This window comes from Bacillus sp. SH5-2 (assembly GCF_008368905.1).
GTDB lineage: Bacteria > Bacillota > Bacilli > Bacillales > Bacillaceae_G > Bacillus_A > Bacillus_A luti.
Genome location: NZ_QOSD01000015.1, coordinates 1 through 89,396 on the forward strand (window position 1 = coordinate 1; position 89,396 = coordinate 89,396).

The following is an 89,396-nucleotide window of genomic DNA, read 5'->3' on the forward strand; positions in this document are numbered from 1 at the left end:
CATATTACCTCTTTATATCATATTTTAACAATTTTTAATTATTAAAATATCTCTTTTTCAATAGAATAACAAAATTGAGAATTCAAATGTCTATTTATTTTATCCGTTTAATCTTACTCTAGATCATTATTTAGATAGATAAGCTCCTTATTGTCAATAAAAATTCAAAGTGAAAAGAAATATTTTAACTGTCACCAATTGATAGTTTTAAACGCGATTTATTTTTTCTGAATTTTTAAAAAATAATAAAAATTATCACATAGCAGAATTTTATTATTTATATACGACAAAATCCCGTGTTACTATCAGTCCAATCATTAAAAAGGAGGAATTTATTTGAACTTACAAATGAAAAATTAAAGAAAAACATCCAAAAGAACGGAATGAACAGTGTATGAAGCAGATCGATTATGTATTTCAGAAATCTAATTTTAATGAATAGTAATTTTCTAAACAAAGAATTCGTAGATTAGACCTGAAATATTTGATAGCCCTAAAAATGTTAGCGTTTACACCTGAAGGATTATACACAAAAGCCAAAACATGTCCTCCTACTAATAAAAGTATCTTTCACAGCAGAAATCTTGTTCGTTCTTCACAAGAATTTATCTAAATTTAAAATGAAGGCTGAACTAACCGAAAATTCTCTTTGGTTTGTGATTGAAGAAAAAGTGTCAAATCTATAAGTATTTTTACCAAATCAATTTACTAAACACTTTAGAGCCTAAAGGTATTTTATTATTTTAGGAGGGATTTATAAGTATGAATTCAATGAACCAATCAATTGAAAATACAACAATCAAAAAAACAATGATACGCATTTTACCATTTACGTTTATATGCTATGTAGTTGCTTATTTGGATCGTGTGAATTTAGGCTTTGCAGCGTTGGAAATGAATGCAAGCCTGGGGTTATCCGCAGAAGTTTTTGGGTTATTATCAGGTATTTTCTTTCTTGGATATTTCCTGTTTGAAATACCCAGCAACTTGATCATGCACAGAGTTGGTGCAAAAATTTGGATTGCTAGAATTATGATTTCATGGGGAATCATTGTAGCTTTAACAGCATTTGTACAATCAGCCACTCATTTGTACATTGCTCGTTTTTTACTTGGAATTGCTGAGGCAGGCTTCTTCCCAGGAGTTATTTTATATTTCACATATTGGTTTCGGAATAAAGAAAGAGGGCGTGCTTCCGCTTCTCTCGTTATGGCTTTGCCGATTGGTACGATTATAGGAGCCCCATTATCAACCTGGATTATGGACAACATTGCATGGCATGGGATATCTGGTTGGAGATGGATGTTTATCCTCGAGGGGATCCCAGCTGTTATTTTAGGAGTTATCACACTGTTTTACTTAAATAATGCTCCCAAAGATGCTAAATGGTTAAATGAGACAGAAAAGAATTGGCTAGAAAATGAATTAGATAGCGAAAGAAGTCAAAGCATTGCAGTAAATAAAGCGTCAAAATTAGAAATGTTTAAAGACACGAAAGTATGGAAATTGGCTTTTATTTATTTTGCTAATTATACAGCAATGTACGGTCTTAGTTTTTGGCTGCCAAGTATCATTAAATCATTCACTTCTAATTCAGATAATATGGAAATTGGCTGGTTAACAATTATACCTGCACTAATCGGAATCCCTTCCATGTTACTCTTTGGATGGAGTTCTGATAAAAGAAATGAACATACAAAGCATTTGATTGCAAGCTTCCTCATTGCAGCTTCAGGCTTTATTATGTGTGGATTTGCTGGTAACGCATTGACAATGATCGTATTAATTGCTTTCGCAGCAATTGGACTGTATGGATTTGTAGGCGCCTTTTTCTCATTTATGACTCTGTTTTTTACGGAATCAACCGCACCAGCCGGCATTGCAACGGTTAATGCGGTTGCAAGTTTAGGTGGTTTTTTTGGTCCTATGATTTTCGGAAAGTTAGCCGTTTCAAACGGGATGTTCGTGATTGGTGCATTAGCGATTTTTGCGTGTATGGTCATCCTATCCCTTGGACGAAAAGAATTAGATATAGTAAATGGAAAAGTTACTGTGGATAAAAGTACCATCAATCGGTAAATCAAATGATAGAAAACATTTTGGTGTATCTGTGCAAGCTATATCCCCTACCATAATGTTTCTTACAAATAAATAGAGAGAATGATGAGATAAGATGAATCAAACGGATACACTTTTAGAAATACGGAGGATATTGCAGCGACATACAAAGCCACGATTTTTAAAGAATTGAAACTTGAACGTGAATACTCAAGCAAAAATTTCTGGTACAAATCAAGAGTTCTTGATCGAAGTCAATTGTATAAAGAACTCAATTCCATAGTTTATCATGGTTGTTTGATCGACGACTCAAGCTACTCGTCACAAAATCAGAAAACTATGCTTGTAAATCTATTTTCAAACTACTCGATATTTTTGTGTAAAGAAGAATGAGCTGAGCTTGCTTTATAAAGTGAAACCTTAATCAATGGGGGTATTCATCCCCCATTGATTATTAGCCTTCACCAATCGGACTTTTAAGGGTAACAGGGCTTCCACCTAAATTCTTTGCCCCAGCCTAATTTTGAGGTGGGAGTTTTACTGCCCGCAAATAGCGGGATAAATTAATTTTTAGGAGGGTATACGTGTGGAGATATCAGGAAATCACCCCTCGCCGAAGAAAGAAACAGCAGAAATTATGAATAAGCTGGTAAATGATTCAGCACTTGGAACCAAAAGTATTCCTTTACTATATTTACGGTTTGCTTTGGCTGGAATTATGGCTAACGTAATTCTTGGAGTGGTAGCGATTGTTGATGGATATTTCGTCAGTGGCTTTCGGGGGCTTGAAATCGAAGGAATCGGAATTGGTTTTACAGTAACAGTTATTATTCGTATGCTTGGTGTTCTTTTTGGGATTGGAGCCGGGGCTGTCATTTCACTTCGACTTGGAAAAGGAAAAATCGATGAAGCGAGAAGTACTATGGGGCAAACTTTATGGTTTACTCTATTCGTCTCCATTTTGCTATCTATACTTGGATTGATCTTTAATAATCAAATCATGACTTTATTCGGAGCGAGTCATGATGCACTTCCATATGCAGTGAAATACAGCCAACCATTGTGGATTGCATTGCCAATAATGATATTAGCGGTTGTACTTAGTATTTTAACCAATATCGATGAAAAACCTGTATTATCAATGAACAGTTGGTTAGTTGCGGCGGTAGTTGCCGGAATTACAGAGTGGATTATGGTAACGAAATATGACATGGGTATGATGGGTTCCGCCTGGGCAAACACCATTGCACAATCTACCCCTGTTTTACTAATCTTTTACTTTTGGTTCGGTAAAACCAAGCTTAAACCCAAAATAAAAGATATAATGATTAATCTTAAGATAATTGGTGAAGTCGCTTGGACAGGCTTTGCATCTTTTTCGAGTCAGCTCATGATGTTTTTTTCTATTATTTTCTTTAATAATTTACTGCAAAGCTATGGTGGTGGTATGCACGTTGCAGCTTTCACCGTTCAAAACGGTTACATTACAAATCTGCTCGCCTTAGTAGCGCTTGGTGGGATGACAGGACTTCAACCAATTATTAGTTACAATTACGGCGCAGGCAACCTTGATCGTGTGAAACAAGCAATTAAGATTGGGCTCACTTTTACAGTTTCCTTGTTTTTGATCGTGACTGCTTTACTAATCATTTTTGCAGATCCAATTATGTCATTTTTCTCTAATGGTAATCCGGAATTACAGAAACTCATAACCTGGACGACAATCGTATTTAATTGCATGTTTACATTAAATGCTGTTAGTTTGCTTATCTCTGGTTATTTCGAAGCACAAGAGAAAAACTGGTCCGCAACATTTATTAATGTGAGCAAAATGTTGTTTTTTTCATTCCCGTTCATGTTTATTTTCCCGAAATACTGGGGAGTTGATGGTGTTTGGTATTCCGCTCCAGCTGCTGAAATTCCAGGTGTCCTTATAGCAATTTATTTCCTTCGAAAAGGATTAAAACGCTTAAAAGAAACAAAAGTAAAGAAAGCATATTGATATTAATTAATCTTTCAAAATTATTTACAAGAAATAGAGATAATGAGAATGTTCTGTGAAAAAAATTACAGCCAAAGAAGCCTAGAGATTAAGTGTGGGCAATTTGGACCCCTGGATAGGCGAACACCTAGCAAAAGAACTTGGCATGTAGAAAAGCAGGAAGTTTTCTCTGCAACAGACAGTGAGTCGTTTATTATTGTTAATGATGAAAAGTACCATATTACAAAGAACTGGGTCGTTTTTTTGGATAAAGACCTCGTTTGTGAATAGGGGTGTCCTGATTTTTAGAAAAAGAATTATAAATAGAGCCATGAGATTAATTTGAATTGATGTGAAAGATCATCATAGCTGTATACTTTGCCTAATCGTAGTTTATGGTTCATAGCGCCGTTATCCAATTACTACTTATTTTATATGGATAAATTTCAAATTTTTCAGTTTACTAGGAGGTCATTTATTAATGAATATAGATCAAAAAGCCGACATTGTTATCTCAAGTAATGCTGTTTTTACGGGACTTGCCGATAGGCCCATTCCCGCGCATATCGTTATTATTAATAATAAGATTGCAGCCATTGGTTCCGAAATAGAAATGAATCCGTTTATTGGACCAGACACGAAAGTATTTCATTATGCCGATCAACTTATTATGGCTGGCTTTCATGATTTTCACTTGCATATGTTAATGGGAAGTATTGCAGAAGAGAGTGTCTTTTTAGCTGATGCAACTTCAGAAGAAGATGTGCTCGAAATGGTAGATGATTTTAGCGATTCAAGGCCAGATGATCCATGGATTATTGGTTTTTCTTGGGATCAGGGCAATTGGAACAACCAAAAGCTTCCAAATCGTGTAGCACTCGATCGCATCCTCCCAGAGCGCCCTGTTATTCTATTTCATATGGAAGGACATTATATCTGGGTAAACAGCAAAGCACTTGAGATTGCGGGTATTAATCGAAATACGGAGAGTCCACCCTACGGGATCATTGCAAAAGATGAAAACGGAGAACCAACAGGTATTTTGTATGAGACAGCGATTGCACTAGTATCGAATCATGCATTCAATTTTTCAAAGGAACGCCGTATGAACATGATGAAAAAATTTCTCGAACAGGCAGCTTCACTAGGTGTGACTTCAGTTAACGATTTATATGGATCACCTGCTATGGAAAAATTACAGGATTTTGAATTGTTTAGTGATCTCGATAAAAGCGGAGAATTAACTGCTCGGATTCATCTTTCACCTCCCTTAAATGATGATATAGAACGTGCGAAACAATTGCGTGATACTTATGCATCAGGCAAGCTTCGAGTCTCGGGGGTGAAACAGTTTGCTGATGGAGTAATAACCGGCTATACCGCGTATTTAGTTGAACCATTTTCAGATAAACCAGAAACCTTCGGGGAAACAGCTGTTTCTCCAAATACAATAAAAAAATGGATAGTAGAGGCTGATCGAGAAGGCTTTCAAATCCGTATTCATGCGATTGGTGATGGTGCAATTCGTCTAGCTTTGGATGCTTTTGAGGAAGCCCAGAAAAAGAATGGTAAGCGAGATGCTAGGCATTGTGTGGAACATGTGGAGGTTATTCATCCGGATGAAATCGCTCGTTTCCAAAAACTCGGAGTAATCGCATCAATGCAACCAGAACACTTAGGTCTTGGTAAAGAACAACGGGAAGTTTATGTTTCACGCGTTGGAAAAGAACGTGAGCCCTTTATTTTTGCAATGAAAACTATAAAGGATTCAGGTGCAATGCTGGCTTTTGGTACTGATTATCCAATTGTGCAATTAAATCCGATGCTAGGCATTTATCGTGCGCTAACAAGAATTGGATATGATGGATCACCGTCAGAAGGATGGAATCCGCAGGAACGTCTGTCACTATCTGAAGTCTTGAGGAATTATACGTTATCACCTGCCTATGGATCATTCAGAGAAAAGGAATTGGGCACACTTGAAATAGGAAAACTGGCAGATCTTGTTGTATTAAACAGAAACCTCTTCGAAATCCCAGTTGAAGAAATCCGAGACGTTCAAGTTGTTTTAACAATGGTTGATGGAGCAATCGTTTTTCAAGATGATTTAGCATGCGAGAATGTCCCCTTTTCATTAGATACTTATTAAGTTTTGACAAAACTAAATAAGTATCTATCTATATAGTGAAGAATGACAACAAAACTATTTAATTTTAAAAGCTCAAATCAGTATAACCCCATTCTAAATGTAGGACGGGGTTATACATATAGATATTCAATTTAATTGTCTTTTTTAAATATTCAATAGAAAAGAAATATTTTCTATTAGGGATTACAATACAATTATGGAAAAACTGTACGTTAAGCAACTGAGTCAAATATTTCTGAGTTGTGTTTAAACGTAAAATATTATCGAAATGCTATTTCCTTTATCGTATAAGCTAGGATTAAATTGAAACTTTAACTTTATCAGTGTTATTGATTGTTATATATTTAGACCAAAATACCGTTATGCAAAATCCAATAATAAGTATTAATCCTGCAAAGATATATGGTAGATTAACATTTACATTAAGTAAAACGCCTCCCGTTGCTGGACCTATTATATTTCCGAGACTTGTATAAGTAGAATTCATCCCTCCAGCAAACCCTTGATTTTCTCCAGCTATTTTAGATAGTAATGTAGTAATTGCTGGTCGAAGTAAGTCACATGCTAAAAAAGTGACAAACGTTACAATCATGATCCCCCAATAATGACTAGTAAATGTAGACACGAATATAAATATAGCGGCTATGAATAAGCTACCTTGAATAATTCTTTTTTCACCAAATCTTTTTACTAGTTTATCAAAGAACAAGATTTGTGCTATTACTCCTAATATGGCGCTTATTGAAATAATCGTTGAAATATCCTTAGGTGTAAAACCGAACTTTTTATCAACAACAAAGCTAAACATATGTTCATAAGCTGATAAACCACATCCTAAAACAAAAACAAGTACTAATGGGATAAAATATACAGGGTGAAAAGATTGTTTCATTTCATTAAAAAAACTAATTTGTGTTTTGTTATCTCGCATTTTAATTCGTTGTTCTTTAGATACAGGTTCTTTTAAAATAAATACTGAAAAACACGCAGCGATACCAGAAATTACTGCTGCAAAAAAGAACGGTGCACGTATGCCAAAATCAGATATAAAACCACCAATACCAGGACCAATGATAAATCCAGTACTGATTGCTGCTGATAGGTATCCTAATGCTTTTGCCCTGTTTTCTAAGGAAGTTGTATCAGCAATAAAAGCAGTAACTGCCGGCATCATACATGCAGCACTAATCCCCCCTAATGCTCTAGAAAGAAATAAAACCCATATTTGATTTCCAAATCCAAATAAAAATTCAGAAAAGGAAAAAATGATTAACCCTATTATGATCATTTTTTTCCGACCAAATATATCTACCCATATACCAGAAATAGGAGATATTAATAGTTGAAAAAATGCAAAAGTAGCAATTAAATATCCCATAATATCAGTTCCTAATTGTAATGTTTTCATATATGTTGGCATTATGGGGACAACAAGACCAATCCCTAAAAACACAATAAATAAATTAAATAATACTAAAGCTAAAGATATTTTTTTTCTATTGTATATATCCATATAATTTTCCTCATTCCTTGATTAATCAAATATTAAAAGGCCTTTTTATATAATCATTAATCAGTATAAACCTTAAAGTAACTTCAAAGTCTATAGGGTATAGCTAAAAAAATAAAATATTTCCCATACTAGATATCAAAATGCAGCATGAAATATCATTTATAGAACTTTTTTAACTTAAAAATCCCTTATCGTACGAAATTCGCTTTTTATTGGCGCTATCCCATCGCTATCCAGCTAAGCTCATACAACGCCAATTATAGTAGAAGTTGCTTCTTCTTTCTAAAGGCTAAGTATAGAAAATTTAAAAATCCATATACGAAATAAACCCTAATGGGTTTATTTTTTTGAATTAAGCCGCTTGATTATCAGACATGATACACTTGTAAACCACACCTAATATATCAAAGACTGTTTTCTTCTCATATCAATGAGAGTTTCTCCGGTTTTGCTGTAGGAGGTTGGGTTCACTTCATGAAACGGACAAAAACGTATGTTAATCAGATTGGATAACTAACGTTCCAATCATGGATTAGAAAAAGACTTTTGGCACTTCTATTGTAGCTTTCCTGATGTCAGTTTGAGGCGTCATTTAATATGCTAAGTATTCAGTTCATTGTGTCGCTAACAAATAGGACAGAGAAATAAATGATTCCGTCAGATGCACTGTGATTTAGTGGAAATTTATAATTCACTTGATGAGGGATAGCTAAAATAATTCGATAAATCTACGTGCCGCTTTAGAAAGATACCGTTGTTTAAGCCAAACTAATGCTATCTCTGATTCAAGAGAGGAATCTAGTATATCCAATACCCTAACTTCAATATTACGAAATGCAGATACTGAAGATTTAGGAAGTATACTTGCTCCAATTCCAGCTTCAACTAAAGAAAGCAGTATATTAATATCTGGGCATTCGCACAAAATGTGTGGCTGGAACTCGAATCGTTCACATTCTTCTATAATTCTTTCATACACTCCCTCTCCCTTCGTTCTGTGGACTAACAATAAAGGGATATCTTCAATCTCTTTCATTTGAATAGCTTCTTTTGAATGGAAATTCTCCCAATCTTTCGGTACAACCAAAACAAATGGTTCTGTTCCCAAAGAAATCATAGAAAGACCTTCCATTTCTAAAGGATGACGAACAATAGCCAGTTCGATATCGCGGTTGTCCAACTGTTTACTCAATTCAACTGGATCTCCTCCCCGCAGGTTAAATGAAATCATTGGATAGTTTTCATGGAAATATTGAATTCTTTTAGGTAGATAAGAAACACATGAGACAACTATACCAATGGATAAAGAACCTCTGGTTCCTTCACCAGCTTCTTTTACTTCTAATATCGATTCCTCAAATAAATTTAAAATATTCCGGGCTTTTTCATATAGAATTTTGCCTGCCTCAGTGAGTTCCATGGTCTTACCATTTCTTTTTCGTTCTAACAGTACAGCACCAACTTCTTCTTCCATAAGTCGAAGTTGCTGACTTAATGGGGGTTGTGCCATGTGAAGTTTTTTGGCAGCCCGAGAAATTTGCCTTTCTTCAGCAATTATAAGAAAATAGCGTAATTGTCTTATGTCCATCGTTTACCTCCAATATATATGATTTTGATATATATAAGTAATATTATAGATATTTTCCATATAAATATACAAATGATAATATAGGTAAGTGAATAAAATAGAATGAAAATAACCCCAGCATGGCTCTTAATGTTTATCTGATGAGCAAGAACACACGTAGGGGAACTTAATATTAATTATTTGGGAGGTGGAAATATTGGATAAACACAAATTATGGACAAAGGATTTTATCAGTATTGCCATTACTAATTTTCTTTTGTTTATAACATTTTATTATTTGTTGGTCACACTGCCTATATATGCTTTACAAGCGTTGCACGGTTCCAAATCTGAAGCAGGACTTATTACTACCGTTTTTTTGATTGCATCCATCCTAACACGCCCGCTTGCAGGTAAATGGATTGAAAAGTCAGGAAAGTATACCGTTTTTATAAGTTCCCTCCTTGTTCTTTTCGCAGCTTCAATTTTCTATTTTATTCCACATCCTATTTTCGGTTTACTAATTCTTCGCTTTTTTCATGGAATTGGATTTGGAATGGCAACAACGGCAACTGGAGCAATTATTGCCGATCTCATCCCGGAATCTCGCAAAGGAGAAGGGATGGGCTACTATGGACTAACGCTAAATCTTGGCATGGCTATTGGTCCCCTCTTAGGTTTGACTGTTATGCATCAAGCAGGGACAAATGTAATGTTTATTATAAATGTATTATGTTCTCTCTTTGCACTCATTGCAGGATTATTTGTTAAATTACCTAAGAAAACTATTATGCCAGAACAGACAATTGAACGAAAAACAGGTATGAAAATTGGAGGCTATTTAGAGAATTCCGCCATTCCTATATCGTTGGTGTCAGCTTTCTTTGCACTGGTTTATTCAGCAATTGTTTCCTTCGTATCCATATATGCAAAAGAGCATAGTTTAGTGGAAGCCGCTGGTTATTTCTTTGTTGTGTACGCAGTAGTCCTTTTAATTTCACGACCTTTTACTGGAAAATGGTTTGATTTATTCGGAGCAAATATTATAATTTATCCCGCTATTTTATGCTTTGCAGTCGGTACGTTCTTATTGAGTGTATCGAATACTTCCTTGTTATTTCTTTCATCAGCAGCCCTTATTGGATTAGGTTGGGGAACCATGTTTCCTAGTCTTCAAACCATTGCTATTCAAGTAGCACCACCTGAAAAGAGGGCATTGGCTACGGCCACATTTCTTTCAATATTCGATTTCGGATTCGGCATTGGATCATTTATCTTTGGTATTGCAGCAGCTAAAATTGATTATGACTCATTATATTTTTGTTGTTCATTCCTTATAATAATCGGAATTTGGGTTTACTATTTATTGTATGGTAGAATATCTTCACGTCCTATTGCGAAAAAGGTAACGAAAAATATTTCTTAGGGGATTTTTAATTTATAGAATATAAGTAGGAATGAAAAGGCCCTTCAACTTCTAAAGGGCCTTTTTGGGGGAATTGGAAATATATCGATTTTACGTTAATAAAAGTTATTTGATGCAAATCTGAACTAACTACCAAAACACTATCCTTTCCTATTGAATATAAATAATTATATTTAGTTTCAAAAAGGAGGTTAACTGTTATGAACTCATATTTTTCAAAACAAAAGAAATGCTGTCGTAGACTTTTTCCTGCTTTCCCACCTGCTGTCCCTCCTGTTGTTGTAATAGCTAAATTTCTTTATGTATCTAGTCCTTTTGATAGCACAGTAGAAATTTACAACATCTCGAATCCTATAGCTCCTGTACGTGTCGGAGAGTTTAATGGAGCAAACTTAGACTTCCCTTCCGGATTGGCTGTCAAAGGTAACATTCTTTATGTAACAAATCCAGCTCTAGGTAATAATAAGTAGGTAATAATAAGATAGAAATTTATAATATTTCCAACCCTATAGCTCCTGTACATGTTAAGAGATTCACTGGAGGAAATTTACGCTTTCCTGATCAATTGACCATTACAGATAATATTCTTTATGTATCAAATGCTCTCGGTAACAATATAGCAATCTATAACATTTCTAATCCTACGGCCCCTGTACGTATAGGAGAGTTTAACGGAGCAAATTTAAACGGTCCTTCTGGATTAGATATTATAGGTAACATTCTTTATGTCGCAAACACTGGTGATAATACAGTAGAAATTTATAATATTTCTACTCCTACAGATCCTGTACGCGTGGGAGAATTTGGTGCTACAGATTTAAATGTTCCTAATGGACTAGCTGTTTTTACGTTATTCGGCTAGTAAGGTATGTTACAACGATACAACTACCAATAACCTTAATTATGTGAATACAAAAGCCCTCCAGATTACTTAACTAGAGGGCTTTTGTATTCTCCTAAATATTAGATCCCGATTGCGTTATACTAAGTTAACTATTGATATATATAGTATTCATTTTTTATTTCTTATCGATTTGCATTCATAATCTTTAATTTCCATATCATCCACCACATATGGGCAAGGATCTTCTCGAATAAAACGTACTGCATTCAATCCTATCATTTGGGCAGGGTTTGACGTATTGCCGTCTGGTAAGATTGGAGAAATGGAAAGATCAGCGACTTTCAGATTTTTGGTTCCAAAAACATTCAGGGATCCATCAAGAACTCCTTCTTTAATATTTTTACCCATCTTACATTGCCCTCCGAAGTGAGTAAAAAGGGAATACGAAGCTCTGACAAAGCCAGCCAATTTATTCCGCTTTTCATTTTCATCCGGAATTTGGAATATACTTTCATCAGGAAAGACTACCTGATAGATGCCTCCCGGATCAAGTTCACGTGCTCTAACAATCATGTTATACGTCTCAATATATTGATCCACCATGAAGTTTAGATCATCTGGACTTGCCAGCGGGTTTAAATCAATAGTTGGATATGCCTCTGGGTCGCTATGGGAAACCATGACAGTACCTCGGCTTCTTGGATTTATATCTACAATTCCTATACTCATAATATTACTAGGATTTGTCTCATTAAAATCCCAACCATTTATCGCAATTTCCTGACTGGGTACAAAAAACGGAAGTGGGAGGCCTAATAATTGAAGGCGCCGGCCACCAATAGGGTTATTGACTTTTTTAAATGCTCCTAATGCTACTGGCTGATTAGGATCAGCAGCCAATACCTGAAGAAGTCTTCCTGTTTCCACTCTAATCCCCATACCGACAGAATAATGTGTTTGGAAGTTATATCCGACTTGAGGACTTTCTACTAAAGTTGATATGCCAGCTTTAGCTAAATCTTCAGGCCTACCAATACCTGAGCGTTGAAGTATGACAGAGGAGAATTGGCCTGCTGAGACAATGATTCCTTTTCGAGCATAACTTCGTTGTGACACCCCGTTCTTAACATATTGAACGCCAACAGCAATGTTAACTCCGTTTTTTTCTTTAAATAGAATTTTATCAACTGTTGTCTTTCCAAAGATGACCAATTTTCTCTGATTAACTCCAAATTCATCAGCTTGGAATTCATTTCCTTGCGTAACAATTTGATTGTTTAAATATCCGGTTGCTGTCGAGGAACGAACCAATTTTCCGTTTTCCATCTTTTGAATATATTGACCTTTTAAGGATGTAACATCTCTTATCCCTGTATTGTAATCCTCTTCAATTGGGATATTAAAGACTTCTGAAGTGGCTTGCGCTAAAGTTTGGATTAATCCTTCATTAGGAATATTTTGTTGTCTAATAAAAATAGGGCCGCTACTTCCACGTTCTTGAGGGCTTTGTGTCATTCCTGTATACGTTTCATTTTTAATAAATAATGAGCGAATACTATCATAATTCCATGCGTTATTATCAACTAACTTTGCCCATGTATCATAAAGATCACGACTGCCACGTACAGCTAACATCTGATTATGTTCAGAACTTCCCCCAATGGCACGACCACTTTGTGTTATCAACTGACGACCTAACGTTTGCTCAATTATAGTAGTGACATGAAATGAATGTCTATTATCAGAAGCATTTAAAATAGAAACTATAAGATTAGGACTACTTAATTCCTCTGTCATGTTCGTTCCTGCTTCAAGAACAAGCACGGAAGTACATTTATCATCCGTTAATTCTTTAGCAATTACCCCTCCGGCAGTGCCAGCACCAATCACAATGTAATCAAAAATATATTTTTTTGACATCCTATTATTCCTTTCAATAAAAAATTTTTAAAAATAAATTCCTATACAATATACTATGAACATATTGTACGGACTGCCTGTACTTTTAAGAGAGGTTAATAGTTTTGAAAAAGCCCTAGTTCTTCTAATAGAGCGTATATTACATAAATATCATATTGCATAAGCTTAGGTTGATAGCGATGTGTTAACATATAAATGCTATCTATCAATAAATCACAACAAGCACCTTTAAATATCTGAATTTTCTATTTTTGAAGGTTATCCCCTAAACAATCTCGAATAATTGTAATAAATATACATAAGGAGGTTGATCTATTTTGTTTCGTTCTTTTACAAATGGTTGTGTCGCCTTAGTGCAACGTTTCTTGCCAGAACCGTTTATTTTATCATGTTTATTAACGGTTTTTGTTATCTTCTTCGGCATGTTTGCAACGCATCAAACACCTGTGGAAATGATTAATCACTGGGGTAATGGAATTTGGGGGCTTCTCGCCTTTTCTATGCAAATGGCACTTGTACTCGTGACTGGATCTGCTTTAGCAAACGCCCCTCTTATTAAAAAAGGATTAACGAAAGCAGCAAAACTACCGAAAACGACTGGACAAGGTATCATCGCCATTTCAATTGTAAGTTTATTAGGCGCATACATAAACTGGGGATTTGGTATTGTTGTATCTGTTTTATATGCAAAAGAGGTAGCAAGGCAGTTAGAAGGATTAGATTATAGACTGGCCATTGCCTCTTCCTACTCTGGATTTCTCATTTGGCATGCGGGGCTTTCTGCTTCTATTCCTCTGACATTAGCAACAGGCGGGGAAACATTAATTAAAACGACAGCTGGAAGTATTAAAGAAGCGATTCCAATCACAGAAACGCTATTCTCACCATACGCTCTCGTTCCAGTTATTATCTTTTTAGTTACGATGCCTCTCATTAATAAGGCTATGCATCCAGATGAAAAACATACAATTACAGTAGATCCTAGCGTATTCCATGAAGAAGCTGCCGCTCAAGAAGTAGAAAAAAATACGTTCGCTGAAAAGATGGAAAATAGCATTATTATTACACTTTGCGTTGGATTGTTAGGTCTCATTTATATTTTCAATTACTTTTATACGAAAGGTTTTAACCTTACGCTCGATATCGTTATTTTCATGTTATTAATTGCTGGACTTATTTTTCACCGTACTCCGATTCAATATATTCGCGCTTTTTCAGACTCTACGAAAAGTGCTTCTGGTATTTTACTTCAATTTCCGTTTTACGCAGGAATTATGGGGATGATGATTGGAGCAAATAGTGAAGGACTTTCACTTGGAGGAGCTATTTCAAATTTCTTTATTAGCATTTCAAACGAAACAACTTTCCCGCTCTTTACTTTTTTAAGTGCTGGCATCGTTAATATTTTCGTTCCGTCTGGTGGTGGTCAATGGGCTGTGCAAGCACCAATTATGATTCCAGCTGGTGCTGAACTTGGTGTACCTGCTGCAAAAACTGCAATGGCCATTGCGTGGGGCGATGCTTGGACGAATTTAATTCAACCTTTCTGGGCATTACCAGCATTAGCGATAGCTGGTTTAGGTGCTCGTGATATTATGGGATTTTGCGTTGTGAACTTACTATATGCAGGTTTCATCATAAGTCTATGTTTCTTATTTATTTAAACGAAAAGCTAGTTTTATACTAGCTTTTTTACATAATAAATCACTTATTTCCCACGCAATTTATAATGATCTGCCACTCTATCTCCGTAAGATGTAATGACTCAAATGCAAAAAAATCTTCGCAAATTTTTCCGATTAGGTGTGGATGTTCCCTCAAGAAATTCCACTGTAACGCTTTAGGAATAAAATATGTTTCATATTCCTTACTTCCCCTTACTACTTCATCCACTTCTCTTTCACAAATCCCTCTTATCAAATAATCATTTCTTAACTCTATTTGAATTTGCTGAAATGTTTCGCTACATTTTTTCAATTGAAGTAAACATGTAATATACGTTCGCAAAAGTTCGTTATCATACCCACAACAGTTTATAATATGATCGGTTTCATTCATAATATATGGGCCTTTTTTTCATAGTTAAAGCTTCCCCTTCTTTAACATCTTCTCCACAATCTGCACGTTTTTCGAACTTTGCAACAATCGATTTAATACTGTGAGTAACTCTTCTTTTTCTAAATCTTTCAGTTTTTCTTTAACTGTACTCTCACCTACATGTTGAATATCATAAACGACCGCCGCCATATGTTTACAATAATTTTCATATGGACACTCACAGCTACTTTCCGAAAAGTCTTCGAGATTGATAACTACTTCATAATTCCCTGCATTACCAGTCACAAAAGCAAATACTTTATTATTATGTATTTCAACATCTTCTACATGTCCTTCTTCATAATATTCATATCCTCTATCAATAATATATTTCGGAATATGCGTATATAGTTCTTTTATTAAATATGCGTACATAACAACACCTCTTCCTTTAATTCCCTTTTGACTTCCGGAGCCTTTGCATGTTATTCTAATAACTGTCAAATAGCAAGTCTATATGACAAAATGACTGACACCTATTCGGCGAAGGTGTCTCTTTTCATTTGCAGCCGATATGAAGTGCCTCTTTCAGGCACATTCAATTTTTGACACTACACACTCAACACCATTCCCTGTATCAGGCTGCTTAAGCAGTCTTTTACTATACATACTTCAAAAAAAGAGAGCTTAGCTCCCTTTTCTCGCCTTATAAAATACCCCTTTTTCAGTATAGAGATATTCATCAGCTAATGTAATTTTCCCATCCAGTTTCAGTTCATCTAATAGTCTTGATAAATAAAATTGATGTAACATCTTTTTCGTGAATTTTCCCTCATGATGCGAAACGATATGTTCTTGAATATCTAACAATGATATCGGCTTATCTTGCTCTATCATATATTCATAAACTGTACTACGTAGTTTTACGTATTTTTCGAGTGTCACAGTAATGCGCAACCCCTTTCTTCTTAATATAAATTTTCGTAATCGGTTTTTTTGCAACAAAAAAACCTCTCCGATAAGAAGAAGTTACGTATATATCTTCGTCTTATCTCCCAGAACAAATATGTTCTGCTGGAATTAGCACCTGCATCGCGGTTGCTGGGTTTCATCGGGCCAGTCCCTCCACCTCTCTGGATAAGAAAATATTCACTTAATTCTTACTATACGTAATTTCATTTCAATTGTCAAACAAATATAATAAATTATATTTTCTTCTTTACTGTTCATACTATACATATATGAGTATTCAAGGAGGATTATGAAATGCATCAAAATGCTCGCGGATATGTACAAGATTCTTTTCAATCATTACAAGAAGCAAAACATTGTTTAGAAGAAGCACTACAGACTGTTGAAAAAGATTTTAATCGCGCTCGTATTGAACAATCCCTTTATGCGATTGAACAAGCTATTCAACGCTGCGATTACACTGTTCACATTTTAGAACAAGATTGAAAAAACTTCCCATCAACTTGGTGGGAAGCTTTTTCAAATGGCATACTCCATTATTATTGCCGTAATAATTAAAAAATATACAGAAAAATACTCCTTACAATATGTAAGAAGCATGAAAGAGGCAAACGAATATGTAAGTCGCGACCCTACCTTATATGAGTATGCTTTTCTATGCCATGTTATGCTTATCTAATATGCCATATTTCCTTTTAAATCTTGTAAGAATCGTAATCCAAGAAGTACTAAATAGTAGTAAGAACACAACATTCGAAATCGCATGGCTCAAATCGAAGTAAAAACTTGCGATATAGTATGAAATAACTGTTTCCCACGTTGCTTCCTGTATAAAACCGAGCAGCCCCCAGAAATTCATGATCCAGCCAAATAAAAAGCCAACGAGGAATCCGTATAGTAGTCTTCCCCATAACTTTTTCATTAAAAATGTATTACGTAATAATCCAGCTATGAAACCAATCATACCCCATGAAAACATTTGCCACGGCGTCCACGGACCTTGTCCTAAAAAAATGTTAGATACGATAGCCGCTGTTGCACCGATCATAAAACCCGTTTCACTTCCGAACACGATTGCAGAAACGATAATAACGAAAGAAGTCGGTTGTACACTCGGTAAAATAGAAAATGGTACGCGGCTAACTGCTGCAATTGCCGCTAACACGGCAACAAGAACAATTTCACGTGAAACAAACGCCTTTCTTTCAAAGCGGATATAGAATGGTAACATAATAACAGCTAATAAAAACAAGCTACTTAACATGTAATACCCGTCCATGATAAGTGTAGTAAAGAACAATGTGGCTATTATAACTGCAAAAATACATATTATGAATGCAACATATCGTTTGGACACGCTTCGTACACATCCTCCCACGTTAATGCATATGGCAATTCTTTTCGAATGAATCGATTGATAGATGTTGTATAAAAGAAGTTACCACTAAAAAATTCTTTCGGTGCATCATTCATAATAACTGCTCCGTCAAATAACATCATACATTGATCCACGTATTTCGCTGCAAATTCAATATCATGCGTTGCCATTACAATTGTTGTACCTTCTTTTTGCAACTTCCTAAATAGCTCTCCTACTCTTTCTTTCTTCCATGGATCTAATCCTTTTGTCGGTTCATCCAGTAATAATAAAGTCGGCTTTGATAATAACGTTGTACATAATGCAAGTAGTTGTTGCTCTCCCCCGCTACAATCATGTGGATGACGTTCTTTAAGTCCATATAGCCAAAACTTTTTAAGCTGATGTTCTGCTATTTCTCTTCCTTGTTCTCCGTATAATTCACGTGCACGTTCATACACTTCATCCCACACTGTATCAAATGTAAAATGATAATACGGATGCTGTGATACATACCCGATACTTTTAAATCGTTCTTTCGAATCAATTTTATGTATCACTTTACCGTTCCACTTCACTTTTCCTCTTCTCGCTTTTTGTAACCCTGCTAAAATCGTTAACAGCGTAGACTTACCTGTACCATTTTTTCCAACGAGAGCTACCCACTTCCCCTTTTCAATCGATACGGTTAAATCTCGTAAAATGAGCGGACTATTTTTTCCATATTGGAACGAAATATGCTCTGCACTTAAAATGACTTCTTGCTTTTCACTTTTTACTATTGGCTCATTTACATATGATATCGCTGAAAAATCATTCATTTTCATTTGTGCTTCTCGCACTGTAAACGGAATATCTCTCGCATTCCACTCTAAAAACAATCTTGGAATTTGCGGAATAAATGGACGGAATTTTTCTACTTCCCACATGTTCGCTACAACCGTTTTCGGACTACCATCATACACGATTCGGCCGTTATTCATGCAAATGACGCGCGTTGCCAGTGGTATTACTTCATCTAAACGATGTTCACTTAAAACGATCGTAATTCCAAGTTCTTCGTTAATACGCTTTAACAATCCTAAAAACTCTTTCGCGGCAATTGGATCTAATTGTGCTGTCGGTTCATCTAATAATAATAATTTCGGCTGCATAACTAATACCGCAGCTAAATTGACAAGCTGCTTCTGCCCACCAGATAACGTATGAACAGATTGATGCAATAAATCTTGAAATCCTAAGAAGCTAATAAGCTCAGCTATTCTCTTTTGAATAATATGAGATGGTAATCCGATATTTTCTAAAGAAAACGCTAATTCTTGAATTACTGTATCCATTACGAGCTGATTTTCTGGATTTTGAAATACCATGCCAATTTCTTGGGCAGATAACAAATCCGGTACATTTTCTAATAAAGTACCATCATAATATGTATCCCCAGTACGCTTACCAATTGGAAGTAATTCTTTTTTAAAATGTTTTAATAAAGTCGTCTTCCCGGATCCTGATCCTCCAGCAAGTGCAATAAACTCTCCTTTTTGAACAGAAAGAGAAATATGCTGTAACGCTTTTTCATTTTCATCAGCATATACAAATGATAAATTGTTTATTTCTGCATGCGCCACCATATCCATTCCCTTCCTTCCATTATGATTGGTAGACTAATAAACATCGTAAACACGACAAACATCATCCCATCGTATTGCTGAAATAGAATCGATTCGACTTTCGGATAAATACTCAATTTCCCTCCGCCATAATTACTACATATAATAGCAACTATGAATAGAATACTTAAATAACTGAGCGTGTACCAATCTCGTCTTTCCATTCTATATCGAATATACGTCGTACGCTTCGTTACACCAAATCCACGAGCTTGCATAGAATCTGCCGTTTGCAGTGCATCCTCTAACGAACAAATTAATAATACTTGCAGCAATTGCATACCATTTTTCACGCGTTCAATAATGGAACCTGCATCAACTTGTACACCTTTCGTTTTTTGTACGAGTGTAATTTTCTGCAACCTCCTAATAAACAACGGTACAAACCTTACTGTAATCATCGTTAACAATGCCACTTTCGGTGAAATTCTAGAAAACAAATATAAAAATTTATGACTTGAAATAATATCATTATACGATGCGAACGTGAACATAATCGCAACTAACAATAACCCCATTACTAGTCCGAACATAATTGCCTCAAGCTTAATACGGCTATCACCTAACCAAAATAACGTAGTTCGGCCTCTATGCGTTAATAACGAATTAAATAAAATTACCATAAAAAAGAAAACGATTGTGCTAGGTAACATTTTTCTTATCTTTTCGCTATTCCCTTGCATTATATTTAACATAACGATTAATAGTATTGCTCCAATTAAAAAAAGAGGATGAAGACACATCATACATAGTATCATCACCCCGATATAATAGAAAAAATTCACAAAAGGATGTAAAGAAGAAAAACTTATTTTCATAGTCCTTTACCGAATGCCTTTCTTATTTTAATACAAACACCCACTCGATTGTATCTCCTGGTTTTACTGTAGCTACACCTGCACTATAGTTTGGAAAAGCACCGTTCACACGATATTTCCATCCACTAGTAGCCGTAACATCTTTTTCATATAAATCATTAATACCTTTTACATAAATATCACCTTTAGAACCCATTGCATCAACATCTAATCCTGTACGCTGCAATACTTTATACACAGTATCGCCTTCTTGTATATCCATTTTTTTCGCACCTAATAAGTATCCTTCATTACCTTTTACTGAAATAGTAACTTGTTTTACTTGTGGTTTTGGTGGTGGAACTGGGTCTGGTTTTCGTTGTTCAGAATTTGGTACTGGCGGAGTGGGTATCGTTTTCTCCTCTTTATTCGGATCAACTTTTTGCTCCTGCTTCGGTGTTTCTTTCGGCTGATTGACAACCTTTGCTTCTTCTTTTACTGCTTGCGCTTTCGGTTGCTGCTCTTGTTGTTTCTCTTCTTGTGCTTTTTGTTGTTCTGGTTGTTTCGTAGCAGCCGGTTGTTCCTGAGGTTTTTCTTCTTTCTTTACTTCTGGTTGTGTCTGCTGCTTTTCCTCTTTCGGCTTCTCTTCTACTTTTTGTTCTTGTTTCTCTTTTTGCTCTTCTTGCTTATTTTGCTCTTGTTCAGCTTGTTTTTCCTCCGGTTTTTCTTCCGGTTTCGCTTCATCTTTTTTCTCTTCTTGTTTCGCTACCTCTTCTTGCTTTGGTTCTACCTTCTTCTCTGGCTGTACAGCTGCCTCTTCACATCCGGCAAGTAGCCCGAGCGAAAGCATTAAAGAAATGAACCACTTCATCTTACTCATCTTATCTCTCACCTTTCATACGAAAATTAGGAGCAAATAATTGCTCCTAATTTTTGTTAAGCTGCTTTACGTCTCCATAATACATATGCAGAAGCAATACACAATACACCCATACCTACTTCTGCAGCCGCACTATGAGAAGATGCTCCTGTTTTTGGTAGCATACTACCGTTTCCAGACTTTTTATTTTTAACCGGTTCGTTATCAACAACAACTTTTAAATTGTCATCTTTTGTTTCTTGTTGCACTTGTTTTTCTTCTTGTGGTTGTTCAGTAACTTCTTTTTCTACTACAACTTTTTCTGAATCCACATTAGGCTTTGTATCGATTTCAGTAACAGATACATTTGACCAATCATAAATTGACTTTCCAAGCTCTTTAAACTGAATTAAAGCTAATAATGCTTGCTCTGTAGCCATTCCACTACCATTTTGATCACTTGGTAACCATTTAAATTCACCATTTGGAAGTTGATATGACAGTAGATTTTGCACTGCCTTATGAAGACGATTTTGATCTACATCTTTCACAAGTGATAATCCAATAATTGCTTGCGCAGTACTATTTGAATTTTCTTGTCCATCTGCAGAAAACCCGCCATTTTCTAGCTGCTCTTTATATAAATACGCAACAGCTTTTTGCACAGCTGGTTTCACGTCTAGTCGCTCTTGATAAGGAGCTAATGCTGATAAAACCATAGCCGTTACATCAACGCTACTAGCACTTTCTTTACTGCTTGCACTATCATAAGTCCAGCCACCATCTGTGTGTTGCGTGTTTAAAAGTGACTCTACTAACGCAACTCGATTCCATTTTGACTCAACTGGGATTTCATACTTTTTCGCATCAAATGCAAGTAAAGCAAATGCATAACCTGTAACAGAATTCACTTTATCTGATTCATACAATTTTTGAACTAAGTTATGTTCGCCTACCTTTTTCGGATCAGCATTCATTGCATTCATCATAATAATCGTTCTAGCTAAATCCGTTGCTGAAAAACGATTCACACGCTTTTCTACTTTTTCTGTTACTGCCTTAACGTAATTTAATTGCGCCTCAATCGGTACATTCTTTCCAGAACGAGAAAGCCCTAAAGCTACCCAATCACTTTCAATTCCATCTTGTAACATCTTTTCAGACGTTTTAGAAATTGCTTCGTTTACTTGTGCTGCTGGAACTTGAATGTTCTCTTGCTTTGGTTGTTCTGGTTTTTCTTGTTTTGGATCATCTGTCTTTGGTTCTTCTGGTTTTTCTTGTTTTGGATCATCCGTCTTTGGTTCTTCTGGTTTTTCTTGCTTTGGATCATCCGTTTTTGGTTCTTCTGGCTTTTCTTGCTTTGGATCATCCGTTTTTGGATCATCCGTTTTTGGTTCTTCTGGCTTTTCTTGTTTTGGATCATCTGTCTTTGGTTCTTCAACAGTTTTACAAGTTCCAAATTTATCTAATGTTTGCTGTAATGTTTCTTGACTCATATTGTTCCAGTCTGAAACAAAGCGGAATACAACAACATCTCCAGACTCTAATTTATAACTATCTGCTCCAACTTGTGCAGCTTTATCATTTACATCATACAACCAACCGCTTGTGTCCCCAGCCATTAAGCCGTCAATGCCTTTTACATACGTTCCAAACGACATCGTTTCAGATACTACTTTGTCCCCCATGACTTTTTGCAGCAAACTTAAAGCTGTTTCCCCATCTTTAATTTGCTCTTCTTTCGGACATAACATAATGCCCTTTTGTGATTCACCGATAATTGCAAGTTTTGCTGTATTTCCTTCAGCAAACGTAATATGTACTGTATTCGCAAAAGAAACAAATACAAGTGTAACTGCCATTAACGACGTAAGCAGCCATTTTTTTAACATTGCCATCCCAAAATTTCCTCCCTTACTACCATTTACACAAAAAAAGGCCCTTCAAGGGCGTGCGATTGACACTCTTTTTTTGTAAGTGTCGAACAAAAATGCACAACACCTCCTACCCGCATCATTTGCGGCTATATTTGTATAGGAAAAATAATTTCGTTCATGAACGTATCATTGTGATAACATTCACTTTTCTAGGCAAAACTAACTTCCATTTAAGTTATCGTAAAACGATAAACCTATACATTCTATAAATTTTAAATTTCTGTATTATTTTACTATTGACAAAGGATTTTGTCCATGTTTTATCGGATTTATTTTCTAAGAATAATAACTTTCTAATCTCTTAACTATGCAAACTCTTTTCACTAATAATAACCCCATCTTCATCCGCATAAACATATTCATTTGGCTTCCATTCTACTTGTCCAAATTGCACTGAAATATTTCGTTCTCCTTTTCCCTCTTTCACACTTCTATTTGGCATGGTCCCTAACGCTAAAATACCAATATTAATATTTTTTAGTTCACTAGAATCACGAACATATCCATTCACAATAATCCCTGCCAACTTTCTTTCCTCCGCAATAGCTGCTAAATTATCACCGAGTAACGCACAATTCGTAGACGCTCCCCCGTCAACAACTAATACCGTTCCTTCCGGTAATGTTTGCAATCCTTCTTTCACTAGTACATTATCATCCTTCACTTTTACCGTTGCAATTTTCCCGTAGAATTGTTCTTTCTTCCCAAAAGACCGAAAAGACTGGCGACATATTTGTAATTCATTTTCAAACTCATCACATAGATCCGTAGTTTTCCACATCATTTTCCCTCTTTTCTTTTTCCTTCTATATAACATATTCTTGGATTATTTTCGTTTCCCTGTCTATTATTGCAATAATTTGTATGCGCGGGAAAAGGACAGAAAAACTATTGCCTTAAGAAGCCACCTTTATTATAATCTATTTCACAGATAAATTTCAGAATATTAAAAATTAACCAAGTGAAAAAGGAGGGATTTTATGCAATTACAAACTGAAGTAAAAAAACAACCTAGTAAACGAAAGTTTAAAATGCCTGATGCGTACGTACTACTATTTTTTATTGCTTTACTTTGTGCAATAGCTACTTATTCCGTACCTGCTGGAGAATTTAAAAGAGTTACAAACGGGACTGTTACAACGACAATACCAGGAAGTTATCATTCTGTTCCGCAATCACCTGTAGGGTTTGTTTCTTTTTTTACCGCTATTGAAAAAGGAATGACACTTGCTGCTCCGATCATCTTTTTAATTTTATTTACAGGCGGTGCCATTGCCATTCTTGAAGAAACAGGTGCCCTTGACGGTTTAATCTATCATGTTATTAATAAATTTCGTAATCAGCAATTACTTTTCATATGCATTGTCGCCGCACTTTTTTCTATTCTCGGAACGACTGGTATTATCGTTAACTCAGTTATCGGCTTTATCCCCATCGGCATCATCGTTGCACGCACATTGAAATGGGATGCTATCGTTGGCGTAGCAATTATTTATTTAGGCACTTATGCTGGTTTTAATGCTACTATTTTATCCCCCTCACCTTTAGGCATTTCACAAAAAATCGCCGAACTTCCGATGTTTTCGGGGATTGGTTTACGTACAGCAATTTATATCTCTTTTTTAATTGCCACCATCCTTTATATTAATTGGTATATAAAACGCTTGAAAAAATCGAATAAAGGAAGCATTCTCGGCGACAACTGGTTTCCAAGTAATGCTCTTTCAAGCGAGAAAGAAACAGAGAAAACAGAAGTTCCTTGGACAATACGTCATAAATTAATTTTACTCGTTTCAGCTTTATCATTAATTGCATTTTTAATAGGGGCTTTTCGTCTACATTGGACGGACGCAGAAATGACTGCCACTTTTATTTTCATAGCAATTACAGCCGGAATAATAGGTGGCATGAAAGCAAACGATATCGCTTCTACTTTTCTAGCAGGCTGTCAAAATCTCATATACGGTGCTTTGATCGTCGGGATGGCTCGTTGTATTTCAGTCATTTTAGAGCAAGGCAAATTACTTGATACAATCGTTAACCAGCTCGCACAGTCTCTCGAAGGACAAAGCCCTGTATTTGGTGTTATCGGTATGTATGTAAGTAGTGCCGCATTACATTTCCTTATTTCATCCGGTACAGGTGAATCTGTTATTTTCATTCCGATATTAGCTCCATTAGCTGATTTCATGCACATTACACGCCAAGTTACAGTACAAGCTGTTATGCTCGGCGAAGGTGTAGTGAACTGCCTCAATCCAACTTCCGGTGTTTTAATGGGCGTTCTCGCAGCGAGCGGTATTTCTTACGGAAAATGGATTCGATTCATGGCTCCACTTGCATTCATTTGGTTTGTCATTGGACTTATTTTTCTTATTATTGGCGTGAATATTGAGTGGGGGCCGTACTAAAATACCCATATATACTTAACTTGATAAAATATCTATCCTATTCTCCTCTTCAATCTTATAAAAATTATTTATTCTAGTATAGATATAAGAAGGGATTGATCATAATGATCAATCCCTTCTATCAAAATATAATACCTTTAAAAATCTTAGTTCCAAATTTTATTTACCCATTCAGGATGATCAATAAAAGGATTGCGGTTATGTTGATATTTTGTAAAAATCACTTCATTACGCTTTCGCTCTAAATCATCGACCGGGTCTTGTTCATTCCATTTTAATAAAACAGATAGTTTCCCCATGTATGGATCTTTATTGTTATTCACTTTTTCATTTAGTTCTAAATCTATTTCGCCGTTCTCTCCCTCGTAACGAACAGCCATATAAAACAGCATTCTAGCGATATCTCCTTTTACACTATCACGAGGTTCCCAAGAATCACTATCATATTTACACTCTGTCGCTTCAGAATGATTCACACCACCGTTATCAAAATCCAGATTTCCACGTGAACTATTTACAGATACATCCGTCGCCCTTAAATGATGTAGATCCGTTCCAGGTCCTGCAATCGTTCCAAAGTCACCGTGAGATTTTGCCCAAACATGCTCTCGGTTCCAGTTATTTACTCCTGATCCATTCGTAAGTTTCCCTTGCGAACGACCAGTATATAAGAGTATCACATTATTTTTATTATTTGGATCTTCATCAGTATCTCTTAGCGCTTCCCAAACCGCACTGTATGATAACTTTGTATGATTATCAATAATATTATGCAGTTCCTTCTTTAATTCTAATCCCGTTTTTCCTATTGCGTTATTATAATATGTATCGTCATAATTTTTCACAATAATCTCTTGTGCTGATGCAGAAGCCACTTCACCATGTATAGTATCTGTGAATGATAGAGATGCAGAACCTAAAATAAAAAATGAAGATAGTGTAACCATAGCAATCTTTGTATTCCGAAACTTCATATACCCATACCCCTTTTCTGTTTATTTAATACAAGACTCTATTGAGTCTGTATTACTTCTAAACTTTTGTTTATTCACATTCCAAACAATTTCACTTTTAACAAGGAATACCCTTCTCTTATAAAGATTATTAAAATATTCTTTACAACTAAAAAGTAGTTTAATATTAACTTATAAATTTAAATTTATTTATGCAATAATGCATATTTGATAAATACTTAAAAAAACATTTTGAATAAAAAGCATTCAAAGAAAACCATGCCACGAAACAGATAAAGTAAAACTTTAATTAGTGGGGTTTTGTTCATCCGCCACCTAACTTCTTCGCTTTCACTGAATTTTGAGGTGGGTGTCTTACTGCCCTGCAAATAGCGGGATAAAGTCTAAGACAGAAATAATAAAAATCAAGATGATAGCTCGACTTTTCCTTTTTCCATAACTGTCTTTATTTTTGTGTAAAACCTTTCTTTCTCTGAATAATACGTACAAAAATAGATTGGATACCATGTAGGCACCAATCTATTTTAATTAAAGAAACTGTGTCAATTCTGAGTTCACAACACGTTGTGCAGTAATAATAACATTTTCAGCTGTTAGTCCATAAACACTATATAGTCCACCAGGTTGATTAGGAACAATTTGAACTTCATATTCAAATGCTTGTCCAAGAGCAGGATGAACTAAACTTAGAGTTGCAAAAGTAGAAGCATTAGAATTCACATTGAAGTTTACCTGTTCAATTAATACTAATGAACCGTCAAGTCTAAAAACTCTAGCTACTCCAGTAAGTGGGCCCGCAGTACGGTTAAGGATCTTCACCCTAACTTTATTTGCATTAGCAGGTTGATTTCCTACGTTTTCAATTGGTCCTGTAGTAAGAGCCATATAACATCACCTCCATTATATTCAATGATACACATTGATGTTATAGTTTAATTACCCAATTTATTTTAAATAGAAAAGCTTGTTTCTTATATTTTTTATAAGAAACAAGCTTTTCTTTTTCAACTACCATTCCTAAGACCAGTTTATCCGTCTCGAAAAGATTTACAGTTACTTGACGTTTATGCTGGGACAGAACTACTACTATTTACTTTGCATTGAATCTATATATTTTTTAACTACTTCATATACATATTCTTGATTTGCCGTTGCTGTGTTTGGATTGTATTTTCCGCCGTTCGTTTTATTGTTAGATAACACTCGAATTCCTAAAAATGGTACGTCATACGCTTTTGCGATTTGCGCTGCTGCAGCTCCTTCCATTTCTTCAACAGATGTACCGTATTTTGTATGGAACCATTTAATTCTATCAACTTCATTATTCCAAACGTCTGCTGAACCAATCGTACCTTCAACTACTTTACCTTTTGTATATGTGTCTTTTACCGCATTCGCTGCTGCAAGTAAATCCTTATCTCCCTCGTAGTATCGGACTTTCTCAGCATTTGGATCTTCTCCTGCACTTCCTTCAGAAGCCATTAAGTCCATAGAAATCCATTTTGTCGGCTCAATCCCTTGATTCTCATCCATATTTGATGTTTTTAATGAACCGATGTTTGCTACTTGTTTTCCTAAAACAATATCAAATACGTTTAAATTTGGATCGTGTCCACCTGATGTTCCTTGGTTAATAATCGCTATCGGCTTATATTTTTCAATAGCCACTGCTGTAGCGGCTGCTGTATTTTCCATTCCTTTACCTGTTTTCGCTACGATTACAGGATAATTGTCGACAGTTCCTTTATAAAATACGAAAGTTCCAGACTTTTCTTCTTTCACATTTTTTAACCTTTTTGCAAACTTTTCAGCTTCTATCGGCATTGGCCCTTGAATTAAGATTGGTTTTTGATTACTTTTTGCCTCAACTTGTTTCGGACTCGCATTACATCCCGCAAGTATCGAGAATGACAATGCAACAGTATTTACTAGGGCCGCACATTTTTTCAACGTATTCTTCTTCATAAATAATCTCCTCTTTCTCTTGTTGTTTTCTATACTCGATGCTTTTGGTCCAAATAAAAAAGTTCTAGAAATTGTAGAAGAACCTCTACTTTCTAGAACTACGGTAGTCAAAGTTAATTAAGCACATGCAAAATTATAGATCGGTAGCACACATTACATAGAGCGACCGAATACTTTAACCCGTAGTCCAGTTCTTTCATTGGGAACTAGGTAGAAACGCTCGGACCATATTACCGAGTATATACGAGTGATGTTATGTAAAATTATTATATTGGTAATATAACAAACTTTTTGTATATTCACAATTGAAATATGAATGTTTTCTGTAAATATTTTAATAACGTTCGTTTTTTCACCACAAAACAACAAAAACTCTCGTTCGCAAATATAAAATTACACAAAAACCGAAAAACTATATACCAAACTAACCTACAACGGCCAATATTTTACAGACAATTCCTCTTCTTTCTAACTCCATTTCAACTTTCTATATAACTATTAAAAAACTGAAACACAAAAACAGGCAATGGAGAAAATGCTGTCCATTGCCTGGGAATAAATGAAATATGTGATGTATGACTTACTTCTTAACTATTTAATTTTTATCTTGCGTATAGACGATGTAGCTAGGCTCATTATAAAGCCACTCATCTGTACCAATTCTTAGCCAACCATTCTTTTCTTCGTATACTGTAGCTTTTTCACCTTTGCTTGCTTTTCTAACAACAGAGTAGCTAGATCCTGCTCCGCTGCGAACATTTACCCCAATACCATTTATTTCAACCGTACCAATTCCTTTTTGAACATTCCCAGTTTCAATAACTTGAAGCATGTTTAAAATGAATGCTGCAGTTTCACCACGAGTTGTTGTTCCTTTAGGGACATACATGTTATCTCCCATACCTGTTACAATACCTAAGCCGTATAATCTTTGTACAGCTTCTTTATAGATAATTTGATTTTTATCTGCAAATGGTAAGTTTACCAATGGTCCATTAATTCCTTTATACTGTAAAGCTTTATTTACAATGACCGCTGCTTCTTCTCTTGTAATAGGTGTGTTTGGATCAAAATTACCGTCTCCTCTACCAGAAATAATGCCTGCACTTGCAGTACGTTTAATACCATCTCGTAAAGTTGAATTTACATCATTTAAATCTTTAAACGTCGCATCTCCAGCTGGAAGACTTAAAGAATTCGAGATTAATTGCGCAAACTCAGCTCTTGTTACAGATCTATTAGGCGCAAAAATGCCGTTTCCTTCTCCTACCATAATACCTCTTCTGTTCAAATCACGAATAGCTGATTCATACCAACCTCCCGTTATGTCGTCTGTCGGTTGATAAAATTTATTATAATATCCTTCAACGCCATTTACGAATGGAACCCATTGTCCACTATTAATCATAATATCGGGACAGTTTTTACCACTCCATTTTTGATGTTTTACGATGTTGTTTAATGGTACACCCGTTTCTTTCATTAAATAAGCTGCAAGTTTCTTAGCGTTATCGACTGCCTTATTGTAGTCACCATCACTATTAACTGCAATTTCAATTGCAATAGATTCTCTATTACCTGGTCCATCACCATCTCCTGCGTGCCATCCGTTCTCGTTTAATGGCAAGTGTTGATAAATTTCTTTATCATCTACTGTAAAGTGCCATGATGCAGCTCGGTCTGTTTCCCCTACTGCTTGGTTATATAAGTATTGAGCGTGGCTTTTAGCTCCCGCTCCTACGCTTTTATTATCAGTCTCATGGATTGTAATATACTTTGGAATCATATGATTTTGAGGGCGAATATTATCGTTACCTGCTGGAACAATCCATTCCGTGAATGGAACCCCGTTTATCGTACTAGAAACTGTAGGTGCTGAGAAAGCAAGACTACGCTTTGTTCTATTTGAATTGTGAGGAACCGTTAATGTACCCGTTTCTTCATAAATACCTTCTGAACTTTGAAGACTGTCCACTTTCTTATTATTGACAGTACCTTCACCACGTCCATCTACCCCTTCAAAACTTTCTTCAATACTTTTTAAAACTTGTTCTTCTGATACTTGAAGTTGATCTGTCCCGCTTTGTTCCTGAACACTTATAGATTGATTGTTATTTACAGATGGTTGTTCTTCTGCAAACGATACCATCGATGAGGATAATACCGTTAGTCCTGCTGTTAATGCTACTACTTTTTTATTCAATCTAATACTCATATTTAATTTAGTATATCTCGCTATTTTAATAGATATACCTTCCTCCTCACACTTCTTCTAATGTACATCCTAATAGTTACATAACACCTTCATTTTTCATTACATATAATCAATCGAAATCTATACATTCTCCCAGATAAATCAATATGTAAGAACATTTCAAACAATTATTAAAGAGAATGATAGAAACTAAAATAGTTTTATCCATCTCAACCACTGAAATGGATAAAACAATACTTAACATTTTACTTCATATGTCGTTCTTTTTCTATGAAATTCACATTTTTTTTAATCTTTGCTATAAATAAAAAAGAGAGATTTCTTATGATAGGTTCTTTATAGAATCATTGTGATGAGGGTATATGGGCTTCTGTAATAGAGTTAGTTGAACAATGCTGTTTCCTTCATGGGATTGAAACGACAATTACAAAAAAGCCCGATTGGTATAAGATTCATAGGTACCCACACCAATCGGACTTTTACAGGTAGTTACTCTCTCTTCTAACTTCCTCACTTTCGTAGATTTTTAAGGTAGGTGTCTTACTGCCAGTATTTTTGAAAAAACAAGCTAGGCAAAAAAATACAATAAGCCGTCCATTTGGACGGCTTATTTACATAATTCTCGTTATTATACCTTTCCGGGGATTCGGGAAAAATGCCCAAAATCGCCAAAACCTTTACCTTCGCAAGCGTTAATACCAAAACGAAACCAACTGTACCATTTTAAATAGCACAGTTGGTTTCGTTTCTATTATTTGATAGCTTAATTATTTTCGTTTTATTGTTTTTCCTTTTTTAACTTTTTAATTTTTTCCTTTAAGTCATTTGTTTTTATGAATTTTTCTTTAAAATCTTTATTTTGCGGACTCACAGTATCTGTATTTTCATCCACTGGAAATCTCCCTTGGAAATCACCACTCGTTACATATTGACAACTAATTGGGCCCTTATATTTTTCCAAAAAAAGAATTACTTTTTTATTTTCTTTTATAACAGGAGCATTCTCAAAAACTACTTCAAATTGTTGACCATCTTTCATTGATTGCCCCGTATCAAATGTCTTTTTATTTTTTGGATCGGACTTATATTCAAAAACTCCACCAGTTTGAAGAACCGTTATTTTATCGCCTACTTTAATATTATCATTACTTTCTAATACATCTGTGACAACAACTGTTGAAATAGTAAAATATACTTCGTTATATATAGTATATTTATTTTTAACTATATTCCCTTCAATTGCAGAGGAGCTGTCATTTACCAAAGTGGCTGTGTCGTCATAGTATTTCACCATTTTTCCACCCATATTAATTACAGGAAAATCATTTGGCTGGGAGTTATTTGCTACCTCAGCAGTTTTTATCTGATTTTTATTTACCGTTGCATCGTTTTCACTATTAAACTGAGAACATCCAGAAGCCAATAATACAACTGTTGTTATTATAGAAAATGGAATATATTTTTTCATTTTAAGGCCCTCCTATTAATTATTATGGGTACATCCTTGTAATTTCATCTAAATCAGCTTTACTTGGCGCAAGTACTTGCGGCCATTTAATACGCATTACACTTGTACTAATATCGTTATGAGCAAGACCCATAGCATGCCCTATTTCATGAGAAACAACACGTTCAGTGTTGGTATTGTAGTTTTGCATATCTGCATAGTAGTAATCGTTCATATTAATCTTAGACCAACTCCAATTACCTGTTGGTGTTCCGGACCATGAGTTTAGTTTGGTACTACTACGGTACCATTCTGTTGAACCATACCATCCTGTATTCCCAAAATTACTAAACATTATATCAATATCACTATCTGGTCTGTTAGTAGTTTGGCTAAACCAAATAGGTGTCCAAGTAAGTCCACCATTACTATTATTCCATTTTGTCATTGCGTTTACAGATGAGTTCCTTTGATAAGTATTTGCATTTCCAATGTAATATAATTTATTACCTACACCGCCAATCATTCTATAACTATTATAAGCATCTGTTGCATAAACCTTATTTTGAATGTTAAAACTCAAGAAACCTAAGATTAAAATTAGCAAACTTAAAACAAGAAATCTTTCCCTGCTTCCCCTCATTGATAACCTCTCCTTTTTAAAGTTTGATTATTTTCTAATCAGCGAATACCATCTTTGGAGAAAATACGTACCCTCTCTTGTTTTTTGGACCAAAAATTGTAACCCCCTAGTTACCGTTTTATTTATCCTCCTTTTGAACATTGTTTGATTTAAGTACCTGTACAGATTTTATAATATTCTAAATATTCACACAATAATATTGATTCGTCATTTTCCGTGTGTTTTCTACAAATTTTACAGAAGTACGTAGTTTTGAAGAACATTTAAATAAACAACAATTTCCTACTCGGTGTATTTTTGTAGTAAGCAGATTTTTTCGGCTCGTTTGCTTTTCTGGCCAAGCCGAAGGACAAAAAGACAAGATCAAAACAAAAAGGCACTCCCTCCGAATCCAATAGAAGGAAAGCCTTTCTTTTACCGATGGTTATTTCTTGAACCCTCATAAAAAAACTCTCCCATCATTTATTTATTATTAAGAGTACCTTTAATCTTAATATTGATAATTATGATTGTTTATTTAAGGTCTTCGCACCGAGGTTTTGTCCTTCTCCCAAAGCCAAACAAACAATTCAAATTACATGTCTATATCACATTGATTAAACCGAATACTCAATCTTCATTTTGTAAATAAAAAAGGATAATCCGCCCTCATAATGGACTAATTATCCTATAAATCTTTATCTAAATTAAATAAAACTAGAACTTCTTTCCCTATGTATATTTACTTCGTTATCTCACCAAACTGCGCTCTCGTCACTTTCGCCAAGTCATCCACTTTAAGCTCAATTTGCACGCCAATTTTCCCTCCACTTACAATAATCGTTTCAAGTGATTGGGCGCTTTCATCGATACATGTAGAAAATAACTTCTTCATGCCGACTGGCGAACAACCGCCGCGAATGTATCCTGACACTTTCGTAATATCTTTTACAGCAATCATTTCAATTTTCTTTTCACCAACTGCTTTCGCTGCAGCTTTTAAATTCAATTCCTCATCTACTGGAATGATAAAAACGTGATAATTTTTACTATTCCCTTGAGCAATTAACGTTTTATATACTTCTCTCACTTCTCGTCCAATTTTCTCAGCTACTGATACGCCATCAATTTTCCCATCGTTTGGATCATATGACATCATCGAATATTCAATTTTTTCTTTATCTAATATTCGCATCGCATTTGTTTTATCTTTTTTCATGAGCTACTCCTTAAAAAGTTATTTCATATTATTAGGTTTCATTATACACCCTTTTCCATTTCTCCTACATAACTTCACGTATATTTCAAAACTAAAAATATTGATAATTCAAAAATCATCTGATATACTTTGAAAAAAACTTATGTTAAGGAGAGATTTGTAATGCGAAATTTTAATACTTCTTTCCAACTTCATCATCATACGTAACGCCGTGTATCCGAAGAAAAATTTTTCTTCGTGGGTACAGGGCTTTTCCTGTTGACCCACGAAGCGTTCATAAAGCTATGTGGGTATTTTTATACCTGCATAGCTTTTTTTAATTTAAAAAAGGAGTGATTACAATGGAAATGAAAAATGTAAAAGGAACGAAAGACTATTTACCAGAAGAGCAAGTACTACGAAATAAAATTAAAAGAGCTTGTGAAGATACGTTTGAACGGTACGGATGTAAACCGTTAGAGACACCAACGTTAAATATGTATGAGCTTATGTCTTACAAGTACGGTGGTGGCGATGAAATTTTAAAAGAAATATATACACTTAAGGATCAAGGAAAACGCGAACTTGCCTTACGATACGACTTAACAATTCCATTCGCAAAAGTTGTGGCAATGAATCCGAATATTCGCCTTCCTTTTAAACGTTATGAAATCGGAAAAGTATTTCGAGATGGCCCGATTAAACAAGGACGATTTCGTGAATTTATACAATGTGACGTTGATATAGTCGGTGTTGAGTCTGTCATGGCAGAAGCTGAACTTATGAGTATGGCGTTTGAGCTGTTCCGAACGTTAAACTTAGAAGTAACGGTTCAATATAATAACCGGAAGTTGTTAAACGGTATTCTCCAGGCCATTAACATCCCTACTGAACTAACGAGTGACGTCATTTTATCATTAGACAAAATCGAAAAGATTGGGATAGATGGTGTACGAAAAGATGTATTAGAGCGCGGAATTACTGAAGAAATGGCTGATACGATATGTAATACCGTTTTATCTTGTCTAAAGCTTACAATTGCTGACTTTAAAGAAGCTTTCAATAACCAACTCGTTGCCGATGGAGTAAACGAATTACAAAAACTACAGCAATATTTAATCGCCCTTGGAATAAATGAAAATGCTATATTCAATCCATTTTTAGCACGAGGACTCACAATGTATACAGGTACCGTGTATGAAATCTTCCTAAAAGATGGCTCGATTACATCTAGCATCGGTAGCGGCGGTCGATACGATAACATTATCGGAGCATTCCGTGGTGATAATATGAACTATCCAACAGTCGGTATTTCATTCGGTTTAGACGTTATTTATACAGCACTATCACAGAAAGAAACAATATCATCTACAGCCGATTTATTTATCATCCCGCTCGGAACAGAATTACAATGCTTACAAATCGCCCAGCAATTACGTTCTACTACTTCCTTAAAAGTCGAACTAGAATTAGCAGGACGCAAACTAAAACGTGCCCTTAATTACGTCAATAAAGAGAATATCCCTTATGTGCTTATTATTGGGGAAGAAGAACTTAGCACAGACACTGTTGTGCTGCGGAATATGAAGGAAGGTAGTGAGGTGAAGGTTCCTCTTTCTTCTTTGAAAGATAATACATTGAATAAGTATTTTACTATGCCTACTACACTATGACTGTGAAGTGTTCTCAAAATGCAAATGATGTAATAAAAAACTCCATTAATAAATAATGGAGTTTTTTCGCGCAATTTAATTTTGGTTAAATATAAATGTCTGTTTATATTTTCTTTCCGCCTCACAATCTTTTTGTCCATCTTTTAGCATTCTAGAAGGCTTTTCTTGCCAAGTTATAATAACTTCAAGTTCATCAGACTGAACGGATATAGGAAAATTCGCATGATTAAAAGCAACTTCTTTACTTAACACATGATCTTTTTTAGAAGTGAAAAGTTCATACTTCGTCTGAGAATCTGGTTCATTTCGAAATACTTCAACAGTTACATGATAAGCATCCTTCCCTATATCTTTAACCTCGAAACCATACGTATCAAAAACATCCTTTTTAGATGTAACTAAACCAGTTTTTTATCAGGTTGCTTAATTTCGATTTTCCATCGATCTGACGTTTGAGAAATCGGTAACTGCTTTGGAGAAAAAGCATGAACAGTGAAAGAACTTCCAATTACGAAACAAAATATGCAAAAGAAAGAAAAAAGCACTTTTTGCATTAGTATAACCTCCATTGTTTAAAGTTTTAAATTACTGTTCCCTAAAAATAATGGATGTATTATGCGTTAAACTAAAAGTGCCGTCCTACCATTATAGAATCTTGTATACAAGTTTTTTATATAGCTGAGATTAACTCAATAATTAGTTTACATAAAATAATTATAATCCACTCAAAACTACACGTATTTAATATATCTGTTATGAAATTTGATAATAACCACCTGAAAACGCAAATAAAAAGATGAATCAACAGTGCAATAATGTTATTTCTTAACATCACTTCTCATCCATTCTCTTTATATTACATGTTTCCAGCCCTACTACCAATTCAAGAAAAATCCCTGTCCGTCTCTACTATACCAAATTCAACTATTTACTATTATTTTGTGTATTTCTACTCTCCAAAACTTTCTCCATATTATGAGTCGCCCATTCCATCATTAATAGAATCATTGGACGAAGTGATTCACCAAGCTCCGTTAACGAATATTCTACTTTTGGAGGCACTTCACGGTATACTTCACGATGTATGATGCCATCTGCTTCGAGTTCTCTCAGCTGCAGTGTTAACATTCTTTGTGTGATATTAGGTTTTAATCTTTTTAATTCATTAAACCTCTTTGTCCCATCTAATAAATGATACAAAATAACCCCTTTCCATTTCCCTCCAATCACCTCAACCATAGCTTCAACTGGACAAGAATATTTATTTAAAAATGGGTAATTTATATTATTTTCGTTTGAACAATCCATAATAAATCCCTTCCCTTACCAATAGTATCTTTTTTGATACTATACCACATAAATGTGCGTACTTGTTTCTATATTACTTTAAAAATATAATTTACTTACAAAAATAAAATAATGAAAAGAGGAACTTTTATGACAAATACAAAACAAATGACAAAAGAAAAAATTATGGAGGCTTTTCATTTCAGACATGCATGTAAAGAGTTCGATCCTATGCACAAAATTTCAGAAGAGGATTTTAAATTCATTTTAGAAACAGGCAGATTATCTCCTTCTTCTTTTGGATATGAACCTTGGAAATTTGTTGTCGTACAAAATAAAGAATTAAGAGAAAAACTACAACCGTATTCATGGGGCGCTGGTGGGCAACTTGCAACAGCAAGTCACTTTGTCATTGTTCTTTCAAGAAACATTAAAGATATGCATTATGATGCAGAGTATATTAAATATATGATGAACGATATTATTGGATTACCTGAAGACACTCAAAAAATTAGATATGAATTCTTCAAAAAATTCCAGGAATCAGATTTTAACTTATTACAATCCGACCGTGCTGTATTTGATTGGGCATCTAAGCAAACTTATATTGCTTTAGGTAATATGATGACGAGTGCAGCTCAAATTGGCATTGACTCTTGTCCAATAGAAGGATTTGATAAAGAGAAAGTAGATTCTTTACTTCGTCAAGAAGGCATAATACAAGGCGATAATCTTGAAGTATCTGTTATGGTTGCCTTTGGTTACCGTAAAGAAGAACCGAAGCGTGATAAAACAAGACAGAGTATGGATACAATTGTTGAATGGATTTAGTAATAGAGCACGCAAAAAATAATGCTCCTTATTGCTGTATACTCATACTAAAGAAGTAGAATTTGATTTTTCTTATGTATGAAATTACTTTTTCATGGAAAGATATATTAGTATGTATGCAGTTTGAGCGCTCTATTTTTAGAGCCGAACAGGAGGAGAATGAATATGTCTGATATTGAAGTTGGCGAAGTGTTTACACTTAGTGACGAGAATAATGAGGATCAGGAAGTAGAAGTACTTGGAGCTATGGATGTGGAAGGTGCAGAATATATTGCAGTTGCCTTCGTAGAAGACATTCAAACAGAAACTGAGGAAGACATTGATATCTTCTTTTTAAAAGTAGAAGAAGATAATGAGTTTTCCTACATTGAAAATGACGAAGAATTTGACAAAGTATCTGCTGCTTTTGATAAGATTTTGGATGAGCAAGAGCAAGATTAATATGAGTTAAAAACACGAGGGGGGATGCATATCCGCCCTCTTTTTTATTCATCACTCATCCAAAGACTTATGCAACAATTTCAGTACATCTTTCATCGCAAAAGGCCCGTCTTTTTTTACATGCTCAGCGAATTCAGAAACGAGGCGTAATGTTCTCACACTTTCGATTGGATGTTCACCTGACGCACTTTCAGCTGAAAGCATAACAGCATTCGTCCCGTCGAGTACAGCTTGAAACACATCAGTCACCTCAGCCCTTGTAGGTATAGAATGCTCTACCATAGATTGAAGCATTTGTGTCGCTGTAATGACATATGTATTCGTTCGATTGCATTCCTGAATCATCATTTTCTGCAAGAGCGGAATAAATTGATACGGCAACTCTACTCCCAAATCCCCCCTTGCAATCATAATTCCATCTACTTCTTTACATATATCTTGAAAATTCTCGATCGCTTCCATCGTTTCTATTTTTGCAATTACATTAGGGGAAGTTTCTTTATACTGTTGTATATAATCTCGTATTTCCTTTATATGACTAGGTTTTCGTACGAAAGAACACGCAATAAAATCAACATCCTCTTCTAAAAGAAACTGAATGTCTTTTTTATCTTTCTCTGTAATAGCTGGTAAGCTAACGATTGCCCCTGGTAAATTCACTCCTTTATGAGATGAGATATTACCACCTGTTTTGACCTTTGTTTCTATTTTATCCGTACTTACCTTCTCAACGATCAACTCAACTTCTCCATCATTAATTAAAATTCTACTTCCAACTTTCACATCATTCGTAATCCCTTCATAATCCACACTTGCTTCTGTACTGCTCCCTATAACTGGTTGCGTATGTAAAATAAAAGAATCTCCCGCCTGAAGCGTAATTTGTTCTCCTTTTATTTCACCTAACCTTATTTTAGGACCCTGTACATCCCCTAAAATTTTAATAGAATCATCTAACGATTTCACTAAGCGAATGATATCTTTATGACTTTCATGTGTGCCATGTGATAAATTCAACCTCACTATTTTCATACCATTACTTATTAACTTTGCTAACGTTTCTTTATTATTACTTGCTGGACCAATTGTACAAATTCGATCGATTGTCATTTTTATCACCATCCTTTTTAAATAGGTTTCCCATTACCTTTGAAATAAACTCTCAACCGAAAAGAAGCCTACTCACACGAGTAGGCGCTTTTCACACTACGATAACTTCGTCAATAACTGATTTAAATCTTTTTTCGTTTTCGTCGTTAATGACTTCATTTTAGTAATATCTATCTTTTCTTTCTCCGCTCCTACAATTAACGGATACATACTTTGTCCAATTGTTTTATATTCAGCTGGATGTGATGCTTCTAACTCTTTCTCGATTACATCCCACTTTTCATTAATTTGTTTTCCAAGTTTATTTACTGTTTCTAATTTCGGATTCGCAGCTAATTGCTTGTCTAAGCTCTCAACTAATGCAGCAACTTCTTTAACACTCGTTTTCACAGCTACACTTTTCTTCGGATCTTTCGTTGTTTTTCCGTTTGAGTTTGTACTTGTACTTTGATCTGTTGTTTTTCCGCTAGTCGTTTGCTCATTCGTTTTACCTGTCGTTTCTTTTTCTTTTGTTTTCACATTCTCGTTTTGAGTTGATGTTTTACCGTTACTTTCTGTTCCTGATGATTCTTTCGTATTTTTTGCATCTTTATCTGTTTTTTCGTTTGAAGAAGTATTTGTTTCTTTTTCAGTATCTTTCGTTGTTTTTGACGCTTCATCTGTACTTGTCGTTTTTGCTTCGCCTTCATTTTGCGCTGTTACTTGCTCCTTCTTCTCTGTCTCTTTATCTGCTGAAGGACTACAAGCTGCCATAGTAAGCATTGTACCAATTGTTATCGATGCGATAGCGATCTTTTTCATTTTCATATAAATCCCCCTATGTTTACGTTTTTATCCTCCCCTTTACGATTCGATTCCCCCTTAAAAAATCCCTTTTCACACGAATTACCATCTTTCCGACAGTAATCTTCATAATAATACGTACAAAAACTGATAAACTCGTTTTAATATTCGAGTTTCTTCTACTTCATTTTTCTTTCCTGTTGTAAAAGAAAAAGAGTATATTGTCACATGAAGAATTACAATCTTCATATGACGATATACTCTCCTATCAAATTTTTATCTTTCTTGACATTTTATTTATACAAAAAAATAAAATTTTCTTTCATTTTTTTGTTTCTCAATATTTGTTAACATAATATATTTATGAGTAACCTCCATTTGAATGGATAACTTGCCCAGTAATCCATTTTGCTTCTTCACTTACTAAAAAAGAGATTAAGCGCGCTGCATCCACCGGTTCTCCTACTTTACCTTGGGGGAACTTCCACACTAAATGATGCTTTAGCTCCTCTGTAATCCATCCTGTATTCGTTGGTCCTGGATCAACAGCATTCACCGTAATCCCTTTCTCCATCGCAACTGGTGCAACAGACTTTGTAAATGCTTCAATTGCTCCTTTCGTTGCTACGTATGCCAATTCATCTGGCATTGCTCCTAATGACTGTCCTGAAGTAAGGTTAATAATACTTCCACTCGTTTTAAGTGCATAATGTTTTATAAACAATGAACTTAATAGCATAGTAGCCCGGACATTCACAGTATAATGTTTATCTAGCTGCTTTACATCTAACTCCTCAACTTTTGTATGAGTTGCATACGCTGCATTATTAATTAATATAGATGGACCGCCTAAACGCTCTGACACCATATAAAACAAACGGTTTGGTGAATATGACTGCGATAAATTAATTTCTGCCATTTCACATCGGACATCGAAACTTTCAATTTCCTTTTTCAACAAAAATGGTTCTTGATCATTCATTCCCCATGGCATCGCTTTATCATACTGAGACCAGTACGTGAAAAAAATGTCTATCCCCTTTTGAGCAAGCACCTTGCATACAGCTGCACCAATTCCATTTAGACGAGTTGCCCCTGTTACAATTGCTATTTTCTTCACCTTTTCTCCTCCATCTATGGATAAATCCTCTGCACGCGAATACAGAGGATCTATCTTTTTATTCAATATTTGACAATATACGTTCTGCACCTAATTTTAAAATTTTAATAAAGATATAATTTACTATCGTAAACATTACAAATAAAACGATAAACATAACCCACAGTCCTACTTGAAGGAAGAAGTATAATAGACTTACTCCCGCTACAATAATTAAAGCTATTAAAATATTAGCTAAAAAATTCCACAAAGTTGTATAGCGGCTTTTAAATAACTTCTGCTCTGTATCCCAGTGTATATCTGCAGTTTGTGCATCCCAGCGTGTACCGATTAAATTAATTAACAATAAACCATTCGCACTTAGCAAGAACCAAAGTATCATGAAAACCGGAGAAATTCCCGCTACAACTGCCATCGTAATACCAAATATCGCTAAAATGATTACATTAATTAACCAAGCCGTTATCGCTTTCGCAAAAAAGATATCTGAAGCTTTTACTGGTAAATAACGATTCACAAACCAAGAGCTTCCATCACGTGAAAATGAAGTTGTTGCAATGACGTTACTTCCCATTAAAAATAACGATGCACAAAGCCCAACGCCAATTGCAAGGCCTGCTGATTTTGGGTTATCAATATATCCCGTGATCCATTTTAAATTCCCATCTTGTACAAATAAAACGAAGAACAACATAATCGGCATAACGAAAGTTTGTACGATACAATTTAAGAAAAATTGTGGTGTACGGAATAACGTTTTAAACTCTTTTTTCACATACGCTTTCAAATGTGAACTTTGTACCGTTGATTTTTGTAAATCTTCTGCTGAAATGACCTCTTTTTTTGCTGTACTCGTTGAAAGTCCAATAACCCCTTTTAAATATGTACGCTCTGCAATGTAATAAAACAACACAAAAAATACAAATGAAATAAGTGCAAAGATCATTACATATAAAGGACCCTTCCAATTTGCATTTTCTACTAATGCCACTGCTCCAAAATATGTAGTCGGAAAATAATTCGTCATTTGTACTAGAAGAGAGGATTGATTGTTCGCAAGATAATCCGTAATTGCATCTTCAGAAAACGAACTTTTATTTCTCCACTGCATAAATACGTTAATTCCTACAATAAATAGTATACTTATGATTCCAATAAATATATTTCCTCGATCTTTGTTTTTTGCTATATTCGTATACCTCATAATAACTGTCATCAGTAACGAAGCTAATACTAACGGCACGATTGGAAAGAGTATGTAAATGAAAATCATGTATATGTAATATGTAATAAATGCGTCACTTTTTAAACCGTACGTAATGAAGATTGGTAGTAAAATGAATGAACTCATTACGTATTGTGTAATCAATACCGTTAAAAATTTTGCCGAAATAATTTGCGCTGGTTTTAATGGTAACGGCAGTAACATTTCAATGTCATTGCTGTAATAAAATACAGTTAAAATGTTCGTAATACTCATTAAAAATACCCATATACTCGCAATCGCAAGGCCCATTGCGATAATCATTCCTGGGTCTTGCCCTAAATGTTTCATTCCTTCATACATTCCATGCGTCATCGAACCAAAAATTAAAAAGCCAACAAATAAAATGGCTGCAAATGAAAATAAATACGCCCATCGTTTCTTCTTATCTGTTATAAAATCTGCATAATTTAATTTCAATAATACTTTCGTTAACGTCCAAATTTTACTCATTGCCCGTCATCTCCAAGAACATTTTTTCAAGTGATTCATTGGATTTAAAATGATCTCTCATTTCATCTAAATTCCCTTTAAACTGCAAATTCCCCTTATTAATAATCGCAACGCGGTCACATATTTTTTCCGCTACTTCTAATACGTGCGTTGAGAAAAATACAATCTTTCCTTTATCCGCATGTTCTCTCATCATTTCTTTTAAAATATATGCAGATTTCGGATCAAGACCAGTTAACGGTTCATCTAAAATCCATACATCCGGCTCATGCACGAGTACACCAATAATAACGATTTTTTGTCTCATACCGTGTGAGTAACTTTGAATTTGATCCGATAACGCATTGTAAAGATCAAATTTCTTCGCTAAAGACTCAATTCGTTCTTGGCGTACTTCTTTCGGCACTTCATACATATCTGCCATAAAGTTTAAATATTCAATTCCCTTTAATCGTAAAAACATATCTGGACTATCTGGAACATAACCAAACGTCCTTTTCGCTTCCATCGGATTTTTCATACTATCTTTACCGTTAATCGTAATCGTTCCTTTGTCCACCCCATGAATACCAGTAATCATCTTAATTGTCGTTGATTTACCCGCACCATTCGGTCCTAAAAAACCAAAGATTTCTCCGCTAGGCACAGATAAACTTAAATCTTTTACTGCATAGGTAGACCCATTATAACTTTTTGACACATTCGTAATTTCAATCATTCCATCCAATCCTTTCCTTAATTACCAAATAACTATATTGATATTATAGCATACTTTTATTTTTAGATTTTTGTATTTTTCAGTTTATTTAACCTTTAAAATAAATGTAAACTCCTAATCCAACGATTAAAACGACAGCTAGTATAATATAAATCATCGTTAGCCGTTTAATATTCCCTTTTGTCGCTTTACTATAATTTGCATCACCATTTCGTCCAATTAACACCGTCGCCACTACAGTAATCACTACAAGTAATACAACGATCATGATCCAAGTTAACATTCCTTCCTCCCCCTCCTTACAACCATTTTACAATATTATCCTCTTTATTTCGCAGCATATTTCCTCTTTTTACTATTATTATGAAGCAAACTAGAAAACTATTATTACCATTCCTATCCATATGTGATATATTTATAACATAATATGACTTATTTCTAACATTGAATGGGGGACCTATCATGAAAACAACTTGGATAAAATATTTAGGATTTCTCGGTTTCTTCGGTTTCCTTGGCTTTTTTTATGAAAAAGGATTATTTACTATGTTCTGCTTCTTCTCCTTTTTCACATCGTATAGAACCGTTCAACACGATGAACTGTTTGAACAAATCGTCAATAACTCATGCCGCAATGCATTTATCGTTACGTTACTAACTACCGCTATCATTATGTTTATTGAACTGTTATTTCCAAACCCTACACTACAAGAGATTGATATCGCTCTTATTTTCAGCACACTTATTCTTACATTCGGTTTCTCTATGTTCTTTTACGATAAACCAATTGATGAAATGGAAGATGCACCATGGCGTTCGTAACGAGAATAAAGGAATACCGCGCCAAATTGAATATGACACAAGAAGATTTAGCGAAACGTGTTGGTGTACGCCGTGAAACAATTAGCCATCTCGAAAAAGGAAAATATAACCCTTCCTTACAGCTTGCTCACGATATAGCGAAGGCACTTCATAGTACAATTGAAGAGGTTTTTATTTTTGAGGATTAATTGCATAAAAAAATACCGGCATTCTTCCATGAAGAATACCGGTATTTTTTATTTATACAACTATCACCCATACAAAACTGCATGAAAGACACCTAACAGTAAGTATTGATCCTCTATATAATCCTCATCATACACATTCATCTCGATATAATACATATCTTCCTCTAGACGAATATTCCAATCTGCGATTACATAGCCTTTTCGTAATAACTTGCCAAGCCCAATTGAAGTTTTGTGAACAACATATTCTTCTCTCTTATATGTAAAAGTAAATAAGAAATTTGCATCTAATAACTTTCCATCACATACAAGTATTTCATGCTCTGCATCATTATTATCGATGTACGTTACTAAAATCTTTCTTTGGCGCTGCCTACTTACATCCTTTGCAATGATACGAATATTGTCTTTACTATCCTTTACTTCATAAACGATATTACTACCAACTTTTGGAATAAAATCTAGTACTCTCATCAACGTATTTTTATAGTAACCCCGTACTACGCCTACTTGTTTGCTTTCCTTATAAACCTCTATCGATGTCATATCCGCTTTACTATCACACGGTCGTTTGTAAGAAAGCTGCATCATTCGCTCTCCTCTTAAGTACTGATCAAACGTAACAGGATATTGTATCGCGCGCAGTTCTTTATTTAACTCATATAAATAGCGTTGAACACTCTCTACTAATGTCGTAGTAGAGATACTCTCCTGAATTTCAAATTGTTGCCAACTGGAATAAATCTTCCACTGATCGTCCTCTTCATAAAAGAATCTGAGAATGACTTCATCACGTTCAGGCGTTTCATAATTCATCTGTTCGTTCTGCCCGTATTGAACTTGTTCCATCCACTGTCCCAAATAAATGCCAAGCTCTGCGACCTTCATGCATGACTTCTGAAAAAGTACTCTATCATCTACATGAATCGTTAACTCCCCTTCGATAAAGCCCTTTGCATAAGCAGCATATCGTGGGTCATCCTTCTTTGGGATACTCTTGTCTAACTCAAAAAAAAACGTTAACATCCTTTACTCACCTCTAGTTGTTACACAGTTCATACCTAACATTGCAGCACTCTGAGAAACTATGTATATATACACATTTAATTCATGTATTATAACACGTAAATGACCTTAGTATAGAAACACTATTTTCGCTTTGCGAACTCCCTCATAATAGAATAACTATCCTTTTATTATTTTTTTCTTGACTTAGAGTTCACTCTAATCATTATAATCAACTCATAGTTCATTCACAATAAAATCAATTGGATAAAATTCAGGAGGGATTGGAAAAGCTAAAATCAAAAGTGGCTGACATTATCGCAGACCTGGATATTGTCATTTGAACCTTTGATTTATCTGTTACTACAATTGTACATTAAGGTACTATTCAAATAAAAAACAACGATTTCCTGTGCGTTAAGAAGTCAGGGATTCTTGTTATTTTTATCTTATTTTACTTTCTCTTAATAGTCGTAAATCTTCTATAATTTATTTAGTACATATAAAAGAGACGGAACCTTAAAATCAGCAAATTAGAAAATAAAACAGGATGGGAGTCAATTATTATGGATCAATCAAATAAAGCATTTAGCCTAGCATTAGTAAAATCGTTAAGAGGAGAACGAGGACATCTTCCCATCAAAAATGCTTTGTCGGATATAGACATGGTGCTTGCGGGAAAACGCAGAGAGGAACTACCTTATTCTATTTATCAATTAGTAAAACACATGACCTACTGGCAAGATTTTCTCTTATTATCCGCCCAGGGGAAGAAGCCTGCATTGCCTGCCCATGTAAAAGAGAGCTGGCCTGAAGAAGAATGTCCTGCCAGTGAGGAAGAGTGGCAACAGATTATTCAGTATTTTCTTCAAGGGATTGAACAGGCATGCACGATTGCCCAAACTGTTCAATTGGACAAAACATTGGAGGAATGGCCTGGTGAAACGACTGGCGGCGTTCTACGCAATATTGCATCTCACAACTCCTACCATTTAGGAGAAATTGTGCTGATCCGCAGATTATTTAGTGCTTGGCCACCGCCAACAGGCGGATATCCAGTCTAAACAAGGAAAAGGTTCCACCCCATGCCCATTAACTTAAAATTTCGAATTACCTCCAAAACGAAATTTTTACCACTTTACAGTTATTTATGAGAATTAAATTCATTTTTTCATTATTGGGGAACAAACATTTTTTTACTTGATGGAGATAGGATACAAAAATATACATTTCATCTCCTAACAAAATAAAAAAGATTGCTCATATCCTAAGAGGCAATCTTTTTTTATTTTTAAGCTGTTTGTAATTTGTCATTACAAACAGCTTAAAATATTATTTAGTGTTATTTCTCTGTTTTCTTTCAGTAAAATTGTTTTGACTTGGTGCCATCTTTTTTGTTCCATATCTTAGTATATGAAATTATATCGACCATTCGTCAAATTTCAACACGATTAAAATGAGGCTACCTTTTCTCCCGCCACTTCCACAATTTCTAAAATTTGCAGCAGGCTCTCCACTTCATAAGTCGGCTTAACATCTGCCCTGTTCTCTTTCAAACTCGGATTATACCAACACGTATCAATGCCGTAATCTTCTCCGCCTCTCATATCAGAAGTTAGCGAATCTCCAACCATTAGTACGCTTGATTTATCAGCAATCCCAAACTTCTCAAATGCATAATCAAAAATCTCACGTGCCGGCTTTTGATGACCGACTTCTTCAGAAATAATAATATGATCAAAGAAATCACATAAAGGCGAGTTTCCAATTCTAGATTGTTGCACTTTTGTATATCCATTCGTAATAATACCTAACTTGCAATCTTGTAGGTTCTCACATAGTTGCACTGCACCTTCTATAAGATGTACTTCCTTCCCTAAGTTTTCAAGGTATACATCACTAAATTGCTGCGCATCTACTTCTATATTATGAAGTGCAAATAATTTTCTAAATCGATCTACCGCTAATTCACTTAGCGTAATCATTTTATTTTCTAAATCTCTCCACAATCCGTTACTAATCTCTTTATAGCTTGCAAGATAATCATTATAGCCTGTAGGCATACCGAACTGTACAAACGCATTATGTAATGCGTTTCTCTCTGTTTCAGGGAAATCTAATAATGTATCGTCTACGTCGAATAATATAACTTTGTATTTCATGATGTTCTCCTTAGTTCCTATTTTAAAAGCTTCGTTCTCATTGCTTATAAGTTTATATATATTTCGTGATGAAGCGCTTTAACCCGCTCTTTATAGAATACACCTTTATCTTTTATTTTCAAATGTGCTATAAATAAGTTTGCTAGCATGACAGCTGTATCTAGTCTATAAAATAAACTAACAATATGAGGAGTAACATTAAAGATACTATCATTCTTATATCCATCTTTAAATTCATCCCAACTAACCTCATTTGTTTCAGCTATTCTCATTAACTCCAGTAATGGATGACCAATTAAAGCGTTATCCCAATCAACTATTGCTTTAACTTCACCATTATACCCGATTAAATTGGCTGGTCGAATGTCCATATGTAATAAACATTTTACATGATCTGCTGTACTAAGAATATGTTCAATTGTTTTTGTATCCGGAAGATTAATTTCACAGTTCGTGATTGTATTAAACCCTTCTATCCGTTTCACAATTCGTTCTGCTATATACTTACTAATGGGCTCTCTAATGTTTTGTTCGTAATGCAAACCATCAATTGGCATACTATGAAGATTGCTCACTAATTCCCCTATTTTGCATGCAGCAATTGGCATATGATCAGTATACACACAATCCGAAATTAAAAAATCAAGTTCGGTTGAAAGATGCAATCCGTGTATCTTTGGCACTGGAATACCTTTTGAATGACAATGCTTAGACAGCTCCGCTTCCTTTTGCAATGAAATCCGACTATTAAATAAATCTTCATTTATATTTTCTACTTCTCTTTCCCACGGCACTCGAAATGCCAAAGGCCCCTTTTTTGAATCTCCTCGAAAAACAATATTTTGCACTCCCGTTCCAATCACCTTTAAATCCTGAACAGCTAGTTCCTTATAATCTTGACTTAATATTGTTGCTAGCTTTTCTCTTAATCCCTCTGCTTTTACACGTGTATGAATCATTTTATCCCCCGATTCGTAAGTTCTTTTCATCCATTTTCTCCTCGGTGCACAACATCCTCATTAACAAAATTATAACAACAATAGTAAAAGGAGGCTAATCCAATCAGCCTCCCTCTCCATTATTTCTCCTCTAGCAATAACACTTTCATTTCCTCTAACGACTCTTTCGTAAAGCCTAGAGCTTTTTCAGCATACGCTTCAACTGAACCGTATTGCTTTTTAACTTCATCAATCGCAGCTTGTAAATATTCAGCGCGCGCTTCAAACATTGCACCTAATATTGCTCTGCTCTCATCGTTTTGTAATTTTGCACCTAAGAAGGCCATCATTTTTTCATTTAACTTTTCACGGAAGCCGTTACTTAGTAAGTAGTCTTCCATTACTTTTTTTTCTGGTACACCTAGTAAAAGTAATAATAATGCTGAACCAAATCCAGTACGGTCTTTTCCAGCTGTACAGTGGTTTACTAACGGTAAGTTTTCCGGATTTTGAGCTAGTTTTAAGAAGCTCACGAATGCTTCATTACCACTTACGAAATCTTGATTCATTTTCACCAGATATTCGCCTGGTTTCCCTAACATAGAAAGGTCACCAACTTGGAAAAACTCGTTTATATTTAAGTCTTTCGCTAAGTCTTGCATAACTGGTAAGCACACTTGACGAGCTCCTGTAATACTTGGGTTTGGCTTATGCTTTACCTCAAAGTCTGTACGATAGTCACAAATTAACTTTAAACCAGACTTTTGTAAATAGTCGATATCCGAATCTGTTAGTCCTGCTAATTCTTCAGAACGGTACAACTTGCCCCATTTTACTTTACGGCCTTCAGTCGTTTCATATCCTCCCATATCACGGAAGTTAAACGCGCCTTGTAATGGCAATCTACGCTCAGCTACTGTTACTGCTTGTCCATTACTACCTACTAGTCTAAAATATGGACGCTCATTTTCACTTAAGTTTTCAATTGTATATGATGATTCTCCATTTATCGTTGCAAGTAATTCTCCGGTTTCTTCAATATGATCTGGTGAAGTACTCCAATAAATACGAACTTCTTCTATATTATTTTCCCACTTTATTTGTAACGTATTATCTTCATTTCTTTCTACAGTTGCTTGTAGCCAATGTCTTTGCTGCCCCATTCTTTCACCAACGCTTTCTCTTATAATCGAATCTTACTCTATTGTATTATAGGAATATCCACTTTGTCGTTCTCATTTTTCTTTTTATCTTACAAACAGGCAAAAAGTTCTTTTACTTGTTCAAAATTTGTACACGGATTCCCTCGAAATACGTATGCGATTTGTTCATTACCGAGGTTTTCATATACAACTGTTCCGCGATCAGAGTGCGAATAAAACTCTAACCCGTTTATAATTTGTTTTGGACCATAGTTCATTGCCCATGAAGAAACAGGATAGTACGCTTTGTTTTTATGCTGACAAACCCAAAGTGCGTATAGTTTATTATCTTCGTCCCAGTATACATATTGCGTTTCTTCATTTCCGAAACCGACCGATTCGAATTTCCAACTTAGCTTTTCATGAATTGGCAATTTTACATAGAATACGTCATCTGGAGCATTCCACTCTCTACATCTTCCTATCTCACTCATTTCACCTCTCTTCGCTTGAAAGCTTAATAAGTGAAATGGTGTATGTAATATCATTTTCGCAAACTCCGTATGTACCGGTTGTAATCCAAATAGAAATCTTTCCAGTTCACCTTGGTTTACATATCCACGATCAACAGAAATTTCAACTTGTGTTTTCCATGTAGATGTAACATAACTTTCTTTCCCCTTATAATTTACACCTTTCCAATACACAAGCCCTTTATATTGAAAACAATCTCCTTTTGCTTGAGAAATACAGCTATCCGGAAATACTGGTTCCATAATATCGAGAAAAAATTCTTTTACCCGAAACATACTAGTTGGCGTAACAACTTGAAACCAAAAAGTTTCCCACTTTTCACCTTCATAACGTTCTGAAACTTTTTCAATTTTCCAGCCTTCTAACAATACATTTGGATACAATAAAACGAATGAATGCATGGATTGCTTTAACATATATAGTCCCCTCCCGCTATACGAGTTCGAGAGTATACATCATTCATCCTCCTAAAACTTCCTCACATATCGCTCCGTACAACTTAGCAGCTGACATCCGTTCTTTTCAAAAACATCCTTCATCCACTCATTTTGTACATTTGTCTCACCGATATAATAAGATGCACCTATTTCCTTTAAGACAAACATTGCCCCTGTAAAGAATGCTGCTTCATACCCTTGAGTTCGCATCTTTGGAGCGACTGCGAAATACATAAGTTTTCCTTCTTCTAACGTACCCCTTTCAATATGCGGGATTACAATTCCGATCGGCTCCTCACCTACAACCGCTGTTAAACAATGTTCTTTCCATTGCTCACCAATTTCTTCTAGCATCATATTTACAAATTGATCATAATTGACTTGTTCTTCCGTCATTTCGTTCCAAAGAGAATAAAAAGCATCTTCTCCTACTTCTTCAATTAGCTTAAAATCAATATCACTTTCTACATCTTCTACTTCGTATATATCCTTAAATACAATCATGTTTTCAGTAACATATTCAAAAGAATACGTTTCGAAGCATTTTTTATACACATCATAATTTGGACTTTTTGAAGAAATCTCAAAATGTATTTCTATTCCATCTTTTTCAGCCTCAGCAACAACATACTGCATGATTTCTTCTAATTGCTCTTCTGTAAAAACCTCTGCATTATTTTCTTTTATCATTATAGAAGAAGCACTTCTTCTTATTTTAAAATGTTTTTCTAACAGTTCTATATTCGTCATTTTCTTCCCTCATCTATGTCATACTCGAATTTCTACTCGTTCTCCTTGCATGAGCAGGATTGTCCTTGAATATATAGAATACTAGAAAAGATCGCATCTTTAAAGTGCGGAGGAGGTTCTCCCTTGGATATTACAGCGCTGCAACAACAGTTAGAGCTTATACAACAAAATGACTATACGCAACTGCAACATATAGATATAAATGAGTTAACTTTAAACATGCTTCAATATATTGGAACGACTGACAGTTACGTTCGTTACCAACTTATATATAAATGTTTTGCTCATTTTATTCATCATGAATTCCTTATGGACGATCAACTGAAATTACTGTTACATACTTGTTTAAGTGATGAGTATTTATATTGTGACATTCACTCCCCACAAACAGATGGGGTTTTCACACGTTCTTACACTGTTTCGTTAATTGCATTAATACTCCAATTCGCTAACTCGCACTACTTTTTTACAGAGGAGGATATCGAGGAAATAAAAAACAAACTCATTACATATACAAACTTAGAAACTGATTTTCGAGGCTATATCGAAAATAAAGGATGGGCTCATTGTATCGCCCACGTATCTGATGCCTTTACTGAAATTGTTCACAATTCCTATACGACCTTCCAGTGGTATGAAGAATTAATTCATTGTTTATTAAATAAAATTTTCATTCCGTCTGATCTTTTTCATAACAACGAAGATGAACGTATCGTTACTCCGTTACTAGCAATGCTGTATCATGACCTCTCACAAGATACGTTAATTTCAATTATTCATAAAAAAATAAAAAGGCTTCCTCAAATTAGAAAACGCCTTTCACTTAATGAGTATTGTATTTTATGTGCGAACATTAAAACCTTTTTACGCACATTATTTTTTAGAACAAAGGACGATCATAACTTAGCCTTTACAGCACGTAAAGCAGAAAGAATGTTAAAAGAACTTCCTAATTATTATTAAATGTAAGGAGAAACATTATGGGTTATATTGAAGACATGAGAAATCTAATAGGAAATCATCCACTTATTTTAATTGGTTCACATGCCATTATATTAAATGAAAAAGATGAAGTATTACTACAGCTTCGGACAGATTTTAACCGCTGGGGTATTATTGGCGGCGCCTTAGAATATAACGAAACACTAGAAGACGCTTTAAAACGAGAAGTATTTGAAGAAACTGGGCTTATCATTAAAAACCCAGAACTATTCCGTACATACTCAGGACCAGATTACTTTCAAATTTATCCAAACGGCGATCAAGTACACGGTGTACTCGTCGTTTATATTTGCCGGGAATTTCACGGTGAGCTTATATGTGATCAAACTGAGTCAAAAGAATTACGCTTTTTCCCGCTTGATAAGTTACCTAGTACTCTTCATCCAATCATTGAGGGGATTCTTCGCGATTTTTATCAATCCAATTAAAAATAGAAATAAAACAACCTCATTTCCCGTCATTACAACGTGAAATGAGGCTGTTTATCGTTCACCGTTAACGTTCTCTTTCTACAACTTTATATCCCTTTACAAAAAATATAGTTATAAAAGAAACAATAAATGCAAAAATAGTATACATACCAACCCAAAAGAAAAATGATGGATCATACAATGCAACATTTAAAATAAGAAAAATAAGAAATGTTACAATTGGCATCACGTAAAATGTACCCATTTTATATGTCCCAGCTATTGATATAACACAAATAAACAATGGGTATATACAAAAAATAAAAATTGACTCACTCACTATTATGTCCCCCTTTCTACAGAAATAATAGATTTCTCATAAATGTTTTGGGGAACAACAAATTTTATACTTTTATCAATTATTAATAGAATGTTAGATCGTTATCTCAATTTGATTTCCTTCAGGGTCACTTACTACACTTTCGTAGTAACCATCTCCTGTAGTACGCGGGCCGTTTAACACAGGGTATCCTGCTTCTCTTAATGTATTAGTTAATTCGTTCACTTTTTCTTTACTACCTACAGAAAAAGCAATATGTGCATATCCTATTGTTTGTGTTTGTAATGTATCGTCTATCCCTACCTGTCTCATAAGTTCTAGACGTGCACCACCTTCAAAAGTTATAAAATAAGATTCAAACTGCTTTTTCGGATTGTGATATAAGCCATTTTCTTCACCACCAAAGTACTGTTTATAGAAATCACGCATTCCTTCTAAATCATTCACCCAAATTGCTACATGTTCAATTTTCATAATCGACACCTTTTCTTTTATGTTATTCAACTGGCAATTGGATGCTTTATTGCCAGTACATTTAATTTTCTTTGTTTGTTTTCGTAATCATAAGGTCAAGTCCAAGGCTTTTTAATCCATATAAATAATCTTCTTTCCAATCACTCACTGTTATTTTCGGAATATGTTCTGCTGGAATATACTCTGGACAAGTTTTTACAATTTGATCTATTACAAATTGGTTCACTTCATCATCGCAGAAAATAAAAGCATGAGGGTTAATAATAGCTATAAATGTAGCTATTAAACGGGTAATAGCATCTACATTATATTCCTCTCGATTATTTGAATTAACTTTATCTCCACTTCTCAAAGCTTGTAAAAAATTTTTATTATCATACTGCGGAACGAAAGATATCTCTCCTGAGAAAAATGTACTTCCGCGTATAACATCTCCATTTACCATAATCCCAGCACCTGGACCGTTTTGACCTGCATACAAATATACAAGAGATGAATTATCATTACTTCCTGTGTTTTTATGATAGCCGAGCACTGCAGCATTCATATCGTTTTCTATTACTACAGGTATAGAAAACCGTTCTTCCAAATGATTTTTCAAATTAAAATTTTGGAACTTTTCATATCCAGGAATGTAGAAAATACGCCCATTATCGACCGCACCAGGCACACCAATTGATATGGAACTTATTTTCGGAAACGTAGCTATTAGACTTTCTATTTGTTCTGTTAATACGTCTAGACCAGTATCCATTAATACGCTTGAAGTACTGCCTTGTTCTTTCACTTCCCCTAAACAGTTAAAAATTGTATAGTTTGTCTCATTTCTCTCTAAAAATATCGCTACACCTAACATATATTCTGGATTATATGCATATCGTTTCGCTCTTCTTCCGCCACTTGAATCATCTAAACCGACTAAAGTGACTTCGCCGTCTTGTTTCATTTTTTCTATAAATTTACTTATCGTTGGAAAACTAATTTCTAGTGTATTACTAAGTTCAACTTTCGTTGCACTACCTTGCTCTAGAAGAGCTGTACGAATGCCGCGAAGGATCGTTTCTTTTATCGATTTTTGAGTAACAAATTGTTCACTCAAATCGCTCACCACCTTAATCAACATACTTATTAAACACTTTTAATAAGTTGCGTTGACAATATATCATACACCATTTTCTAAAGCAATAGAGGTGATATATTTCTACTAGAGGTACTCCGTATTTAACTCGATGCATTCTCTCTCGTAACTGATGATACAATTCCAGACAAGAGAACAAATAATAAAACAGCTAGCAAGGTATTGCGTATTCCGACTGCTTCCCCAAGTATACCTAAAAATGGTGGTCCGGCTAAAAACGCTGTAAAACCGATGATAGAAACTGTCGCGACATTAGAAGTCGGCTGAAAGACCAATTGGGAACCTAACGCGGCACCAATCCCCCACAGCACGACACCAACTGAAAGAACATACGAGTTACTCCCAAATATTACGATTGAAATCCCTATAATCGCCATCATAATCGTTGCACGTACAACAGCAACACGACCAAATCGCTCAAGGAAATAACTACTACACATACGAGCTAACGTCATTGCTGATACAAAAATAGTGTACATAATTGAACCAGTCACTACACTTTGTTCATGCCCGTCTACCATTATAATAGGTAACCAATCATTGGCACTCCCTTCTGCAAATGCCATTCCAAGCACGAAAAGACCAATTAAAAGTACCTTTTGAAACACCTTTTATTCTTCTATCGTTTTAATAATTTTAGCTGGGTTACCTCCAACAACTACATTATTAGGTACATCTTTTGTCACAACTGCTCCAGAGGCAATTACAGCATTATCTCCAATTGAAATACCAGGGTTAATAATCGCTCCCCCGCCAACCCAAACGTTGTTACCTATCTTTACAGGCTTCCCATATTCTTTGCCAGAATTCCGCTCTACCGGGTGTAACGGATGAGTAGCAGTATAAATGTGAACACCAGGTGCAAACATACAATTATCACCGATTCGAACTTCACAAACGTCTAAAATCACACAATTGAAATTTGAGAAAAAGTTCTTTCCAATGTGGATATTGTAACCATAATCACAACGAAAAGTAGGTTTAATATGTGATGTTCCGTCAGCTGAAGAACCTAAAAGCTGATTTAATAAAGTAAAACGCCCCTCATCCCCTGTTTCCATAGCCTCGTTATAAAGACGCGTTAACCGTTTTGCTTCAGTCCTATCAGCTACTAATACTTCATCACCTGGCATATACATTTCTCCTGCCAACATCTTTTCTTTCTCGGTTTTCATACAATCATCTCCTTTGTTATCGAATGAGCCTTACTTATTAAATGTGTTTAATAAGCACCCCTATATTAGCATACTTTTTCATATATACAACTCATAAATTTCGAAAGGACATGTAAACTCCTTATTTTACGTATCGATATGACGAATCATTTAAATAGAAAAAACGAGAGAACGCTCAGCGTCCCCTCTCAAATCCAATCCGTTTTTTAATTTCTGCTAAATTTACCTTAGCCATATCACGCGCCCTCTCAACACCTCTTTCTAACGCTTCATATAATAAATTTGGCTCATTCATATACATTGCGTATTTCTCACGAGGACCTGCTAATTCACGATCTACAACGCGGAATAACTCTTTTTTCACATCGCCCCATCCAATTCCAGTCTCATACTTTTCACGCATCGACTGTATTTCATCCTCTGTCGCAAATTCTTTATAAATTGTAAATAATGTTTCAAGTTCTTTCGGTTCATTTGGAAGTGAAGAATCTGTTTTGATTTTAAATATTAATTTTCGTAGTTTTTCTTGCTCTGCGAATAACGGGATCACATTCCCATAACTTTTACTCATCTTCCTTCCATCAAGTCCAGGTAAAATAGCCCCTTCTTCTTGAATCACATACTCTGGAAGCGTAAATGTCGCGCCGAACGTATGATTAAAATACGTCGCAATATCACGAGCAATTTCAATATGCTGAATTTGATCTTTTCCAACAGGTACATGCGTAGCTTGAAATAGTAATATATCAGCTGCCATTAAAATCGGATACGTATATAATCCCATATTCACTCCAGTATCGACCTCTAAACCCGCCTCTTTATTTTGTTCTACTTTCGCTTTATACGCATGTGCCCTGTTCATAAGCCCTTTCGGAGTTAGGCAGGCTAATATCCAAGCTAATTCTAGAATCTCCGGCACTTCTGTTTGTCGGTAAAAAATAACATCTTCTCCAAGTCCAAGCGATAACCAAGTAGCTGCTACCTCTTTCGTATAACTACTGAACTTCTCTGGATCATGCACAGCATTTAACGCATGATAATCCGCTATAAAATACAATGCTTTTCCTTCATTCTTTTTTGACATGTGTAATGCAGGTTTAATCGCTCCAATGTAATTTCCTAAATGCGGATAACCTGTCGGCTTAATTCCTGTTAACATTATTTTTTCATCCATCCTAACTCCTCCTTTCTCAAAATAAAAAGAGTCCCTCATCCTTAAAAAAGGACGAGAGACTCCCGCGGTACCACCTTAATTAGCTATCATTATAGCTCACTTCAACTTCTTAACGTGAAGTAACCGTCTTTACCTACTCATTTCAGTTAGAAGCTCCAGAGCCCATTCCATATTCATCCCTTACTGATTTCCACCACACATCAGCTCTCTGAAAAGTTTCGAATATGTACTCTTCTCCTTCATTGCTTTTCTTTATTTTTTACAGTTTATCACATTTTCCCTTTGCTTAAAACTGAATTTTCCGTCTCATTCGACGATATTCGATTTACAATTCAAAAAAAACAGTGTAATTACTAATCCATTCTTAGTCAACTACCCCCCACTGAGATAAAGCGTTTCAGTGGGGGCTTGAGTTAGAATGCTAGGTCTTTTCGTCTATCGCTAGACAGTTTGACGCTCTAGCATTCATGCCACCTTATGGTAACACCCCAAGTATATTTTTGGTTGGTACTGACAACGAACGATTGTTTTCCCACTTGCACCACCCTTTCGAAAAAAAGCAATTCTCCCTTGTGGAAGAAGCCACCACTCAGATGAATCTGGCGTGTGCTACAAGCCCCGACAAGTCGAGTACACATGGATGGTTGACACACCCACTAAGCTATGCGCGAAGCAACAGCCTTACGTTTTTGCACTTCTAATAGAATCGTCGTTTTCACTTTAAGATTTTCATCCCATTCTACAACTTTTGATTTTTGTAATGTATTCAATGCACCATTAATATCAGCGTGAATACATTTCCCTGATTTACTTTGGTACAGACCACGAGTGATTCGTTTGCCACTAAAGAGATACTGCATCTTATTATCCTTAGACCAAACTGGAACCGGATCTTTATCAAGAAAACTAGCCTTTGAAGTATAGCTTTCTTCTTGTTTTAAAAATCGTATACCTTCTTTTACACATTTATTCTCAATCGCTTCCATCAGTTTATGAAATGGGATTTGAACAAATGTTTGATTATTCTTTTTTCCCATATCAGATTTTTGTTTCCAACCAGCGTTATACCCTACAATAATAGTATCTATATCGAATGCTTTCACTTTTTTAAATAACAAGCCTACCGTTTGTGAAATGTAACCATTTATTTGTCGTTCTCGTTTATGCCAAAGTGCAGCGATTTTGTTCGTTACAACACGTTTGGAAATTCCATTTTCCATATTTTTCTGTTGCAGATTACGTATCATTTTGTTGAAGTACTGGTTAATGGATTTTAGTTTTTTTCCATCAATTAAGAACGTATCACCTGTATTTGTCACGCAACTTACTAATCTATCTACACCTAAATCGCAACTCAAAGCGTTACTAGTAGTCGTGGATGTTTTTTTCATTTGAGAAACGTGCATTTCATATGTGTAATGCACCTCAAAGAACCGACCTTTTTGCTTCGGTACAATCTCAATATAGGAGATTTTTTTATTTCTCAAGTTTTTAGGCATACGTATTTGAATGGAACCGAATTTTTTTCTGAATGCAACATTCATCGGAATGATCCAATATCCGTTCTCATCCACTTTTGGCACTTGATAGATTTCAATGATTCGTTTGTCAGTGGAACGAGAATAATGCGGAAACTTAGGACGACCTGTGAAGGTTTCAGGTTTTTTCTTCCACCGTTCCAACGCTTTAAAAAAGCTTTTTACTTCTGTAAATAAGGCTCTACGAATCGCTTGCACAGAGTTTGATTGAATACCCCAGTAGTTCATATCGGCTTGCATGGCAGTATCTACTTCCTTTACAGTAGCCATTTTATTATCGTTCAAATAACTTTGTTTAATGGTGTACAATCCAACATTTCGCAATGCTTTTGAACTATGTGACATGCGTTGAAGTAAACGAAATTCTTTAGCTGTGAGACAAGCTCGTCCGATATTTTGTTTCTGCGTGAATCGTTGTATAGTTTCTCTTTTCTTTTGTTTACGTAATACTTTTACCGCTTTCTTTCTAGCCATTGTTTTCACCACCTTTCTTAGAGCATTCATTAAAATTATTTTTGACAAATCAATATTGGGAACGAAATGGAACAAAATGCGAACATGTTCTTCATCGTAATTCTTTTTGGCTCAAGTAGCCGAATGATGATCATTATTCAATTTCGTTGTCTTACAATCTATTCCCTCCTTATATAGGGCAGATTATATCGTAAGACAAAAGAAACAAAATTGTTTCGTCTACCTGCTGACGGCAATTCATCTCCACCTGAATTGTTGGGTTTCACCCGTAACACAAATCAGAAGGAGTCTTCTTGCCGAAAAGGATAAAAAGAGCTAAAACAGTATAATCTGTTTTAGCTCTTTTTTCTACGTATTCAGCTTAACAAACCTATAACCATGCGTAACTAACACTTTCAATATCGCATACCCTGGAATTGCTAAAATAATTCCCATAATCCCAAATAAGTTTCCAGCAGTTAAAATGATAAATATGATTGTAATCGGATGAATGTCTAATTTTTTCCCCATGACTTGCGGAGAAATAAACTTACCCTCTGCTAATTGTACAACCATCATAACGATAATTACTTTTAAAACCATTGCTGGCGAGTCAATAAATGCGATAATTAAGGCTGGTGTAATCGCAATAACTGGTCCTACGTACGGAACGATATTTACAATCATCGCTAAAATAGCAAGTAATACAGCGTATTTAATTCCTATAATAAGATAACCAATTAATAGCATTATACCGATAAACAAGCTAACGATAATTTGCCCTCTAATATATGAACTAATCGCATAATGCATATCATCTAATATGTTCTTCGCAGCTGGTTGTCTTTGCTCTGAAATAAACTTTAAAAAGTGATTCGGTAATTGCTCACCATCTTTTAAAAGATAGAACAATATAAACGGAACCATTACAAACGTTAAAACGACTTCTGTAACAGTGCTTAAAAATCCAGTTACATTCCCAGTCACTGATGATAATGACTTCGTAAAGTCTACTGTGTAGTCTTTTACCATACTCGCTACATCAATATTTAAATTCTCCTGAATTTTTCCTAGTAAATTACTTTCCCCAAATCTACGTGCTGCTCGTTCAATTTCATGACCGAAATACGGTAAGTTATCTATTAATGCATCAATTTGATCTTTAATAATTGGAATAACCGTTAAAACTAAAAACACAAATAATCCAATTACTATTAAGTATATCGAGGCTATCGATACGATTCTTGAAACACCTTTCTTTTCAAGAAGTGAAACGAATGGATGCAAAATATAAAATAGTACGCCCGCTAATAATACCGGGAAGAAAATTGTTTTTAAAAAGACGATAAACGGTGTAAAAACAAATGATATTTTTGTTAATAATAAAATATTAATGAACAATAGTGCAAACCCAAGTAGCACTGCTAAATAATTGTGTTCTCTAAAAAACTTTTTCAGCTTATCTCTTTTTCTTATATTTATTTTTTCCAATGAAACCACCTCTTCGAAAGATGAAAAGCCCTTATTCAGGGCTTTTCATCTTAATCTATATCTTTATTTCCTTGCAGCTTTCACTACAAATGATACAATAAGAATTAACACGATTGCTCCTAATAATGCTGGCACAACATGAATCCCACCAAATGATGGCCCAAAAGATCCAAATAGTCTACCACCTAGCGAAGCACCTAATAAACCTGTAATAATATTTCCGAACATACCACCTGGAAAATTTTTACCCGTTATAGAACTGGCAATTGCACCTATAATAGCACCAACTATTAATGTGATAATCCATCCCATTTTTAGTCCTCCATTTCTATTATAGTTGTATGATTCAATACGAAAATATGTATTTATCAATACTAACTATATTTCACTATAGAAATATACCTACTACTATTTTACGTATGGAGATACATATATTATATGCAAAACAGAAAAACATTGTCAAACTTATCCAACAATCAATTATATCGATATAATTACTTTAAAGGAGGAGTCATATTTTATGATTCATAAATTACTTTCCCATTCTTATGAAGTAGCAACATCTATTTTACAAGTTCAAATACCAGCTTATACAATTGAAGCAAATTATATAAACAGTACCGCAATCCCCCGTTTATATGATACTGTAAACGATATTCAAAATTGCGGTGAAACATTCTATGGATATTTTTTTGAAAATAAGCTTGTTGGATTTATTTCTTTTATACAAGAAGAAAATCTAATTGATATTCACCGACTCGTTGTATCGCCCGATTTTTTTCAAAAAGGAATCGCAACGAAACTGCTACTTTATATTTTTAACATGTTCCCTTCTTCCATGACATACATTGTACAAACAGGTAAAGCAAATACCCCTGCTATTACATTATATAAAAAACACGGATTCATTACAGTATCAGATATAATACTTCCTGACGGCATAATTCTTACGCAATTAAAAAGACAGAAAACATAAAATAATTTGACTTGTTCATTTATTTATGTTATTTTTTACCTTATAAAACCTTTTGCTGAATCCAAAATTTGGAGCGGGGGAACCACTTTTGTAGCTATGCTACTTGGGGCGAATCTTTTTTAAGTAGGGAACTCTCACTTCCCGAGTCCGACAGCTAACCTCGTAAGCGTAATGGGAGAGGAAGGTGCTTTTTGCCTATGTTACACAGTGTGCCTCCTTAATTATAAATATGGAATCGATACCAAATAGACACCTATATTTATAGAAAAGGAGACATGTATAATGTTACGTTTATCTGATCACGCAATTAAAATGATGGAGCAAAGACTTCGACTCGAGCAACACCGCACATATCAAGCAAATAAAATTGTAGATAACTTACATCACAAATACTTCTTTCAACATATTTTTCAGCCGAAAAGATAAGCACTAACCTTTAACAAAATACAGCGTACACTGAAAAAAATGTACGCTGTATTTTTCATTTTCTTGCCTTCACAATAAAAGTAGTTGGCACCATTCTAGCTTTATATAAAGAATAATATTTCGTAGACGGCTCACCTAGTTCTTCATCAAACGAGCTCGATGGTTCAGGCTCTTCTATTCTCTCAATTGTAAATCCCGCTCTATTTAACTCATTTATGTATGTACTTATTTTTCTCTTATATAATGTCGCTTGTACATTTTCTCCTTTAAATGTTTCAAACGTAATAGGCGTTTCCTCATGATAAGAAGATTTTATAGTAATTTCTTCTGTACCATACTGTAAATTCGAGTACACTGGATGCTCCCAGCTAAAAATAAAGCTTCCTCCTGGCTTTACATACGAATACATCAATTCCAACGTTTTTCTTAAATCCGAAGTCCAACCTAATGCATAAATGGAGTATACAATATCAAAATAATCTTTCGGAATATCCCCTTCTTCTTCCATTGCTCCACATATTAACTTTGTATTCCAACTCTTTAACGTTTCATTCGCCGTTTTAATTTGTTCACTTGAAAGATCAAGCCCCCATAATTCCTCTGCTCCATGTTCCGCCATATATTGCAACGAATGTCCACTCCCACATCCAATATCAAGAACCTTTTTATTTCTAATTGAATCGAACAAATGAATTTCATCTTCAGACGCCGTATACGGACCATATTTCGGTAAACAATCCACTTGAAAGAAATAAGGTGCAACTGTATCCAAACACTTTTTATTTAAAGCTAACATTTGTGTACCTTTCATATGCTACATTCCCCCATCCAAATTTTTTATCCTACTATAAATTACACATCATAACCCGATCTCCCCTTTCTCTTCGCCCGGTAATTTTTCACTTTCGCGATTGTTCCGCACGCTCTTCCTCCTCCTTCTCCAGCATACATACCGCACCATCTTTTACTTCCATTGCGCGAATGGTCATAAAATACCCAGCGACAATCTGGACATGCTTTTAACCTTCCCCACAAATTTTCTTGAATTGACATTAACACAATGCTTAAAAATTTTGTATACACATTCTCTTCGTATACTGGTTCATGTGTAATACCTTTCATATCTTCCTTTATATGTACATGAAATGGGTATTTTTCTAACCATTTTTGCAATGATCCTTCGCCTTCAATTGTCATCCGAATATCTTCTCGAAAACCTCTTAATTCCTCTATCGTATGAAATGGAAACTCTTCATGAAAATATTTATTCATAAATTGCTTTATATTATCTTCTGTTTGCAGCAAATCAATTGCTTCTCTCGTATCATTTGGTATTCTCCATGTATTTAAAAATTCGCGAATATATTCTAGTTCATTTGGTGCGTTCTGATTCAATTTCATCCACCTTCTTAAAATTTACTTTTTTCTGACTTTATGTATAATTATAATATAAAACAGTTAACCATCAAATATTTTTACTGGTTACAATATTAGGAGGAGTTCTATGAAAAGTTTCTCAACACCGATACGTTTCATGCTTATTTCTTCATTTTTTATGTCTTTTGGATATTTTGCAGTATACGCATTTTTAGCTATTTATCTATTAACCTTTCTCCATTTTTCAGCTTTTCAAGTAGGAACAGTGTTGACGGTTATGATAATTACATCACGAGTTATCCCTTTATTCTCAGGATTAATTGCTGACAAAATAGGCTATATCATTATGATGATAACCGGGTTATTTTTGAGAGGAATCGGATTTATCGCTTTAGGAATATGCTCTGATTTCTATACAATTTCTATTTCTTCTGCACTTATTGGCTTCGGAACTGCATTTTACGAACCTGCCGCTCGCGCTATATTTGGCTCACAGCCAGCTCATTTGAGAAAAAATTTATTTACATATTTAAACCTTAGCTTTAATTGCGGTGCAATAATCGGACCAATTGCAGGAGGTTTTTTACTCTTACTCGATCCAATCTATGCTTTCTCTCTAACAGGATCTCTTATGCTGTTATTCGCTTTTATCTTTTACTTACTTAAAACTCACTTCCAAGTCACTACTGAAAACACGTCAATTACATTAGGAATACAGGCCATCTTACAAAACAAGTCTTTTCTTCTGTTTTCATTTATCATGATTTTCTTTTATATTATGTTTACTCAGCTTACTGTCGCACTTCCACTTCATATGAAAAATATTAGTAATAGCAATCAGCTTGCTACATTAGTCATTACGATAAATGCAATAACAGGCGTCATATTTATGGTGTTATTCCGAAAACTCTTTCACAAATACAACACACTTTCATTTATTAAATACGGCATTTTATTAATGAGTATTTCCTTTTTACTCATTCCTTTATTTCAACACCCATATTGGCTCTTTATTTGTGTAATTTTCTTTACAATCGGTGAAACACTCGTATTACCTAACGCTGATATCGCTATTGCAAATTACAGTAATGAATCATATACAGCCACTTTCTTCGGATTTTATCAACTATCACTCGCATTTGGTTTTATCATTGGTAATTATACTGGTACATGGTTTACATCCAACTTAAACGGAATGTATACACCATGGCTTATTTTCGGCGGAATTGGACTTATTGGTTTTATTTCACTACATATTTTAAATATTAAAAAAGGGTCCTCTAAAGAGGATGGATGTATACCTATGTAATACAAGCGACCTATAATGAAAAAGATTCGACCATCATATTTGACAGTCGAATCTTTTTATTTTTCATATTCAAGATGATTATGTCTTTTACAACCAAATAAATAGCAAGCTCCTATATAATCGGTTTCAAATTCTAACCCTGGAACATATCCAGATTTGATACGTTCTATCATTTTTTTATAACAATTATTCTCTTCTCTATATTCCTCAATTAACTCTTTCTTATCGTTTTCTGTCCAGTTATCTTCTACTTCTTCATTCTCGACATCTTTTATTTCTGCTGTTTTCGCTTCGATAGATTCCCGTATAACTTCATTTATACGGTTTAGTTTTTTAATTAACTGTTAAGCACTTTTCATAAAAAAGAGAGGAATCCACTTCAAAATGGATTCCTCTCTTTTACATATGGGATTATGCCATACTTTTAGAACTGCACTACTCCCTTTTCTTTACGATGCATGATGATCTTTCTTTTTCATTAACGCTCTTTTCTTCATTGCCTTCGTTAAATATCCACCTTTAAATGAACGAATTTCATACGAAGACATAAACGCTTTCGGTGCAATTTCATTAATAATTTCTAACAGTTCTTTTTCTCTAGAACGTTTTGCAACGATATCTAAGCGATAACGTATAGAATTAATACCTTCGCCTTCAAATACAGTAACGCCAAATCCAGAGTGACGTAATTCATCTACTAATTCATTACAACGGTCTAGTAAACTAACTTGATACGTAATATAACCAATTGCTAATTTATTCTCTATATAACCGCCTAATAACAGTCCCGCACTAAAGCCGATGACATAGGCAACGATGTTCATCCAATTTGATAAATCTTGAAACACAATACCTAAACTGACAATATAAATTGCTCCTTCTAACAATCCTACGCCAGCAGCGGATCTTGTTTGATTCTTTACAAGCAAAATCGTACGAATTGTTAAAATGGGAACGTAAATAATTTGAAGCACAAAAATAAGTAGCGCTTGTAACATTGGTATCCACCTCTTTCAAAAAGTCTTTTGTCATGATAACATACTTAAGCTTTAGAAATCGATGGGTTTTTAAATTTTTTTACATTATTTTTCATACTATTGAAAAACGGAAAAAAGAAGCGTATTATATTTGTCGTTAATTTGTTTACTTATATCATATCACTAAACTAAAAAAGGAACCCATTAGGTCCCTTCATCATAGCTCTATGTTTTTCGAAGCATGTTCCCTTTTCTTCTCTTCTTCTTTCACTAACTGCATATTTGCATAAGCTAAATTCGCAATCATTAAAAAGTGACCACCTAAAATACCTGTACCAAATGCCCACATTTCCATTTCATGCTCAATTTCATACATAATGATAGCTCCTAATATAGCAGCTGCAAATCGATTTAAAACTCCTAATCCAGGAGCCTTTTCTTTCAGCACAATACTTCTGCCTAGTTTCTCCACTCTACGAGCTAATAACCAAAGGCAGTACGCACTTACAGCTAATCCGATCCCAAACCCTGTTACTTGTTTTCCAAACGGAGTAATCGTCCACATAAGTAGTAAACCACTAAAGATTACATACAATTGTAATCGATATACACGTAAGGCTACTTGAATCAAAATATCCGCTCCTAATTTCTCATTTTTTATACTTTAGAAGAAAAGCAGCAACTTACACAGTTGCTGCTTTCTCTTCTTCTTGTTCCTGCTCCATCTTACGAATTTCAACACGTTTAATTTGGTAAGCATCTTTTTCTAACACTTTAAATTCATAACCTTCCGCCTCAACGTGTTGTCCTTCTTCGATTTCATGATTTTGCATCATAATCCATCCACCGATTGTATCCACATCATCTTCTTCAATGTGTAATCCAAATAAATCTTTCACTTCTGAGATAAGCACTTTCCCATCAACAATGATATGTTGCTCGTTCACATGTTGAATTGGTGGTGCTTCATCTTCATCATATTCGTCACGAATTTCGCCGACGATTTCCTCCAAGATGTCCTCAAGCGTTACAATTCCAGCTGTTCCTCCGTACTCATCATATAAAACAGCCATCGGAATTCGCTTCTTCTGCATTTGAAGTAATAAATCGTGAATTGGAGTTGTTTCCATCACTTCAATAATCGGACGCATATACGAGCGAATTGATGATAAATCTTTTTGATCCTCGGTCATATATCGAATAAAGAAATCTTTTACGTTGACCATACCGATAATATCATCTTTATCTTCTCCAAAAATCGGATAACGTGTGTATCGCTCATTTTGGATTACTTTCATGTGTTCTTCTACTGAATCTTCCAGGTAGAAACCAACGATTTCTGTTCGCGGCACCATAATCTCTTTTGCAATACGATTATCAAATTCAAAAATGTTATTTACATACTTGTATTCAGCCTGATTAATTTCGCCACTTTCATAGCTATCTGAAAGGATGAGGCGTAATTCTTCCTCTGTATGAGCTACTTCATGTTCTGAAGCTGGTTTTAAACCGAATAAGCCAGTTACAACACGCGCTGAACCGTTCAATACCCAAATAAATGGATACATTACTTTATAGAACATCATTAATGGACCTGCCAATAATAATGTTACTTTTTCAGCTTTTTGAATTGCCATCGTTTTCGGAGCTAATTCCCCTACTACAACGTGTAAATACGTCATTAACATAAAAGCAAGACCAAATGTTAATACTGATGAAACAGAAGGATTTAAGTTCCATTTCTCAAATAACGGGTGTAATAACTTTTCGATTGTCGGTTCACCTAACCAACCTAATCCCATAGCTGTAACTGTAATACCTAATTGACAAGCAGATAAATATTCATCTAAATTTGTTGTTACCTTTTTCGCTGCTAAAGCACCGCGTTTTCCTTCCGCAACAAGCTGATCGATACGACTTGAACGTACCTTTACAATAGCAAACTCAGCTGCTACGAAAAATCCAGTAAATGCGATTAAAATCGCAACCATGACTAAATTAAATATTTCCAATGAATCCCCTTAGTTAAAAAAACTAAGGTGTCCACCTCCTGTATACTATAATGTTTTCTTATTTGTTTCTTAGAAAACATAGCCCGATACAAAAATTAAAGAGGTCGGATTACACTTATTCTACAATAATAGAGCAAGTGTCTGTATTAAAGCTGTCGTTTGACCAGATAAAGATTTCGATATTTTTTCACGTTGTGAATCAGTCAACCCATCTAAAAGCGGCTTTAACTCCGTTAACTCTGCTTCTAATCGATGAATATGGTCTGTCACTTCATTCACTTGTTTCGAAACGTGTTCATTGATACCGAGCAGCTTTTTCTTCTCCTCGATTTTCTCTTTAATCTCACAAAGCGGCATATGCATTTCTTTGCACTTCTCAATAAATTGTAATGTCTCAAATGCTGTTTCGTCGTAATAGCGATAATTAGATTGAGATCGCTCCGCTTTTAAGATACCTAGATTCGTATAATAATCAATCGTTCGTTTCGACACGTGAGCCATGAGAGCCAACTGTCCGATTCGATACACCTTCCCAACGATCTTCCCCCCTTGTTTATATTACTAACATCATACAATACATAAACTGTACAGTCAAACGTGACGGTTTATTATTCACATTTTATACAAATTTCCACATATTCTCTTAAACTTATAAAATATATTTTCAACTAAATAATTAGATTATAGAATTTATAACATGCCAAATTCACGAAATATATTCATGAAATCATCTGTTCTTCTCAATCCTTCTTACTTTTAGAACATACTATTCCATTTTTCAAAGACAGATTCATACAATACCCCGCAATAAACTGAAAATTAAGTTATAATATCATTATAAACATCGAAAGGGGGATATATAAATGTACTACAACACTTCATTCGAAAACGATCAACCTGTAGGCCGTCTATAATCTAAGACGGGCATTCATATAACAAGTGCGCTATGCCTCGTCTTAGGGAATGTATTATGACCCTAAAAATAGACGGAGGTAATTTAAATGAAACAAACAATTTTAGGAGCTATCTGTTTATCACTAGCAGCTAGTATATGGGGCGGTATGTACGTTGTTAGTAAATATGTACTCGACTTTATCCCACCACTGACACTCGTTTGGCTACGCTTTATCATTGCTTTTGTTGTTTTATATATGATTTTAAAAATAGCTGAGAAAAAGCAAAAGAAGAACGTAACCATTCGTAAAAAAGATTGGCTATTATTCGCATGGATTGGATTTATCGGATATTTCATTTCGATCACTTGTCAATTTATCGGTACAAAATTATCCGACGCTCATACAGGATCGCTAGTAACATCAGCTACCCCTGCCTTTATGGTTATATTTGCAGCGATCATTTTAAAAGAAAAACTAACCGCTCGTAGACTGTTATCTACTATAATAGCAACAATCAGTGTCATTATCGTAATTGGATGGGATATTGAAATTGGCTCCTATTTTATCGGTACGATTATTTTAGTTGGAGCCGCTATCACATGGGCTTTACTATCCATTTATGTGAAGATTGCTTCGACCCGCTTCTCATCTTTAGTTATTACAACGTACGCAATATTCTTTTCACTCTTTTTTATTACACCTTTTATGGTATGGGAATTTCAATCAAGCCCTATTGAACATATGAACATGTATGTATTATTAGGCATACTTTATTTAGGAATCGTCTCAACGGCAGGTGCATTTTTCCTTTGGAATAAAGGATTAGAATTAATGGATGCAAGCATCGGTTCCTTATTTTTCTTTTTCCAACCTATCGTCGGATCGTTGCTTGGTTGGTTGCTCTTAAATGAAACATTAAGCAGCAACTTTTTCATTGGTGGTATTCTCATTATATGTAGTGTTTTCATTACTACTTTTGAAAAGAAATGAAAAACAGGCAGAGATTCTTAATCTCTGCCTGTTTTTATACACTCTTTACGCACTCCAATGCGATGGACGGGACAATAATTTCGGCAATTTCGTATGTTTGTCCCCTCTCGCCGCATTAACTTGAACTTGCGTCAGAAAAATACTATTTGTAAAATCGGCCCCGCGAATATCTGCATCTCGCAAATCTGCTCCGATGAGATCTGCTCCTCTTAAATCTGCACCGTTTAAATTAGCCGCAATTAAGTAAGCTCCTCTTAAATTCGCCCCTTGCAAATTTTTCTTTTTCAAATTTGCCCCCATAAGGTCTGCTCCGCGGTGAATGATTCGTTTCTTACGCGCAGCATTCATTTCCTTCCAAACTAACTCACTCGTTTCTAAAAGTAAAATATTTACTTCTGCACGGTGTAATGGAATATTTACTTTCATTAACTCGTCCGCATTTAAATTCGAAAGGTGCTCCGTCTCTTCAATCGCTTTACTTAATTCCTTATGAATCGATTGTGTCGCCTTCAATAGAATAGCCTCATTCAAATACCAAAGCATTTCATGTAGCTGATGCATAACCGGAAAAGCATCATACATTTTTCTCGCATGCTCAGCATCTTTCCGCCAATCAATCCCGTTAAATGTAACTTGAGAAATCTTCTGCCCAGCGCCAAAACATTCAAATACTGTACAACCTTTATACCCTTTTCCTCTAAGGTTTTTATGTATACTACATTTATAATCTGACTGTAAATTAGAACACGGCTTTCCACCATCTTTATTCACCGCAAAATCTACCGATGCCGCGAACGGTAACGCCACGCAACATAGACCAAAGCATTTTTCACAGTTTGCTTTTAAATGATCGTTATGATTAGTCAAAATGTATACCCCCTGTTGTCTTTTGACTATTTCATAATATTCTAACTGCATGAAATAATCAATTTAAAAATAAACGAGCACCTTTCATTTCAATTCATAACTTTATCATTCGATTTCCTTTCAATTGAAAAGGACTATTTCTATTTAATGAATTATAATTAAATTATAAATTTTCTAACTAAAAGGAGAATTACTATGGCACTACAAATGAAAACAAACTGTCAAATTTGCGATCAATCACTGGGGCAAGATGCTGAAGCATACATTTGCGTATATGAATGTACATTTTGCGCACCATGTACAGAAGAAAGACACAACGTTTGCCCAAACTGCGGCGGCGAGTTAGTACGTAGACCGAAAAAGAAACAATAAAAAGCAAAGCGATATCGCTTTGCTTTTTTAAACATATGAAATTATATCAACGATTTTTCAAATATATCGAACACAACTTAAACGTTTAAAAACTTCACACAAACCGGCTCTGGCACAGCAACATCAGATTGTAAAAGTGTTAACTTCCCTGTAGATTCACTCCTTGAAAATAGCACAAGATTATGTGACTTTTCATTTGTAGCAACAAGGAACTTTTCAGTAGGATCTAATACAAAGTCTCTTGGCCAATCTCCTTCTGTAGATGTGTGTTCCACAAATGTAAGCTCACCTGAGTTTTGATCCACGCTGAAAACAGCGATACTATTATGACCACGATTACCTGCATATACAAACCGGCCGTCAGAAGAAATATGAATCGCACTTCCTTGATTATTTTCATCAAACGCGGCAGGAACAGTAGAAATATACTGTAATTCTGTAAAGGACCCTTCTTCTGCATTATATGTTAACACAATAACCTCTGAACTCAGCTCAGTCATCACATAAGCGTACTTTCCATTCGGATGAAAAGTAATATGTCTTGGACCACTCCCTGGTTTCACAGACAAGCTATTCACTTCTTTTAATGCACTATCTTTTATTTCATACGTAATTAATTTATCAATCCCTAAATCAACGCCAACTACATATTTTTCATCAGGAGTGTACCCTGCGTAATGTGCATGTGGTTTTTCTTGTCTTTCTTTATTCAGACCTGTACCTTCATGTGTCATAATAGATAAAGCAGGACTTACCGTTCCATTTTCTTCATTTACTTCAAAAGACTCAATCGTTCCTTTATGGTAATTCGCTGTAACTACTGTGTGCTTTCCACTATCAACACTAATATGACAAGGAGAAGCACCTTCTACTACTTGTCTATTTTTCGCTTTTAGTTCTCCAGTATGACTATCAATGGAATAAGCAGCTACACCGCCAGATTCGCCTTCCTTAACAACGGAATAGAGATATTCATTATTTCGGTTAATCGTTACATATGTAGGGTTATCCAGCTTAGCCGCAAGTGTTACATTACTAATTTTTTTTGCTTCTGTGTCTAAAGTAAACTTATATATTCCCTCACTATTTTCTTTCGTATATGTTCCAACATATCCAATAAACTCTTTGTTATCCTTCATTTTCATAACCCTCTCTCCCTATATTTTTCATTCATTATACTTCTTAAAATATTTTATGTTGAAAGAGTATCCTAAAAAATCGGAGTACCTCTTTATACGTTACCATATTTTCTTGTTAAATAGCCTTTAAACCCACTTTTTTTGGTACGCTGCTATACTTTCATATTCTTCTTCCAATTGACGGGACAGACGAATATAGATTGGTGTTAAATCTTTATATTTTTCCACACTTTCCATGTTTGGCTCATGGTGGAAATTCGCACCTACCATTTCAGACACTACATGCAACGTATCTACTTCACCTAAACTATATAAACCGAGGATTGCAGCTCCTAAGCAAGAGCTTTCGAAACTTTCCGGAACATATACGTCTTGATGGAAAATATCCGCCATCATCTGTCTCCAAAGTTCCGATCTTGCAAAACCGCCTGTCGCTTGAATTTTTTTCGGTTCGCCAATTAGTTCTTTTAAAGCGAGAAGAACTGTATATAAATTATAAATTACCCCTTCTAAAACAGCACGGATAAGGTGTTCTTTCTTATGATGCAATCCAAGTCCAAAGAAAGATCCTCGTGCATTTGCATTCCATAAAGGAGCTCTTTCCCCTGCTAAATAAGGGTGAAATAATAAACCATCAGATCCAGGATTCACTTTTGCTGCTATTTCAGTAAGCACTTCATATGGATCTTTTCCTAAACGCTTCGCAAGCTCAATCTCTGAAGTGCCTAATTGATCACGAGCCCACCTGAAAATCATACCACCGTTATTAACTGGTCCACCGATTACCCAATGGTCTTCAGTTAAGGCATAACAAAAAATTCTACCTTTTGGATCTGTTACAGGACGATTTGTTACAGCACGTATCGCACCGCTTGTACCAATTGTAACAGCCACAACACCAGGATCAATTGCATTTACACCTAAATTGGATAGGACTCCGTCACTCGCTCCTACTATAAAAGGAGTAGAAACAAGTACATTCATCTCATTTGCGAGTTCTTCATCTAATCCTATTAAGCTGTGCGTCGTTGGAACAATTTTAGAAAGCTTCTCATCTGTAATTCCCGCAACATGTAAAGCTTCTTCATCCCATTTTAAAGATTTCAAATTAAACATTCCTGTTGCTGATGCTATAGAATAATCAATTACATACTCCTTATATAACTTATAAAAAACATACTCTTTAATAGAAATAAATTTATAACTTTTTGCGAATAATTCTGCTTGTTCATTCTGTAGCCAAACTAATTTCGAAAGTGGTGACATCGGATGAATTGGTGTCCCAGTACGCAAATAAATTTCATGACCATTCATATCATTCTTTATTTTCTCTGCCCAGCTTGCACTTCTATTATCTGCCCAAGTGATACATCTCGTTAACGGCTTTCCCTTCTCATCTACAGCAATGATACTATGCATTGCCGAACTAAAAGAGACACAAAGAATATCATTCGGCTGTACACTACTTACTCTTACAGTTTCTTTAATCGTATTTATTACTGCATGAAAAATTTCTTCTGGGTCTTGTTCTGCTGTTTCAGGCGTAGGAGAATATAAAGGATATTCAATTCCATGACTTGCAATAACAGATCCATCAGTAGAAAATAGAACCGATTTTGTACTAGTTGTCCCAATATCTACACCCATCATATATTTTGAGCTCACCATTTCTTCCTCCTAACAAAAATCCCTATAGTATCCTAATAATATAAGAACTATAAAAATATATTTATTTTATCTATTGATAACGTTGTGTGCTAAAGTTGTCTTTCTAAATTCATATAAAAGCATCCTTATTTTAAACAAACATATCGAGTAGTAGAACTCCTCCAAAAGCGATAAATGAAAGTAATGTTTCTAATACCGTCCATGTTTTAAATGTTTCTTTCACTGTTAACCCTAGGTATTCTTTTACCATCCAAAAACCAGCATCGTTTACGTGAGAAAACATTAATGCTCCTGCACCTGTTGCAATGACGAGCAACTCTAAATTTACACCTGTCGTATTTTCAACGATTGGTGAAACGATGCCTGCTGCTGTTGTTAAAGCAACTGTCGCTGACCCTGTCGCAATTCGAATTAATCCAGCTACTATAAATGCTAATACAATTGGAGATAGAGCTAAATGCTCAGACATTTGAGCAATAGCATTACCTACTCCACTATCGATAAGAATTTGCTTAAATCCGCCACCAGCACCAATAATCGCAACAATTGAACCGATTGGTAATAAGCTATCTTCTGTTATCTTCTTAATAGCCTTTTTATCGATACCTTGACGAAATCCAAGAAAATAGAACGCTGCAAAACATGCAATCAATAGCGCAATTATAGGACTACCGATTAATGTGACAATCTTCATCAAAGTAGTAGAAAGTGGAACATAAGGAGCTGCTGCTGCTAAAACCATTAACATAACAGGTAACAAAATAACTAAAAATGAAACTCCTATTCCTGGTAATTTCGTTGATTTTGTATTTACACGGATCAACTCTGGCTCATTTTCAGGAATTACACGTTTGTGAATCCATTTTGCGAAAATAGGACCTGAAATAATCGCTGCAAAAAATGTAATAATGAGTGAATACAATAGTACCTTCCCAAGATTCGCTTTATAAATACCAATTGCAACGATTGCCCCTGGATGTGGAGGAACAAGACCATGTACGACAGATAGCCCAGCAATTGCTGGTAATGCTATCAATAAAATATTTTGTTTCGTTGTTTTATGAATTGAAATTACTAATGGCAGTAATATTAAAATGCCTACTTCAAAAAACACCGGGATTCCAATAATAAAACCTGCAATTAACATAGCCCATGGTAAGTTTTTTATCCCAAAGGATTTAATAAAGAACTCTGCCACTTGCATTCCAGCACCTGACTCTGCCATCATTTTCCCTAAAATTGTACCTAATACTAAAATACCTACTAAATGCCCGAGAACACTTCCAACTCCCGTTTCATAAGCACTCACTATTTTATCCATTGGCATTCCAGACATAATTGCTAAAAACAAACTTGCAATTGTTAAACTAATAAACGCATGCCATCTCCACCACGATACCCCTAAAATAACAATTACAATTGATAATAATGTAATCATTAAAAGGTACATATTCATACTTAATCCCCCTTTATGTAAACCCTTTCAAAATTGCTGTATAATTAAAAGAACCTATATAGTTCTTACTTGAGTAAAGGATACCTTTACATATTGATATACAATTAAAAGCATCTTCACATCATAATGATTGATATAAAAAGAATCTCCCTTATCAGAGATACACTTTAACTCATCTCTCTAATAAGGGGATTTCTCTTTCATAATTATAATGTTATTGTGATAAACGCTTCGCGTGAGCGATTTTCCCTTTTTTAAAAGTGAATGACGCTTTCTTCTCTTACTGTTTTCACGTAGTAAGACTACAAACTCGGGATCCAGTTTAAACGATGAAGTTACTTAGGATTTGTCCTCTCATGAAAAGCAATTTTCGGAAAGCCTCTTCACTTTCATGCATTATAATTTAGGAGCTTTCGCCCAATCCGCAGCAAACTTCTCAATACCTTGGTCAGTTAATGGATGCATAGCAAGTTGTTCAATTACTTTATAAGGAATTGTTGCAATGTGAGCACCTGCCATCGCTACACGAGTTACATGATCTGGATGTCTAACAGAAGCCGCAATAATTTGTGTATCTAATTGATGCACATCGAATAATTCAGCAATTTTAGCAACTAATAATACGCCATCTTCAGAAATATCATCTAAGCGTCCTAAAAATGGAGAAACGTACGTTGCACCTGCTCGAGCAGCTAAAAGAGCTTGGTTCACAGTGAAAATAAGTGTAACGTTCGTTTTCACACCTTTTTCAGTAAGATAGCGACAAGCTTCTAATCCTGCTAGCGTCATCGGAAGTTTTATTGTAACTTTTTCATCGCCACCGTTAATTTTAATCAGTTCTTCTGCTTGAGCGATCATTTCTTCAGCTGTAACAGCATCTGGCGTTACTTCTGCCGAAACAGATTCCACTTTAGGTACTGCCTGACAAATTTCTGCAATACGGTCTTCAAACTTAATGCCCTCTTTTGCTACTAAAGAAGGATTCGTTGTAACACCAGCTAAAACTCCAAGTTTATATGCTTTTTTTATGTCCTCAAGATTTGCAGTATCAATAAAAAACTTCATGATCTATTCCCTCCATTTTTTAAACGTCAATGAGTTAAATTTTTAAGATGTTTATTTCTTTTCTACTGCATGTCCGCCAAATTCATTGCGCAGAGCTGCTACAACTTTTCCTGTAAATGTATCATTGTCTAATGAGCGGTAGCGCATTAATAGAGACATTGCGATAACAGGAGTTGCCGTTTGAAGGTCTAATGCTGTTTCTACTGTCCATTTCCCTTCACCAGAAGAATGCATAACACCCTTAATTTCATCTAGTTTTGCATCTTTAGAAAATGCATTTTCTGTTAATTCCATTAACCAAGAACGAATTACTGAACCGTTGTTCCATACTCTTGATACTTTTTCATAATCGTAGTCAAATTCACTTTTCTCTAGAATCTCAAATCCTTCACCAATAGCAGCCATCATACCGTATTCAATTCCGTTATGAACCATTTTTAAGAAGTGACCACTACCAGCTTTTCCAGCATATAAGTATCCATTTTCTACAGCTGTATCACGGAAGATAGGTTCAACGATGTCCCAAGCTTCTTGATCTCCTCCGATCATGTAACAAGCACCATTACGAGCGCCTTCCATTCCGCCAGAAGTTCCTGCATCCATAAAGTGAATGCCATCTTTCTTTAATTGCTCATATCGGCGAATAGACTCTTTATAATGTGAATTACCCGCTTCAATTAAAATATCTCCTTTTGATAAAAGTGGTGTAACCTCATCAATAACAGAATCCACAACAGCATGCGGTACCATAACCCAAAGAATTCTTGGTGATTGTAATGACTGAACAAGTTCATTTAAGCTAGATACACCTGTAGCTCCGTACTCTTTCATTTCTTCCACTGCACTCGTATTTAAATCAAATGCTGCTACTTCATGTTTATGATCCATTAAATTTTTCCCTAAATTTAATCCCATTTTACCTAAACCAATTAATCCTACTTGCATAATATAATGCCTCCTCAAATCATCTTTTATTAAAAATTCATATCACTACGATTTTGAATACCTTTCAGCACTGATAAGTTGATCTGTCCAGAAAGGTATTCACAGTCATAGCTTAAGAATTCAATATATTTTTTGTAATTTGAACAACATTTTCTGTCGTAAATCCAAATAGATTCATGACTTCAGCTCCAGTTCCTGAAGCTCCAAATGTTTCAATTGATAGTACTTTTCCTTCTTGTCCTACATAACGCTCCCAACCGAGAGATACACCCATCTCAAGAGATACCCGCTTCGTTACAGAAGGCGGAAGAACGGATTCTTTATACTCGTTCGATTGGCGATCGAATAACTCCCAGCTCGGCATTGCAACGATGCGAACAGAAACATTCTCTTCTTCTAGTTTCGCTTTTGCATTAGCAGCTAAGGATACTTCAGAACCTGTCGCAATGAAAATCACATCTGGATTTTCATTCGTTTGTGTTAATACGTAAGCTCCTTTAGAAAGATTCTCTATATTCGCTTTCGTTTCATTAAACACCGATAAATTTTGACGGCTAAGTACTAAAACGACCGGACCATCCGTTTGCTGTAAAGCATACGCCCACGCACTCGCTGTTTCATTTGCATCTGACGGGCGGATAACTGTTAAACCAGGAATTGCCCGAAGAGCTGCCAAGTGTTCGATTGGTTCATGCGTTGGACCATCTTCTCCTACAGCGATCGAATCGTGTGTGAATACGTACGTAACTGGTAATTTTTGCAAAGCAGCCAGTCGAATAGATGGACGAAGATAATCGTTAAATACAAAGAATGTACTCACGAACGGTTTTACTCCTCCATGAAGTGCCAGTCCATTCGCTGCCGCGCCCATTGCATGTTCACGTACACCGAAGTATATATTTCGGCCAGCATACGATTCTACTGCATACACTGCTTCACCTTTTATATCTGTCATCGTAGAATGAGAAAGATCCGCACTTCCACCGAAAATAGAAGGAATCGATTTCACATAATGGTTAATAGCTTCCCCACTTGCAACACGAGTGGAAATCGTTTTTTCAGTATCAAAGGATAGAATGTCTTTCGCTTCGATTAAAACCTCACCTGTAATCGCTTTTTCTAATTCATCTGCTAGTGCAGGGTTCGACTCTCTGTATACGTTGAACTGCTCATTCCATTCGTTCTCTTTTTCAATACCTTTTTGTTTCAAATCATTAAAATGAGCTGTTACTTCTTCAGGCACAAAGAAGTCTTCCTCATAATGCCAACCATACACTTGTTTTGTCGCTGTCGCTTCCTCTACTCCAAGCGGATTACCATGTGCTTTGTTCGTTCCAGCAACTTTTGGACTTCCGTAACCTATAATGGTTCTAATTTCTATGAGAGTAGGTTGATCCGTATTGTCTTTCGCTAATTGAATCGCTTTTGTAATAGCATCAACATCGTTTCCATCCTCAACTCTTACATATTGCCAATGTGCAGATTCTACCCTTTTTTGAATATCTTCCGAGAAAGCAATGTTTAATTCACCATCAAGTGAAATTTCATTTGAATCATACAGTACAATTAACTTGCCAAGTTTCATATGCCCTGCCATTGACATCGCCTCATAAGCGACACCCTCCATTAAATCACCGTCTCCAACTAAAGCGTACGTATTGTGATCTATAATAGAGTGACCATCCTTATTGAACTTCGCCGCTAAATGCGCTTCTGCCATTGCCATTCCGACAGCATTTGCAATCCCTTGTCCTAACGGTCCTGTAGTCGCTTCAACTCCAGAAGTGTGACCAAACTCAGGATGTCCTGGTGTTTTACTATTTAACTTTCTGAAGCTTTTCAAGTCATCAATTGAAACGCCATATCCAGCTAAATGAAGTAAGCTATATAGTAGGCTCGATCCATGTCCCGCTGATAAAACGAATCGATCACGGTTAAACCATTTCGGATGATTAGGATTGTGATTTAAATGATTCGCCCATAATGCATAAGCCATCGGTGCTGCTCCCATCGGAAGACCTGGATGACCTGAATTTGCTGCATTAATAGCATCAATTGATAACGTACGAAGTGTATTCACTGCTAATTGATTTATGTTTTGTGTCATAGTAATCGTCCCCCTAAATGCTTTCATTAAAGAAAGTACTTATTTTTCCGTTTCTTGATCTAACCACCATTTAAATCCACTTTCTTGCAATAGTTCATTAGACGCATCTGGACCATATGAACCAGACTCATATTCATGAAGTGGTAATAAGTTCTCCTCGAATGCTTCAAGAATTGGTTGTACCCATTCCCATGACAATTCAACTTCTCTCCAATGTGCAAAGAATGTAGCGTCTCCACTCACAGCATCATGAATGAGTCTTTCATACGCTTCAGGTACTCCCACATCCACTTGCTCGCAAGTAAAGTTAATACGGATCGGTTCAATCTCTCCATTTTTCAATGGATTTTTACTATTTAACTGTAATGAAACATTCTCACCTGGGCTAATTTCAATTATTAATAAGTTAGGTTCTGCATTTGGATTATTATCTTGATATTGCTGTTTTAACGTATTTTTAAATTCGATTACAATACGAGTAGACTTTTCTTTCATTCGTTTGCCTGTTCGTATATAGAAGGGAACGCCAGTCCAAAATGGATTATCGATCCACAAACGAGCAGCAACAAATGTGTCTATGTTAGAAGAAGGATTTACTCCTGGCTCCTCCTTATATGCTACAACTTGCCCGCCTTTTATCTCTCCTGAAACGTATTGTCCGCGAACGATATGGTTCTGAACATCTTCTTTTTTCACTTTACGAAGCGTCTCCATTACCTTTCGTTTTTCCTCTCGAATTTCAGATGCGTTAATTTTTTCAGGCAAATTCATAGCAGTCATCATTAATATTTGTAACATATGATTTTGAACCATATCACGAATGGCTCCTGCGTGATCATAATATCCAGCTCTTTCTTCAACCCCAACCGTTTCACTAGCTGTGATTTGTACATTTGCTATATGTTCTTTGTTCCAAATCGATTGGAGAACAGGATTTGCAAATTCTAGTGCTTCAAGGTTTTGAATCATTGGTTTACCTAAATAATGATCAATACGATATATCTCGTCTTCTTCAAACGTGCGACTAAGCTTATCATTAAGCTCACGAGCAGATGTAAGATCGTGCCCAAACGGTTTCTCAATCATTAGGCGTTTCCACCCATCCGTTTTATCAAGTCCACTTTCCTTAATATTTAAAGCAATTGTCTCGAAAAATTCAGGAGCAACGGAAAGATAAAACATTCTATTACCTTTTATATGTAGTTCTTCTTCCCTTTCACGGACGACTTGTAATAATCTCTCATAGTCTTCCGGCTTACTCACATCTAATGGACAATAGCGAAAATTATCTAAAAAACCTTCAAGCTCTGGAGTACCTTCTTCTCTATGACGGGAAAACGTCTCTATTGATTCTTTTATTCTTTCTTGAAAATCTACATGAGATACTTGACGTCTTCCAAGCCCGATAACAGATATTTGCTTTGGAAGCTTTTGATCTCTATATAAGTTATATAGTGCGGGGTAAATTTTGCGTTTCGCTAAGTCCCCTGTCGCTCCAAATAAAACAAAGGTCATTGATTCCAATTTCAGTCCCCCTCTTGTTGTATAATCCTTGTAAATATTTTGAAAATGAATTGTACAGAAGCTCATGGTTTATAAAAAACAAAGAGCTATCAAATTCCAATTCTTTTTATACCTTTCGCTTTTTTAATTGTCCCCAATATTAATAGTGGCAATTCAAAGCATTTCTACCACAACTTACTTACTTACTTATTTATCGAACTTAACAAACAAATATATATCGAATTACTTTTAGTAATTAAATAACCTTACGTCTAGTATATTAACTATATAAATTACTGTCGTCAATAAAAAAGTCTCGAAATGAAGATTTTTTGTTTCGTAATAGTTTTTTTGTGTATTCCTAGTTACCATTCATGTTCAAAGGTAATGATCAATACAATAAATATCAGCTTCATCAAAACCTTTAATTACCTTTGTATTTAACTCGCGAACAGATTTTACATTATGATCAAAAGGCTTCTCTATGATAAGACGGTTCAATCCTTTTGTAGCCCACAATCCACTTTCCTTAATATTTAAAGCAATTACATCAAATACTTCTGGTATAACAGATAGGTAAAACATGCGATTTTTAGGAATGTTTAATTCTGTTTCACGCATCTTTACAAGACTCAACAAATCTTGATAGTCCTCTATATTCGCTGTATCTAATTGACAATAACGAAATGTGCTAATAAATTCTTCTACTCCTGATTCGTCATCAGTAGATATTCTAGAAAATGTAGCAAGGGATTGTTCTACCTTTGTTTGAAATTCCACATCTGACATTACCCTTCTGCCAATACCGATAATCGAAATAGATTGTGGTATATTTTGATTACTAAATAGTTTATATAAAGCAGGGTAAATTTTGCGTTTCGCTAAATCCCCTGTCGCTCCGAATAAAAGAAATGTCATTGAATCCATTTGTTCTCTCCCTTTTAAAACAATTGCTAGAATAGAATATATAAGCTCATTCGCTACTTAGCACCATACTGTCTCTAAAACCTCATACTTTACCAATGTTTCTTCAATACAATTTTGCCAAGAGCACGTTCTGACTCACTTATGTGGTGTGCTTTTTTTACACCTTCTACATGTAAAGGCAACACATGCGTCACAACAGGTTTAATCTTCCCGCCCTCAATTAATTCTGTAATAAGAGAAAGTTCATATCCGTTAGGTTCAGTAAATATATGGTCACTCTGAATATTTTTCTCTCTTGATATTTCAGTTTGCGGAATTTTCATACCTTTCGGGCCATAAATAGACGCTAACTTTCCGTTTTGTGCAAGCACGTTATAACTATCCTTTAGTACATCCCCGCCTAACACATCAAATACAATATTGTAATTATGCAAAAGCAAAGAAAAGTCTTCTGTTTTGTAATCAATGACAGTATCAGCGCCTAAATCCTTTACAAACTGTATGTTTTTCGTACTAGTCGTAGTTGCAACATGTGCACCGAAACTTTTCGCTAGCTGAATAGCAAACGTGCCAATCCCACCAGATCCAGCATGAATTAAAACCTTATTACCTTTTTGAACATTTGCGAACTTCACTAAACTTTGCCAACTTGTCAAACCTACTAGAGGGATTGATGCCGCTTCTTCAAAAGATAGATTTCTCGGTTTTTTCGCCACATACTTCTCATCTACAGCCACGTACTCTGCATAAGTGCCGTTTCGTTCAATATCCGGGCGACTATATACTTCATCCCCCATTTTAAATGCTGTTACGTTTGACCCTACAGCAGCAACTACACCTGCTACATCCCATCCTAAAACGAGCGGGAAGTCATAAGAAATTACATCTTGAAGTAAACCTTCACGTATTTTCCAATCCACGGGGTTTACACCAGCTGCATATACTTCAATCAGTACATCGTTCTCTCCCAATAGCGGTGTTTGCATTTCAATCTCTTGTAGTACACTTGTATTTCCATATTGCATAAGTCCTATCGCTTTCATTCTTTCCACTCCTTTACAATGCAGGGAAATGAGGTAGTACTTCTTCTCCTAGCTCATCCAATACTTCGTCAGCTGGACGTTGACCATCAAATAGAGCAAGGAATAAATGATTCACACCAACACTTCGATATATATCAAGCAATTCAATTAGCGCCTTACGCCCTGTACGGTAACCTAAACGTATCGGTGTAGGACGTTCATTTGGATCTTCAGATAAGTCTAAATGCATCGGTTGTATAAATGGTTTGAATACATCTGGATGATAATCCTCTACTCGTTCTCTCCATTGTCCAATTGCTGCAGCCTGATGTACCGGACTACGTGGATAATACATCCATCCATCTCCATGTTCAGCGAACCAGTCCATATTTTGCTGACTAAAACCTGTAATAAAGGTTGGAACACGTTTAGATGGTTTTGGGACTAAATTCGCACCATGCACTTCCCCTAGCGTCGACTGGATAGATGGGAAGTTTTTATACAAAATCTCTTCCAAGTAAGCAAACGCTTCTCTAAACTTTTCACCTCTTGTTTCATGACTAACACCTAACGCTTTAAAATCAGCACGTCGGTCACCGGATGAAACGCCGAGCATAATTCTTTCTGGAAACAGTTGATCTAATGTCGCAATTTCTTTCGCCACACGCAATGGATGGCGAAGCGATAATACAGTTGCCGACGTTCCAAATGCGATTTTCTCTGTTTTACTTGCTAAATACGTCAAATAAATCATCATATCGTAAATTTGACCTGTTGCAGGATCGCCAAAGTCAGGGTCTTGCAGTAAAACATCGCGAAGCCATACGCCTGTAAAACCATATTGTTCTGCTTTTTGCACTAACTCTACTTGTTTTTCCATCGTTGGCGCATGGAACTGATAATTTTCAATCGGAATGTGAACTCCTAATGTAAGTCGATCTTTCGCAAACATACGATTATATCCAAAATGATTCGCAAACTTTTCCATGTGTTTCACTCACTTTCCTTCATTCATATCAATCTATACTTTTCTTATTTCTTCTCAAAATTCATAGACAATACTGTAACACCACATTGTTGCCGATTGTAATCGTTATAACTTTCTTTGTGCTACGAGTGTTATTATAAATCGGTCATAACATGAATAACAGTACGTACTTTAAAGTGATGTAGGCACTTTTAAGTACCTATACTTAGTGAGTAATAATAAAGTGAAGCTTTAATCAGCCCTCAACAATCGGGCTTTTACGGGCAGCCCGGCGAATAGCGGGATAGACATAATGAATAAATCATGCTGCAAAAATAATATCTATCCTTTCTTCAAAAAGCTGTACCGTTGCTTTTGCAAGTACGTTACATTATTTCACGTACTTTCCCTTCTCTATATAAAATTCCACTAACCAAATTCAAAATATTATACTTATTTTTCGTACTTTGCTATGCTATAACCACAAACAGGAGGTATAAACAATGAAAGCACAAATTATCCATTCTTTTGGGGATTCATCTGTATTTCAATTAGAGGAAGTTTCAAAACCGAAACTTTTACCAGGTCATGTTCTAATCCATGTAAAAGCAACAAGTGTAAATCCAATCGATACTAAAATGCGTAGTGGTGCCGTTTCAGCAGTGGCTCCTAAGTTTCCAGCTATATTACACGGAGATGTAGCTGGTATTGTTATTGAAGTAGGAGAAGGTGTTTCGAAATTCAAATGTGGGGATGAAGTATACGGATGTGCCGGAGGTTTTAAAGAAACTGGAGGTGCACTTGCAGAATTTATGCTTGCTGATGCACGACTGATTGCTCACAAACCTAACAATGTAACAATGGAAGAAGCAGCCGCTCTACCATTAGTTGCAATTACAGCTTGGGAATCTTTATTTGATCGTGCAAATATTAAACCTGGTCAAAATGTTCTCATTCATGGAGCTACTGGTGGCGTAGGACACGTAGCCATCCAATTAGCTAAATGGGCAGGTGCTAAAGTTTTTACAACAGCTTCTCAGCAAAACAAAATGGAAATAGCTCATCGTCTAGGAGCCGACATAGCTATTAATTATAAAGAAGAATCTGTTCAAGAATATGTGCAAAAACATACAAATGGCAACGGATTTGAAGCTATATTTGATACGGTAGGTGGCAAGAATCTCGATCATTCTTTTGAAGCTGCCGCAGTCAATGGAACTGTCGTAACAATTGCAGCTCGTTCAACCCATGACCTCTCTCCTTTACACGCAAAAGGGCTTACTCTGAACGTTACTTTTATGGCGCTAAAAATATTACATACAGATAAACGTGACGCTTGCGGGGAAATTTTAACTAAACTAACGCAAATAGTAGAAGAAGGACACCTTCGACCATTGCTAGATTCTAAAACTTTTTCGTTTGATGAAGTTGCACAAGCACATGAATATTTGGAGTCAAATAAAGCAATAGGTAAAATAGTGTTGAAAAACGTTTGGTAACTTTCACTAAATAATACAAATAACAAATGTGTGTTGTTGGAAAATAACAGCGGGATCGCTTCGCCTTATCTTTTTCTTAAGAGATGTGCCACAACGCTAAAAGCCTTCCATCCTTTACAACAAGTAAAAAAATAACAGCCGAATTTTTCTTATAGTAGAAAATCCGGCTGTTTTCATATCACAATTTACCTTTTGTATATTTCTGTTAATAAGTAAAATACAAATTATTTGTCTTACCATCTTTACCTTCAACAGAATACTATGTTGTTTTTAATTTATTAAAATACACTACGTACTAATCCCCCGTCTATTCGCAACGCGGAACCATTAATCGCTGAAGAAAGTGGGCTGCTTAAGAAAGTGACAAGATTGGCAATTTCTTCTGGTCGAATAAGTCTTTGAATAATAGAGGTTGGTCGATTCTCTTTCATAAATCGCTTCTCAGCTTCTTCTATTGTCAATTGCTCATTAGGATAAAGACTATTTAACATAGTCTCCACTCCTTCCGTTAAAGTCGAACCAGGCATTATAGTATTAACAGTCACATTCGTTCCTGTCGTCAGCTCAGCTAAACTGCGAGAAAGTGAGAGTTGCATCGTTTTAGTCGCACTATAATGTGCCATTTCTTGAGATGGCATAATAGCTGCTTCGCTAGCAATAAAGATAACTCTTCCTTCTTTTCTTTCAATCATTTTTTTCAAATACGAGCGAGTAAGTCGAACACCACTCATAATATTGACTTCAAACAATTCAAACCAATCTTCATCAGGGATATCAAAATATTCTACAGGTTCAAAAATTCCTAAGTTGTTAATAAGAATGTCTACTTCAGGGTACTTTTCAATCACATTTTGGCACCCTTGTTCTGTTCCTAAATCAGCTACTACAGGTTGAAGGATAGCATCCGGATATTGCGCTCGAATTTCTTTTATCGTTTGATTAACATTTTCTTCACGGCGTCCATTAATAAGTACAGTAGCTCCTTCCGCTACTAATGAAGTGGCAATCGCTTTTCCAATGCCTGCCGTAGATCCAGTAACCAGTGCTGTTTTTCCTTTTAATTGCATATGCATATAGATCCCTCCAAATTCATGTGCTACATGATTGACTTACGTTGGAATAAATAATTACGTTTATATTGTGGTTCATTTCTCTTATCTTTAACAGAAAATAAGCAGATCCACTCTTTTCTCAAAAGAGTATAAACGAAAATTATGTAGCTATTTCACTCTGTACTGAATTAAAGATTGGAATTATCATCATTTAGATCTACTCGATAATTCTGATTCTAATCATTGTAATGTAAAAAAATCACATCAACAGCAGAGTAAAGCTAAAACCAACTAGTAAATACCATTATGATATATATTAACTATAAAGAAAATTACGCACTTTAAAGTTCCATAGGAACAAAAAAGTAACCTATAAACCATAATTTCTAACCCTTTATATTTACTAACGTAGTATCCTTTTCTATCATAGAAAAGGTTGTAAAATCACACATTCTTAAATACAGTTATAGGATTATTTTTATCCTAATTAACTAAAAACCATTATACTCCTTTATCACTTTCAAACATGAATCAAAAAACACGAAGACTTTAAAGTCTTCGTGTTTTTTTAAATATACATATTGTTACACTTGTGATCGTATTCATAACTAGAATTTTTTCACTCATTCCTTATGGATAACGTTTATTACTTATGAAATTTCACACGCTCTTCAAGCGGTTGGAATTCTTTTTCTCCTGGTGCAGCTGTTGGATTACCAAATGGCATTTGTGCAATTAGTTTCCAATTAGCAGGAACATTCCATTCTTGTTTTACCTCATCATCAATTAATGGATTATAATGTTGTAAAGATGCCCCTAGCCCCTCTGCTTCTAAACCTGTCCACACGACTAATTGGTGCATACCTGATGCTTGGTGTGACCAAATTGGGAAGTTTTCAGCATATGCAGCAAATTTTTCTTGAAGCGATTTAACGATAGCCTCATCTTCAAAGAATAGTACTGTTCCATAACCAGCTTTAAAGGAATCCATTTTTTGTTGCGTTCCTGAAAAATCTCCATCTCCAACTACTTTTCTTAATGTTTCAGTTGTAATATCCCATAATTTATTATGAGCTTCACCAAATAATACAACTAATCGCGCAGTTTGAGAATTGAAAGCGGATGGAGTATATTTCACAGCAAACTCCACAATTTCTTTAATTTTTTCATCCGATACTTGTACCTCTTTATTAATGCCATAGTAAGTACGTCTTTCTTTCAGTGCAGTATAGAAATCTTTTGTCATAATTCATTTCCTCCTGAGTTTTAATATTCTTCAAAATGATACATCTCGAAGATAATATGCGTTTAAATGAGTTCATTTTTGAATCATTGAACTTCCTAACACCCATTGCCAGTCATTCTAAATCTAAACACACTGCTTCCTTCGTTTTCCCTAAAAAAGCCTTATAACATCATTCATAAAATCTAGTCATCATTCGGTACTATTTTACCCATTCTCTATTCATGTATCCTGCTTGTTTCATATTTACACAAATATGAAACTAACCTTAAATTGATTGTCAAAAAAGCCAGGTAACACGAATAACGCATTACCTAGCTTTTTACATTTTCAAATTAAATTCAAATAACCATACTTAATGAATAGTTGTAAAAATTATACTCGTCACTTATTTAATAATTAACATCTCATAAGGATGTTGTTCCATTAATCTATTCTCCCAAGGAATCTCTAATGATGTCCAATTTGAACCACCATCTACTGACTGATAAACTCCTTTATTGCTAAACAGATAGAACGTTCCATCACTTGTTGCCTTTAATACTGGTATGATTGTGCCTTTAGGAGTTGGTAAACCTGCATTCATTTCTGCCCAAGGCTGATCTTTTTCTTTCTTATAAATAAATGATTCACAATTTCCATTATTGTAATCATGCGCTACGTGTGGATTTGAAGATGTCGCGATAATAATATTTTCCGGATCATTTGGGTTAACTGCCATTTGATATGCGTAATGATGCTTTAGCCCACTACACATATAGTTCCAAGTCTTACCTCCATCATTACTCTCCGCATATTCTTGACCTGGTTCTTTCAAGAATGAATCACCTAACACCCCATATAAACGATTTGGGGCATTGCGATGCGATTTAAGAACGTGAATATCTTGAGGGTAGTTCCCCTCTTTTTCCTCAGTCCACGTCATACCGCCATCTACACTTTTAATTAATCCTCCAACCTCAATCGTTGTATATAAAGTTTCTGGATTATTAGCATCAATTTCAATATGTTTTACGTGGTGCGTATATGTTCTTTGAGGAAAGAACCATGATGAATAAGATGGCATTTGTCGATAATCCGTTAGCAATTCAAAACTGTCTCCTCCATTTTTGGATACGAACATGGCACTCGGTTCAGTTCCTACATATACAATCCCGTTACCGTCATCGCCCTTCGCTGGAGATACAGAAACTGCTGTAATAGATCTCATATGAATAGCATTAGCTGGGAACACTTCACCAAAGGAAGGTAAAGTCCCAATTGCTTCCCATGAACTTCCTCCATCTTTACTTCTCCATAATCCCCTATCAAAAGTACCACAATATATTCTTTCTTGGTCGTATGGATCTGAAGCTAACGCAACTGGATTAGCACCTACAAACTGCGAATGGACACTCCATGTTGAATCTTTTCTTTCTGCAATTACAAGTTCTCTATCAAACGCTAATATAAATTTTTCCATAACTAAAATCTCCTCATTTCATAATATATCTACTGTATTATTTAAATTTTTGCCGTTACAAGTTATGAGATGACACTTATATGCTATAGCATATAAACGATAAATTATATAAGGAATATGTGATTAATAACTTACCTTATATAATTTGTTAATTTCACATCAATACGATGATCAAGACATCCTGTTAAATCATATAAGTCCATATGTCACCTCCAAATAACTTACGATATATGCTATAGCATATATATTATAGAACGCATTATTTTATGTCAAACTTTATACTATTTTAAAATCAGTTTTCCACATAGCCCAAAACAATTCAAAAGTCATAAACAGAAACACTTTATTGAATGAACACTCCCCCACTTAG

General features: G+C 35.2%; 86 protein-coding genes, 2 pseudogenes, 3 riboswitches and 1 other annotated feature. Of the genes and pseudogenes, 23 read left to right on the plus strand and 65 right to left on the minus strand.

The genetic code is table 11. The annotated features are described in order from the left end of the window. Positions 1–762: 762 nt before the first annotated feature. The 3 genes from DN410_RS11675 (at position 763) to DN410_RS11690 (ending at position 6,188) form a co-directional block, all read left to right on the plus strand. Positions 763–2,079, plus strand: a complete 1,317-nt coding sequence (locus DN410_RS11675; protein ID WP_255446733.1) for an MFS transporter — start codon at positions 763–765, stop codon at positions 2,077–2,079. Between the two features lie 616 nt (positions 2,080–2,695). After that, positions 2,696–4,060, plus strand: coding sequence for an MATE family efflux transporter (locus DN410_RS11680; RefSeq protein ID WP_149176694.1), 1,365 nt, complete (start codon positions 2,696–2,698; stop codon positions 4,058–4,060). Positions 4,061–4,652: 592 nt separating this feature from the next. Further along, positions 4,653–6,188, plus strand: coding sequence for an amidohydrolase (locus tag DN410_RS11690; RefSeq protein ID WP_370456801.1), 1,536 nt, complete (start codon positions 4,653–4,655; stop codon positions 6,186–6,188). 298 nt (positions 6,189–6,486) lie between these two features. On the opposite strand, the gene DN410_RS11695 is transcribed toward DN410_RS11690, so the two are convergent. After that, on the minus strand, positions 6,487–7,701 hold the full coding sequence (locus tag DN410_RS11695) for an MFS transporter (protein ID WP_149176628.1): 1,215 nt from the start codon (positions 7,699–7,701) through the stop codon (positions 6,487–6,489). A 709-nt stretch (positions 7,702–8,410) separates the two neighbouring features. Continuing rightward, positions 8,411–9,289 (minus strand): LysR family transcriptional regulator, encoded by an 879-nt coding sequence (locus DN410_RS11700; protein WP_149176629.1) that lies wholly within the window; start codon positions 9,287–9,289, stop codon positions 8,411–8,413. A 196-nt stretch (positions 9,290–9,485) separates the two neighbouring features. Between DN410_RS11700 and DN410_RS11705 the strand changes: the two genes are divergently transcribed. The 3 genes from DN410_RS11705 (at position 9,486) to DN410_RS28455 (ending at position 11,556) form a co-directional block, all read left to right on the plus strand. Further along, complete coding sequence (locus DN410_RS11705) at positions 9,486–10,694, plus strand: MFS transporter (RefSeq protein WP_149176630.1); 1,209 nt, start codon at positions 9,486–9,488, stop codon at positions 10,692–10,694. A 200-nt stretch (positions 10,695–10,894) separates the two neighbouring features. Next, entirely contained in the window at positions 10,895–11,164 is a 270-nt protein-coding gene (locus tag DN410_RS28450; protein ID WP_255446734.1) for a hypothetical protein, read from the plus strand. Positions 11,165–11,259: 95 nt separating this feature from the next. After that, positions 11,260–11,556 (plus strand): beta-propeller fold lactonase family protein, encoded by a 297-nt coding sequence (locus tag DN410_RS28455; RefSeq protein WP_255446735.1) that lies wholly within the window; start codon positions 11,260–11,262, stop codon positions 11,554–11,556. 150 nt (positions 11,557–11,706) lie between these two features. Here the strand turns inward: DN410_RS28455 and DN410_RS11715 are convergent, their stop codons facing one another. After that, complete coding sequence (locus DN410_RS11715) at positions 11,707–13,458, minus strand: GMC family oxidoreductase (RefSeq protein WP_149176631.1); 1,752 nt, start codon at positions 13,456–13,458, stop codon at positions 11,707–11,709. A gap of 317 nt (positions 13,459–13,775) precedes the next feature. Between DN410_RS11715 and DN410_RS11720 the strand changes: the two genes are divergently transcribed. Continuing rightward, positions 13,776–15,122, plus strand: a complete 1,347-nt coding sequence (locus DN410_RS11720) for a short-chain fatty acid transporter (RefSeq protein WP_149176632.1) — start codon at positions 13,776–13,778, stop codon at positions 15,120–15,122. 40 nt (positions 15,123–15,162) lie between these two features. On the opposite strand, the gene DN410_RS11725 is transcribed toward DN410_RS11720, so the two are convergent. The 3 genes from DN410_RS11725 to DN410_RS11735 form a co-directional block, all read right to left on the minus strand. Continuing rightward, positions 15,163–15,516: a group-specific protein gene (locus DN410_RS11725; protein ID WP_149176633.1), complete on the minus strand. Its 354-nt coding sequence runs from the start codon at positions 15,514–15,516 to the stop codon at positions 15,163–15,165. A 24-nt stretch (positions 15,517–15,540) separates the two neighbouring features. Next, positions 15,541–15,930, minus strand: a complete 390-nt coding sequence (locus DN410_RS11730; RefSeq protein ID WP_149176634.1) for an SWIM zinc finger family protein — start codon at positions 15,928–15,930, stop codon at positions 15,541–15,543. Between the two features lie 252 nt (positions 15,931–16,182). Further along, positions 16,183–16,500, minus strand: coding sequence for a hypothetical protein (locus DN410_RS11735; protein ID WP_060631563.1), 318 nt, complete (start codon positions 16,498–16,500; stop codon positions 16,183–16,185). 40 nt (positions 16,501–16,540) lie between these two features. After that, a riboswitch (SAM riboswitch) is annotated at positions 16,541–16,639 on the minus strand. 122 nt (positions 16,640–16,761) lie between these two features. Here DN410_RS11735 and DN410_RS11740 point away from each other — a divergent pair. Then, positions 16,762–16,953 (plus strand): hypothetical protein, encoded by a 192-nt coding sequence (locus DN410_RS11740; RefSeq protein WP_000554029.1) that lies wholly within the window; start codon positions 16,762–16,764, stop codon positions 16,951–16,953. 169 nt (positions 16,954–17,122) lie between these two features. On the opposite strand, the gene DN410_RS11745 is transcribed toward DN410_RS11740, so the two are convergent. From DN410_RS11745 to rraA, 6 genes are all read right to left on the minus strand, one after another. After that, positions 17,123–17,824 (minus strand): ECF transporter S component, encoded by a 702-nt coding sequence (locus DN410_RS11745; protein ID WP_149176635.1) that lies wholly within the window; start codon positions 17,822–17,824, stop codon positions 17,123–17,125. After that, complete coding sequence (locus DN410_RS11750) at positions 17,797–19,458, minus strand: ABC transporter ATP-binding protein (protein ID WP_149176636.1); 1,662 nt, start codon at positions 19,456–19,458, stop codon at positions 17,797–17,799. Before DN410_RS11750 ends, DN410_RS11745 begins: the two co-directional genes overlap by 28 nt. Beyond that, on the minus strand, positions 19,431–20,309 hold the full coding sequence (locus tag DN410_RS11755) for an energy-coupling factor transporter transmembrane component T (protein WP_149176637.1): 879 nt from the start codon (positions 20,307–20,309) through the stop codon (positions 19,431–19,433). Before DN410_RS11755 ends, DN410_RS11750 begins: the two co-directional genes overlap by 28 nt. A 22-nt stretch (positions 20,310–20,331) precedes the next feature. Then, positions 20,332–21,168: a DUF4430 domain-containing protein gene (locus DN410_RS11760; RefSeq protein WP_149176638.1), complete on the minus strand. Its 837-nt coding sequence runs from the start codon at positions 21,166–21,168 to the stop codon at positions 20,332–20,334. A gap of 56 nt (positions 21,169–21,224) precedes the next feature. Next, entirely contained in the window at positions 21,225–23,045 is a 1,821-nt protein-coding gene (locus DN410_RS11765; protein ID WP_149176639.1) for a DUF4430 domain-containing protein, read from the minus strand. A gap of 340 nt (positions 23,046–23,385) precedes the next feature. Next, on the minus strand, positions 23,386–23,865 hold the full coding sequence (rraA, locus tag DN410_RS11770; protein WP_149176640.1) for a ribonuclease E activity regulator RraA: 480 nt from the start codon (positions 23,863–23,865) through the stop codon (positions 23,386–23,388). A gap of 199 nt (positions 23,866–24,064) precedes the next feature. On the opposite strand from rraA, the gene DN410_RS11775 reads away from it, so the two are divergent. After that, entirely contained in the window at positions 24,065–25,495 is a 1,431-nt protein-coding gene (locus DN410_RS11775; RefSeq protein WP_149176641.1) for a YfcC family protein, read from the plus strand. A gap of 146 nt (positions 25,496–25,641) precedes the next feature. Here DN410_RS11775 and DN410_RS11780 read toward each other — a convergent pair whose 3' ends face one another. The 7 genes from DN410_RS11780 to ybaK form a co-directional block, all read right to left on the minus strand. Beyond that, complete coding sequence (locus tag DN410_RS11780; RefSeq protein ID WP_149176642.1) at positions 25,642–26,469, minus strand: endonuclease I family protein; 828 nt, start codon at positions 26,467–26,469, stop codon at positions 25,642–25,644. Between the two features lie 528 nt (positions 26,470–26,997). Beyond that, complete coding sequence (locus DN410_RS11785) at positions 26,998–27,354, minus strand: hypothetical protein (protein ID WP_001229415.1); 357 nt, start codon at positions 27,352–27,354, stop codon at positions 26,998–27,000. Positions 27,355–27,555: 201 nt separating this feature from the next. Beyond that, positions 27,556–28,434: a 5'-methylthioadenosine/S-adenosylhomocysteine nucleosidase gene (locus DN410_RS11790; RefSeq protein ID WP_149176643.1), complete on the minus strand. Its 879-nt coding sequence runs from the start codon at positions 28,432–28,434 to the stop codon at positions 27,556–27,558. A gap of 163 nt (positions 28,435–28,597) precedes the next feature. Next, a riboswitch (purine riboswitch) is annotated at positions 28,598–28,701 on the minus strand. A 328-nt stretch (positions 28,702–29,029) separates the two neighbouring features. After that, a complete protein-coding gene (locus DN410_RS11795; RefSeq protein ID WP_149176644.1) occupies positions 29,030–30,649 on the minus strand; it encodes an S-layer homology domain-containing protein in 1,620 nt (539 codons plus the stop codon). Between the two features lie 778 nt (positions 30,650–31,427). Next, positions 31,428–32,117 (minus strand): hypothetical protein, encoded by a 690-nt coding sequence (locus DN410_RS11800; protein ID WP_149176645.1) that lies wholly within the window; start codon positions 32,115–32,117, stop codon positions 31,428–31,430. 22 nt (positions 32,118–32,139) lie between these two features. Continuing rightward, positions 32,140–32,703 (minus strand): M57 family metalloprotease, encoded by a 564-nt coding sequence (locus tag DN410_RS11805; RefSeq protein WP_255446736.1) that lies wholly within the window; start codon positions 32,701–32,703, stop codon positions 32,140–32,142. Positions 32,704–33,460: 757 nt separating this feature from the next. After that, positions 33,461–33,937, minus strand: coding sequence for a Cys-tRNA(Pro) deacylase (gene ybaK, locus DN410_RS11815; RefSeq protein ID WP_149176647.1), 477 nt, complete (start codon positions 33,935–33,937; stop codon positions 33,461–33,463). 341 nt (positions 33,938–34,278) lie between these two features. Here ybaK and DN410_RS11820 point away from each other — a divergent pair, with 341 nt between their 5' ends. After that, complete coding sequence (locus DN410_RS11820) at positions 34,279–35,589, plus strand: histidine--tRNA ligase (protein WP_149176648.1); 1,311 nt, start codon at positions 34,279–34,281, stop codon at positions 35,587–35,589. A 75-nt stretch (positions 35,590–35,664) separates the two neighbouring features. Here the strand turns inward: DN410_RS11820 and DN410_RS28460 are convergent, their stop codons facing one another. From DN410_RS28460 to DN410_RS11830, 3 genes are all read right to left on the minus strand, one after another. Further along, positions 35,665–35,841, minus strand: coding sequence for a hypothetical protein (locus DN410_RS28460; protein ID WP_255446737.1), 177 nt, complete (start codon positions 35,839–35,841; stop codon positions 35,665–35,667). 146 nt (positions 35,842–35,987) lie between these two features. After that, positions 35,988–36,143 (minus strand): hypothetical protein, encoded by a 156-nt coding sequence (locus DN410_RS28465; protein WP_255446738.1) that lies wholly within the window; start codon positions 36,141–36,143, stop codon positions 35,988–35,990. A 370-nt stretch (positions 36,144–36,513) separates the two neighbouring features. Continuing rightward, on the minus strand, positions 36,514–36,897 hold the full coding sequence (locus DN410_RS11830; RefSeq protein ID WP_149176649.1) for a winged helix-turn-helix transcriptional regulator: 384 nt from the start codon (positions 36,895–36,897) through the stop codon (positions 36,514–36,516). A gap of 129 nt (positions 36,898–37,026) precedes the next feature. Between DN410_RS11830 and DN410_RS11835 the strand changes: the two genes are divergently transcribed. Together DN410_RS11835 and DN410_RS11840 are read left to right on the plus strand one after the other, a co-directional pair. Continuing rightward, entirely contained in the window at positions 37,027–37,707 is a 681-nt protein-coding gene (locus DN410_RS11835; RefSeq protein ID WP_149176650.1) for an NAD(P)H-dependent oxidoreductase, read from the plus strand. Positions 37,708–37,866: 159 nt separating this feature from the next. Beyond that, positions 37,867–38,148 (plus strand): DUF1292 domain-containing protein, encoded by a 282-nt coding sequence (locus DN410_RS11840; protein WP_098267525.1) that lies wholly within the window; start codon positions 37,867–37,869, stop codon positions 38,146–38,148. Positions 38,149–38,199: 51 nt separating this feature from the next. On the opposite strand, the gene DN410_RS11845 is transcribed toward DN410_RS11840, so the two are convergent. The 7 genes from DN410_RS11845 to DN410_RS11870 all read right to left on the minus strand — a co-directional run bounded on the left by DN410_RS11845 (position 38,200) and on the right by DN410_RS11870 (position 43,879). After that, on the minus strand, positions 38,200–39,270 hold the full coding sequence (locus DN410_RS11845; protein WP_149176651.1) for a pyruvate kinase: 1,071 nt from the start codon (positions 39,268–39,270) through the stop codon (positions 38,200–38,202). 84 nt (positions 39,271–39,354) lie between these two features. Next, on the minus strand, positions 39,355–40,065 hold the full coding sequence (locus DN410_RS11850; RefSeq protein ID WP_149176652.1) for a hypothetical protein: 711 nt from the start codon (positions 40,063–40,065) through the stop codon (positions 39,355–39,357). 102 nt (positions 40,066–40,167) lie between these two features. Then, positions 40,168–40,290: a hypothetical protein gene (locus tag DN410_RS28470; protein ID WP_255446739.1), complete on the minus strand. Its 123-nt coding sequence runs from the start codon at positions 40,288–40,290 to the stop codon at positions 40,168–40,170. Between the two features lie 112 nt (positions 40,291–40,402). After that, entirely contained in the window at positions 40,403–41,161 is a 759-nt protein-coding gene (locus tag DN410_RS11855; protein ID WP_149176653.1) for an SDR family oxidoreductase, read from the minus strand. A 58-nt stretch (positions 41,162–41,219) separates the two neighbouring features. Further along, positions 41,220–42,878: a putative ABC transporter permease subunit gene (locus DN410_RS11860; RefSeq protein ID WP_149176654.1), complete on the minus strand. Its 1,659-nt coding sequence runs from the start codon at positions 42,876–42,878 to the stop codon at positions 41,220–41,222. Then, positions 42,871–43,596, minus strand: a complete 726-nt coding sequence (locus DN410_RS11865) for an ABC transporter ATP-binding protein (RefSeq protein ID WP_149176655.1) — start codon at positions 43,594–43,596, stop codon at positions 42,871–42,873. The genes DN410_RS11860 and DN410_RS11865 overlap by 8 nt, the downstream gene beginning before the upstream one ends. 88 nt (positions 43,597–43,684) lie before the next feature. Beyond that, positions 43,685–43,879, minus strand: a complete 195-nt coding sequence (locus DN410_RS11870) for a hypothetical protein (protein WP_000958865.1) — start codon at positions 43,877–43,879, stop codon at positions 43,685–43,687. 179 nt (positions 43,880–44,058) lie between these two features. Here DN410_RS11870 and DN410_RS11875 point away from each other — a divergent pair, with 179 nt between their 5' ends. Then, entirely contained in the window at positions 44,059–44,418 is a 360-nt protein-coding gene (locus DN410_RS11875; RefSeq protein ID WP_149176656.1) for a DUF3796 domain-containing protein, read from the plus strand. Continuing rightward, a complete protein-coding gene (locus DN410_RS11880; protein WP_149176657.1) occupies positions 44,406–44,606 on the plus strand; it encodes a helix-turn-helix transcriptional regulator in 201 nt (66 codons plus the stop codon). The genes DN410_RS11875 and DN410_RS11880 overlap by 13 nt, the downstream gene beginning before the upstream one ends. Before the next feature lie 63 nt (positions 44,607–44,669). Here the strand turns inward: DN410_RS11880 and DN410_RS11885 are convergent, their stop codons facing one another. Continuing rightward, positions 44,670–45,632 (minus strand): tubby C-terminal domain-like protein, encoded by a 963-nt coding sequence (locus DN410_RS11885; RefSeq protein WP_149176658.1) that lies wholly within the window; start codon positions 45,630–45,632, stop codon positions 44,670–44,672. Between the two features lie 545 nt (positions 45,633–46,177). On the opposite strand from DN410_RS11885, the gene DN410_RS11890 reads away from it, so the two are divergent. Beyond that, on the plus strand, positions 46,178–46,675 hold the full coding sequence (locus DN410_RS11890) for a DinB family protein (protein ID WP_097951787.1): 498 nt from the start codon (positions 46,178–46,180) through the stop codon (positions 46,673–46,675). Between the two features lie 387 nt (positions 46,676–47,062). On the opposite strand, the gene DN410_RS11895 is transcribed toward DN410_RS11890, so the two are convergent. From DN410_RS11895 to DN410_RS11915, 5 genes are all read right to left on the minus strand, one after another. After that, positions 47,063–47,773 carry a YjjG family noncanonical pyrimidine nucleotidase gene (locus tag DN410_RS11895; protein ID WP_149176659.1) on the minus strand — a complete coding sequence of 237 codons (711 nt, stop codon included), beginning with the start codon at positions 47,771–47,773 and terminating at the stop codon, positions 47,063–47,065. A gap of 44 nt (positions 47,774–47,817) precedes the next feature. After that, a complete protein-coding gene (locus tag DN410_RS11900) occupies positions 47,818–48,762 on the minus strand; it encodes a phosphotransferase family protein (RefSeq protein ID WP_149176660.1) in 945 nt (314 codons plus the stop codon). Between the two features lie 89 nt (positions 48,763–48,851). After that, positions 48,852–49,874: a tyrosine-protein phosphatase gene (locus DN410_RS11905; protein ID WP_149176661.1), complete on the minus strand. Its 1,023-nt coding sequence runs from the start codon at positions 49,872–49,874 to the stop codon at positions 48,852–48,854. 89 nt (positions 49,875–49,963) lie between these two features. Further along, positions 49,964–50,803, minus strand: a complete 840-nt coding sequence (locus tag DN410_RS11910) for a hypothetical protein (RefSeq protein WP_149176662.1) — start codon at positions 50,801–50,803, stop codon at positions 49,964–49,966. 51 nt (positions 50,804–50,854) lie between these two features. Then, complete coding sequence (locus tag DN410_RS11915; RefSeq protein WP_149176663.1) at positions 50,855–51,574, minus strand: GNAT family N-acetyltransferase; 720 nt, start codon at positions 51,572–51,574, stop codon at positions 50,855–50,857. Between the two features lie 123 nt (positions 51,575–51,697). Between DN410_RS11915 and DN410_RS11920 the strand changes: the two genes are divergently transcribed. Next, entirely contained in the window at positions 51,698–52,537 is an 840-nt protein-coding gene (locus tag DN410_RS11920; RefSeq protein WP_149176664.1) for a DUF2785 domain-containing protein, read from the plus strand. Positions 52,538–52,554: 17 nt separating this feature from the next. Beyond that, entirely contained in the window at positions 52,555–53,004 is a 450-nt protein-coding gene (locus DN410_RS11925; protein WP_149176665.1) for an NUDIX hydrolase, read from the plus strand. 67 nt (positions 53,005–53,071) lie between these two features. On the opposite strand, the gene DN410_RS11930 is transcribed toward DN410_RS11925, so the two are convergent. The 9 genes and pseudogenes from DN410_RS11930 to DN410_RS11975 form a co-directional block, all read right to left on the minus strand. Further along, entirely contained in the window at positions 53,072–53,326 is a 255-nt protein-coding gene (locus tag DN410_RS11930; RefSeq protein WP_149176666.1) for a YbeF family protein, read from the minus strand. Positions 53,327–53,419: 93 nt separating this feature from the next. After that, positions 53,420–53,800 (minus strand): VOC family protein, encoded by a 381-nt coding sequence (locus DN410_RS11935; protein WP_149176667.1) that lies wholly within the window; start codon positions 53,798–53,800, stop codon positions 53,420–53,422. 61 nt (positions 53,801–53,861) lie between these two features. After that, positions 53,862–54,899, minus strand: a complete 1,038-nt coding sequence (locus tag DN410_RS11940) for an ROK family transcriptional regulator (RefSeq protein WP_149176668.1) — start codon at positions 54,897–54,899, stop codon at positions 53,862–53,864. A gap of 122 nt (positions 54,900–55,021) precedes the next feature. Further along, positions 55,022–55,540: pseudogene (locus tag DN410_RS11945) on the minus strand (MFS transporter); the annotation flags it as partial. Between the two features lie 9 nt (positions 55,541–55,549). After that, the gene (locus DN410_RS11950) at positions 55,550–56,113 is read right to left on the minus strand and encodes a maltose acetyltransferase domain-containing protein (protein WP_149176669.1); all 564 of its coding nucleotides are present in this window, start codon (positions 56,111–56,113) and stop codon (positions 55,550–55,552) included. A gap of 175 nt (positions 56,114–56,288) precedes the next feature. Continuing rightward, the gene (locus DN410_RS11955) at positions 56,289–57,287 is read right to left on the minus strand and encodes a tryptophan--tRNA ligase (protein WP_179958607.1); all 999 of its coding nucleotides are present in this window, start codon (positions 57,285–57,287) and stop codon (positions 56,289–56,291) included. A 44-nt stretch (positions 57,288–57,331) separates the two neighbouring features. Further along, positions 57,332–57,539 (minus strand) — a binding site (T-box leader). A 404-nt stretch (positions 57,540–57,943) separates the two neighbouring features. Next, positions 57,944–59,299, minus strand: a complete 1,356-nt coding sequence (locus DN410_RS11965) for an RNA-guided endonuclease TnpB family protein (protein WP_149176671.1) — start codon at positions 59,297–59,299, stop codon at positions 57,944–57,946. Between the two features lie 348 nt (positions 59,300–59,647). Beyond that, on the minus strand, positions 59,648–60,769 hold the full coding sequence (locus DN410_RS11970; protein ID WP_149176672.1) for an AI-2E family transporter: 1,122 nt from the start codon (positions 60,767–60,769) through the stop codon (positions 59,648–59,650). Positions 60,770–60,832: 63 nt separating this feature from the next. Then, positions 60,833–61,081, minus strand: coding sequence for a GlsB/YeaQ/YmgE family stress response membrane protein (locus DN410_RS11975; protein WP_149176673.1), 249 nt, complete (start codon positions 61,079–61,081; stop codon positions 60,833–60,835). A 208-nt stretch (positions 61,082–61,289) separates the two neighbouring features. Between DN410_RS11975 and DN410_RS11980 the strand changes: the two genes are divergently transcribed. Together DN410_RS11980 and DN410_RS27960 are read left to right on the plus strand one after the other, a co-directional pair. Next, entirely contained in the window at positions 61,290–61,745 is a 456-nt protein-coding gene (locus tag DN410_RS11980) for a GNAT family N-acetyltransferase (protein ID WP_149176674.1), read from the plus strand. Between the two features lie 43 nt (positions 61,746–61,788). Continuing rightward, positions 61,789–61,930: riboswitch (cyclic di-AMP (ydaO/yuaA leader) on the plus strand. 97 nt (positions 61,931–62,027) lie between these two features. After that, on the plus strand, positions 62,028–62,171 hold the full coding sequence (locus tag DN410_RS27960) for a hypothetical protein (RefSeq protein WP_000945244.1): 144 nt from the start codon (positions 62,028–62,030) through the stop codon (positions 62,169–62,171). Between the two features lie 55 nt (positions 62,172–62,226). On the opposite strand, the gene DN410_RS11985 is transcribed toward DN410_RS27960, so the two are convergent. Both DN410_RS11985 and DN410_RS11990 read right to left on the minus strand, forming a co-directional pair. Continuing rightward, complete coding sequence (locus DN410_RS11985) at positions 62,227–62,982, minus strand: class I SAM-dependent methyltransferase (protein ID WP_149176675.1); 756 nt, start codon at positions 62,980–62,982, stop codon at positions 62,227–62,229. Positions 62,983–63,023: 41 nt separating this feature from the next. Then, positions 63,024–63,566: a CGNR zinc finger domain-containing protein gene (locus DN410_RS11990; protein ID WP_149176676.1), complete on the minus strand. Its 543-nt coding sequence runs from the start codon at positions 63,564–63,566 to the stop codon at positions 63,024–63,026. 109 nt (positions 63,567–63,675) lie between these two features. Between DN410_RS11990 and DN410_RS11995 the strand changes: the two genes are divergently transcribed. Continuing rightward, positions 63,676–64,857, plus strand: coding sequence for an MDR family MFS transporter (locus DN410_RS11995; protein ID WP_149176677.1), 1,182 nt, complete (start codon positions 63,676–63,678; stop codon positions 64,855–64,857). A 56-nt stretch (positions 64,858–64,913) separates the two neighbouring features. Here DN410_RS11995 and DN410_RS12000 read toward each other — a convergent pair. The 5 genes and pseudogenes from DN410_RS12000 to DN410_RS12020 all read right to left on the minus strand — a co-directional run. Next, positions 64,914–65,180: pseudogene (locus DN410_RS12000) on the minus strand (hypothetical protein); the annotation flags it as partial. A 126-nt stretch (positions 65,181–65,306) separates the two neighbouring features. Next, positions 65,307–65,855 (minus strand): DUF2179 domain-containing protein, encoded by a 549-nt coding sequence (locus DN410_RS12005; RefSeq protein WP_000938439.1) that lies wholly within the window; start codon positions 65,853–65,855, stop codon positions 65,307–65,309. Positions 65,856–66,051: 196 nt separating this feature from the next. Continuing rightward, the gene (locus DN410_RS12010; protein WP_149176678.1) at positions 66,052–66,465 is read right to left on the minus strand and encodes an ATP synthase subunit I; all 414 of its coding nucleotides are present in this window, start codon (positions 66,463–66,465) and stop codon (positions 66,052–66,054) included. A gap of 52 nt (positions 66,466–66,517) precedes the next feature. Beyond that, positions 66,518–67,846: a hemolysin family protein gene (locus DN410_RS12015; RefSeq protein WP_149176679.1), complete on the minus strand. Its 1,329-nt coding sequence runs from the start codon at positions 67,844–67,846 to the stop codon at positions 66,518–66,520. Between the two features lie 120 nt (positions 67,847–67,966). Next, complete coding sequence (locus DN410_RS12020) at positions 67,967–68,374, minus strand: MerR family transcriptional regulator (protein WP_000285637.1); 408 nt, start codon at positions 68,372–68,374, stop codon at positions 67,967–67,969. Positions 68,375–68,847: 473 nt separating this feature from the next. Between DN410_RS12020 and DN410_RS12025 the strand changes: the two genes are divergently transcribed. After that, complete coding sequence (locus DN410_RS12025; RefSeq protein ID WP_149176680.1) at positions 68,848–69,732, plus strand: DMT family transporter; 885 nt, start codon at positions 68,848–68,850, stop codon at positions 69,730–69,732. Positions 69,733–69,777: 45 nt separating this feature from the next. On the opposite strand, the gene DN410_RS12030 is transcribed toward DN410_RS12025, so the two are convergent. Further along, complete coding sequence (locus tag DN410_RS12030) at positions 69,778–70,599, minus strand: pentapeptide repeat-containing protein (protein WP_149176681.1); 822 nt, start codon at positions 70,597–70,599, stop codon at positions 69,778–69,780. Between the two features lie 195 nt (positions 70,600–70,794). Here DN410_RS12030 and DN410_RS12035 point away from each other — a divergent pair, with 195 nt between their 5' ends. Beyond that, the gene (locus DN410_RS12035) at positions 70,795–70,971 is read left to right on the plus strand and encodes a DUF1272 domain-containing protein (protein ID WP_149176682.1); all 177 of its coding nucleotides are present in this window, start codon (positions 70,795–70,797) and stop codon (positions 70,969–70,971) included. Positions 70,972–71,048: 77 nt separating this feature from the next. Here DN410_RS12035 and DN410_RS12040 read toward each other — a convergent pair whose 3' ends face one another. The 10 genes from DN410_RS12040 to DN410_RS12085 form a co-directional block, all read right to left on the minus strand. Beyond that, a complete protein-coding gene (locus tag DN410_RS12040; RefSeq protein ID WP_472926184.1) occupies positions 71,049–72,116 on the minus strand; it encodes a lactonase family protein in 1,068 nt (355 codons plus the stop codon). A gap of 120 nt (positions 72,117–72,236) precedes the next feature. After that, complete coding sequence (gene gntK / locus DN410_RS12045; RefSeq protein WP_149176683.1) at positions 72,237–73,778, minus strand: gluconokinase; 1,542 nt, start codon at positions 73,776–73,778, stop codon at positions 72,237–72,239. Between the two features lie 130 nt (positions 73,779–73,908). After that, positions 73,909–75,234: a gluconate permease GntP gene (gntP, locus tag DN410_RS12050; RefSeq protein WP_149176684.1), complete on the minus strand. Its 1,326-nt coding sequence runs from the start codon at positions 75,232–75,234 to the stop codon at positions 73,909–73,911. A 396-nt stretch (positions 75,235–75,630) separates the two neighbouring features. Next, on the minus strand, positions 75,631–76,299 hold the full coding sequence (gene fsa, locus DN410_RS12055) for a fructose-6-phosphate aldolase (protein WP_000667676.1): 669 nt from the start codon (positions 76,297–76,299) through the stop codon (positions 75,631–75,633). Positions 76,300–76,350: 51 nt separating this feature from the next. Continuing rightward, positions 76,351–77,244, minus strand: coding sequence for a phosphogluconate dehydrogenase (NAD(+)-dependent, decarboxylating) (gnd, locus tag DN410_RS12060; protein ID WP_149176685.1), 894 nt, complete (start codon positions 77,242–77,244; stop codon positions 76,351–76,353). 112 nt (positions 77,245–77,356) lie between these two features. Beyond that, entirely contained in the window at positions 77,357–79,351 is a 1,995-nt protein-coding gene (gene tkt / locus DN410_RS12065; RefSeq protein ID WP_149176686.1) for a transketolase, read from the minus strand. Between the two features lie 39 nt (positions 79,352–79,390). Next, complete coding sequence (gene zwf, locus DN410_RS12070; protein WP_149176687.1) at positions 79,391–80,875, minus strand: glucose-6-phosphate dehydrogenase; 1,485 nt, start codon at positions 80,873–80,875, stop codon at positions 79,391–79,393. A 357-nt stretch (positions 80,876–81,232) separates the two neighbouring features. Then, positions 81,233–81,781, minus strand: coding sequence for a glucose-6-phosphate dehydrogenase (locus DN410_RS12075; protein ID WP_149176688.1), 549 nt, complete (start codon positions 81,779–81,781; stop codon positions 81,233–81,235). Positions 81,782–81,870: 89 nt separating this feature from the next. Next, positions 81,871–82,824 carry an NADP-dependent oxidoreductase gene (locus DN410_RS12080; protein WP_149176689.1) on the minus strand — a complete coding sequence of 318 codons (954 nt, stop codon included), beginning with the start codon at positions 82,822–82,824 and terminating at the stop codon, positions 81,871–81,873. Between the two features lie 13 nt (positions 82,825–82,837). Further along, entirely contained in the window at positions 82,838–83,791 is a 954-nt protein-coding gene (locus tag DN410_RS12085; RefSeq protein ID WP_149176696.1) for an LLM class oxidoreductase, read from the minus strand. A 482-nt stretch (positions 83,792–84,273) separates the two neighbouring features. Here DN410_RS12085 and DN410_RS12095 point away from each other — a divergent pair, with 482 nt between their 5' ends. After that, complete coding sequence (locus DN410_RS12095; protein WP_149176690.1) at positions 84,274–85,269, plus strand: zinc-dependent alcohol dehydrogenase family protein; 996 nt, start codon at positions 84,274–84,276, stop codon at positions 85,267–85,269. A gap of 278 nt (positions 85,270–85,547) precedes the next feature. On the opposite strand, the gene DN410_RS12105 is transcribed toward DN410_RS12095, so the two are convergent. The 3 genes from DN410_RS12105 to DN410_RS12115 all read right to left on the minus strand — a co-directional run bounded on the left by DN410_RS12105 (position 85,548) and on the right by DN410_RS12115 (position 89,026). Next, positions 85,548–86,342, minus strand: a complete 795-nt coding sequence (locus tag DN410_RS12105) for an SDR family NAD(P)-dependent oxidoreductase (protein WP_149176691.1) — start codon at positions 86,340–86,342, stop codon at positions 85,548–85,550. A 625-nt stretch (positions 86,343–86,967) separates the two neighbouring features. Beyond that, on the minus strand, positions 86,968–87,567 hold the full coding sequence (locus tag DN410_RS12110) for a nitroreductase family protein (protein ID WP_000158944.1): 600 nt from the start codon (positions 87,565–87,567) through the stop codon (positions 86,968–86,970). Positions 87,568–87,952: 385 nt separating this feature from the next. After that, positions 87,953–89,026 carry a WD40/YVTN/BNR-like repeat-containing protein gene (locus DN410_RS12115; RefSeq protein ID WP_149176692.1) on the minus strand — a complete coding sequence of 358 codons (1,074 nt, stop codon included), beginning with the start codon at positions 89,024–89,026 and terminating at the stop codon, positions 87,953–87,955. Between the last annotated feature and the right edge of the window lie 370 nt (positions 89,027–89,396).

Excerpts from the sequence above, each read along its gene's own strand:
- DN410_RS11675 (WP_255446733.1), top strand. The coding sequence starts at position 763 with ATGAATTCAATGAACCAATCAATTGAAAATACAACAATCAAAAAAACA.
- DN410_RS11680 (WP_149176694.1), top strand. The coding sequence starts at position 2,696 with ATGAATAAGCTGGTAAATGATTCAGCACTTGGAACCAAAAGTATTCCT.
- DN410_RS11690 (WP_370456801.1), top strand. The coding sequence starts at position 4,653 with ATGAATCCGTTTATTGGACCAGACACGAAAGTATTTCATTATGCCGAT.
- DN410_RS11695 (WP_149176628.1), bottom strand. The coding sequence starts at position 7,701 with ATGGATATATACAATAGAAAAAAAATATCTTTAGCTTTAGTATTATTT.
- DN410_RS11700 (WP_149176629.1), bottom strand. The coding sequence starts at position 9,289 with ATGGACATAAGACAATTACGCTATTTTCTTATAATTGCTGAAGAAAGG.
- DN410_RS28450 (WP_255446734.1), top strand. The coding sequence starts at position 10,895 with ATGAACTCATATTTTTCAAAACAAAAGAAATGCTGTCGTAGACTTTTT.
- DN410_RS11715 (WP_149176631.1), bottom strand. The coding sequence starts at position 13,458 with ATGTCAAAAAAATATATTTTTGATTACATTGTGATTGGTGCTGGCACT.
- DN410_RS11725 (WP_149176633.1), bottom strand. The coding sequence starts at position 15,516 with ATGAATGAAACCGATCATATTATAAACTGTTGTGGGTATGATAACGAA.
- DN410_RS11730 (WP_149176634.1), bottom strand. The coding sequence starts at position 15,930 with ATGTACGCATATTTAATAAAAGAACTATATACGCATATTCCGAAATAT.
- DN410_RS11740 (WP_000554029.1), top strand. The coding sequence starts at position 16,762 with ATGCATCAAAATGCTCGCGGATATGTACAAGATTCTTTTCAATCATTA.
- DN410_RS11750 (WP_149176636.1), bottom strand. The coding sequence starts at position 19,458 with ATGGATATGGTGGCGCATGCAGAAATAAACAATTTATCATTTGTATAT.
- DN410_RS11755 (WP_149176637.1), bottom strand. The coding sequence starts at position 20,309 with ATGAAAATAAGTTTTTCTTCTTTACATCCTTTTGTGAATTTTTTCTAT.
- DN410_RS11760 (WP_149176638.1), bottom strand. The coding sequence starts at position 21,168 with ATGAGTAAGATGAAGTGGTTCATTTCTTTAATGCTTTCGCTCGGGCTA.
- DN410_RS11765 (WP_149176639.1), bottom strand. The coding sequence starts at position 23,045 with ATGGCAATGTTAAAAAAATGGCTGCTTACGTCGTTAATGGCAGTTACA.
- rraA (WP_149176640.1), bottom strand. The coding sequence starts at position 23,865 with ATGTGGAAAACTACGGATCTATGTGATGAGTTTGAAAATGAATTACAA.
- DN410_RS11775 (WP_149176641.1), top strand. The coding sequence starts at position 24,065 with ATGCAATTACAAACTGAAGTAAAAAAACAACCTAGTAAACGAAAGTTT.
- DN410_RS11780 (WP_149176642.1), bottom strand. The coding sequence starts at position 26,469 with ATGAAGTTTCGGAATACAAAGATTGCTATGGTTACACTATCTTCATTT.
- DN410_RS11785 (WP_001229415.1), bottom strand. The coding sequence starts at position 27,354 with ATGGCTCTTACTACAGGACCAATTGAAAACGTAGGAAATCAACCTGCT.
- DN410_RS11790 (WP_149176643.1), bottom strand. The coding sequence starts at position 28,434 with ATGAAGAAGAATACGTTGAAAAAATGTGCGGCCCTAGTAAATACTGTT.
- DN410_RS11795 (WP_149176644.1), bottom strand. The coding sequence starts at position 30,649 with ATGAGTATTAGATTGAATAAAAAAGTAGTAGCATTAACAGCAGGACTA.
- DN410_RS11800 (WP_149176645.1), bottom strand. The coding sequence starts at position 32,117 with ATGAAAAAATATATTCCATTTTCTATAATAACAACAGTTGTATTATTG.
- ybaK (WP_149176647.1), bottom strand. The coding sequence starts at position 33,937 with ATGAAAAAAGATAAAACAAATGCGATGCGAATATTAGATAAAGAAAAA.
- DN410_RS11820 (WP_149176648.1), top strand. The coding sequence starts at position 34,279 with ATGGAAATGAAAAATGTAAAAGGAACGAAAGACTATTTACCAGAAGAG.
- DN410_RS28465 (WP_255446738.1), bottom strand. The coding sequence starts at position 36,143 with ATGCAAAAAGTGCTTTTTTCTTTCTTTTGCATATTTTGTTTCGTAATT.
- DN410_RS11830 (WP_149176649.1), bottom strand. The coding sequence starts at position 36,897 with ATGGATTGTTCAAACGAAAATAATATAAATTACCCATTTTTAAATAAA.
- DN410_RS11835 (WP_149176650.1), top strand. The coding sequence starts at position 37,027 with ATGACAAATACAAAACAAATGACAAAAGAAAAAATTATGGAGGCTTTT.
- DN410_RS11840 (WP_098267525.1), top strand. The coding sequence starts at position 37,867 with ATGAATATGTCTGATATTGAAGTTGGCGAAGTGTTTACACTTAGTGAC.
- DN410_RS11845 (WP_149176651.1), bottom strand. The coding sequence starts at position 39,270 with ATGGTGATAAAAATGACAATCGATCGAATTTGTACAATTGGTCCAGCA.
- DN410_RS11850 (WP_149176652.1), bottom strand. The coding sequence starts at position 40,065 with ATGAAAATGAAAAAGATCGCTATCGCATCGATAACAATTGGTACAATG.
- DN410_RS28470 (WP_255446739.1), bottom strand. The coding sequence starts at position 40,290 with ATGAAGATTGTAATTCTTCATGTGACAATATACTCTTTTTCTTTTACA.
- DN410_RS11860 (WP_149176654.1), bottom strand. The coding sequence starts at position 42,878 with ATGAGTAAAATTTGGACGTTAACGAAAGTATTATTGAAATTAAATTAT.
- DN410_RS11865 (WP_149176655.1), bottom strand. The coding sequence starts at position 43,596 with ATGATTGAAATTACGAATGTGTCAAAAAGTTATAATGGGTCTACCTAT.
- DN410_RS11870 (WP_000958865.1), bottom strand. The coding sequence starts at position 43,879 with ATGTTAACTTGGATCATGATCGTTGTATTACTTGTAGTGATTACTGTA.
- DN410_RS11875 (WP_149176656.1), top strand. The coding sequence starts at position 44,059 with ATGAAAACAACTTGGATAAAATATTTAGGATTTCTCGGTTTCTTCGGT.
- DN410_RS11880 (WP_149176657.1), top strand. The coding sequence starts at position 44,406 with ATGGCGTTCGTAACGAGAATAAAGGAATACCGCGCCAAATTGAATATG.
- DN410_RS11885 (WP_149176658.1), bottom strand. The coding sequence starts at position 45,632 with ATGTTAACGTTTTTTTTTGAGTTAGACAAGAGTATCCCAAAGAAGGAT.
- DN410_RS11890 (WP_097951787.1), top strand. The coding sequence starts at position 46,178 with ATGGATCAATCAAATAAAGCATTTAGCCTAGCATTAGTAAAATCGTTA.
- DN410_RS11895 (WP_149176659.1), bottom strand. The coding sequence starts at position 47,773 with ATGAAATACAAAGTTATATTATTCGACGTAGACGATACATTATTAGAT.
- DN410_RS11900 (WP_149176660.1), bottom strand. The coding sequence starts at position 48,762 with ATGAAAAGAACTTACGAATCGGGGGATAAAATGATTCATACACGTGTA.
- DN410_RS11905 (WP_149176661.1), bottom strand. The coding sequence starts at position 49,874 with ATGGGGCAGCAAAGACATTGGCTACAAGCAACTGTAGAAAGAAATGAA.
- DN410_RS11910 (WP_149176662.1), bottom strand. The coding sequence starts at position 50,803 with ATGTTAAAGCAATCCATGCATTCATTCGTTTTATTGTATCCAAATGTA.
- DN410_RS11915 (WP_149176663.1), bottom strand. The coding sequence starts at position 51,574 with ATGACGAATATAGAACTGTTAGAAAAACATTTTAAAATAAGAAGAAGT.
- DN410_RS11925 (WP_149176665.1), top strand. The coding sequence starts at position 52,555 with ATGGGTTATATTGAAGACATGAGAAATCTAATAGGAAATCATCCACTT.
- DN410_RS11935 (WP_149176667.1), bottom strand. The coding sequence starts at position 53,800 with ATGAAAATTGAACATGTAGCAATTTGGGTGAATGATTTAGAAGGAATG.
- DN410_RS11950 (WP_149176669.1), bottom strand. The coding sequence starts at position 56,113 with ATGAAAACCGAGAAAGAAAAGATGTTGGCAGGAGAAATGTATATGCCA.
- DN410_RS11955 (WP_179958607.1), bottom strand. The coding sequence starts at position 57,287 with ATGGATGAAAAAATAATGTTAACAGGAATTAAGCCGACAGGTTATCCG.
- DN410_RS11965 (WP_149176671.1), bottom strand. The coding sequence starts at position 59,299 with ATGGCTAGAAAGAAAGCGGTAAAAGTATTACGTAAACAAAAGAAAAGA.
- DN410_RS11975 (WP_149176673.1), bottom strand. The coding sequence starts at position 61,081 with ATGGGATGGATTATCACATTAATAGTTGGTGCTATTATAGGTGCAATT.
- DN410_RS11980 (WP_149176674.1), top strand. The coding sequence starts at position 61,290 with ATGATTCATAAATTACTTTCCCATTCTTATGAAGTAGCAACATCTATT.
- DN410_RS27960 (WP_000945244.1), top strand. The coding sequence starts at position 62,028 with ATGTTACGTTTATCTGATCACGCAATTAAAATGATGGAGCAAAGACTT.
- DN410_RS11985 (WP_149176675.1), bottom strand. The coding sequence starts at position 62,982 with ATGAAAGGTACACAAATGTTAGCTTTAAATAAAAAGTGTTTGGATACA.
- DN410_RS11995 (WP_149176677.1), top strand. The coding sequence starts at position 63,676 with ATGAAAAGTTTCTCAACACCGATACGTTTCATGCTTATTTCTTCATTT.
- DN410_RS12005 (WP_000938439.1), bottom strand. The coding sequence starts at position 65,855 with ATGTTACAAGCGCTACTTATTTTTGTGCTTCAAATTATTTACGTTCCC.
- DN410_RS12025 (WP_149176680.1), top strand. The coding sequence starts at position 68,848 with ATGAAACAAACAATTTTAGGAGCTATCTGTTTATCACTAGCAGCTAGT.
- DN410_RS12035 (WP_149176682.1), top strand. The coding sequence starts at position 70,795 with ATGGCACTACAAATGAAAACAAACTGTCAAATTTGCGATCAATCACTG.
- DN410_RS12040 (WP_472926184.1), bottom strand. The coding sequence starts at position 72,116 with ATGAAAATGAAGGATAACAAAGAGTTTATTGGATATGTTGGAACATAT.
- gntK (WP_149176683.1), bottom strand. The coding sequence starts at position 73,778 with ATGGTGAGCTCAAAATATATGATGGGTGTAGATATTGGGACAACTAGT.
- gntP (WP_149176684.1), bottom strand. The coding sequence starts at position 75,234 with ATGAATATGTACCTTTTAATGATTACATTATTATCAATTGTAATTGTT.
- fsa (WP_000667676.1), bottom strand. The coding sequence starts at position 76,299 with ATGAAGTTTTTTATTGATACTGCAAATCTTGAGGACATAAAAAAAGCA.
- gnd (WP_149176685.1), bottom strand. The coding sequence starts at position 77,244 with ATGCAAGTAGGATTAATTGGTTTAGGTAAAATGGGATTAAATTTAGGG.
- tkt (WP_149176686.1), bottom strand. The coding sequence starts at position 79,351 with ATGACACAAAACATAAATCAATTAGCAGTGAATACACTTCGTACGTTA.
- DN410_RS12075 (WP_149176688.1), bottom strand. The coding sequence starts at position 81,781 with ATGGATTCAATGACATTTCTTTTATTCGGAGCGACAGGGGATTTAGCG.
- DN410_RS12080 (WP_149176689.1), bottom strand. The coding sequence starts at position 82,824 with ATGAAAGCGATAGGACTTATGCAATATGGAAATACAAGTGTACTACAA.
- DN410_RS12085 (WP_149176696.1), bottom strand. The coding sequence starts at position 83,791 with ATGGAAAAGTTTGCGAATCATTTTGGATATAATCGTATGTTTGCGAAA.
- DN410_RS12095 (WP_149176690.1), top strand. The coding sequence starts at position 84,274 with ATGAAAGCACAAATTATCCATTCTTTTGGGGATTCATCTGTATTTCAA.
- DN410_RS12105 (WP_149176691.1), bottom strand. The coding sequence starts at position 86,342 with ATGCATATGCAATTAAAAGGAAAAACAGCACTGGTTACTGGATCTACG.
- DN410_RS12110 (WP_000158944.1), bottom strand. The coding sequence starts at position 87,567 with ATGACAAAAGATTTCTATACTGCACTGAAAGAAAGACGTACTTACTAT.
- DN410_RS12115 (WP_149176692.1), bottom strand. The coding sequence starts at position 89,026 with ATGGAAAAATTTATATTAGCGTTTGATAGAGAACTTGTAATTGCAGAA.